Here is a 115,343-nt window from a genome sequence, read left to right as displayed (position 1 = left end):
GCATTGGTCGGGCGTCCTACCGGACAACAATACGATTGTAATTGACCCTTTGGTACTGCGACAAGTGCTTTGGAATTTGCTGAGCAACGCGGTGAAATTTACCAAAAAGGGGTCCATTTCCCTGGAGCTGAACGCTATTCAAGGTGATAAACGAAAAGGGAGACGTTTGAGTATCAAAGTTACGGATACTGGAGTTGGAGTCGAAAAGTCTCGCCAGAAGGCAGTCTTCGAGGATTTTGTGCAAGAGGATGACAGCACAACTCGCGAATTCGGTGGTTCTGGTCTAGGCCTCGCGATCGTCAAGCGTTTGATAGATGGAGTAGGAGGTTCCGTTTCCCTAGATAGCGAAAAGGGAAAAGGAAGCACCTTTTTCGTTGAGCTGCCAATAGAGTAACGTGTATCCGTTTGTTCGCTACTGGAAGCGAGCTTTATGCGCGGCAGAAACCTTTACGTATTTGGCAGCCCAGCCTTTTATCTTGGATTGTTCTTCTTCGGAAAGGGTGCGTTTCACCTTAGCCGGCGCTCCCATGACCATGCTTCCCGGAGGTATGATGGTTCGAGGCGTGACAAGCGAGCCAGCTCCGATGATGGAGTTATGGCCGATGACTGAGCCATCCAGCACCGTGGCTCCCATGCCGATCAGGCACTCGTTCTCGATCTTACAAGCGTGGATGATAGCCCCATGTCCGATGGTCACGTCGTTTCCGATCTCCACCGGAAACTCATCAGCGAGGTGGACGATGGTACCGTCTTGCACGTTTGAGCGATCTCCCACTTGGATGTAGTTGATGTCGCCTCGAAGGACACAAGCAGGCCAGACGCTTGCATTCTCGCCGAGGCGCACGTCGCCGATGACGGTGGCCTCGTTGGCTACGTATGCGCTGGCTGGGACTTGTGGGTCTTTTGCGAGGAAGGTTTCGAATTGCTCTTCAAGCGTCATAATAAATTGAAAATGCGTTTAGGGTTACTGTTTGTAATAGCCTCGATCTCGAAAGCGCTCAATCCGCTGTCCCTCAATTCAACCAATGGACCTAAAAAATTTGGTGGGTTTATATCTCGCGGGAAAATACGTAGCGGGTAGTCGGTGCCAAATAGGACATTTTCTATCCCGACTTTGTCGCAAAATTCTCGATACACCGGTGTTTTGTATAGGAGAGGGCTGACTGCGGTGTCGAAAGCGACATTGTTGGGGATCCTCTCTTCGCTTCTCAGCGGTTCGCATCCGCCAAGGTGGGCGAATACGAATTGAGTGTTTAGGTGGCTGCTAGCGAGATCCAATAGGGAGTCGAAAGGGGTATCGATTTTCCCGGGGTAGTCGCGGGTGGTCGGGTCGGTTACATGGAAATTAACCGCGGCGTTGTTCTGGGCGGCAAGTTGCAGCGCTTGGTCGAGGACAGGATCGTCGTATCCGTAGCCTTGCGCGGGCGGGTTCAGTTCGCCTATGCCTTTGAACCCAGCATCAAATGCGGATTCCAGCAGATCGAGGGCGGGTTGGCCCCCTTTCGCGTTGAAAGGAGCGAAGCAAATAAGGCGATCCGGATGCATTTTCAGCCACTCGAGCTGCCAGCTGAAGTTCTCAATGCAACTGTCGTGGAATTCCCAATACCATGCTAAAAGGGCGACCTTTTCAATACCTCCTGCATCCATGTCGTGCAGCAGCTCACTGATGGTTTTCCACGCTTGGAGGGATTTGCCTTTACTCGGGTTTACGCAGGAAAGCCAATAGGTTTCATCCCGAGGTCCAGCCCAAGCAACGGGGCTGTGGTAGACGTCTGCTGGATAGAGGTGGATGTGGCTATCGATGGCCATATCGGATTTACCGTTTCGCTCTCTCGCGCATCAGGTCGAGGCTTTGGCGAACCAGAGCCCCCATGGATTCGCAAGTGAGGAAAGATTGGCTCTTGTAGTGGTCGGAGAGTTCTTCGCGCAATTGGTGCACATTCTCGATAGGGGCGAGCCTGTCCTGCGACATACTGTCCAGAAGGGCACGGAGGCGAAGCCCTATCGCATCGATGCGGCGGGAGATGAGCGCATGTTCCTCTCGTTGGTACTGACGAGCGGTCTTTGTATCGATATGGCTGGTACAGAAAGAAACGAGCGGATAGTTCTCCTTGAAGAATTGGGGAAGATAGAAGTTTTTTCGTCCATCGTAGGACTGCTGGTCGAAGTCCATACAGCGGATGCGAATCTGCGTTTCCTCGAAATCTGGCGTGATATCGACAATGAAATTGTACGGGCGCATATCTCCGAGAAGCCGCACAAAGCAGCGCTCGTTGAACTTGATGAGCTCCTTCGCGATACGGATTGCTTTGAGGCGAGGGCTTTCCATCCAATCGTCGATAAATATATCGCCTGGCAGACCGACCACGTGTTCCTCGACCAAGGTGTCGCCATCGGTTAGGAAAAACATGCGGTTAGGGGAGAGCAAGTGCTCGAGCTCGAGGCCATATATACGCGAGGCATCCGCCTTTTTGACGTAAAAATAGTCTTGGTTGTCGTTGCGCGAATTGACGATGCGGACGCGAAATGGCTTGGAGTTACCGAATACGCAGTAGTCGATGCGATCGACGTAGAGGTGCTCCATGACAGACTCGTCTCCACCTGCCTTGAGGATAGCGTACACGCGTTTTAGCCCCTCGTTGAGCTTCTTCATGATGAATGGCTCGTAGATGAGGGTTTCCCAAAGGGTGTCTTCCCCTTTTGAGTCGTAGAGCGGGGCGCCCATCTGGAATCGCTCTAATTGGTTGTAGCGAATAGGGAGGGAGTGCTCTCGATTGAAGCTCGTGAGGTAGAACCGTAGGGAGTCGCTAATCGGAATCGACGGTTTGCGGATTGTTTGAGTGATCCGCTGCCTCGCTGTTTTTCGAGCGGGTTGCTCTAAGAAATCCTTTGGGTCTTCGCTCGCTGACATGTTGTTGGGTTGAGGGTTGGTCCGGAGCATACTTCGGCGAGAGAGGGTCTCAAGGGCAAAGCGGTGCCGAGCTCAGAATTCGCAGAGTGGTCCTTCATTAGGAGATCAGCGGGAGGTGTTCCAGAGATCTTCGATTTTACTTCGTTCACCTGTTTGGGGAAACCAGGGTTTTCGGTCACAGTAGTGGAGCAAGCGGCAGTCGGTGAGTCCGCTGGTGTCCGCATAGTCTTTTTTGATCAAATTGTACTCGGGTGGAAGCACTCCTAGATCGATCTTGTGTCGATGTATCCATTTGTTGAGGATGCCTTGGTCTCCGGAATTGTAGCCACTTCGTCCAGGATTGTCCCGAGCGATGATTTTGAGCTGCTCGATTGTTTGTGGACCTTGAATGGACTTGTGGATGGAGAGCACGCCACTGTTGATCTCGTTTGGATGCCCCTTGTAGCCGCGGGTACTCTTGAAGCCAGTGTCGAGGGCTGCGAGCAGGGCGTGCGGACTGCTGCCTATGAGAAGGGGCGCAGGGCGGAGACAAAGGATGTCGCTGTCGAGGTAGATATTTCGTTCGAAACCGAAGTCAGCGAATGCTTCGAATTTGTAGAAGGTTTCCGCGTGGCGTTTGGAACGGCTCTTTTTGTAGGGTGAAATGTCTGCGTATGAATTCGTTTCGATCCGGTGGCGTTGGGAGGCGAGCCTAGCGAGATAAGAGTCCTCTAGGACCCTAGCATCCCGGCTCAGCGCGACGATGGGAAGTACGGGATTGTGCTGCTGCCATGATTCCAAGAGTCGCAGAGTTCCGGGAATGTAAAGGTTGTCAGTGAGGACTACGAGGCAACTGCGGGACATTGCGTCAACGGACCCTCAAGGATCTTAGGCGATAGAGCGCTGCTGCGAGTTCCTGGAGACGGATTTGGGCGAAGTCGCCCTCGCCGAGGGCGGAGAGGCGTTGAGTGGTCGCGATTTCCAAGGTGCGTTCGAGAGCGACGGGGATGGAATACTGCTCGAAGAGCCGATTTTCGGATGCATAGAGAAACGCCGCTCCGATTGTCTTCGCTTGGGAAGAATTCACGATTTGGGGGACGAGGGAGAGATCGATCTCGTTTTCTCCAAACGTGATGGATCTCGCATCTCGTGTCTTGACGCGACTCCGTCCGGGCCGGCCTCGGTTGGAGGTGTAGGGATCGATGGATGCGGGTTCGGCGAAGCGGGTGGATTGCTCTGGCTCTGTGGCGATGCTTTGAGGGTTCAGCCTTTGCTGGGGACCTTTACTATCGCAAAGGGCTTTTGCCTCTGCGGTGAGGTCCTTTGGGATGTAGTTATCGAGGGCAATAATGAGATCGGCCGGTTCGAAGTAGTCTCCCGATCCTCCGAGTACTATAATAGTGGATACGCCACATTCTTCGTAGAGGGATCGAACGCGTTGAACGAACGGAGTGATGGGCTCTTTCTCCTTTGCTATCAGTTGTTGCATGCGAGCGTCTCGAATGAGGAGGTTGGTGGCAGAAATATCCTCGTCGAGCAGCAAGGTTTTTGATCCAGTCTCGAGAGCTTCGATGATGGAAGCGGCCTGAGAGGAGGAACCGGAGGCGTTTACGGTGGTGAAGTTGGCGGAAACTTTGTTGCCGGGGAGCTGGCCGATGAAGGGGGTGAGGTCGACGCTCGCTACGGATCGACCATCTTCGGCTCGGACTTTAGTGGCGTCATGGCGAGCGACAACGAGCTCACGTCCGTCTAGGGGGCGATGATTGTATACGCCGCGTTCAAGGGCCGAGAGGAGGGTGGTCTTGCCATGGTAGCCTCCGCCGACGATTAAAGTGACGCCATCGGGTATTGCCATGCCGGATACGGGTCCAGCGTGAGGAAGCTCAAAGGTTTGGCGAAGAGAATCAGGGGACTGGAAGGGGACCGCGTCTGGCATGGGCCGTTGGTCGATACCGGAGGCGCGTGGCAGGATGGCTCCTTCGGCAATGAAGGCTACGAGTCCCCTTGGTGCGAGGGCCGCCCTTAGAGTGTCGGCGTCCTCTGCAACGTTGGCGAAGTTGCGGATGGCGTTGGCATCCAATCGATCATAGCAGAGGGCGTTTTCGACCATTTCAGGCAGAGCTTTAACCAAGAGATCGATAGCTGCGTGACCTCGGATGCGTCGGCCGTTTGCGGGGAGCCCAACGGAAAAGCGGACGATGGTTTCCTTCGGTCCGATCTCCACGCAGCTTCGCTGTAACATCTCTTGTCCAGGCGTATCGATCAGTATCAAGCCCGACTTGCCGGAGCCGCTGTGTGCTGAGGCTTGTTGGCATGCCTTGGAGAAGGAAAGGGCGAGATAATTTTCAGTCCCGGTACGGCGGGAGACGTTTGAAAATAGGTTTGCGGGGAGTTCCGATTCATCGTGTGGGAGAATGATCGAAAGCCGAGAGGGCGAGGCGAACGGGTCGCCTTGAACCCTGTCGACACTGAGGTCGAAAAATTCGAAGTCGTAGATTCCGCGAATGTCTTTATAGGCTGGATACGGTCTTCCGTCTATTCGTTGTAGAGTAGAGCGAAGGTCGGTTTTGTGCTTCATGGATTTCTATTTCTCGAAGATGCTTTCGACGGTCTTTTTTGTTATGTCGATACGGGTGTGTCCGAAGTCGTCTCGTGGCTGATTCGAGTCGAGCACTGTGGCGAAAAATAATCGGCGTCCCTCTTTTTCTGCCCATCCGACCCACCATCCGATGTTTCGGCTTTCAGGCAGCACCGCCCAGCCGGTTTTCGCGGCGTAACGTATTGGTTCGTCTTCGGGCGAGAGCATCATTTGCTTGACGGAATCCATCACGCTTGGGTCGAAAGGGAGATCGTGTTGGTAAAGTCGTACTAGAAATTCGATCTGCTCTAGGGGCGAAATACTGAGTGCTCCGGTCAGCCAGAATTGGTCGATGCCACCGGAAATATCTTGGTTTCCGTAGGGAATGGAATTGACGAAAGCCAGCATGCGATCCGGACCTATCTCGCGAACGAGCTCCTGATAATGTGGAACAGAGGAGATTCGAAATGCGGTGGTGAGGGGCAGGTCTCGGTTGGTCTCTTGACGACCACGTTCGAGGCCGTCCCATTTGAGGATGCTGTCTTTGTCCGCGACCACGCCGGATTGGAGGGCTGCTTGGGTACTGAGGATCTTGAAGGTCGATGCGGGGATAAATCGCTCTTCGGCGATGGAGGGATGGCTCGCGAAGTGGGTCTCCTCTTGAAAGTCGTAGACGAGGACCGTTCCTCGGTAGCCCGTTTTCTCCAGGAGGTCGCGAGCCACTGGGAGGAGTTGAGGAGTTGGCTCTTCGGCTCTTAGAGACAGGCAGAGAGACAGGAATGCGAAGGCGGCGGCGAATCTCATGTGGGGTGTTGGCGCTCGTAGGAGAAGATGAATTGTTGGGCGAATCCGGCGAGAGGGCCGTAGTGTACGCGCCCGAATCGGGAGAGCTGAGCGGGGTTCCAACCTTCGAGGGTGTAGCGTTTCTCGAGCACCTTGATGATCCAGGTGTCGACGGGAAAGGCCTCGAGTTTGGCCGCTCCGAAAAGCAGGGCGCAGTCAGCTATTTTTTCACCGACCCCTGGGAGGGAGACGAGCATCTGCTTTGCTTCTTCGTACGGAGCGTTCTCGATTCGCTCGAGTAGGCCAGGCTGAGTGGCGAGGAGATCGGCACTTTTCTTGATGTTTTTCGCTCGAAAGCCGAGCCCTAGGGAACGAAGCTGGGTTTCGGAGGCATTGGTTAGCTGTTCCCATGTAGGGAGGGCGTGGATACCGGGCATGAGCTCATTGCCGAGGGTAGCCGCCATGCGTTCGCACATGACTTTGATCTGCGGGATCTGCTTGGTGGCGGAGCAGAGGAAGCAGAGCACAGCTTCTGCGAAGGGTTGCCTGAGAATGCGGAGACCCGGGAAGGCCCGGAGAGATTTGGCGAGATGACCGTCACTGCGCCAAGGAAGGGAATCGACCGCGGCGTCCCAGTCGAAGTCGTCGCGGAGGTAGGCTGCGAGTGCTGGAAATGTATCGGGTGCGTTTGCGGGAGTGGCTACGAGGAGGTGGTTTTTATCCGAAAAACGGATACGCGCCACATATTGCCCCCAAACACCTTGCCAGCAGGACTCCTCGGGGAGGAAATTCCAGCGGAAGGCTTGGCCGCCGTTTAGGGTTTCAGCGAGGGTCTGCTCGGTGAATGAGGTTGTTAGCGGAAGGGGCGTCCAAGAAGTCCAATCGGCCATGTGCGGACGCGGGCTAAAGCTCCGCGCTACGTGGTGTTTCTGTCCAGAGAAAGCTTTGGGCTGATTCGAGGGAGGTTCCTGAGGCATTCAGAAGATCGATCTTCCAAGCCACGGGATGGCTGCTGGAGGCATTCCATTCTTCTCCGGTGAAGCCTACGAGGATCCGCTTCTTTTCGAGTGATTCGACAGGGGACTCGAAGGATTCTATTTCTTGGGTGCCCTTTCGGACGAACTGGACGCGAACCTTTTTTATCTGGGCAAGAGTAGGCTTCTCGCTGGCCAGCAGTGAAATGTAGAAGCCGTCTCGTCTGGAAGTATCGCTGCGGTATACAGCGTACCGTCCGTCGCTGTGCTTGCCGGTTAGGTACTCGGAGACACGTTTGAAGGACGCGGCATCTCGGTGTTCGGTAGAGATGATAGTGAGCTCGGCCCGGGCGGAAGCGGCGAGGGCAAGCAGAGTAAAGGCGGCTATGAAGTGTCTCATTCGGAAAGGGCAGTTTTGTGATCGTGACCAATATCGCTCCTACCAGCCGTAGTTGCGGCGGATGCGGATGGGTTCGAACAGGTCGGTGGAAATTTCTTGAAGGAAGCGGCTTGGGTTGAGGAACATGCTAGGTCCGCCTTTGGTATTCATCTTTGGATACAGTACGTAAAGCTCGTCGCGAGCTCGAGTCACTGCGACATAGAAGAGGCGGCGTTCCTCCTCGGTATCACCGATGTCAATGGAGCGGCGGGTAGGGAAGAATCCGTCCGCGGCGCCGATTACAAAGACGACGTTGAACTCGAGGCCTTTGGCTTGGTGGACGGTAGTCAGTCGAATAGCTTCGTCGGACTCGTCCATGCGGCCGGAGGTCTCCGAGTTTAGGAGCGTGATTTGCGCGATAAGTTCCTGCATTTCCTCGAAACGTGCGGCGAATCCGACGAGGGAGTTCAGGTCTTCGAGCCGATTGGTGTAATTCGCGTAGGCGCCCTGCAGGTAGGAAGAGTACCAACCATCGATGGCGATTTGCACGACTTCGTCGGGGGTTCCGGTGTCGGCGATCTGCTTCATGTCGCGAAGCGTGAGAGCGACGGCTTCCCAATCGGCCCGGGCGGCGGCGGGCGCTTTCTTGATCGTGTCCTCGTGGCGGAGAGCGTCTATGAAGTCGATTTCGTGCTTCTTGGCGACGGCGATCGTGTGATCGTACAGCTTTTGGGCAGTTTTCTCTCCAACTTTAGGAAGCAGGAGGAAGAGCCGCAGAAAGGCGCTGGCGTCGGAGGGGTTGTAAACGAGACGCAGGTGGGCAACGAGATCCTTGATGTGGGCTTGTTCGAAGAACCGGACGCCGCTGGTGATCTGGTAGGGGACTCCGGCGCGGGAGAGCTCCATTTGCATGTCGAGCGCGACGAAGTGGGAACGGTAGAGGACGGCTATTTCGCGAGGATCCTGGCCTTCGTCGATGAGGCCGCGGACGCGGGTGATGACGAATTGGGCCTGTTCGCGAGTATCCATTGCTTGGACGACGTAGGGACGCTGACTGGATGGCTTGTGGGCGCGGAGTTCCTTGTCGAAGCCAGCGGTGGAACGATTCGCGATGATGGCGTTGGCCATCGTCAGTATTTCTGGCGTACTGCGGTAGTTGGTTTCGATGCGGAGGATCTCTGTGCCTGGATGGCGATCCGGGAAGGTGAGGATGTTGTCGAAATTTGCCCCCCGCCAGGAGTATATGCATTGTGCGTCGTCACCTACCGCCATGATTCGGTGGTGAGGGGCCATCTTGTCTATGATGGCGGCCTGCAGGACATTGGTGTCCTGGTACTCGTCAACGAGGCAGTGTTGGAAGCGCTTCTGATAGTATTCGGCGACCTCGGGAGCTTCGTCGAGAAGCTTGAGCCAGAAAACGAGCAGATCGTCATAGTCGACTACGTTTTGTTCCTGTTTCTTTCTGGCGTAGGCCGCGGCGAATCCGTCAATACGGTCGACAAATTCGTGGTGTTGCGGATAGAAGTCGATGATGGTCCGCTCGATGGATTCGCAGGTGTTGCGAGCCATGCTGATGATCGAGGAAAGCGGACCAGGCTTGGGATGGGTCTTGTTCTTAAAGAAAGAGGACTCGACAGACTCGACTGCGTGCTTGAGCACTGTTTCCGATTCCCCTGCATCGAGGATGGTGAAGTTTTTAGGAAGCCCGATAGCCTCACCGTGCATTCGAAGAAGGCGATGGCCGATGCTGTGGAAGGTGCCGCCCCAGAAGCTGCGACCTTCGACGGCGGTGAGCTCTTCCACGCGAGTTAGCATCTCTTTGGCGGCTTTGTTGGTGAAGGTGAGCAGTAGTATTTCTCCAGCTCGGACGCCTTTGCTCAGGAGATAAGCGACGCGGTAAGTGAGGGTGCGGGTCTTGCCCGACCCGGCGCCAGCAAGGATGAGAAGAGGGCCGGGTTTTGCGGTAACGGCGGCGTATTGCTCGTCGTTGAGCTCGGCCCGAAAATCTATCTCGGGTATCTCGAAAGGGTTAGGCGTCGGGCTGAGATCGAAGTCCATTCGAGGTGAGTAAGAATGGTCCGTTGGGAATAGTGAAGGGCGAATTTGGCTTAGGATTAGCGGGTACCCGGATTTGACTCTTGGTGACAAGGCCTGCGTTTAACCGTGGAGGCACACGGTAGAACCTCAGTCAAAGGAGGACGAGGGCGTCGCGATGGACGACCTCAAGTCGGGTCCGGTCAGGGTAGAGAGCGTTCAGCTCTTCGAAGTGCTTGTTGGCGATCTTTTCGATTTCAATGCTGGAAAAAGAGATTTCGCCGCGGGCGATCGCCTGGCCTTTTTCGTTCAGGATATCGACGACGTCACCGGACTTGAAAATGCCGTCGAACCCCGTGACGCCAGCGGCGAGCAGGCTACGTCCGCGGCGAATGATGGCTTCGCTTGCTCCATCGTCGATGGAGATGGAGCCGCTTGCTCTTTGAAAGTAGGCGAGCCAGCGCTTCTTGGATCCCATGGGTTGGGGAGAAGCCTCGAAGCGGGTTCCCACTATTTCCCGGTCGATGATGCGGAGGATAATGTTGTCCGCAGATCCGTCAGCGATGAAAGTTTCGCAACCGGACTTGGTCGAAAGCTTGGCTGCCTCGAGCTTGGAGACCATGCCTCCAACTGCGGTTGGAGAGCTTGTGCCCTTGGCGAGGGACTCGACCTCGGGAGTGATCCTTGGGACGACGGGTATTATTTTTCCATCGCCATCCATATCTATGAGCCCGGGAGCGGTGGATAGGATTTGGTACTGGTCGGCGTTGCTTAGGCTGGCGACCATTGCTCCGAGGAGGTCGTTGTTTCCGAATCGTATTTCGAATGCGGATACGGAGTCGTTTTCATTGATAACCGGTACGACTCCATAGGCCAGAAGCTGTTCGATGGTCGCTTTGGCGTTCACGTACCGATTGCGAATGCGCAGGTCCTCGTGCGTGAGGAGGATTTGTCCCGCAATGAGGCCGTGTGGCTGGAGGCCGTCCTGCCAGCATTGGATCAGACGACTCTGTCCGATCGAGGCGCATGCCTGCTGCTTTGCCAACGTTTTGGGTCGCTCCTGCAGCTCGAGAGCTCCCATGCCCATTCCGACAGCGCCGGAACTTACGATGAGTGTCTGTATTCCGCGTTTTCTGAGCTCTGCGACTTGGTTACAGATAGCATTGATACGAACGGTATCAACTTTTCCGATACCATGGGTTAAGATGCCTGTGCCAAGCTTGATGACGACGCGTTTCATTCTGGGGGGCTGAAGGTGCAAGGCTTTTAGGCTGGAGAGAAGAACGAAAAAGGCTGCGGTGTTGCCACCTACAGCCTAGATTGCTTCAGCCTTCGGCCTCAAGCGACGTGCCGCTTAGACTGTAGTGAGATCCTTTTCCTTGGCGGCGAGTAGATCGTTGATCTTCTTGATCGCGTTGTCGGTGGTCGTCTGGATCTCCTTTTCGTCAGTCTTAAGTTCGTCCTCGGTTATGTCTCCGTCCTTTTGCAGCTTTTTGAGGGCGTCCATCGCGTCGCGGCGTGCGTTGCGAACGGCGACGCGTCCGTCTTCGGCCTGCTTGCTGACGAGCTTGACGAGATCTTGGCGGCGGTCGCCGGTGAGCTCTGGGAGCGGAAGGCGAATGACGTCGCCCATGATAGCGGGCGTGATGCCGATGTTGGAGGCGAGGATGGCTTTCTCGATGGCTTTAAGAGTCGACTTGTCCCACGGCTGCACAGCGATTGTACGAGCGTCGGGTGTGGTGATGGCGGCCATTTCCTTGAGGGCCATTTGGCTTCCATACGCTTCGACAACGATACCTTCGACCATGCCAGGGTTCGCTTTGCCGGTATTGATCGCGGCGAACTCGTGGGCGGTGTGTTCGACGGCCTTATCAGCCTTTTCGTCCATTGTCAGGAATACTGTTTCTTCGTCCATTTATTTGAGGGGTGAAAGTTAGGAGACTAGGGTTCCGACGTTCTCTCCGATAATGGCCCGGCGAATCGAGTCAGTCTCGTTTAGGCTGAACACCAGGATTGGTACCTCGTTGTCCATGCAAAGCGAGAACGCGGTGGAATCGAGAATGTTGAGGCGTTGCTGGAGGGCGTCGATATAGGAAAGGGTATCGTAACGCACTGCGTCGTCGAACTTCATCGGGTCCTTGTCGTAGATACCGTCGACCTTGGTGGCCTTCATTATGACTTCCGCTTCAATTTCGCTCGCTCGGAGCGCGGCGGTTGTATCGGTAGAGAAGTAGGGATTTCCGGTCCCGGCTACGAAAATGACGACACGGCCTTTCTCGAGGTGGCGGATTGCTCGACGCAGAATGAACGGCTCTGCGACCTGATTCATGGGGATCGAGGTTTGGACGCGGGTTTGGACCCCCATCTTTTCCAAACATTCCATGAATGCCAAACCGTTGATGACGGTTGAGAGCATCCCCATGTAGTCGCCGGTGGTACGATCAACGCCTTGGTCGGTCGAACCGGACAGTCCTCGGAAAATGTTTCCACCTCCGATCACGATACAGACTTGGACGCCGAGCTCTCGGATATCCTTAATCTGTTGGCAGATTTTGCGAAGCGTGTTCCATGCGATGGGGTCTCCCGTCTCGGAACAACGCAGGACCTCACCACTTAGTTTGAGGACGACGCGTTTGTATTTAGGTTTTTCGGCCGAGTTTGACGCTGATGACATTAAAAACTCGTTAAGCCAAAGTGAGTTGGACTCGTCAATGCTAGGCTTCGCATAAGCGTGATTTGGCGCGATGGAACGTTCCTAAAATATCGCTATTTAGGCGCTTGACGAACGGGGAGGTTATTACCAACTTATCGCTCCTTCAAAGATTAGCCTGATGGTGTAATGGTAGCACAGCTGGTTTTGGTCCAGTCAGTCGGGGTTCGAATCCCTGTCGGGCTGCCATTTGAGATCTGATCAATTTCAAATGTCAGTTGGCTCATCTTCACGAAAAAGCCGCAGCTCTAAAGCTGCGGCTTTTTTGTGAGATTGGATTGTGACTCGCCTAGAACTTTACGCTCAGGGCATCGATCGAACGGCTACGGCGGCTTCCTTGGCTCGAAAGTGCATCATCGAGCTGCGAAAAGCTCACGTGTTGGATTTCGTCGATAGAGAGTGAACGGCTGGTGTTGAGCGTGCCGGTCAGTGGGTCTGCATATTTGCCGAGCAGGTACGCGTCTTCGAAATCCCAAACGCCATCCACCGATTCTTCTTCGAGCTCGGAAAGCTCCGTTTCAAAGAGTCCGTTAGAGCTAACAAACTGGTAGGAAGGTGTCGGTGCTGGGTCGCTCGCTCTCTTGGCTCTGATCGTTTCCTCCAAGGAAGCGAGAGTCTTAAGGGCGGTCAGCTGTGACGGGGAAGGTTGTTGAGCGATGATGGCGGGCGTTTCGATTACGACTCGCGGGGCACTCGGTTGGGCTAGGGTAGCGAACTCTTGCAAGCCGCCGGAGGAAACTTGCTTAGAAGTTGACTCGACCACGGTCGCTACTGCGAAACTAGGTTTTAGAGCCTCTGTCTGTTGCTTATGAGCGAGAGAGGGCTCGTTAACGGGAGTTTGAAAACCTAAGTATACAGCCACCGCTGCGATTCCACAAGTAGCTGTAAATGCCCCCACCTTGTAGAAGCGGGTTGCGAAAAGTGATTTGAGGCCAGTCTCGCTAACGAGTTGCCGCTGAATAAGAAGCTTTTGCTTCTGCTTTAGTTCGCGATCGAAGCGTACCCAGAACTCAGGTTCTGGTTGCTCGTTGCGTTTGGCTCTCATGAGCTCTTCTAGAGTATATTTACCTCTGCTATCAGGCATCGCTGTGGGTAGACGCTCTTTTTCCGGAAGCATTCAACTTTTTTCAACATTTTTTGAGAAATAGCTAAAGTCCTTAGGCACCAGCCCACTTAACTGCTAGGTTATGTTTGGGTGATAAGGCTGCATTCGGCAAAGAGCACTTGAACGCTGACAGTCGATAATCTGGAAAAGTTCCATCGCTTTTAAGGGGCTTCCGGTAGCCACGTGGTATCTGTGGTTGCGAATTTCTCGTTGGATATGGGGTGATCTTGGGTCTCTGGTAAGGGCGATCAGGGTGACGCCGTCTTCATGCTGGTTTGCGAGTCTGGTTATCAAGGTCGGTACTTCGTCGGCGCCGTCGCGATTGAACAGTATGGATAAGTGGACATTCGACTGCTGAAAGTCGTAATAGAGTAAATCGTTGGGGCTATCCTCAATCATGACCGTGAAGCCGATGTTGGAGAGCAGTTTTGCCGTGAGCCTCGAGTCGTGTTCCTGGAGTCCAAGCAAAAGGACGTGCCGCTCGAAGGCGTTCTCAGAGTCTTCCGCCGATCGTCCATCCGAAGCTGCTGTTCGATCTGGGGGTGGCTCAAGGGAGGGTGGCGGGATTGCTTTTCGCAGAGTGCGACCAGCTACTTGCTGCACGATGGCGGAGAAAGCAATCGTGACGAAGGCAATCCAGATGAAGGGGTCGAATGGGTATTGGTCCAAGGCTTCGCGGAGACCGAGAAGCGGGAACGCAAGACAGCATAGCAGGTACGATGCAGCTGCGAAGTTGACGATGCCTGCGAGAATGAATCGATGTGAATTGGCGCCGCCTCTCGAATTAAGTAAAAACCAAGCAGCGCCGTAGAGTCCCATCAACGCGAACAGGGCTTGAGTTAGCATGAGGGTGTGGCTCATCATCAACGAATTGGATGAAGGCATTTAAGCTCGCTTGCCGCACCGCGGCAAGGGAGTTGAGACGCTTTTTACGCTCTTTCTACTTCAATCGCTTTTTTTGTGCCGGACTAGTCAATCCTTGGGGCGCGCTCGCTTGGTCGGCTTCTCGGTTTGGATCGCCTTGAGAAGGGGCAACTCGCGCCGGCGTATGATTAGCGTAGTGATGCAACAAGCGAAGACAGCGATGGCTAGCGAGCCGAGCTGGAGGCGTGGCCCTTCCCAACCGAGTTCAGTAATGTGGCCGATAATTGCGCCTGCCATCAGGCAGGCACCGAGGAGCGCTCCGTAGACGATGCTCGAGGGGATCAGCAACAAAACGCAGGCTATGAGTTCGAAAGCGCCGATAAGGAGTCGCCCGTGTGGCTCCATGCCGAGTTCGGTGAACAGCTGTACGGACTCCGGATGAGCTGCGAACTTAAAATAGAGGGTCTGGCCCATGATCGCTGCGGCTGCGAATTGGGCGATCCAAGAGAGGATTTTGAGTTTTGGCGATTTCATGTCGGATCAGATGCGGTGGGCGAATGGATAGAGGAGTGTCTCGTTCGGCACGTAGAGATGATCGAATGAGAGCTCTCGCACGCAGCGAGCACCAGCTGCGCAGAGCAGTTCGTCGAGATCGTGCTCGAGGCTGTGAACGTAGTTGGCAACTCTAAGAGCTTTGTCGGCGATATCTATTCCCCTTTCGAGCTTGGGATTGTGGGAGGTGATTCCGACGGGGCAGGTATTGCTGCCACATTGCATGGCTTGGATGCAGCCGATGGAGAGCATGAAACCGCGTGCCGTGGCAATGGCATCGGCCCCGAGGCAGAACGCGATGATTTGCGAGCCGGGATTGATCAGCTTTCCGGAGGCGACGAGCTTGAGGCGTTGTCTCACACCTGCAGAGACAAGAGCATCTTGGGCAGATTTGAGCGCAGGGAAGAGCGGCATGCCGACCCGATCAATAAACGCTTTAGGCGCGGCTCCGGTTCCGCCTTCGGCGCCGTCGATGGTGATCCAGTCCGGAAAGCTGTCTTGACGTTTCATTTCCGCAACGAGTTCGGCGAATTGGCGTGGGTCGCCCATGCAGAGCTTGATCCCGACCGGGAGATGTGAAACTTCCTGTATCCGCCGAATGAATGCGACGGTGCTGTGGTAGTCTTCGCACTCGGGATGGTGGGTCGGCGAGACCACGTCCTGCCCCATGGGTACGCCGCGTAATTCTGAGATCTCCGCGGTTATCTTTTCTTTTGGCAGCATGCCGCCTTTGCCAGGCTTAGCTCCTTGGCTGAGCTTGAGTTCGATGAGCCTAACCTGATCCTTAGCGGCAAGGTCGGCCAGACGCTGGTCGTCGAGCGTTCCATCTTCTTGGCGAACTCCAAACTTAGCGGTGCCGATCTGGAAGGCCAGGTCGCAGTTTTCCATCAAGTGGTACTTGGGATAACCACCTTCGCCAGTGTTCATGAGTCCTCCCGTTTGAGCGATGCCCCGAGCGAGGGAACGGATGGCGCTCTTCCCGAGAGCGCCGTAGCTCATGCCGCTGATGATAAAGGGGACGGTGAGCGTATATGTTTTTTGGATACCTCGCTCTTCGCCGAAAGTGAGGCGGTAAGGAAGTAGGTTTTCTTTAGAAATGGGAAACAGCGAATGGCGTAGCTTTACCTCGGTTGCGTCGAAATCGTTTTGCGAACCGAAGGAGGAGGCGGAGTCGACGTTGTTGGCCTTGCGGTAGACTTCGGCTCGCTCGGTCCGGTTAAAGGGCCGCTCTTCAGTGTCGCCTGAGTAGAGGTATTGGCGAAGCTCGGGTCCGAGACTCTCAAGCATATAACGTCCCTGTCCGAGTATGCCAAAGTTTCGCAGCAGCGAGTGGTTTCTCTGGGCGAAGAGGTAGTAGTAATTGATCAGCGTTAGACCGATCATGGGAACAGTCAGGAAGTGAAAGTAAAACGAGATCCGCCAACCTGCGAGGAAGGACAGTAGCGTGAAGATGGGGATCGCCGTATTGGTAAAGCGAGCGAGCTTGTGAAGGTTGATGGCGAGCTTTGTGGACATGGGATGGTTGAAGAGTGAACTCGGCTTATTGGGCGGCTCGAAGAACGTTGTAGATCAGCAGGATGAGGGACAGGCAGAGGCTGCCGACAAAGGAGGCGTAAGCTATTCTCAGCCACCGAAATTTAGGGATGAGCACATCGTGGCTGAGGTGGTAGAGATCCTTCGCGACTTCTTTAGAGAGTTCGGTGGTATCTTCGATGATCTCGCTCATTTGGGCGAGGTAGTCGTCTCGATTCTGGCGACTGATATAGGAGAAGTGCAAGGGGAAGCGGTCGTCGGCTTTGATGCGGCGAAAGCGTTTTGGGAAAAGGCAAAGGGTTGCGGCAATGATGGTGATGGCGGCCCCCACCAGAAAAACTACGACCGAGGGAAAGAATGCAGCTACGTTAATGCGGGAAATCGCCACAGGTGCGAGGATGGCCGCCATGGTAAGCAATCCTTGGGCACGGCGGTCTGCCATGGCGACGTATTGGGTGTGTTTGTTCTCGATACTGGATAGGATCGAGGCGCGAGCGATGGACTGGAATTTCGGATGGGAAGGATCGGCTTGGTTCATTTCTGTCCTTTGGGAGGAAAGGTTTTCACTTTTTGCGCAAAAGGTTGCGAGAACTGAATTTGGAAGCTAGAGGTTTGGACGCTGGAATTCCCTTTGCCCCAAGCTATGCCTCAAAATCGATACAATCTTGAATGGAAAGTCGGATACACCTCCGATCCGAGCATAAGGCCGGAGAAACTCGTTGCTGCCTCGGTGCCTGGGGCGGTGCAGCTTGATTGGGCGCGGGCGGAAGGTTGGCCGCATTTTTGGCAGGATGGCGACTTTGGTCGCTACGCTTGGATGGAAAAGGTGTATTGGGTATACGAGGCTGAGTTGCCTAGGTTGAATGAATTGAAGGGGGAGCGGCTATTTTTCGTTTCCGGTGGCATCGATTACCGCTTTTTGGTGCGTTTGGGCGATCGTACTCTGTTTGCACAGGAAGGGATGTTTAGTCCGGTGGAAATCGATTTAACCGAAATCGCTAGACCGGGGGAGAAGATAGAGGTAGTTATATTTCCGATACCAGACTCGGGACTCGGGGAGGGTCGTATTGAAGCGAGCAGTTCGGTGAAACCTGCGGTGAGCTACGGATGGGACTTTCATCCGAGGTTGGTGCCTTCTGGGATTTGGCGTCTCACCTATTTGGAGGTCCGTAAGGCAGAACACATTCGCGAGCTTTACTTTGACTACGTGCTCGAAGAAGACCTAGCTTTGGTGAAGCTCGATTTGTCCATAGAGCTGAGCCAAGCATCGAGCGGAGTTTTCGAGTGGAATTTGATTGGCCCAGATGGGGATATGGTGGACGGAGAGGCGATCAATCTGGAAAACCAGTCGCTGGTGGACGGATTTTGCGAGGTTCATGAACCAGAGCTGTGGTGGCCGCGTGGATACGGAAATCAGTCGTTGTACAGTCTCACTATCTCCCTGCACGACGTCGATGGTCTGCTGCTGGATACACGTTCGCAAAGCATCGGGTTTCGTACCTCTCGGCTGGTGATGAACGAGGGGGCTTGGGACGAAACCCCTGAGATGCCCAAAACGCGCAGCGTGGCTCCGATGGCTCTGGAGGTGAACGGGCGTCGAATTTTCGTGAAGGGATCCAATTGGGTCGCTCCGGACGTGTTTCCTGGCGTCGCAGGCGAGGATGCTTATCGGCCGTTGCTCGAGAAAGCCGCTGGTTGCAATTTCAACTTGCTTCGTTGCTGGGGTGGTGCGGCGATAGGAAAACCGTCTTTTTTCGAACTATGCGATCGCTTGGGGATTATGGTTTGGCAGGATTTTCCGCTTGCCTGCAACAAGTATGCGGAGAGTCTCGAGTTTTTGGATACGCTCGGGCAAGAGGCGGAAGCTATCGTTAAACAGCTGAAGCCTCATCCGTCCGTCGTTATCTGGTGCGGGGGAAATGAGTTATACAATTCCTGGTCGGGGATGACTGACCAGTCCAAGGCAATCCGTTTGCTCAACAAGGTTTGCTTGGAGCTTGATCCAGATACACCCTTCCTGCCGACTTCCCCGATCATGGGCGCGGGGCATGGCGGGTATTTGTTTCGGGATTCCCGCGGCAAGGAGTGTTTCGAGGTATTTCAGAAAGCGCGCAACTCGGCTTATGTGGAGTTTGGGATTCCAGCCCCGGCTTCTGCCGAAAAGTTGAGGAGCCTTATCCGGGAGAAGGATTTGTTTCCGCCGAAGAAGGGCGGGGTGTGGGAACTGCGGCATGGTTTTGGGGCTTGGGAAGCGGATGAGGAATCTTGGCTTTGCATGCCGACGGTAGAGCATTACTTCGGGCGCCCAGAATCGATCGAGGAGTTGGTAGAATGGGGCCAGCTGCTACAGGCTGAGGGATTGAAGGGGATTTACGAGGAGGCGCGGCGTCAGAAGCCTTATTGTTCGATGGCCATCAATTGGTGTTTCAACGAGCCTTGGCCCGCTGCGGCTAACAATAGCCTGATTTCTTGGCCTTGCGAGCCGAAGCCTTCGCTACGCGCCGTACGTCAGAGCTGTCGGGCGACCCTGGCGTCAGCCCGGGTGAAACGTTTTTCGTGGCGAGCGGGCGAGCTTTTCGAAGCGGAGCTTTGGATATTGCACGATGGTCCGAACGCGGTGAAGGGCGATCGAGTGGAGGCGTATCTACGATTTGGAGACGATGAGAGCTTCGTGCTCGGGTGGTATTTCGACGCTCTCGAAGAGGGAGAGAACCGGGTCGGGCCGATATTGCGTTTTCTCGTCCCGGAGATCGACGAACAGACCTTCAAGCTCATCTTAAGAGTAGAAGGGCGCCCGGACTGGAATTCTGAATACGTTTTTTGCTACCAGCAGGACTAGGCCACTCTCAAACGTCCGCGGGGCTGTTTTCCCAAGGTTCGGACAGGCAAAACATTTTGGCATCGAGCAGTAGGGCATAGACGAGATTTAGCTGGGTGGGGATGCAGATTGCGTCGTCCACGCTTGGGTACTTCTGCATGAGGAACTTACGTGGTTGCAACGGAAGGTCGTAGAGGTCGATCAGTCGCATTCCCCAGTCGCTGAAATAGCGTTCGGTGATACTCTCGAACGAGATTAGCTGAATCGAATGGTGCCGCGGATCTTGGGCGATTTTGAGGTAGAGCTCATTGACCCGCGTGCTGTTTCCCTCGAGCACCTGCAAAAATTGGTCACCTGATAGGACTAGTATTCCTGAGATGCCGAGAGCGTTGTTGTTGGATACGCTGCTGTACTGAAGTTTGGCCAGCTCCTCGTTGGAGAGCGTTTCTTCTTCGGCGGTACTTCGATAGATCAGGCGGCAGTTAGACATAGTATCGGGTTTTGTACTCGGTTGAGGGATATCGATAGACAGGAGATTGCTAAAGAAAGCGGAAGGGCTTGGCAAGTTATCAGTCCCGCTTGATGGTGCAGTAAAACAGATGTGTTGCGGTCCCAATACCTGTTGGAAAGCCTTCCTCTGGATGCTATCCGCAGTTATGCGCTGTTGTCGGGGCGATTTTGGTTGAAGGTGAACATTTTCTTAGTACAGTAATCAGCCTCTCTACTGATAGGGAGGAAAATAAATTAGAACATCTAATCTAAAAAATCAATGCCAGTCGCAACACCTAAACAGTACGAAGCGATGTTGGATGCCGCCCAAAAGGGAGGCTACGCATACCCAGCCGTAAATATCACGTCACTCACGACGATCAACGCAGCCCTCAAGGCTTTTGCTGACTCGAAGACAGACGGTATCATCCAAGTTTCCACCGGCGGCGGTCAGTTCGCATCCGGCCTCAACGTAGCTGACGCAGCCTTTGGCGCGATCGTTTTGGCGGAGGCAACTCATCTGCTCGCTGAAAAGTACGACGTACTCGTAGCTCTCCACACGGACCACTGCCACCCGGAGAAGGTCGACAGTTTCCTCAAGCCGCTCCTCGAGGCGTCCCGCAAGCGCGTTGCTGAAGGCAAGGGGCCGCTCTTCCAGTCTCACATGTTTGACGGCTCGGTCGTGGCGCTCGAAGAAAACCTCAAGATCTCCAAGGAACTCCTCAAGGAGTGTGCAGATCTCGGTATCATCCTTGAAGTAGAAGCTGGCTGCGTAGGCGGCGAAGAAGACGGACACGACACTTCTGGCCTACCGATCGACAAGCTCTACACTACTCCTGGTGATATGGTCGACGTTTACGAAGCCCTCCAGCCAATCGGTCGCTTCCTTTTCGCTGCGACTTTCGGAAACGTGCATGGTGCTTACAAGCCAGGTTCTGTTAAGCTTAAGCCAACGATCCTCCGCGACGGTCAGAAGGCTGTTATGGACAAGCATGGCGTAGAAGCGGAAATGGACCTCGTCTTCCATGGCGGTTCCGGTTCCGAGCTTTCCGACATCCGTGAAACGCTCGACTACGGTGTGGTCAAGATGAACATCGATACCGACACTCAATACGCGTTCACACGCCCAATCGTCACCCACATCTGCAGCAACATTGAAGGTGTGCTCAAGATCGACGGCGAAGTTGGTAACAAAAAAACCTACGACCCACGCGGCTACCTCAAGAAGGGCGAAGCGAGCATGGCTAAGCGTCTTCAGGAAGCAGCGTCCGACCTTCTCTCCGAAGGCAAGACCATCTTCGGCACTGTATAAGCTGTAGTTACAGTTTAGGTACATATTTGAAAACCGGTTTCCGTTAGGGAACCGGTTTTTTGTGGTTTCGTAGCGCGGATCTTCATCCCGGTCCCGATTTGCAATATTCAATCTCTGCGGCCTCGGGCCGAAGCTCCGGGCTACGATTGGGATCCTGTTCTTGCGAAGAATAGGCGAGCTGTCAGAGTCGGCGGCTATGGAGAATTCAGCTAAGCAGAAGATTGCGTTTATCGGTACGGGAGTGATGGGAGCGAGCATGGCCGGACATTTGCTCGCGGCTGGGTATCCGGTTTGCGTATACAATCGAACACGCTCCAAGGCGGACGCCCTTGTCGAAGCGGGGGCAGTCTGGAAGGACTCGCCTTTCGAGGCAGCTCAGGGCGCGGATGTTGTCATCACGATCGTGGGTTATCCGAGTGATGTGGAGGCGATCTACCTTGGAGAGAGGGGGATCGTCTCAGCTTTGGGAGAGGGTGCGATTGCTGTAGATATGACGACATCCAGTCCATTGCTTGCCCAGCGGATCGCTGAGGTGGCGGGACGCCGTGGTATCGGCGTTTTGGATGCACCAGTTTCGGGAGGTGATCTCGGCGCGCGTGAGGCATGTCTCTCGATCATGGTGGGCGGTGCGAGGATCGATTTTGAAAAGGCGAAGCCCATTCTCGCAGCTATGGGCAAAAATATCGTTTACCAAGGCGAAGCGGGTTCGGGTCAGCATACGAAAATGTGTAATCAGATCGCGATCGCGGGCGGGATGGTCGCGATCGGAGAGTCGATGGCTTACGCCAAAAAAGCGGGGCTCGATGCAGAAACGGTGTTGGAAAGCATTTCTGCGGGCGCGGCTGGGAGCTGGAGCCTGAGCAATCTAGTGCCGCGGGCCTTGAAGGGAGATTACTCGCCAGGCTTTTTCGTGAAGCATTTTGTGAAGGACATGAAGATCGCGCTCGAGTCGGCGGAAGAAATGCAGCTCGAACTCTCGGGCTTGGCGATGGCTAAGCGACTGTTTGACGAGTTGGTTGCAACAGGCGGCGAAGAAGACGGGACGCAGGCTTTGTTCCGACTCTTTTGGGAACGGGAATAAGTCTGTTCTACTGCATCAATTGCTTGGTCGCGAATGCGAGAACGATTCCGACCGTGAAGCTGAGGAGGGTGCCGACGAGAATGTATTCGGTTTCTCGACGGCTTTCGTTGGCTTTTTGGAAGCGCAGGACAGACTTAGCGGCAATCAGGAGTCCAGCGGCGGAAAGTTGTCCGCTATAGACGAATATCAGCAGCAAAGTGCGTTCGAGGTGCCCGATGTAGCGACCGGCTCCGTTGAGCCCACTGTCTTGATGGAGCTGTTGCGGATTGGTAGAAAGCATCTTGGGGAGAGCCTTGGCGATGAAATGTCCGGCGGCGAGGGTATTGGCTATGAGGCCGGAGATTACGACGAGGGTTTGCAGGTATGAGACGGGGTTTTGGCCGAGCCACCATGGTTCGAAGATGCCGATGCGGGACCAATCGATGGCGCTGATGGCGAAGATGACGGCGAGGTGGGCAGCTTGGTCGAAGAGAAATGCGGGCAAGTCGTCGATGAGGCGTCCGGTGAGCCGGATTTTCAGGAGGTCGACCAGGCCGTGGGTGGCGACTACGAGCAAGGGGATGCGCCACTCGGAAAAGTCTCCTAGCAGGATGTAAGCGCAGAGTCCGGTTATGAGAATGTGCAGCAGGAAGGTAAGGGGCCGGTCCTTAGTGCGGACCATGGCGTCTGTCTGCAGGGCGAAATCCGAAAGGAGGTGAGCGGCGAGCAGAGGGACGAAGAGCGCGAGGTCGAATGATGGCATAAAAAGGGACAGGTTTTCTGGGGCTATTTCTCAGTTTCTTTGAGAGCTTCGTGCAGTCCGTGCGAAATGGATGTGAGGGCTTGTTTTATGAGTTTCCATCGGGCTTTGGCAAGGTGCTTGCCGAAGGCTTGAGCGGAAATGGGTGGATCAAACTTTTCCGCTAGTTCGTATTGGTTCAACTTTCCTCCCGAGAGGGCGACGGCTTGTGCCTGTTTAGCTGTCCAGTTGACTGTGATACCGTCCAGGAGCAGCACGCTTGCGTGGATGAGTTCTTGGGTGGGGAGAGGGAGATTGCCGCCAAATTGGATGCTGAGCCTCTGCTCCTGTGGCATTTCCTCCAGACCTCTTCCCGAAAGAACGAAAGCTTCGCCCTGGGAGAGAGAGATCTTTTCGGGACGGAGGTTCTCGTAGGTGCCGATGCCGATGCTGACGCGGGTATCGATCCCTCTTTTGCCGAAGAGGTGGGAACGGATCGCCACGGCGAGATGGATCGCTGATTCGGGCGCGTGACAGACGCATTGCCAGCTGTCTCCAGCGAAAACCTCGATGTTGGCGCTGAGGTCCGTGCTGGCTGCCGTCTCTTCTAGGAAGGCCTGAAGCTGCTCGCGCTTAGACTCGCTGAGCTCCTGCGACCCTACGATGTCTCCTGTGAGTACTGCAATCACAAGATAAACTTAAAAAGGTTTATATCTTATAAGTAAACCATAAAAGGTTTATAGTTGTAATATAAACCTATATAGGTTTATAAGAAGCAATACGAAACTTGCTCAGAAAAGGCTCGAATTGAGCTTGGACAGGAGGGAGTCAATAGGCATGGTGATCCGGTTTTATGTTTACCGGAATCGTAGAGGAAAAAGGCAGGGTCTTGTCTTGCGAAGAACGCGCTGGATCATGGCGTTATCGTGTGGGAGTAGAGGTCGTCGGCGCTGGCGTTTCGTTGGGCGACAGCGTTGCGGTGAATGGTTGCTGCCTCACGGTGGTGGAAATCGGCGAAGGCGTCTTGAGCTTCGATGTTTTGGAGGAGACGCGCCGGCTGACGAACCTTCGCGACATTGCAGTGGGGAGGTCGGTGAATCTTGAGCGCAGCTTGCGATTTGACGGAAGGGTTGGCGGACATTTTGTATCGGGCCACATCGATGGCGTGGGCGAGATTAAGACGCTGCGTACGGAAGGTAAGGATGTCATCCTGGAGATTGAGATTCCGGACGGATTCGAGAAGTACCTTGTTTACAAGGGATGTATCGCAATCGATGGAATGTCGCTCACAGTGGCGAAAGTTGAGGATCGTCTGATTACAATCTGGCTAATCCCGCATACTTTGGAGGTGACCACCATCGGTGAACGCTCTGAAGGGGATTCGGTTAACCTAGAGTTTGATCTGATCGCCAAGTATACCGAAAAGATAGTGGCCCAGAGAAACGCATGAGAGCGGAAGTCGAGGCATTGATAGAGGAGTTGAAGCGTCTGCGGAAATCTGGCGTTACTCGGGTCAATGTATCCGACGCGGCAATACAGTCGCTCAAGAAGTTTTCGAAAGGTTCACCGGTTGCTGCGACAACGCGAGCAGCAGTCTTGGATTCCATTCCTGATCGCGTGCGCTCTGCCAGCGTGAAGGACTTCGATAAGGTCTTGGTCGAGACAAAGACCGATACGAAAAAAGCAGCGGCGAAACAAACTTACGGCGCCAAGCTCCCTCGTCCGCCGAGCATTCTCTTACCCGAAGGGGATAAACGGAAACGATGGGAGGCGCTGCGTGAGAAGGTGCTTGAGTGCAAGACTTGCAACGAGCGGGTGAAGCCTGGCAAGAAGGTTGTTTTTGGTATCGGAAATTTGGATGCGGATATTTTTTTCTGTGGAGAAGCACCCGGCGCGGATGAGGAAATCAAGGGTGAGCCGTTTGTCGGCAAGGCCGGCCAATTGCTGAACAAGATGATTGGGGCCATGGGCTTGAAGCGCGAAGACGTGTACATCGGCAACATCATGAATTGGCGTCCCGAGATGCCGACTCCCACGGGTAATCGTCCGCCGACGATTGAAGAAATGAATTTTTGCCTGCCTTACTTGAAGGCTCAGCTAGAAGTTGTGAAACCGAAGCTGATCGTGGCGCTCGGCGCTACCGCAGCCAAGGGGCTGTTGGGCGCGGATTCCTTCCGCTCTTTGAGGGAATTGAAAGGACAGTGGCAAACCTTCGAAGGTGTGCCAGTGATGCCGACCTACCATCCATCGTATTTATTGCGCAATGACACCAAGCGCGACAAGCGATCCGCTTGGGAGGATTGGTTAAAGGTGATGGAAAAGGCAGGGATGGAGATCAGCGACCGGCAGCAGGGCTTTTTTCTTTAGGGCGTTAGCAGGAGCGGTCTATCGGGTGAGGATCGAGGGAATTAGACGAGTTTCGTCCGACAGATTGTAGACGAGCTGGCACGAGCCGAGGCTGTATCGCGCCACACCGTCGTGTACCGTCTAGATTTCGGAGATGCGGATTTGGAAGAAGGTGGTTTTTTCGACCTCGGGAATGGGGATGGTGTAGGTGGCTATGCCGTCCTCGATGGAGGGAAAGTAGATGCGTTCAGCAACAGGGTAGAGGGTCCAGTTTACCATGTCTGGCGAGGAGTAGATGGTGACTGCGAGGGAAGTGTCGGCGGCGCGGAGGGAGTACTGGATGGAGGTGTCAGCTGGAGCACTGGCAATGATACGGGGTGATTTTGCCCGGTCGTCGGCGAGTGGGTCGGTGCCGTCGACGAATTCGGCGAGGTTGGTACGGCCGTCTTGGTCTGGGTCAGCGTCGCGGAGGCTGGAGGCTTGGCCCCAATCGATGAAGTCTATCCAGGCGTCGTAGGTGGTGGCATCGGCGGCTTCCGCGGCGAATTGGAAGGTGGTGGTGCCGCTGTCGGTGAGGGAGACGATTTGCTCTTTGGTCTCGCCATTGAAGGTTACGGTGACGCGGTGGGTGCCTTTGAAGGTGTTGGCGACGTATTTGCCCGTAGAGGACGAGCTGCCGTTGTGGTCTTCCCACCATTCGCCTTTGACCTTATCTATCCAGAGTTGGCCGGTTTCTTTGAGCGCGGGATCCTCGGGAATACGGTTGTTCGACGTACTGCCCTCCGCCATGTTGTCGTACATGATGGAGTTGCCGCGCCAGTGAGTTAGGTCGTCTAGTCCCCATATGGTGATGCCGTCGACGGCTGGGTGTTCGAAGGCGGCGGTGATCACGGAGTCGGTGAGGGCGACCTGGTCTTCCATGGTGGGGGTTGTCCAAGGAACCCAGCTGGCGTTGTGAATCTCGTTCTTGACGGCCATATCGAGCTCTGTGATTTCGATGCGGAGCCCAGGTAGGCCGTTGGGGTGGTTTTCGGTGGGAGCCATCGGTGCCGCGAGCAGATCGAGGCGGCGAACGATTACGGCCTTGGGGATATTGGGGTGATCCATATGAGCCTGTAGACCGATGCCGTCGATAAGGCCGCCAGCGTCGCGGACCGCGTCGATGAAAGTCTTGTAGGCTTTTACTTGGTTGTCGGTCCCGCTCCAGTCGTTGAGAATGTTAAAATCGTTGATGAAGAGGTTGGCGCTTGGATCGGCATCTTTGGCTTTATTGAACCAAGTGGCAACCTCGGCGGCTTGGGCTGCCGTATCGTTTTTGTCGGCAATGCGGTCGACGAGTAGCTCGGGGACGTTGAAGTGCTCGTTGTATAAGTCGAAACTGTCGATGCCGGCGTCTTTGTATGTGGTGTGGTAGGCTTCTACGTGGTCGATAATGAGGTTGTGGACGGTTTCGGCGCTGGGGTTTTGGTTGTTTTTTAGTTGAGCGGGGAGCTGGTAATCGGCGCCCCAAATGGTGACGTGTCCGCGGAGGCGGAGCTTATCCGGTCCGTCGAAGGCGTTGAAGGTTTGGGGAAGGGCGGCAATGGCGAGGTTCACCTCCTCGGTGCGGTCCTCGTAGTAACTCCACTTCATGATGTTTCCGTAGGTGGCGGAGTTGAAGTATTCCTGGAGCTTCTCGACGGTAAAGGGGTCGTAGTCGTTCGAGTTGGGGTCGATGATGCGGTGCTCAACGGCGCAGCCGAAGCGGAAGGCGTGGTTTAGCATTTCGACCTCGACGGTGGCGCCGTCGATCGGAGCGCCGGAAGTCGACTGGACCTGCACTGTCAGGTCTGCTTTTCGGTGAGCGATCTCTTGTCCGCCTGCGGGCAGGTGCAATGTGAATGCGAGAAGAAGGGGTAGTACAACTGATTTCATGCGCTCGGGTATTGGGTCGGGGTCGGATACGTGAATGACCGGACGACAATCCTAGCGCATTGCGGGTTCCAAGTCTTGCTGATCTGGACCCGTGTGCAGTCTCTTATTAGACTGTATTAGACACCGCTAATCGAATGGCTTTTTGATGCCTACTGCGGGAGAGGGGAAGCTGGCTCTTTGGCTGGCTTACTTTTTGGAGGCAATCTCCGCCAGCTTGCGGTTCAGCACGTCGAGGGGGACGGGCTTGGCGAGGACTTCGTCGATGTACTCGGGCTTTTCGCCGGTGTCCTTAATCATATCGCCGAAACCAGTGATCATGTAGATTGGGGTTTGCGGAGCGACCTGCTTGATGGCGGCGGCGAGTTGGTCTCCGCTCATCAGCGGCATGGCCCGGTCTGTTATGACGAGGTCGTATTTCTTGTGCTCGAAGGCTTTGATGGCGCTGTTCGGGTCACCGTAGACGTCGACAGTATGGCCTCCGCTGGCGAGGAGTTCGGAGATGACTTCGAGGAGGACTTCCTCGTCGTCGACGAGCATGATGCGGAGAGATCTCATTTTGGTATTGGAGCACACATCTAATTCCTCCCTGATTTTCCGTTTGACCGCTGGGAATTCCATGATGATCCGAGTGCCTACGCCTTCTTCGGACTCAATGTTAAAAGTTCCGTGGTGGCGCTGGACGACACCGAAGACGATGGAGAGTCCCAGGCCGGTTCCGAGCTTGCCTTTGGTCGTGTAGAAAGGTTCGAGGCACTTCTGGCGGGTTTCCTCGTTCATGCCGCAGCCGCTATCCTCGATGGTGATGCGAACTTTATCGTCTCTATCGGCCACGCTAGCGGTGATGCCGCCGTCGTGGGTCATGGCGTCGACCGCGTTGATTATGAGGTTGGTGAAGACTTGGCGGAGTTCCGGCTCATTGCCCAAGATAGGGCGGCCGGATGACATACTCATCTGAAAATCGATATTTAGGCCCTTCGCCTCCGCCTGGTTCTTCCATCTGTGGCGGGTGAGTTCCTTGACCTGCCAGAGTAGTTCGTCGGGAAGGATTTGGATGAACTCTTCCGGACTGTTCTGGGAACGATAGAATTCGCGGAGGCGACTCACCACTGCCGCACCGTCTTGGGCGGCGGTCTGGATTTTCTTTAAGTAGGAAGTGAGCTTTCCTTTGTCCTGCATGGTTTTGGGGACAGTAAGGAGCAGCTCCGAGAAGCCGAGGATGGGAGCGAGCAGATTGTTGAAGTCGTGCGCGATTCCGGAGGCCATTTGCCCGAGGGCGCGCAGGCTTTCCTGTTGGATGAGATTTTTCTGGGTTTCCTTCAGGTCCTTCAGGGCGTCGTGAAGCTCGACGTTTTTCTTAGCGAGTTCGTCGGAGACGTTTCGGACTTCGGTGGCGTCTTCGAGGATGACGGCGAAATAGTTGGCGGTGCCTGATTCGTCGCGGAGGGGAGTGAGATAGGCATTGGCCCAGAAGGCGTCTCCACTTTTACGATACAACAGGATGTTGCCGTTGTGTTCGGCTTGGTCCTGCAGGCACTCCTCGATGGCGAGGATTGCTCGGGCGTTGGTCTTTGGGCCGTGCAGGCAGGCGAGCGAGGATCCGGCTACTTTCGAGTAGCGGTAGCCGGTCATGTGCTCGAAAGCTCTATTTGCGTAGCAAATGCGGAAGCTTGGTCCTGAACGCATGAGAAGGAGGACAGATTCCTTCACTAGTTCGACGGAGGTCTTGAGCAGGTCCATGGCGGGGTTGTTTCCCTCCACGGTCATGTTCTTCGCTTCGATCACTAGCTTGCTGTTTCCAGCGTCATGGCGTGCAGAGAGCAGAACGGACTTTATTCTTCCTGCATCGGCTCGAAGCCGGACGATACACGACTTGACCGAGTCAGATTCTTTGGCTTCGGCGAGATAGTTTGCGAGTCGATCGGAATCGGCCGGAACTACGATGTCGTTAAGATTGAGTTCACGGACTTGCTCGATGCCAGTGCCGAGAAGGTCGGCCCAAGAAAGGGATGCGGTTTTGAAGCGTCCGTTGAATTCGTGGGTCGAAGAGAGATTTAGGTTTACCGGGAATGCCTTAGCGCTCTCAGGTGCTTCATTTGTTTGCACTGCCTTGATGACGATGCGGCTCCGCTCTGGATCCGGAGATACGAAGAGAGGGAAGGCCTTGAGCAGAAGAGCATGGCCAGTGGATCCGGGGGCAGCGAGGGAAGCCTTGAAGTCGGGGGCAGTGGTATCGGGATCGATGCTAAATAGCCAATCCTTGAGGGCGGGCGCGTCGTTGACGAGGAGCGCGAGGCTGGTCGTCTTGGCTTGCCCTGGAGCGAGTCCCCACACTCGGTCAGTGTTTAGGTCGCAGTCGACGAAAGTGAGTTTGCCGTTGTGCAGCGAGTAGGCTGCGTTTTCGCCGGCGGTGCTCAAGCCAGCGAAGAAATTCCAATTCAGGGCAGGTGCAGTCGTTCCTTGCTTGGATATGCGGTCCGAGGCAAAGGGGGGCTCGCCTGGTATCCTGGATAAGTCAGTACGACGTGATCCTGCAGGCTGTTGAGTAGGGTTGCTATTGCTTTCGCGAAGCATTCTGTCCGTCCGTGGGTGGTGCTATCTGATAGTGTGAGCTAAATCCTTTTAGCTCAGCGCCGCGATCGGGTGGTGAAACCCGAACGCGGCTGTTAGAAAAAGTCATCGATCGGGGCCGTCTTGGCCACCCGTACCGGTGATGCTTTGAGTGGAATAGGTGTTCTTTTAAAAATCCTGCGCGGCGGATCAAGTGAGCGAGATGAGCTCGTGCTTGATGGCGTAGCGGGTGAGCGCTGCTACGTCGTGCAGGTTTAGCTTGCGCATGATGTTCGTGCGATGGTTGTCCACGGTACGAACGGATATGTTCAAGCGGGATGCGATCTCCTTGGTAGAGAAAGACTCGGCCACGAGCTGCAAGATTTGCTTTTCGCGATCGGATAGAGGGATTTCGCTGGAAGCGGCATCTGGATTGAGGATGAGCGAGCGCATGACGCTAGCCATCTTCGGTCCGATGAAAGTGCCTCCGCCAGAGATGATATCGAGAGCTTTCTTGAACTCATCGAACCCGTCCATCTTGTCGACGTATCCTTGTGCTCCGGCCGACAGCAATTCGCGGATGTTAGCGGAACTCGCTCTACCAGAGAATACGAGTACTTTCACACCGGGGACATGCAGGGTTAGGCCACGCAGAACTTCTGTTCCGCTGAGCTCAGGAAGGCCGACGTCGAGGATAACGGTCTCGGGCTTTAGCTTGATACACCCTTGCAATCCTTCTTCTCCAGTCCCGAATGAGCCCACGATCTCGTAGCCCGGAAGCATGGAGATGAACTCAGAGACCATTTCTCGGATTGCGGTTTGATCTTCAATTATTACGACGCTTTTCATTATAAGAGATTTCCTTTTGCTCCTTTGAATTACGGACAGCGGATCTTTTTCTTAAGCGCCAATGCGCAGGTTCCGTGGAGTGAAAAGCTCTGCGTCGATGGGTTCTTGCGGATAGGTTAGAGGGGAGGAGCACCATTTTGCCGGAGATTTCGGGCATTTCGGCGGTTTAGCCGGGCGGACGTAAAATTCCTAGTAAAACAAGATTAGGGGGCGGAGCAGGTGCTAGTACCAATGGGCGCAAGCTCTTTTCTTCGACTGCCGCTAGGGTGAATGCTGGGTGCATGCCAGCTGAACGAACTGGTTTAGTCTATGGACGGACCAAAGAAGCTGCACAAATAAAGGCGGGCCCCGGTTTCCCAGAGCCCGCCATCCTATTCCTGCACCACAAATTGTGAGGGGCGTTGTTGCTACCTTATCTACTTACTACCTAAAAATGTTCTATCGGAGCAGGGTCTGCCATTGGCGTTCCTTAGCTTGGAATGCTGCTGTGATGGCGCCGGTCGCGACGCGAATCTTGTAGTCCTCGCCCACGCTGGTGACCTTGCAGCCTTCGAAGCCCTCCTCGGAAAGGAGCTTCTGCAGGGCTGAGTCGAGTCCCTTGATCATGCTTCCGCCACCGGTGATGATGATGTTCTGCAGGAGGTCAGGGATGCTGTCTGGGTCAGCCTTTACTATTAGATTGCGGACGGCTTCGTAAATTTTCTTGAGCAAGGTGTCGCAAGCGGTGCCGACAGCATCGGACACTTCGAGCTGCTTGATCTTGCCGCTGATCATGACGGGATGCGTCGCGTGCTGGGTAGAACCCTGAACGAAAGAGTGCTTTTCCTTGATCTCGCGGCACTTGGCGATGGAGATCTGGCTGTCTGGGTACTTGTTCAGAAGAGAGTCTTGGATGGACTCGTCGACAGCGTCGCCTGCGAAAGCGAAAGATATTTGGTCCTCGGCGTCCGGGTAGTAGCCTTGGATGAGGCAGACGTCGGTCGAGCCGGCGCCAATGTCCACGAAGAGGGAGTTGCAGACTGGGTCAACATAGTTGGCCTTGACGAGCTGGGCTTCGTCGCGGCTACCGAGAGCGGCTAGGAAGGGCTCAGGGATGAGGATGACCTTGTCGAAGATGCCGGTGACTGCGAGGCGAGTGTTCTCGCGCGCTTCGGTGTCGGCGTTGGCCGGCATGCCGATTACGGCACGTACTTCTGCGTCAGGAGAGATACCGGCTGTTTCCTTGATGTGTACGAGAAAGTCGCGAGCTGCATCCATATCTGCGATGATACCGTCGCGGAGAGGTTGGATGAGATTGAGGTGAAGCTTGTACTTGAGCGCGAGCTGTCCGTAGAGGGCTGTTGCGTCGCCAGGAATGATGCCTGGAAGGATGCCTTCGGTGGTGTAGCCGACGATGGAGGGGATGAGCTCAGAGGCGATAACCTTTCCGGTCGTAGGCTTGGCAACTTGGATGCAGGTGGTGTTGGTGCCGAGGTCGAGCCCGACAAGAAGGAGTTCCTGTTCGGTCTCCTTCGCTTGTGTTTTCTTGGGTGCGGTTTTGGATGTTGTGATACTCATTTTCGTGGTCGGTTAGATTTCGTTTCGTTGATGCAGGGGACGTATCGTGCGGAACTAGCTTTTCAGAATAGGATCGATTTGGGCGTCGTTCATTTCTTGCACGATGTCGTCGAGTGAGAGGATTTCGTTGGCGAGGATTTCGTTGTCAGCTCCTTGTAGGGCATCGATCATCTCGCTGACGTCTCCGAGCTTCACGCGGCGGTCGCCGGCCTGAAAGCCGAAGGTGATAGGCTTTTTCTCGTCGCTGTAGGTAGGTCGGACCCAAGAGCCGGCGAGTTCCTCTTGGCGTTTGGCCTTCTGTTGCTCCATCCGGGTGACGTAGAGGGAGCGGTATTTGGCAGCGATGCGCTCTTCGACTTGCGGTATGATGCGTTTGACGAGGGTTTCCTTGAAAAGTCTTTGCAGCTTCTGGCCTTGGTCGACGATGCTCTGCTCGCGGGTGAACATGTCGCGCAGGTCTGCTTTGGCGTCTTCCTTCAAACCTGAGGGTAGCATCTGCATCCACTGCTTGATGAGGGGAGGCAGCTCCTCCTTGATGATGCGACGCGATTCCCACTCCTTGCCATCACGGTGGAGGATACAGGCGTGGCGGAAACGCGTTACTATGGCGTCCCAGCGCTCCTGCGCTCTTTCTGTCACTTTCATCGATGCGATCATAAGGTTTACGGCGGCAAACTTAGCTATGGTCGCGCCAACTTATGTAAGTCGCTGATTGACAATCTTTCTGAGGTCTGAGGAAAAATTGTCCCAGTGGGAAATCGGCAGAAAGGTACCGCTTTTTCCGCAGGCTGGACCCTTTTTGCCTAGGGTGCGGCTACTAAGTTGCCCTAGAGGAGGAGCGAGTCAGTAAACACGTGCCCGGCAGCAGTCTCCGTCCTCCTGTGCTCCGAGCCGAGCGAGAGCTCAAGCACTTTTGGAGGCACGAGCTATTCGAATTGTGAGCGGAAGGCCGACAGCTCCTCGCGGAGAGATGCAATGGCTCCTGCTTGTTCGGATACGGTGGCTTCGAGGGCGGCGATGCGGGCCTCGGCCTCGGCGGGGAGAGTGATGGCGAGATCGACTTTGACCGGGCCGCTACTGGTTGCTGAAGGTGTGGCGAGTTCTTCTAAGTTTGGGGGGCCTGCTAGAAGATGGACGAACCTTGCGTCCTTCTTGCCAGGTTGGCGAGGTAGCTCCATCACCAACGGGGTCGGGCGCGTCGCGAGTTGCTGCAGCTCGTCTCGCATCGTGTCGAGGCCGTCGAAGTGGTACATTCGTTCGCAGCGGGTACGGAGCTCGCCCGCTGTTTGGGGTCCCCGCAGAAGGAGCTCCGCCAAGATGGTAACTTGAGGGCTGGGCAGTGGATAATGGTTGTCGAGGCTGTGCTTGTACTTTGCGACACGGGCTGCGGTTTGGGTGACCAGTAGGGCGAGCTTCTTGTGGCGTAAGGATTCGAGGCCAGCAGATACAGTTTCCTCTTCTAGCTCGAGCGCGGGGGAGCGGTTGCTCTTCTGGTTGCAGGCGTTGATGAGACTGTTGAGAGTAAGCGGGTATAGGTCAGGAGTGGTGGCTTCCTTTTCGATGAGGCAACCGAGGATACGGGTTTCGATCAGGGAAAGTGGCTCGTGGGGGAGTGGGTTTTCATCGCTCATGGGTGTAGGCGCTTTCGTTTTTTGGGCTGGGGTGGAACGTCTGTTTCGTTAAAGAGTGATTGGTAAAATGGCGTCAAAGCTAGCTCCGCGCAACATTGTTGCAAAGCCGTAAGTCTATAAACACTTTACACGGGTCGAGCTTCCGTTTGGAACTCTGAGAGACAATCCCCAAAAACTAGAATCTGAATGAGTTGTATGAAGAGGAGAAATAGCTTTCGCGGTAGGAAATCCGGTTTCACGTTGATGGAAATCTTGCTAGTCTTGGGTTTGATTGGATTGCTGGTTTCGGTGGTCGTGGTCAATGCTGGCAGCATTTTCGGAGACCAGAAGGAAAAGCTGACTCGCATGAAGATCAAAGACTCCATGAGCGTTCCTCTTTTCAAATACATGACCGACACAGGGAGCTACCCTACGACTGAGCAAGGATTGCAGGCTCTCTTGACCAAGCCGTCTAGCGATCGCGGTCGCTGGCGCGGGCCTTATGTCGAAAGCCAAGATTCCTTGCTCGATGCGTGGCAAAGGGATTTCAAATACCGCTTCCCTGGATCCAAGAATCCGGGGAGCTACGATTTGTATTCACTCGGTGCTGACGGTGTAGAGTCGGGAGACGATATCGGAAATTGGAAGCAGTAGGTACCTCCGTGAAGGAGAGCTTACTGCCAGGGCTTGCATGACGCGAATTTCCAAAGTCAGCCGAAGTGGCTTTACATTGTTCGAGCTGCTCTTGGTTCTGGCGTTGATAGGGCTGTTTTCGACGGTCTTTGTGTTGAACATCAACACGCTCATGAAAGACGGGGAGATGGAAACGCTCGAACGGGAGTATTGGCGAGCGGTGGAATCGGCCCGAACTGGAGCTGTATTCAAACAACAAGCGCATTTTCTAGAATGGGATCCGAAGGGTAGGCGTTTTCTGGTCATTTCTGGCGGGGCGGCTGAAGCTTTCCCTGTCGAAATCGAATCTCCCGTGGAATTGGATATCGATGTCAGCTTCGTGGAGGTAGCTCCGGAGAACAGTTACGTGCTGATCGGCGGGCGACTCGTAGAGAAGCGTGAGATCGTGAAGGTCGGTTTCTTTGCGGACGGGACCTGTTCGCCGTTCGAGGTTTCCATGAAGATCGCAGACTTCGAGACGCGGTTCCAGATGGACCCATGGACAGGGGTGCAGCTCGTAAACCCGAATGAAGATGCTGTGGAAATCTAGAGAGAGACTCCGCAGAAGCCGAGCGGCCGGCTTCACTTTGTTGGAAGTATTGGTGTCGTTGGCTCTGTTTTTCATGGCGGTGACTTTTTTCTCCATGACCTATCTCAACACGCTGATGGCAATCGAGGGCACTCGCTTGAACCAAGGTTTGGAGCAAGATATGGCGGCGATTCGGCGGCAGGCCCTCATGATTGCGGACATCGAGGAATTGGAAGAGGGAGGCGATGTCGTCACCGGCGAACATGGCCTAGCCCGCTGGTCGTTGGAGTACGAGCCGACTGCGGTGGCGGATTTGTTTCTGGTGACGCTCTCGGTTGAGTTGGATCCGGATGACGCAGAAAACGGAGCGAGAGAGGCGACGGAAAGATTTTACCTGACGCGGCCGAGTTGGTCCGAGCCAACGGAACGAGACGAGTTGAGAGCCCAAACGAGGGAGCGGTTGCTGGATCGGCAGCTGAATATCCGGCAATGATGAGGCATCGGAAAAACAAGTCTGGCTTCACCTTGCTCGAGGTGCTGCTTGCGGTGGCACTGGGAGCGATGATTGTCGTGTCGATGACTGCCTTTCTCTTCAGCATGGCAGAGCTTTGGGGCGTTGGTTCAAACGAGCGTCTATTCGAAAAGCACGCCCGTGGTGTGTCCCGCTTCATCGAGACCAGTTTTCAAAAGGCGAGCCAGCGCTACGACGAAGCGGCCGATGCAAATGAGTCGCTCTATTGGTTCAATTGGGAAGGTGACGATTCGACGCGTGAGTCTTTCCTGAGTTTCGAGTTGAAGGAGAGTCCCGGGGCCTTGATTTGGCCGGAGAGCCCGTTGCCGCATATCGTTTGCTCGCTAGAGTTCGACGAAGGTGATGGCTTGTTTTTGCGCTGGCGTTCGCGTTTGGAGGAGGACTTTGACGAGGAACCGCCGCGCCGCACTCTGATTTCTCCGTTCGTCAAGGGAGTCGAGTATCACTATATCAACTACGAGGAGGAAAACCCTAAGTGGCAGATCGAGGAGACGCCACAGCAGGAGGCGGACGACTCTTACTTGATGCCGGAGCGGATCGTACTGAAATTCATCTTCAAGGGTGAGGAAATTAAGCGGCAGCTTATTTTGCCCAAAGTCATGGAAGGGACGCCGATCCTATGAGTTTAGCAGGGAACAGGGATACGCGCGGGTCGATATTGCTCTTGGTTCTGGTGCTGATCGTGGTGGTATCGTTTGCCCTCACGATGTTCATCGAAAAGGCTCAGGTGGAAATCAAAGGTGAGGGCTACTACGTAAAGCGAGCGGAGCTTCGCAAGGAGGCGTGGTCTATGATGGAGATAGCGGTAGCGGTACTCGCTGACGTGAAAGCGATCGATACCGCTCTCTATGCACCCAGCCAAGGGTGGGGCAACCCGTTGGACTACGCGAATATCGTGCTGCGCGAGGGATTGGAGGTGCGCTTCGAATTCGTAGATGAAAGCGGTAAAGTAAATATCAATACACTGGATCGAGACTCGCTGATTTTACTTTTCGACGAACTCGGCTTCGACCTAGATATTAGCTCCCGCTTGAGCGACGTCTTGCTCGATTGGATCGATGGCGACGATGAGACGCGGATCGAAGGAGCGGAGTCACGTGAGTACAGCTCCCTCGAACTGGATGTGCGACCGGCGAATCAGCCGCTTATGTCTCTTGACGAGTTGCGCTACCTTTTTGGATTTCAGGAGCTGTTCTTCGATGATAACGGATCCCCGTTGCCTGTCTTCAGGCAACTGGAGCAAGCGGTGAGCGTTTACGAGGTAACGTCGCTCAACGTGAACGCCGCTTCGTCGCTGGCTCTGCGGGCTATCGCGGACCTTGACGAGTTCGATAAGCAAGCTATCGACGAATTCCTTAAGGGTTTCGACGGCCAGTTGGATACTGCCGACGACAACTATTTTGCGACGGCTGACGATGTGGCTGCGGTACTGGTGGACATACCGGAAGGGGCCCCGTTGGGGCACCAGATTTCGGTGCTAACAATCAAGGTCACGGTCAGCGAAGGAGGTTATAGCTACAGCTTGATTGGAACTATGAACCTCGACGCTGAGGCGCCAGCTTTACAACAAAGTGAAGGGAACCTTCGCTATCCTTTCCTTTTCCTCGATTTGAGGGAACAGCCGGGCTCTATTAATGCTCGACCCATATAACATTTGCCTAGAGATTTTCGCTTGTCGTGCCTTTTCCCCCGAAACTAAAACCTAAAGCCCAAGCCTACGAGCTGGATGCCTTCTTGGCGCCCGCCCACTGGTTTTTCTGTCGCCGCATCGAAATCCCCTCTGATTTAGAAAAAGGGGAAGAGGAAGGCTTTGCGCTTTTGGAGCTGGAGAACCTGTCGCCTTTTCCACTCGACCACCTGCACTACGGCTATCGATTAGACAGAGCAGGGCGCTTCGCGTTTGTTTTCGCCGCCTACAAGCGCCGCTTCGAAAAGGTCGATCAGACGTCTTGGCGGCGCAGGGATGCTATATTGCCAGACTTTCTACTCGGTTTGCACACGAGCTCGAAAAGCGGAGAGTCGGGTTTGATTCTCGTGACGGAAAAGTCGCTTGCTGCGTTCTCCTTCGATGAGAAGTCCGAGTTGCCAGCCGCGTTTTATTCTGAGGCTCTAGAGTTCGAAGGCGACGAGGGAGAGGAACCGCCCTCCTTGATGAGCCAGATTGTTCGCTTCGAGTCGGTTGCTAAGAGTCGCCTGAAGATGTCAAGAGTTCGTATTTGGCACGCGAATACGGAAGCTAAGTGGGTAGGGCAAACCGCTTGGTTTGGCGCGGTCGACTCCAGCGATTTTCCGGTCGCCAAGGTCGATTTCAGCAGAGCACAGCTTTGGAAGGCCGATTTGCGAGACCAAGAGCAAGTCGATCAAGCTCAGAAGGAGGAACGCCAGAACGCCCTTCTATGGAAAGGGCTGGGAGGAATCGCCGCATTGGTTGGAATCATTTTACTCGGTGAGTTGTTTTGGGGAGCGAGTGCTGCCTACCTTTCCTATCGGAATTCGAAAATCGCGGAAATGACCCCGCTGGTGCAGGAAATTCAAAGCCTGCAGGCGACCAGCAACACCTTACGAGGCTTCCTGGAATCTGACCTGCAGCCTTTCGAAATGATCGACGCCTTGATACCGCTGCAGCAGTATCCAAATATCGTATACAGAAAGTTCGAGACTGAGGGGCCGGATGTGCTGGTCATCGATGCTAAGGCTGCCAACCAGACTCAGGTCACCGAATTCAAGAAACGTCTCGAGCGTTTCGACAAGATTGCCTCGGTCGAGTTATCGAAGCAGGTTAACAAACCCTCGGGCTCGACCTTCACCACGACGATCCGCTTCAAGTTTGGCGCTTTCTATCAACTCGCGGGAGGGGGGCAGTGATGGGCACTCAGGAATCAAGTTTGGCGTCACGCGTCTCGTTTGGCCTCGTCAAAGCTCGGCGCGGTTTTTTCAAGATGACGATGCGTGAGAAGGTGCTGGCACTGCTATTTACGCTCGCATTGGTTTTGGTCTGGGGTTCCTGGCAATTGGAGCGCCAGTCTCTCCTTCAAGATCAGCATTGGGATGCAGGCATTGTTGAAGCTGGCCAGGAAAATTGGCTGAACGAGGAGCCCCGCCACCGGGCTACTTATGAATCGCAAAAGTCAGCGATCGATCTCACTTCCTTGCCGAGTCGAGACGAGGTGAGCGGTCAGATAGATGCGCTCGTGCGTCGTTTCGGTTTTTCCACCTTCGACTTCAGCGAACCGCGCACGGAAGTTGGTGCAGAAATGAATTTCCACACCTTTCAGCTCGTCGTCCAAAAGGCGACATACTCGCGAATAAAGAACTTTACGAAAACGATCAAAGCGGAGCTGCCATACCTCAGTTTGGATAGAGTGGTGATTCAAGCGCAGGAGCGGGACGACGACTTCCTCAACGTCCGCTACGTTTTTAAGTCTATCGAATACACGAAATGAGAATTTGGGTGAAAAAGTTAATCACTGCGATCCTGGCGATCGCCTGCGCCTTTGGCTCAGCCTCCAACCTTAACGCGCAAGACGAGAGTCTAGCTCGTGTGATACCGAATCCTGACGAGAAGGTCGCGAACTACAAGGTAGTGGACCAAGAGCTGGAGGGCACCTTGGAGATTTTATCCGAGATGACTGGGCGCGCGGTTTTGCGCCCGCAGGCATTGCCCACACCGAAGATAACTTTCGATAGCGGCGGCGAAATCACGGTCGGTGAGCTGACGCTGGCATTAGAGAGTTTGCTCAGCTTGAACGGCATCGGAATTTCTCCCTTGGGAGAGCGTTTCTTGAAGGTAGTTCCACTAAGCGAAATTCGTACCCAAGCCCCCGAATTGGTAGTTGAAAGTCTCGCCGAGCGTCCAGCTAGCGGCAAGGTCGTGAGCAAGCTCTTCCGTCTTCAACATCTGGATTCGCAAACTTTCCAGCAGCAGATCCAGCAATTTCTCAGTCCTGGCTTCAGTTCGATCATTCCGTTCCAAAACTCGAACGCGGTTATCGTGACCGATACCATAAGCAACCTGCAGCGCCTCGAGTATGTGGTAAGCGAAGTGGACAAGCCTTCCCGCCTCAATATCGAGCCAGCGTTCTACACGTTGCAGTTCGCTCAAGCCAGTGAGGTTGCTCAGCAAGTCCAACAGATGATCGAGGACGCTCGAAGCCGCTTTGGCAACGAGACGGGGGGGAACTCCGGAAGGCCAAATAATGCGGGAACGCGAAACAACGCCGAGGAAGAAGCATCACCTACGGTCGTTTCGGGAGAAGGCGCTTCGATAAGTCAGATCCTTTTCGGATCCAATACGGCCATTTCTGCCGACGACCGTACCAATCAGATCATTATCATGACGGCGCCTAGCAACTTGAAGTTTTTCGAAGACATCATCCAAAAGCTCGATATCAAGGCGGACCCTTCGACGCGTATGGAGGTTATCCCTCTAAAGCATGCGGATGCCACCGAAGTGGCATCTCTCCTCAGCCAGTTCGTTTCTGGCAAGACCAGTGGGGACACCAATGATCGGACCAATAGTAGTGCAAACACGGATACGAGAAATAATCGTAGGACAGGTGCCGGCAACCCGACCTTCTCGAACACCAATGACGCTTCTCCGATCAATAATGTGGTTCGGAACAACAATCAGAACGCTTCGAATCCGAGTACGGGTGAAGAGCGCGATAGTCAGTTCAGCACCTTTATGACGATCCTTGCGGATGAACGCAGCAATGCGCTCGTCATCTCGGGGACGCGGAGCGATCTAGAACTGATGGGTGCGCTTGTCGGGCAGATTGACGTATTGCTTCCACAAGTACGTATAGAGGTCATCATCGCTGAGGTTAACCTGAACGAATCGAGAGGGCTCAATCGTGGGATGGACGCGTTTAAGATTTTCTACGACGAGCAGGTAGATGGATCGGGCAATGTGGAAATTCCAGGCCTGGGTGAAAACGAAGTTCCTGGGTTGAATATTCTAGGACTAGGGGTGGGAGGTACATTCAACTACGATGATGGTGTTATTTCGAATTTATCGTTAACCGCTATCATAAACCAAGCTCGCACGGATTCCGATGTGCAGCTGCTTTCGGTTCCGACCTTAGTCACGACCCATAACAAGGAGGCAAAGATCATCGAAGCGGTTTCCTATCCGATCATTACTAGTTCTCAGAACTCATCCATCTCCGATACTTTTAGGCAATCGGTACAATACCAAAATATCGGGATCGAAATGGTGGTGACGCCATTGATCGGGCCGAACGATGTTATTCAGCTCGAGATCGATCAAACGATCGACGATATTTCCGGCGATGTAACGATTGGCGGGAATGTGCAACCGATCATTAGCAAACGGCAAGCAACTTCCTACGTGAGTGTTTCCAATGGAGAAATGGTTGTCTTAGGTGGTTTGCAAAAGAACAAGCTCGATACTGGCCGTTCTCGAGCTCACTTGTTAGGGGATATCCCATTGCTAGGAAAATTATTCCGGACGAAGCGCAAGGAAAGCACCAAGAGCGAGTTGATGGTGTTCCTGCGTCCCCAAATCATTCGTACGACGGATGATGTGAACACCGATGCTATGAAAAAGTTGCGTGAGATGGAGGGCGCTCGCGCGATCGAAGACTTTTTGAGAACGGGAAATGTCGACGTCACGCAGCCAAGGGAAGCTCCGAGCGAAGCTCGCTCAGCTAAGGGTAAGGGAGACTAGGAGAAGGCTTGGAATGAAGGGGAAGTATCTATTCGTTATTCTTTTGGCCGGAACAGCTATTGCTTCCGGGCAGGTCGCTGATGAAGGCGCTGCAGATATCAACCCTTTCGCGACACCTGCTCCTCAAGCGAACGCGGACACGGTCGTCGAGAACACGGCGCCAACGTCGCTCGATCGGTTTCAGTTCAACGGCTTGATGGTCATGAACGGCAACGTCCGGATTAGCCTGTTCGACTCCAAGGAAAACAAGAGCTTCTGGATACGCCAAGGCCAGCTTGGCGAGTACGGCATCAGCTTTCAACGATTCGATGAAGAGAGTGAAACGGTGGTGATCGCCCAGGCGGGTATGCAGAAGAAGCTCTCATTGAATAAGATGAAAATCGAGCCTCTAAAGATTGCTCCGCCCAGAACGCCACCAGTCGTGCCTCCTGCCGTTGGAAATGTTACCCGTCCCACTACTTCAAGCAGTGTAGAGACAGACGAAGAAGCGCGTGCCCGTATCCAGCGAGTTGCGGAGGAAATACGTCGCAGACGCGCGGAGCGTCGGAAGCAATTGGAAGAGCGAAACAATGGAGGAGCGAACTAGATTACGTATGCAACTTCTAGATACAGCTTTCGAAGGCAAGTTTGAATTAAACGACGATCAACTTGCTGAAATCGCAGAAGCGAGGCGGGGCGAGCGATTGGAGCTTATCGCCCGATACGCAGGCCGGAGCTTGAATGGTTTGGTTTCCGAACTCGCCGAGTATTGTGGATTCGACCAAGTTGAACCCAGCCTCTTCGACCTTAAAGCCTTGCAAAAGGTACCTCTTCGAATATTGCACGAGTTTCATTGTGTCCCGATTGGTCTCAGTGGTGAGGAGGACGAGGATTCGCCATTTACTTTAGCTACGAGCTGGCCCATTAGCGATGAAATGGACGATTGGGTCTATGCGGCTTGTGGCGAACGGCCGGTTTGGATGATTGCCCATCCGGAACGTATTTCCAATTTCATTACGCAGAACTTAGGGGTCGGTGCAGAGAGTCTCGACGATTCATTCGATTTGGAAGCAGAACTTGCGATAGAGCACGTCGAAGAAGAGGAAGACGAAGACGCTGCGATCATTCGATTTGTGAATGAAGTCTTCAACCAAGCAATTTCTGGGGGAGCGACGGACATTCACTTCGAGCCAATGGAGGATCACCTTCGTATCCGCTATCGCATCGACGGTTTGTTGGTGCCGGTGCCTGTACCCGAAAACTTGAGACGCTTTCAGGATGCCATCGTTTCGCGCCTGAAAATTATGGCGAAGCTCAATATTTCTGAGCGTCGCTTGCCGCAGGATGGTCGTATCAACCACAGGATCGGCTCCACGACTTTGGATATCCGTCTTTCGACGATGCCAGTCATGTATGGCGAGAGCATCAGCCTGCGTCTTTTGAATAAGAAAGACAAACCGCTCAGCCTTGCTCAACTTGGCATGTCGGATCGAGATTCTGAGGTAGTGAATCGCGTGCTGAATTTACCGCATGGCATCATCCTGGTCACCGGGCCAACTGGTTCAGGTAAGTCGACTTCGCTCAATGCTTTCATCCGCTCGATCAATTCACATGACCGCCGCATTATCACAGTGGAGGACCCGATCGAGTACGAGGTCGCGGGTGTCAACCAGATCCAAGTAAAGCCTGATATCGGTTTCGGTTTTGCGGAGGCATTGCGTCATGTGCTTCGTCAGGATCCGAACGTAATCATGGTGGGTGAAATCCGTGACCGCGAAACAGCTGATATAGCGGTTCAAGCGTCGCTCACCGGTCACTTGGTTTTCTCGACCTTGCACACCAATGATTCGGCGGGCGCGATCACGCGCTTGATCGATATGGGGGTAGAGCCTTTCTTGATCGCTTCCAGTGTCGAGATGGTAATTGCCCAGCGTCTGCTGCGTAGGGCGTGTCCAAACTGTATGGCGATGCGTGCGGCTGAGCCACAGGAGGTGGAGGATGCCTTGCGTGTTCTGGATCTCGATCCTTCCCTTGCAAGCGGTATCTCGCAGTTGCCGGAAAGTTGCGGCTGCGAGACGTGTCGGGGTATTGGATACAAGGGGCGTATCGGTATCTACGAAATTCTGAGGGTGACAGAAAAAATGCACGACCCGATCGTCCGCCGCGAGGCGGCCCCGGTTATACGTCACCTCGGCTTGCAGGCGGGCATGGTTTCCTTGGGCAAGTCTGGTTGGAATTTGGTGGAGCGAAAACTCACGACCTTGGAAGAGGTCGTGCGAACGATTTCCGTGAAGGAAGGCGAATGAGCAATTTTGGCTAAAGACCCGTGCCGATTTTTAAATACAATGCTAGAGATGCCGCGGGCTTGTCCACTCGAGGCGAGATGGATGCCGCTTCTCGGAAGCTAGTGGTACGCAAGCTCAGTGCCCAAGGCCTTCGGCCGATTTCCGTGAAGGAGAGTGGAGCTTCGGCTGCGGGCGGTAGCAAGTCTGGCGATGGCTTCGGGTTGTCATCTCTCACTCGTTCAGCAAGAGCGGGTAAGCTCGATAGCAATGTCACTTTGCCGTTCCTCACGACTCTGAAGGAATTGCTCGCTTGTGGTGTTCAGGCAGGCGACGCGCTGCAGTTGATGAGCTCTCGTCTTAACGATCCGTCGCAAAAACGTTTGGCTAATGTACTTTGGGATGACGTCCGGCAGGGCCGCTCGTTGTCGGAAGCGTGCCGTAAGCAGACGGAGGTTTTCGACGATAGCATGGTGAGCTTGATCGAAGCGGGTGAAGCTACGGGAAACTTGAACAACGTGCTTGGGCGCTTGGTTGCGAACCTTGAGGAAACTAAGGTGATCAAGAACAAGTTAAGCACCGCGATGGCGTATCCTTCATTCTTGATGGTGGTCGCCTTTGGCTTGGTACTGTTGTTTCTCTTTTTTCTGCTTCCGCAGATCGAGGGCTTGCTGGCGTCATTGGGAGGGGATCTGCCGATGTCGACCAAGCTGCTGATCGGATTGGCCGATTTTGCCCTGAGCTACGGTTGGATAGTGATTATCGCGACGGTGTTTGGCGTTACGGCGATTTTATCTTGGCGCAAAACCAAGCCAGGTCGCGTGCGTTTCGATGAGATTATCTTGGGGCTTCCGGTGTTGGGTAGCTTTTTGCGGGATGTGCAAGTGTTGCGGCTGGTTCAGGTGCTCTCGCTCCTTTTGGAAAACGGAATAACGATGGTGCAGTCTTTGCAAATGTCTGAGCGCTCGTTGACGAACCACGCTATGCGACAGCGCTTTGTGGATGCGCGTGGAAAAGTGACGGAAGGTACCTCGCTCTCCAATGCGTTCAAGGGAACCGGCTATCTCGACGGTATGGCTTTGGACATTTTTACCGTAGGAGAAAACACAGGTAACGTAGTACCAGGCTTGAAGCAGCTTTCCCGTCAGTATTCAGAGCGTGTAGACAGGGCGATCAAGTCTTTCATCGGAGTCGTTTCGATTGGGGTTTTGATCTTCGTGTTCTTGTTTGTCGGATTGGTAGCTCTGGGAATTATCTCTGCCGTCTTCCAGCTCAGTGGCAGTTTGTCCGGATAGACGAGTGGTAAACTTGTAGTTGAAGCAGAGGAGGAAATCCGCCTTTCTTCGCGTTTCCCTCGATGAGTCCGAACATTCAAATAGCAACCCGGTTCCTGTTGGCTAAAAAGCGATCGATGCTGATGAGTCTCTGTGGCATCGCGTTCGGGGTCGGCTTCTTCATCGTGACCCAGGCCCAGCTGAGCGGGTTCGAAGAGTTTTTTATTCGGACGATCTTGGGGACGGATGGCGCTATTCGAATTGAGGACAAGTTTCAGACGACATTGGCCCAGATGGAGGCAGCGTCCACTACCCGGGCGGATTCCAAGTTTTTCGTAGCGGACCGCGGCAACCGTCGCTACGTGGAGGGAGTAGAGTATCCCGAGAGGGTGATCGACGCCTTGCGTACGATCCCGAATGTGGCAGCGACTTCGTCGGTGCTGAAAGGAAGGGTCGAAGTCCAGAGCCCTTTACGCACAGAGTCGGCTCAAGTCTACGGGATCGTGCTCAACGAGCATCTCGCGGTGTCTGACCTCGAAGACCAGATCGTTTTTGGGAGTGTCGAAGAATTTCGGCAGTCGCCTACGGGTATTTTGATTGGGCGAAAGCTGTCCGACCGACTGCAGGCGCGCGTTGGCGACTCTATTATAATAGAAAGTAGGGGAGATCAAAGCAGGTATCGGGTGAGCGGGGTTTACGAAACAGGTGTATCTGACATAGACCGCGTCCGCGTTTTCATGCACTTGGACCAAGCTCGCTCTCTGTTGCGTCGACCGCATGGGGTAACGTTTATTCAGGTGAGCGTGTTCGACCGCGACCGAGCTGAGTATGACTCCGTGGTGATTGAAAACCTGGTCCAGCATTCGGCTGCTCCTTGGCAAGATCGCGAAAAGGTTTGGCTCGACGTTTTCAAGGCCTTGCAGGTATCGGCGGTGATTACGGTTTCGACGATCATCCTGATTTCGGGACTCGGGATGTTCAATACCTTGGTGATGATTGTCATGGAGAAGACCCGAGAGATCGCGATCTTGCGTTCCATGGGCTATAGCCGTGCGGACATTTCGGCGATTTTCCTGTGGCAAGGTGGCATCGTCCTAGTCTTTGGCGTATTTCTGGGGTTCGCCTTGGGAGCAGGCGTGACCCTTGGAGTCTCGAATCTGCCCCTTCGCGTGAGAGGTATTTTTTCGACGGATAGCTACGTGGTTGAGTGGTCGGCTATGCATTACTTTTGGGCAGCCGTAACCGCGGTGGTGATTGTGCTTTTTGCCAGTTTGGCCCCGGCTCGCCGCGCAGCTCGCTTGATTCCAGGGGATGTAATTCGGGGGACGGCGACATGAGTGTTGTTGCCCAATCCTCCGAAATCGCCTTGGCTTGTCGCGGTTTGCACAAGCACCTCGGGGAAGGGGAATCCCGCGTGCACGTTCTGAAAGGTGTCGACCTTGAGCTTCGACGCGGTGAGGTCTCAGCGGTAGTTGGCCCGTCGGGCTGCGGCAAGAGTACGCTCCTCTACTTACTCGGCTTATTGGATCGGCAGGATGGAGGGGATATTTCGGTCTGCGGAGAGGGGGTACCGCTAGATCGGGACGGAGCTCATACCAGAGTACGGTGCGAGCACATCGGTTTTGTCTTCCAATTTCACTTTTTATTGCCCGAGTTCACGGCTCTGGAAAACGTGGTCCTGCCTATGCGAAAGCTCGGCCAACTAAGGGAATCTGAGATGCTGGTGCGCGCTACCGAACTGCTCCAACAGGTCGGCCTTGGTGACAAAACCCATCGCCGCCCTTCTCAATTGTCGGGAGGGGAGCAGCAGCGGGTTGCCATCGCCCGTTCTCTTGCGAACCGCCCGAGCGTTTTGTTAGCCGATGAGCCGACGGGAAACCTCGACGTGAAGAATTCCATGATGGTATTTGATCTGCTAACGCGTCTTGCCAAAGAATATAGACAGGCGGTGCTCATTGTTACGCACAATCCGGAACTCGCATCCAAATGCGACCGGATATTGCGCATGGAGGACGGTCTTTTTGTCGATTGATTTGCATCTATGCTACTCATGGTTATTAGAAGCGCAATTAATTGAATGCACTTCAGCTAATAACCCTTGGTAGGTGGACTAAAGTCGCCAACATTTTATTTGCCTTTCGATTCGCGGCTCTTTCACTGCCGTTTCCTCTAACGCCTAACCTTCTGCTCAGTGAGTTCCGAAAATTCCCGCAAATCATTTCTTCTTGCGATCGCCGCCGTCGTGGCTGGTGTCGTCGCATTGCCTAGGCTGCTCGCTGGTAGCAAGGCGAAGGGTAGTCCTTCGAATGCTTCCACTATCAAGCTGCGCCAAGACCCTCGCTCTGTAAACCGAGAGGATTCGCGCTTCGCCTAACTGCTTTTTCCCTGACAGGAACGGCTAAACTTTTACCGCTATGTCCAAAGTGTTTCCAAAGTGGTCGAACGCGTTGCCATTGAAGATCGTTGTTTTCGTCTTCGTCTTCGTGACTACGCTCCTCGCCGGCATCACCTATTATGTGACGCCGAAGTACGTGCGAGTTGGCTACGAGCCAACCCAGCCGGTCCCATACGACCACAGTTTCCACGTCGGCGAGCTCGGTCTCGACTGCCGTTACTGTCACGATAAGGTTGACCAGTCTGACGTCGCCAACATCCCTGCCGCGGACACTTGCATGAAGTGTCACAGCATGATTAAGACGGACAGCGATCTTCTGGCTCCGATTCGAGAGAGCTACGCTACTGGCGAGCCTGTCGCTTGGAAGCGCGTCCACCAAGTCCCTGACTATGTTTACTTCAGCCACCAGGCTCACGTAACCCGCGGCGTCTCCTGTGTGGAGTGCCACGGCCAAGTCAACGAGATGGAAGTCGTTTCCCACGCCGAGCCGATGAGCATGGGCTGGTGTCTCGACTGTCACCGTAATCCGGAAGAAGTTCTACGTCCAGTAGACCAAGTCTACAATCTCGACTGGGTACACCCAGGCGGCAAGCAGGGCCAAATCAAGGACGGCCTCAAGTTTGTTGACGAACGCAACATCACTCCTCCTCAAAGCTGCACAGGCTGCCATCGATGAAACGCGCACCTTACAATCACCCTGAATCAGCGGAACTGTCTGGCCCGCGCTACTGGCGCAGCCTAGACGAGCTGTCGCAATCGCCCGAATTCCTCGCTCAAGTAGAGCGCGAGTTCGGACCGGAAGCTTCCGAGATGAACGAGGTGGATCGTCGCCACTTCTTCAAGATCATGGCGGCTTCCTTCGCAATCGGCGGTCTCGGTTTCGCGGGTTGCCGTCGTCCGGATTCCCATATTCTCCCGCATTCGAAGATGCCCGAGCACCAGGTTCCTGGTCAGGCTCTGTATTACGCTACAGGTTTCCCGCTTCGAGGTGAAACGCTTCCGCTTCTGATCGAGACGCACACCGGTCGCCCCACCAAGGTTGAAGGTAACGCCGATCATCCTGGATACAGAGGCGGAACGACCCGCAAGGCCCAAGCTGCTATTCTAGATCTTTACGATCCAGATCGTGCGACTGCTCACACCAAGGGCACAGCTAAAATTAGCAACGCGGACGTCAGCGACCTGCTCGCTTCTCTTAACAAGAAGTACTCCGCATCCAACGGCTCGGGGGTGGCAGTTCTCGCTGAAAGCTCATCTTCGCCAACGCGACTCCGCCTCAAGAAAGCCTTCCTCGACGCCTTCCCTGAAGCCACTTGGGCAGAATATGACGCGATCGATGCGACCAACGCAGGTATCGCTGCGGCTAAAGTAACGGGCAATGATTCGCTTCAGCCGAAGTACGACCTTACCAATGCGTCCCGCATCCTCGCGGTAGACGCGGACTTCCTCGACGAAGAGCAAGGAGCAGTGCAGTTCTCCAAGCAATTTGCTGATGGACGCCGTGTCCGCTCCAGCAAAGATGAAATGAACCGCCTCTACTCTGTGGAGAGCAACTTCTCGCTCACTGGAGCCATGGCGGACCACCGCAAGCGCCTTGCTTCTAGCCAGATGGTTTCCTTCCTTGCAGCGGTCGCTCTGGAACTCGACCTCGGCGTAGAAGGTAACTCCCTCAATTCTACGCTAAGCTCGCTTGCCGGCAAGCTAGACCCGGCGACCCAAGAATGGGCAGCCAAGTGCGCGGAAGACCTTTCAGCCCACAAGGGCGAGTGTCTTGTTTTCGTAGGTCAGCACCTTTCTCCGGAAGCTCACGCTCTTGGCCTCTTGGTCAACGAAAAGCTGGGCAACCTGAAGAAAACTGTCTCTCTCGTTGCGGTTGACAACGCTGCGAGCGTATCCATCCAGGATCTTGCCTCCAACATCGAATCTGGTTCTGTCAACTCGCTCGTAGTTCTCAGCGGTAACCCCGTTTACAACGCGCCAGCGGGAATCGATTTTGCAGCTCTGCTCGAGAAAGTAGGGGAGGTCGTTCGTCTTGGTTACTACGCCGACGAGACTTCCGAAAAAGCCAGCTACCATATCACGCAAGCCCACTTCCTCGAGGCTTGGGGTGATGGACGCACCTACGGTGGCGATTTTGTTGCGCAGCAACCCATGATCCTGCCGCTTTTTGACGGCGTATCCGAAATCGAAGTACTTGCTCGTTTGGTAGGTGAAGCGAATGCAGATGGTTATAGCCTCGTTTATTCGACTTTCCAGTCGGAGAACGGAAATTCAGGCAAGCGAGCTTTCGATGCTTTCCTCAACGAAGGTTTCCTCTCCGCTGGCTACAGTGTTTCCAACAGCAACGTATCCGGTCTCCAGGTTGCGGATTTACTAAACGGCTATCAATCTCCGGCTGCTCCGACTCAGGAACGCCTTGAGATTCGGTTCCTCAACGACGCCTCAGTCGACGACGGACGCTTCGTCAACAATGGTTGGTTGCAGGAATGTCCGGACCCAATGACTAAGCTTACTTGGGACAATGCGATCAATATAAGTCCAGTTCTCGCCAAGGATTTGGGAATCGTCGCGTCGGATTCTGCGATCCAGGTTGCTCGCAAGAACCCCAATAAGGTTCGCGATGGTCGCCAGTTTGCATCGGTGGCCACCATCACTGTGGATGGTCGGGAAGTCACGGGAGCTATTCACATCCAACCCGGTCTCGACAACTACACTGTGGTATTGCCACTTGGATACGGTCGTACAAAGACTGGCCGAGTTGGCACTGGATCCGGCTTCAGCGCCTACGCGATCCGTTCCGCATCTGCTTTTGTTGCCAATGCGACGCTCGTTCTAACTGGCGCCCAGTACCAACTTGCTAGCACGCAGGAACACTGGTCGATGGAAGGGAGGGCAATCGTTCGCGAAGCTAATCTCGAAACTTACCAGAAGGATGCAGGATTCGTCGACCGACTCGGTATGGAGTCGCACTCGCCCGCTATTTACGGCGAGGTCGCGGAGACGATGTCGACTCAAGAGAAGGTCACCGAAACCCCTCGTGGCGGTTCGATCTATGAGCATCCGGACCTAACAGGTACCCATCAGTGGGGCATGAGCATCGACCTAAACGTTTGTACGGGTTGCAATTCCTGCGTGATTGCATGTCAGAGCGAGAACAATATACCAATCGTCGGTCGCGACCAAGTTCGACGCGGGCGTGAGATGCATTGGATCCGCCTCGACCGATACTTCTCATCCACTTCTACGGACAACACCGAGATCCCCGAAGATCCTCAAGTATCGCTCCAGCCGATCGCTTGTATGCATTGCGAAACCGCTCCGTGTGAGACGGTTTGTCCTGTCAACGCAACCGTTCACGACGAAGAGGGCCTCAACGCCATGGCTTACAACCGTTGTATCGGTACACGTTACTGCGCGAACAACTGCCCTTACAAAGTACGTCGTTTTAACTTTTTCGACTATCAGCAACGCGAGCTCGATAAGCTCTACATGGGGCCACTCGCTCCAAAGGGCATGCCGGAGCTCGTGCAGATGGCTCAGAACCCGGACGTATCCGTGCGTATGCGCGGAGTGATGGAGAAGTGTACTTTTTGTGTTCAGCGCATTAACCAAGCTAAGATCGCCCAACAGGCTAAGGCGGGTGCCGGCGACGATGTTCGTGTCCGCGATGGAGTTATCAAGGTCGCCTGCGAGCAGGCTTGCCCGACAGATGCGATCGTGTTCGGAGACCTTAGGGATGCTGACAGTCGTGTTTCGCAACTTCGAGAAAACGAGCGTTCGTATTCGCTGCTTGGCTACCTGAACACACGTCCACGTACCACATTTATGGGACGTGTCCGTAATCCGAATCCGGAAATGCCCGATTATCAAAGCCAACCGCTTTCTACTGTAGAATACAATTACGCTTCTCACGGATCCCATGGCGAACATGGATCTAGCGAGCTGCACGAAGAAGCTGCTACCCATGACTCCCATTCTGACAGCGAAGGAGGACACCACTAATGTCTAGCTCACACTCTCAAGAAGTGAGACCAGCGATTCTCGATGAAGTGAATCCAGTCAACATCCCACGCCAGCCGTGCGTGGCGAACGATCGTTCCTTCAATTGGATCACTGAAAAGATCTGCGGTATCATCGAAGAGAAGACTCCTACTTGGTGGTGGGTGTGCTTCATCATCGCTTGCTGCACCGCGAGCTTTACGCTCATCGGTCTTGTTTACCTTACGGTAACGGGTGTCGGTGTGTGGGGACTGGCCAATCCCGTCAACTGGGGCTGGGCTATCGTTAACTTCGTATTCTGGATCGGTATTGGTCACGCGGGTACACTGATCTCGGCGATTCTCTGTCTTTTGAGGCAAAAGTGGCGCACCTCGATCAACCGTGCGGCGGAAGCGATGACGATTTTCGCGGTGGTCTGCGCGGGTTTGTTTCCAGTCTTTCACGTCGGACGTGTTTGGTTTGCGATATATCCGGGGTACCTTTTCCCGTTTCCGAACGCGAATGCCATCTGGCCGAACTTCCGTTCGGCGCTGCTTTGGGACGTGTTCGCGGTATCTACTTACGGTACGGTTTCCGTGCTTTTCTGGTACATCGGTTTGATCCCCGACTTCGCTACCGTTCGCGACCGTGCGAAGACCAAGTTCCGCAAGATCGCATACGGTATCGTTGCTATGGGCTGGCGCGGCTCGAATCGCCACTGGAGCAACTACGAAATGCTCTACCTAATCCTAGCAGGTCTCTCGACGCCGCTCGTGCTTTCCGTTCATACGATCGTATCCTTCGACTTCGCGATCTCCTTGGTTCCAGGCTGGCACACCACTATTTTCCCCCCGTACTTCGTCGCGGGCGCGATCTTCTCCGGCTTTGGAATGGTAATCACTTTGATGCTGCCACTGCGCGCTATCTACGGTCTGCAGGACCTCATCACCCAGTACCATATCGACTGTATGACCAAGATCATCTTGGCCACCGGTACGATGGTTGGATATGCTTACGGTATGGAGTTCTTCATCGCGGCCTATGGCGCGAACGACTTCGAAATCTTCGCTTTCGTGAACCGAGCTTTCGGTAACTATGCGTGGGCTTACTGGATCATGATCTCATGTAACGTTATCTCCCCGCAGTTCTTCTGGTTCAAAAAGATCCGCGAAAATACGACGCTCGTTTGGGTCATCTCCCTTTTCGTTAACGTCGGCATGTGGTTCGAGCGTTTCGTTATTACGGTGACTTCGCTGTCTCGCGACTTCCTTCCATCGAGCTGGGGTTACTACTCTCCGACAGTAGTGGACATCTTTACTTACCTTGGAACCTTTGGTCTCTTCTCTGTGCTGTTCCTGCTATTCCTTCGCTTCGTGCCTCTAATGGCGATGGCGGAGATCAAGGCAGTCACCCCTCAGGCTGATCCCCACCACGTTCACTCTCACAAAGCCGGCAGCGGCGACTACGTTAATAACTAAAATGGCGGACAAATTTGGAATTCTCGCAAAGTTCGACACCCCGGCTGATATCATGCACGCAGCCGAGAAGGTGAGGGACGCTGGCTTCAAGCGCTGGGACGTGATCACGCCTTTTCCGATTCACGGTATGGACGGAGCGATGGGGCTTAAGCGTTCTTGGGTGCCTCGCTTCACTATCGTGGGCGGTACCGCTGGTTTCATTACCGGTATGAGCATGATCTACTTCACCAACGCAGTGAATTACCCGATTCTTATCGGCGGTAAGCCACTCTTCAGCCCGTACTTTGCCTTCCCGGTATCCTACGAGCTTACCATCCTCTTCTCTGCCTTTGCTTCGATCCTAGGCATGTTTATCCTCAACAAGTTGCCGATGCATTATCATTCGGCGCTCAAGACCGAGAAGATTGCAGAAATGTCTGACGACAAATTCTTCCTCTACATCGAGTCCGAAGATCCTCAGTACGACGACGCCAAGACGCGCTCCTTCATCGAAGGGCTGCATCCGGTAGAAGTTTCCGACATGGAGAAATAACGAGATGCGCTACGTATACCTGATATTTGCATTCGTCGTAATCGCGGCGATAAGCGTGCTCGGCTTTCGAGGCACAAAGACGACAAAGCGTCCTCTCGAGATTTTCGATGACATGGACCACATGCCGAAGTACCAGCCGCAGGACGAGAGCGCCTTCTTTTCGGATGGTCGCACGGATCGCTTGCCAGTTTCTGGAACGGTCGCACGCGGTACCTTTGAACCAAATGCCTACAGAGCGACTGGCAAGAACGGTGAGGCTTACGGAAATGGTTTCCCAATCGAAGTGACCCAAGCTGCTATGGAACGTGGTGAGGAACGTTACGAGATCTACTGCACGCCGTGTCACGGCTCGGCGGGCGATGGCAACGGCCGCACTGCTGCCTTTGGAATGTCGGCAATTGCGAACCTAACAGCAGCACCCTACACGGATATGGCCGACGGCGAGATCTACTATTACATCGGTAACGGTAGCCGCAGCGGTCGCATGTATGGCTACAAAGAAAAGCTTTCGGTCGAAGACCGTTGGAAGGTCGTTCTCTACGTCCGTGCTCTCCAGCGCGCAGCGAACGGCTCCATTAATGACTTAACTCCTGCTAGCAAGGGGGAACTAGGACTATGAGTGCAGAACGCGACGCTTCGCTTCCGAACCCAACTAAGTGGCTATTGATCGGCGCCGTTGGCCTGATAATTTCGTTTGTCGGCATGTTCGTCGACCCTCGGATGGCCTCCTTCTGTTATCTGATTGGCTTGATCTTCACCACGTCGATCACCATCGGAATGCTCTTTTTGGTGATGATTCACCATATCTTCGACGCTTACTGGTCCACAGTGATCCGTCGTCAGGCTGAAAATTTCCTCGCGGCGCTTCCTTGGATGGCAGTGCTTTTCATCCCACTCTTTCTCATCACCTACCTCTACAAGCAGGATACGCTTTGGATATGGATGGACCTCGAACACGAGCTCCACGGACATGGTACAGTGGGTACTGACCCGCTCTACTTGAAGAAGACTTGGTGGTTGAGCGAAACTTTCTTCTGGATACGTGCGGCTGCCTGTTTCGCCGCTTGGATCTACTTTGCACGTACCTTCCGTCGTAACTCTTTCTCTCAGGATGCCGACGGTTCTGCAGAGCATACTTACTCTAGCCGCAAGCACGCGGCCGGCGGTTTGATTGTGGTGGCCTTAACTTGGTCAATGGCCGGATTCGACTGGATCATGTCCCTCGAGTACCACTGGTTCTCCACCATGTTCGGTGTTTGGTTCTTCGCCAACTCCATGCGTGCAGCCCTCGCTGTACTCATATTGGTTGCTGCTTTCCTCGTTGCGAAGGGTCCTCTCAAGGGGATATTCAACACCAAGCACTTGCACGACCTGAGCACCCTCAGCTTCGCGTTCACGGTTTTCTGGGCTTACATCAGCTTCTCGCAGTACTTCTTAATCTGGAACGGAAACATTCCAGAAGAAACATTCTGGTACAATTTTCGTGAGGAGGGCATGTGGTACGGCGTATCCATGTTCCTGATATTCGGTCACTTCCTCTTTCCGTTCTTGTTTATGCTCCAATTCCCGTTGAAGACCAAGTACCCGGCCATGGTGTTCATGGCTTGTTGGATCCTCTTCATGCAATTGTTCGACCTGATCTTCAACATTCTCCCATCCTTGAAGATCCATGGTCAAACAGCTCAGCTCCTCCATCAGCCTCTCGGCTTCCTTTGGCTCGCAGCCTCGGTTTTGGGCGGAATCGGTATCCTTCTCTGGGCCTACTGGACCAGCTATTACAAGGTTAAGATTATTCCAATTCGCGACCCTCGTATAGGGGAGTGCTTGAACCACAACCACTAGTTTTTCCAAATGACTGCTCAAGCGCATACACCATCGCGTAGTTCATTCCCGGTCGTCGTCGCCATCATCGGCCTGTTCCTGCTTTTCTGGTTCCTCACCAGCAAGGTATACGTCGATTCGACCGAGACTGAAGAAGTATCCAACTTCACAGTACCAGACAAGACCCTCGCGGAACACCGCGGAGCGGCTGAGTCTCTCCTCTCAACGACAACGGTAACCGACGCCGCCAACGGCAAGGTTCGCCTTTCTATCGAGCGAGCGAAGGAGCTCGTGATCGCCGAAAACTCTAAGTAAGAGGCTTCTCGACGCGGCGCACTCGCAACTTCGAACTAAGCTATGAATTTGATCTGCAACCTCTTTTCATCGATTTTCCCCAGTTTGGAAGGCGATGGATCGCAGCGTGAAAGGGAACAGAAGATCGACTCTTCCATGCGCTTCGCGGTGCTGGGTCTGATCAAGGGCTCAGTTTTCTGGCTGCTCGTCGCTTCCTTGCTCGGATTGATCGTTTCGGTCAAACTGATCTCGCCGACCTACCTATCCGAATATGCATGGCTAACTTACGGCAAGGCTTACCCAGCATTTTGGAACGCCCTCGTATACGGCTGGCTATTCAATGCAGGCCTTGCTTGCGTAGCGTGGATCATCGCCCGCCTCGGTGGCCGCCCAATCGGCAATAGCGGCGTGCTAATAATTGCGACTGCAGCCTGGAACCTCGCCGTGTTCATCGGCTTGTTTGGTATCTTCAGGGGGGACCAAACCCCGTACCGTATGCTCGAGTTTCCTACTTACGCGGCGCCTTTTCTCTTCGCGGCCTTCATCGGAATTGGGATCTGGATCCTGCTCGCATTCAAGGCGCGGGCTTACCGGTCCTCCTTCGCTTCTCAATGGTACGCTCTCGCCGGTGTTTTCTGCTTCGTTTGGATATTCACCGTGGCTCAGGTGATGATTTTTTCTTTACCGGCCCAAGGCGTTTTCCAAAGTGTCGTTGCTGCTTGGTTTGGCGGAAATCTGATTGGCCTTGTCGTAGCTCCTTTCGCCTTTGCGACGATCTATTATCTGATTCCTAAAGCTCTCGGCCAGCATATCATCGGTTATCGCCAATCAGGCATCGCCTTCTGGAGCTGGATTTTCTTCTCCAGTGCCGCTGGACTTGCATCTTTGGTAAATGGACCTTTCCCAGCGTGGGTTGCATCCGTGGGTGTGGTAGCAAGTTTCGGGCTTTTCCTTCCGCTCTCTGTTTTCACCATGCAATTCCTTACGAGCTTGTTCGCAAGCTTCTCCAAAATCTGGGATACCGTTTCTGTGCGCTACGTATTTTATGGGGTGGTGGCTTTCATCGTGGCAACGGTCTTGACGATCATAGGCTCGCTTCGTGAGGTTCAGGAACTGACGCAGTTCAGCCAGTTCGCCGACGGAGTTCGGTACCTCTTCCTCGTGGGTTTTGCGGGAATGGCTTTTACCGGCATGGTTTATTATATTTTACCCCGTTTGCTGAACAAGGAGTTGCCCAACTCTTCTTTGGCAGACCTTCAATTTTGGATGCAGGGACTTGGAATCTTTTTGATCGCGGTGGGAATGTTATCCGGTGGCTACGCTCATGGTTCCTTGCTCAACGGAAGCACTGCCGACACTATTGATATCCTCAAAGCCACAGACTCCTATCTCTTCCTTACAGCGCTTGGCTTCGTGATCGCCGCTTTTGGCAACTTTGCCTACGCCGTGTCGTTTATTTGGATACTCCTCTCTCCACGAACAGAGAAGGAAAAATCAGCTGGCTTGATCGAGCCAGCTCCTGAACTAGAGTACACGCACTCATGAACAGAGGACCTTTCATTTTCATCGGCGTTCTCATCATCGTTTCGCTCTCGTGGGCGATCACTTTGGTTAAGCCTATTCAAGAAGGTGGTAACCTCTCTCCTGTCGGAAAAGGGGCGGATCGCGTTCCAGCTCTTCTCGCGGGCCTCGCTGAGCAAGGTCGTGAAGTCTATCAAGAGCAGGGCTGCGTGAACTGTCACACTCAGCAAACCCTCGTCATTGGGTCAGACCTCGAGCGAGGGTGGGGTGACCGTCAGTCTATGCCTCTCGACTACATCGACCAAAACGTCGTTTTCACCGGAACTAACCGAGTTGGTCCTGACCTCGCCAACGTGGGCGAACGACGCACGGATGCAGACTGGCACTATCTCCACTTCTTTAATCCGCAAATCGTAACGCCAGGCAGTAACATGCCTCCATTTACCTTTCTCTTCGAAAAGAGAAAGATCGTGGGGCAATCGTCGGATCGTGCCCTCAAGCTACCTGCTGAGTTTCAAGATACGATCGAAGAAGGCTACGAGTATGTACCAACTCGCGATGCGGACGCATTGGTTGCCTATATGTTGGGCCTCAGCCAAGCCTACGATATTGAAGAGGCTCCCACGCCTGAAAAGCTCGCCTACAAGTGATGCAAGACGATCAAGAACAACCCCACCTGCCAGGAGTCGACGCTAGTCAAGCTAGTGACGAGAGCGTTCTACGCGTGCATGCCCAGATCCGCCGCAAGCGTATAGAAGGCTCTCCTATCGCATTCTTTACAGCGACTGCTCTGATCATCGTATTCGTTTTCGCTTGGTTCTACCAGCGCCGCTACTTCGCCGAGTATGATTCGACAAGCGTTCTGCACGATCGCCAAGACATCGCTGCGATGGAAGCATACAAGAATCGTCCGCTAGAACCGGAAGGCCCCGTTGTAGTGGATGGCGGCAAAGTCTACACTCAGCAGTGCGTGGCCTGTCATCAAGGATCTGGACAAGGACTGGCTGGAGCGTTCCCGCCGCTTGCCGGTTCGGAATGGGTGACCGGTGCTCCTGAGATATCTATCAAGGTTCTGCTTGCGGGTCTAGGGGGTGAGATCCAAGTCAAGGGTAACACTTATAACGGAGCGATGCCGGCTTTCGGCGCTGTCTTGAATGACGCAGAAATTGCTGCAGTCATCACGTACATTCGTACAGAATGGGATAATGATGCTGGAGAAGTTACCGCCGATCAGGTTGCGGCAATTCGCGCAGACATCGGATCCCGTGGAGCATGGACTGCTGGCGAACTTTCCGAACACTTCTAAGTTAACTGGAACACTTTTATACAAAGGCCGCCCTCTCAGTGAGGGCGGCCTTTGTGCTTTTCGCTGTCGGGTTATTTGCAAGTAGTGCGGTCGACCAACGCTTTTGAGAACCTATTTCTTGTTTTGCGATAGCTCGATCGAGCGGTTCGCCGCGTCTTCTGTCGATTGTTCGATGATCGCTGGTAGCCCTTGGCGGTCGAGGCTTGTGAGTAAGGCATGCGTCACTCCATTAGGGGAAACTACTTCGTCGATTAGATCTTTGGGGTCGCGTTTGCTAGCCAATAGAAGTTCAAGAGATCCTATTCCCGTTTCGGCAGCTAGGCGTAGGGCTAGGTCCTTGTCTAGGCCGCGCTTGTCTGCTGCTTCGCTGATAAGCTGTGCGATACGGAAGTAGAACGCAGGCCCGCAACCGTTAATAACGGTTGCGACGTGTAGTTGTTCCTCAACTACTTCATAAGCGGTGCCCAGCGAAGCGAGAAGCTCTTCCACGGTTTCTTTCTGCTCGTCGCTTGGGACCTTTTCGAAGCAAAAGGTCGATACGCCTTTCCCGATTTGAGAAGGTGTGTTGGGCATGACGCGCACCAGATTCGCTGCGTCCGGAAAGACGTCTTTCATGGAGGCGAGGGAACGGCCTGCCAGCACGGATACGACGAGCTTACCGCTAGCGGCAGTGGCTTCCTCTTCGCTGATAGTTTCCAAGTGCTGCGGCTTGAAGGCGAGCACGACGATGTCAGACTGCTCGATCAGTTCCAGTTTGCTGGAAGCGATGCTTGCCCCCGTTTGCTCAGCCATGATGGCGGAGCCTTTTCCAGAGGCGCTGATGCACAGCAAGGCGTTTGCTTGGCAGACGCCTTTGGCGACTAATCCGTTAGCGATGGCACGGCCCATGTTGCCGGCTCCGATGAATCCGATTTTCATAGTTCTATCCTCCTTGGGAGGTGAGGGGAAGTAAGTTTGCCCGTACGAACAGGCTAGCTTTCTTCCCGGTTTATAGGGTGGGAGAACTTCGCGGTGACGCCTTGTCCATCCTCGTTTGGCAGAACGTGGATTTCGCCACCGAGAGTGCGTATCGCGTGACGGGCTACGGTGAGCCCCATGCCAACCCCCACGGTGTTCTTGGTGCTGATGAAAGGTTCGAACATGTTTTCTTCGACCTCAGGATCGATACCTCGCCCTTCGTCTACGATAGAAAACTCGATCTCTTGGTCTACCTGTTCTACTTCCAAATTTATGGGACGCTCGCCTGCGTAATCAGGACCATAACTCTCCCAAGCATTGATAATCAATTTGGACAAGGCATCCTCGAAGGCCTCGATGTTTGTCTTGATGAATATTTCACCAACTTGGTTTTGCACCTCGACGTCGTAGTCGCGGTTGGTTTCTTCGCGAGCTCTGCGGAGGCTTCCGCTTATCAACCGCTCAAGCCCCATTTCGTGGAGGGGCAGACGCGTTGTGAAGGCGACCGTGCTGAGTTGCTTGATAATTCCAACAATTCGGTTTGAGGCGGACTCGACGCGGGCAATGTTCTTTAGGACCTTGTCCGGGTCCTTGTAGTTGACCTTCGCCAGCTCTAGGTAGCCCATCACCACTCCGAGCAAGTTGTTCAAGTTGTGAGCGATACCTTGCGTAAGGGCGCCGATGGCAGCGGAGCGACGTGATTCGCCGAGGCGGCGAGTCAGCTCTACGTTCGCCTTGTTTATTGCAAGGTAGCTTAGCTGGGTTCGGACGCGTGCGATGGTTTCGTCGAGGTCGATCGGCTTGGTGATATAGTCAACTGCTCCAGCCTCTAACCCCTCTAGCTTACCCTTTTTGGAATTGTGGGCGGTTACGAAAATGACAGGGATCGCGTTGGTTCGTTTGTCTTCGCGGAGTTTGGCGCAGACTGCGAACCCGTCCATGCCGGGCATCATGACGTCGAGGAGAATCAGGTCCGGGCGTTCCTCTTTCGCTACTTCCAGGCAAGCTTCTCCGTTGGTGGCGGTGAGAACGGTAATCCCGTCCCATTCCAACTTTCTCTGCAGCAGTTGAATATTTATCGGCTCGTCATCGACGACGAGTACTGTGCTCTTGGACTTGGGAATGTTTTGAGTTGGAGAAAGTTCGCTCATTAAGGAAGCGGTAAGGCGTTGCAGAGAAGGATTTCTAGGAACCTGACTGAAGTTGGTGGGCTTTGAAAGTGTTTTTCATCAACATTGCGACGGTCATGGGACCGACTCCTCCTGGGACTGGCGTAATCCGTGAAGCCTTGGGTTCAACCGCAGCGAAATCTACGTCGCCAACGAGCCTGTATCCAGACTTCTTGGAAGCATCCTCGACGCGGTTGATGCCGACGTCGATCACTACGGCTCCTTCCTTGACCATGTCGGCGGTCACGAAATTTGGTCGCCCGATTGCGGCTACCACCACGTCGCCTGCTCGCACGACCTCTGGCAAATTCTTGGTGCGCGAGTGACAAACGGTGACGGTCGCGTTGGCGTGAGGCCCTTTTTGCATGGCGAGCAGGGCGAAGGTTTTGCCTACGATCAAGCTGCGACCTATGACGACCACATGTTTGCCTTCGAGTGAAATGCCTTCTCGTTGGCAGATCTCGATAATTCCGGCAGGGGTACAGGAAGCGAAGCCGTTTGGATCTTCCTGTACTACTCGACCAGCGTTTTGCACGTGAAAGCCGTCCACGTCTTTGTTTGGGTCGATACGATTGAAGGCAGCCTGTTCGTTGAGCCCGTCCGGAAGCGGGGACTGGATGAGTATGCCGTGTACCGAGCTGTCGGCGTTGAGTTCGTCCACCTTGGCGAAGAGCTCCTCTTGAGTGATGGTTTCCGGCAGCTCAAAAAGGATGGGTTTAATGCCGATTTTCTCAGCGGTCTTGTTCTTCTGACGAACGTACGATACGGATGCCGGATCCTCACCTACACGGATGAACGCGATGCAGGGCTTCTGACCTTCGATCTTTGCGACCGACGCGGTCAATTCGGAGACGATATCTTGGGAGATCTTTTTTCCGTCTATGAGTTTCATTGAGAAGAGGTTTAAGAGGTGACGAATGGGTGTAGGTAAAGAAGGCAGCTAGAACGCTTTCTTCAACGATTTAGCCGTAAGGATGACATCATTGTTCTCTCCCGTCTGTTTTAGAAATCCGGATACGCGAACCTCACGGTTGATAAACTCCTGGACCTGTATCCGTTCGGGAACTTCGGAAGTGTCAATGAAGGCGAGTGTCTTCCCGTCTAACCCTGCGAGCTTGTAGGCCATCCCCGTGCGGGTCTTCCCGATCAATCCGGTTTTTTCGAAACGTCCGACGAGCTCCGTGATCGAAGCGGCATCGGATTTTTGGGACATCTGTCGAGCTGGAACTTCGGCGAGGCTATTGACGATGCTGCTCGCCTCTATCGACGAGCTTTTGATGTAGCCCACGATGATGGTTTCGAGCTGAGCTTTGCAGAACCAAGAGTCCACGCTGATGATGTCTATCTTATCTTTATCGGTGGCGATGGCGAGGGTCGGCGCCTCGTTCGAGGGAGCAGTTAAGTAGGGCCGGCCTGGTTTTGCTGAGAGGTCCTTCGCGATGTCATTATTTTCGAGGTACACCTCGAAAAGGTCGCGGTAGTAAACGGGCTGCCATCCCTCGGTGGCTTCGACGCCGCGAGGCCATTGGGCGGGAACCGCTAGAGAGATCGCTTCGAGTTCGCCGACTTGCAACGAGTCTTCGCTAGCGTCAAGGAAGACAGGTATGCTATCTGCCGCGGAGGCGATGGAGGCTAGGACGAAAGCAAGGGATGCGATGATTAGCTTCATGGTCTTTTTCGGTTTGATTGCTAAAGTTAAAGGTCCGTATCGGCTTTGAAGAGCAGGCTGATTTCGCGGGACGTGAGCGCGATACCGGCACCCTTAGGCATGCCTTTGATACTGTATCGCCCGATCTGATACCGTTTTAATTTCTTCACGTCGAAGTGGAGCGCTTGGAATAGCCGTCGAATTTCGCGCTTCTTGCCATGGTGCATAGCCACATCGAGTTCGGTGGACTCTTCCTTGTTCTTGTCTCCTGCGAAGACCGCTTTTTCTACTTTTAGTTTCTCACCTTCTACGGTTACGCCGCGCATGAGCCGGAAAAGCTTGGAGCGAGGGTAGGCTTGCTTGAGGGAAACGTGGTAGCGCTTGGTGATCAGGTTCGACGGATGCATGAGGCGGTTGGCCAAGTCACCGTCGTTGGTCAAGATCAGGAGTCCCTCGGAGTCCTTATCGAGTCGTCCGGCGCAGAAGAGTCGCTCGCCCATGAAATCCTTCGGCAGCAAATCGAAAACGGTGCGTTCGTTGTGCGGGTCGTCGTTGCTGCAGATGAAGCCTTTCGGTTTGTTGAGAGCGATCACGAGCTGCTTTTTGCTCTTCACCGACTTTACGCGGCGACCGTTTAGGCGTACGTCGTCCTTGTTGGGGTCGACCTTGGAGCCTAGCTCTGCGGTTTTGCCGTTGATGGTGACCTCCCCGTTTTTGATGTATTCCTCGGCGACGCGCCGCGAGCAGAGCCCGGCGTCGGCTAGGAGTTTTTGAGTTCGTATCAGCTGTGGCGAGTCCATCGGAAAAAACGGCAGATCGTGCAGGGGAAACCCGCTGTGGCAATGTTTCTTATCTATGAGAATTGCTTTCGCTAAAACTAACGTTGCCAAGAGGCGGGCTAGGCGTAGTCCTTTTTGTCTTTTGGTAGCCAGACCGTGGAGGTCGAGCTCGAAAACCGCAACCTTTCCCAATCTATGAACCTCACTTTCGACAACAAAGTTGCCCTTGTAACTGGAGCGGGCCGCGGAATCGGCCGCGCCATCGCCGAAACCCTCGCTAAGGAAGGCGTCACCGTGATCTGTGTATCGCAATCCGAGTCCTCCTGCGGAGCGGCAGCAGAAGCGATCAACGCCTCTGGCGGCAAAGCGTTCGCTAAAGCTGTCGACGTCAGCGACAAGGCGGCTGTGGCAAAGGTTTGCGAAGAGGTTCTCGAAGAGTTTGGCAACATTGACATTCTGGTCAACAACGCTGGCATCACTCGGGATAATCTGGTTTTTCGCATGAGCGAGGAAGACTGGGAAGAAGTCGTTTCCACCAATCTGAACAGTGTTTTCTACTGGGTGAAGGGCCTCGCTCGCCCGATGACACGCAAGCGTTTTGGCCGGGTGATCAATATCACCTCGGTGTCCGGAATTATGGGTAACGCGGGTCAGACCAACTACTCCGCAGCTAAAGCGGGCATGATTGGGTTCACCAAGAGTTTGGCTCGCGAGCTTGCTTCGCGCAGTATTACCGTCAACGCAGTGGCTCCCGGTTTCATCAAGACGGATATGACTTCGAAATTGGCCGATTCTGCACTGGATATGATCCTTCCTCAAATCCCGCTTAAAAGAATGGGCGAAGCAGCGGATATCGCAAACATGGTTACCTACTTAGCCTCCGAGGAAGCTAATTATATCACGGGCCAAGTTTTTACCGTTGACGGCGGCATGGCGATGTGATCCCTCGTGATTTTTATAACTTATTTTTTGACCGAAAATGGCTGACGAAAAAACAATCGAACAACGGGTCTCTGAGATCATCGTAAACCAGCTCAACGTCAACGAAGAGCAGATCACCCCAGGTGCATCTTTCCTCGACGATTTGGGCGCTGACTCTCTCGATACAGTCGAGCTTATCATGGCCTTCGAAGAAGAGTTCAAGGATGAGATCAACGGTGAAATTCCTGAGTCCGACGCTGAAAAGCTTCAAACTGTTGGCGATGTAATCAGCTACATCAACGGCAAGGCTGGCGCGTAAGCGACCGACCGTAAAAATCAATTTTTCGACAAGAGTCGCTTGGAAGTCTTTGCTTCAAGCGACTTTTTCGTACTAAAACCTCAGCATTCTATGAGCGAATTGCCGGATAATCAAAGAGTGGTAGTGACTGGCCTCGGCGCCATCACCCCTATCGGTCTCGATGTCGATAGCTTCTTCAATGGCCTGATCGCAGGCAAAAACGGAATCAGCCGTGTCGATGCTTTCGACACGGAGAAGTTTACCTGTAAGATAGGTGGGCAGATCCGTGACTTCGATCCGGCCGCTGCCATGGATCCCAAGGAAGCGCGCCGCAACGACCGCTTCGTGCAGTTCGCATTCGCGGCTGCCAAGGAAGCTGTCGAGCAGTCTGGTCTTGAGTTCGACAAGGAAGACCCCGAACGTATCGGCGTATTTGTTGGCTCTGGTATCGGTGGTATGGATACCATGGAGAAAAATGCCCAGAAGCTGCTCGAAGGCGGTCCACGCAAGGTGTCTCCCTTCTTGATTCCAGCTCTTATATCCAACATGGCTTCCGGTGTACTTGCCATAGAGTACGGAGCCATGGGACCTAATTTCTCAATCGTCAGCGCATGCGCCACAGGTGCCCATGCGATTGGTGAAGCTCTCAAGACCATCCGTCTCGGCGAAGCAGACGTCATGATTTGCGGAGGTAGTGAGGCGACTATTACGCCTCTCGCTTATGCAGGTTTCTGTTCAATGAAGGCGATGTCTACCAATAACGACGACCCAGAGCACGCGAGCCGTCCGTTCGATTCCGGTCGCGATGGTTTCGTAATGGGAGAGGGCGCAGGCATTATCGTAATAGAGTCGCTCGAGCATGCCAAGAAGCGTGGGGCAAACATCATTTGTGAAGTTGCTGGATACGGCGCTTCCTGTGATGCGAATCACATCACCGCTCCGCATCCAGAAGGTAAGGGTCTCATCTCTGCTATGAAACGCGCACTCAAGTCGGCGAATCTAAACGCGGAGCAAATCGAGTACATCAACGCTCACGGCACCTCCACTCCATACAACGACAAATTCGAAACTGCAGCGGTCCGCGGACTTTTTGGTGCTCACGCCGACAAGCTGATGATTAGCTCGACCAAGTCCATGACCGGTCATTTGCTCGGAGCTGCGGGCGGGATCGAGTCAGTTGCTTGCGCTAAGATGCTGCAGGAGGGCAAGGTCGCCCCGACCATGAACTTGCAAAATCCGGATCCAGATTGCGATCTCGACTATGTGGCAAACGAAGCTCGGGATGCCAACCTCAGCATCACCATGAGCAACAGCCTTGGCTTTGGCGGTCAAAACGCATCGTTAATCTTCCGCTCTGTGTAGTGGAACGGTTGATACATTTTTACACTACCCGTTAACTGAAATTAAAATGGAAAAGACATTCATCATCCTGAAGCCAGACTGTATGGAAAAAGGCCTCGCTGGCCAAGTACTCTCACGCTTTGAAAAAGAAGGTTTCGAGATTGTAGCGAGCAAGATGTCCAAGCTCGGCTCGGATATCCTACGCGAGCATTACGCTCACGTTGCGGATAAGCCTTTCTTCCCTGAGATTGAGTCCTTCATGAGCTCCCGTACAGTTATCTTCGTAGCTCTCCAAGGTGAGAATGTGATCGCTCGCGTTCGCGAGTTGCTGGGGCCAACGGATTCCACCAAGGCTCCATCTGGCACCATTCGTGGCGATTTTGGCACCGATATGATGCGCAACGTCGTCCATGCGTCGGACGGTCCTGAGACCGCAGCCGCGGAGCTCAAACGTTTCTTTTCGGACGACGAGATTTACGCGTAATCGATCTGGAAACAGTTGTTAATTTGGGAAACCGTCCCACGAAAGTGTGACGGTTTTTTGTAAGGCTTCTCAGCCCGCTGCTGCGTAGAATCGATCCATCAATTCGGACGCGGGCTAACGCTCAATGATACTTTCTAAACCGAGACTGTAACCGAGAACGCCTGTGTCTCGCCGGGGCCGACTTGGTGGAGTCCGATCTCGTGCTCGGGGGCGTTTGGTGGTCCCATCCATGGCTCGATGCAAAAGAATGGAGAATTGTCGGACTCGGTCCAGGTGACCAGCGCGTATCCGGGATTTGGAGTTGCGTGAGTTCCTATTTCAATTTTTAAACGTGAGTCGTCTTGCTTGCAAACGCATTCGACTAGCGAGTTTGTAAGTTGATAATGGATACGGTCAACGATACTGGGATTGGCGATGGATTCGGGTTTCTTGAGTCCTTTTACCGGATCAAGACTGCCGCTGGGGGTATGGCGTACGGCTTTTTTTGCAGGAATCTTCAGGTCGTAGTCCGCTCGTGTCGTTCCGTCGAGCCAAGGAATCGTGAAGTAAAAGTGGTGACCGGCCGACCAAGGAATACTTTGTTTGCCGTGGTTTGAGAGGCGGAGTTCGACGCTGAACTCCTTTTCCTGAAACCGGTAGATAACCTCGAAGTCGTAGTCGAAAGGGTAGGCTTCTTTCGCGGCCTTGTCCTGTACGAGCTTTGCGGCGAAGCCTGTTTTGTCGGCACGAGTGATATCAAACGCGTTTTGTCGAGCGATGCCATGCATCGGCATGGGCAAGGTCTTTCCGGAGGGGGCGACCCACTTGTGGATTTCGCCTTTCGAGAAGGTGCGTGCGGAGAATGGGAAGAGTATGGGATTGCCACCGCGGGCCTTGACGAGCTTGTCGATCGAGTCGATGTCAGGCCAGTGAATGACGTCACGGAAAGTTCCGTCCGCGTAACTGAGATTCCAGTTCATCAAACGCGCTCCACGACGGGGAGAGGCGAGATAGGTCGAGGCCCCGACCTCCCAGCGGTAGATAGTTTCTCCTAGATACTCTATTTCCTCCATGTTAGTGAGGTGCGATCAAAGTGGCTTTCGTTGGATTTTGGAAATCAAAAGTTCAGGAAAGAGAACTGCAATGGGTGGGTCTTGCATTTCGTATCCCTTGGCGTCACCATTCCCTAACCCATGATAATTCGTTGCTGTACCCTGATTTGCCTCGTTTTGACGGCGATCTTCGCGAATTCAAATGCCACAGCTCAAGTTGTGGCGGACGAGCCTAATAGTGTTGAGCGGCAGCAAGCTAGCGAAGCCCTGGATACCCCCGTTGGAGATGACGTGAGCAAGTTTTATGTGATTCCGGTAGAGGGCCCGATCGGTCCACCCACATTGTTTGCAATTCGTGGGGGGGTCAAAACGGCCATTTCGGAAGGATACGAGTCCGTGGTACTGGATATGAATACGCCAGGCGGGCGCCTCGATTCGACTTTGGAGATTATGGAAATCTTGGATCGTTTTCCTGGAAAGACGATCACCTACGTTAACGACGAAGCGATTTCGGCGGGAGCGATTATCGCCGCCGTAACCGATGAAATCTACTTCACTTCGAAGGCAGTGATCGGCAGTGCGGAGCCGGTGACAGGGCAAGGAGAGGATATTAACGAGTCTATGAAAAGAAAGCTGATGTCTTACCTCAACGCAAAGATGGAGGCTTACACGGACCAGTACCCATTTCGTAGCGATGTGATTCGAGCCATGATGGATCCGGAATTTGAGTTTACGATCGGCGAGGAAGTGATATCACCAAAAGGCGAGTTGCTCAACTTGACTGCCAAGCGGGCCCATCAAGAATACGGTGAACCTCCCATGCCTTTGCTCGGATCTGGAATCGTGGATGAACTCGATAAGCTGATCGGGAGTTTGACCATGGATAAGGCTCCCGTCATCACCCGGTTCGAAGCGTCTTGGTCTCTGAATCTTGCTCAGTTTATCGTCAGCTTGGCGCCGTTTCTCTTGGCGGTGGCGGTGATTAGTGTGTATGTCGAATTCCAAACGCCCGGGTTTGGGGTGTTTGGCGTCATCGGTGTATTCTTCTTTTTAGTCGCAATTTTCGGCCACAACGTGGCTGGTCTATCGGGGCATGAGCCGCTGCTGTTGTTTGTTGTTGGGGTGGCTCTTTTGGCGCTCGAGGTCTTCGTGGCGCCGGGCACATTGTTTTTCGCGATCCCAGGGTTCTTCATGATGTTGGTGAGTCTGGTTTGGGCTATGGCCGACGTTTGGCCCGCGGAAACCCCTGACTTCACTTGGACTTGGTCCATGTTTGAAAGACCGATCCAAAACCTCGTGGGCGGTGTCCTGATGGGGGTTGTCGGAGTTATCTTGCTGGCACGTTTCATCCCGAAGAGTGTTCTCTGGGATCGGATGGTCTTGAAGGATGCTATTTCTGGCATGAGCACGGGCGAAGCGGTTCGGGAACCAGTTCAGGAAAGCAAAAGCTTGATCGGGGCGATGGGGCTTGCGGTAACCGACTTGATGCCCAGCGGCGAGATCGAGGTCGAAGGGCGACGACTCGAGGCACGACTGAACTTTGGTTCAGCTAGGCATGGCGCTCAGATTCGTGTCGTCGAAAAATCGAGTTTTGGATACGTTGTGGAGGTTATTGAATCATGAGCTTGATCGTCGGCCTGATAGCGTTGGGGCTTGGCCTCATCATGTTGGAGATTTTTATACCGGGTGGAATTGTCGGAATCTTTGGCGGCATCGCCATGTTAGCGGCTGTAGTGATTTCATTCGATCAATATGGGGTGGAAGGAGCGATCCTGACTTTCGTGATTGGGTTGGTCGGCCTTGTCGCTTGCCTTTGGTTCGAATTCAAGATTTTGCCGAAAACGGCTGCAGGTAAGCGGCTCTTCCTTCAGGACACTATCGGGGGTAAGAGCCAGCCAGACGTCGGCGATGATTCGATGATTGGAAGACAGGTGGAAACGGCAACTCCTCTCTCACCCTCGGGTTACATCATCGTTGACGGGAAGAAGATCGAAGCGGTCTCTCGCAGCGGATTTTTAGAAAAAGGGGAGTCGGTTAAAATCGACTCGTTTGATCAATTTAGAGTAACCGTATCCAAATTATAATTATGATGAGTAGTACTATGATTACAATCGCCCTAGTAGTGGCGGGCATTATCGGGCTGGTAGTTTTTCTCTACCTATTGGCTTTTATTCAGACGTGGTTGAAAGCTTGGCTTTCCGATGCAAGAGTGGGATTCACTACCTTGATCGCGATGCGCTTACGTGGCGCCCCATACGGAGTCGTTGTCGACGCAAAGATCACAGCGATCAAGGCTGGCATCCAATTGGGAGAGGGTGAAATCGAAGCCCACTATCTTGCCGGGGGTAACTTGATCCCGACAGTTCAGGCAATCATCGCGGCCAAGAAAGCTGGTATAAAGCTGGAGTGGGTACAGGCCTGCGCGATTGATCTTGCGACGAAGGGGTCCGGTAAATCTGTAGTCGAAGCGGTTCGCACTTCCGTTGATCCGAAGGTCATCGATTGTCCGAGCCAAGATGGTCCGAAGAAGTCGATCGATGGCGTAGCCAAGGACGGGATACAGGTTAAGGCGAAAGCTCGGGTAACGGTGCGTACGAACTTGGATCGTTTCGTGGGCGGGGCCAAGGAAGAGACTATCATTGCCCGTGTAGGCGAAGGTATCGTTACCACCATTGGTTCGGCGGATAGTTATAAGAAGGTTCTGGAAAGTCCGGACAGCATTTCCAAGATGGTGCTGCAACGCGGATTAGATGTCGGCACCGCCTTCGAAATTCTCTCGATCGATATTGCCGACGTGGACGTAGGGCAGAACGTGGGCGCCATGCTCCAAGAGGCTCAAGCCGAGGCCAACAAGAACATGGCTCAGGCCCAAGCCGAAATTCGTCGTGCCGCGGCGGTAGCTCTCGAGCAGGAAATGCAAGCCAGAGTTCAGGAAATGCGGGCCAAGGTTGTGGAGGCGGAGGCGGAAGTTCCTCTCGCCATGGCGGAAGCTTTCCGCAGCGGAAATCTCGGTATCATGGATTACTATAAAATGAAGAACGTGGAGTCCGACACTCGTATGCGAGACTCGATCTCCGGTAAGGGCGACAGCGAGAAGGAAAGCCGCTAGAGAGCAATGGACTGGCTTTTTGAAAATCTCGGCAAGCTCGCCCCTGTTGTCATTTTTCTGCTCTACATGATCTCTTCCCTCAAAGGGAAGAGGCCGGAGCAGGAAGAGGAAAACGATCCGCAAGCTGCCGAACGTGCACGGAAGATCCAAGAGGAGATTCGACGTAAGATTCTGGAACGTCAGCGTGGAGACGCAGGACCGACGGCCGAGCCGCCGCGATCTGTCCGTTTTGAAGAACCGGAAGCAGAGGAGGAACCTGTACGACCTACGGTCTCTCCGAGGCGCGCTGAGCCTGTGGTCGAAGAGTCCGCGGACGTCTCCTATGGTCGAGTAAACCCGTTCGAGGAGCGTCGTCGGGAAATCGAGTCAAAGCTTGAGGAGTCGAAAAAGGCACGCCAAATGGCAAATAAGAGAGCGAGCTCCATTTCCAAGATGAAACCATTGATTTCGCTCAAGGAAAGCGCTGTATCCAATGGAGACATACGAAGGCGGCTGCGGCAGAGTTTGGGTGACCGAGACTCACTCAAAACAGCGATTGTTCTTCGCGAGGTTTTGGACCCTCCAGTTGGTATGCGTTGAGTTGAGAAATTTTCATTTCCGGCCGCCCTTATAAAGGGCGGTTTTTTTTGGGGGGTACTGCAGAGGTGGAGTCGAGGCTGCTCGACCTTGGAAGTGGCTAATCCATGATTCGAGTCAAACGGTTCCAACAGCCGATCACAAAAAAGCCGCAGAGGTCAGGCTGCGGCTCTGTAGAAGGGTTTTTGTTCCTCGAGACTTAGTCGACCTTGTGCAGGTGCACGTCGCGCTGAGGAAATGGGATTGATACACCCTCCTTGTCGAGACGCTGCTTGATGGTCTTTTGGAAGTCGAAGTATACATTCCAGTAGTCTTCCTTTTTGGTCCATGGGCGCACGTGGAAATTTACGCTGCTGTCGGCTAGCTCTGACACTACGACTTGCGGCGCTGGGTCCTTGAGGACGCGTTCGTCAGCGTTGATCACATCGTTGATGATATCCATCACCTTGTCGAGGTCGTCGGAGTAGCTGACACCCACTGACATGTCCACGCGTCGAGTGTCGTTCGCGGTGATGTTGGTAATGCTGCCTGACATGATGGCCGAGTTGGGCACGATGATCTTTTTGTTGTCCGGGCTGTGCATGATGGTAACGAGAACGCCGATCTCAACGACCTTACCAACGTGGCCTCCTGCGTCGATGACATCGCCGATGCGGAAAGGACGGAACATGATTATGAGCACACCAGCTGCGAAGTTCGAGAGGGAGCCTTGCAAGGCGAGTCCGACAGCGAGGCCGGCTGCACCTAGGATCGCTACCAATGAGGTGGTTTGGAAACCGATTTGCTGTACGGCAGCCAAGATGACCGCGATCATCAACATGTAGTAGAGGATGCTGGTGCCGAATGAAACGAGGGCTGGATCGACCTCTTTCTTTTCCATGGCTTTTTTCACGCCATTGCGAATCTTGCCGACGACCCACTTGCCGATAACGAAAATGAGAATGGCGGCGACGAGTTTTAGCCCGTTTGCCGCAGCCCATTCTACGATGCCATTGACGCGTTCTTCTGTGAAGAAGGCCATGATGCCCTCGTTTGATGTGTCTGCCGAATTTGCTGCATCGGCCGCAGCTGTCATGTCTTCTTGTGCCATAATTGATGGAATAGGTTGATGGTGGAAGGAAGCTGTAAGAAAATGGTAAAGCAGTCCTTGATCCAGCTTTTTTTCTGTTGGTTATTAGTGATTTATAAAAACCAGCATTCTAACAGCCCGACTGAGGAATGGTAATCCAAAGTCGCTTCAACTGAGGTTCTTAACCTAAGTTATTGGAGGGAAAGAACTAGTGGTTTTTGCACGAGCGAAATGGCAAATATTCCTAGCAAGAACTACTTCAGGCCTAGTCAGCGGACGAATTTTCAGGGACTAGAATCCCTCCGCTAGCAAGCCGGCAGATATCTCACTCTCCAGCTCGTCCTCGCCGCTCACGTCCTCGATCCTCATTGGGTAATCGAGCACGAAGTCCTTGAAGTGGACGAGCTCGAAGCGACCATCTTCATGCTCGACAACTGCAGAGAGCGATTCGACCCAGTCGCCAGAGTTGAGGTAGTGCAGATTCTCGAAGTGCTTGTCGGCCGGGGTATGGATGTGCCCGCAGATAACGCCTTTGCAACCACGAGATGCAGCGAGCTTGGCGAGTTTTTCCTCGAAATCGGAAATGAAGCTTACGGCTTTCTTCACCTTTGCTTTGATCGCCTTGGAGAGCGAGTAGTACTCCTTGCCGCGCCAGGAGCGATACTTGTTGTACCAGCGGTTGAGCCCCATGAGCATCTTGTAGCCCCAATCGCCCAAATGGGCGAGGAAGGTGAAATTCTTGGTAATCGTGTCAAACACGTCGCCGTGCAGCACCAAATAGCGGCCGCTCGGGTTTTCGTGAACATAGTCTTCGACGATTCTCACGGAGGAAAATTCCATGGGAAGGAAGCGGCTGAGGATGTCGTCGTGGTTGCCGCGTAGATATATGACCTCCTGTTGGTGCTTCTCGACCCGCTTTAGAACGTAGCGAACGAATTTCGTGTCCATCTTGCTCCACTTGCTGCCACGGCCTAGCTGCCATCCGTCGATGATATCTCCGTTAAGGACTAGGCGGTCGCAACGAGTATTCTTCAGGAAGTGGAGACACTCCTTTGCTTTGCAGTTCAAGGTGCCGAGATGGACGTCTGATATGAAGATCGTCTTGAATCTGAGCGGTGGCTTCTTCATGAGTTGCGAGCTGACCAAGGAGGTTTGGTGCGGTTACCCTCTTTTGTAATGACGCTAGATTAGGGTGGCGCGAGTCAATTGTTTTCGCAGTTGAGAGATGTAACTGACTCGTAACTACTTGGTTGCGCGAGAGTCACAAATGCAGGAAATCAGACAGGAAGATGTAGCCGAAGTTCGGCCGCTACAGCGAATTTATTGCCTGAGCGGGTGCACCGCAGTTGGCAAAACTGAGCTTGCTTTGCGATGGGCGGAAACGAATGGAGCAGAGATCGTGAACTGCGACTCCCTGCTTTTCTATCGAGGGATGGATATCGGCACTGCTAAACCTAGTGCGTCCGAGCTGTCCCGCGTGACGCATCACCTGATTGACCTTCTCGAACCCAACCAACAGATGGATATCGGTCGCTACCTAGAGCTGGCCATCGAGAGGATTCGACAGATCCAAGCTCGCGGAAGAAAGGCCCTGGTCACTGGAGGCAGTGGATTTTACTTGAAGGCATTTTTCCAACCGGTGGTGGACGCGGTCATTGTCTCGCAAGATACGAGGGAGAGGGTTCAAGAGCTCATTGGAAAGGGGCTTGACGTAGCGGTATCAGAACTGTGGAGACGAAACCCAGATGGCCTTGATGGTCTGGATATAGATAATCCACGCCGGGTAAAGAAGGCTTTAGAGCGTTGCATGCAGTCTGGTCAGACTTTGCAGGAGCTCAAAGCGGCATTTGCTCAGCAGACGAACGATCTAGTGGAGGCCCCTAAGTCTCTGTGTGTTTTAGAGCGTAATAAAGGGGAGCTGAATGAGCGCATAGCCATGAGGGTCTCAATGATGCTTGAGCAAGGTTTAGTGGCTGAAGTGGAAGCTCTCCTAGAAAAGGGAATCGAGCAGAATCCGAGTGCCTGCGGTGCGATCGGCTACCGCGAGACTATTGCGTATCTGTGTGGTGAATACGATTTACTGATGCTGGCCAATAAGATTTCCACCAATACGCGTCGTTTAGCAAAAAAGCAGCGAACGTGGTTTCGCAATCAACTTCCAGGGGTAGGAAAGCGGCTCGATTTAAGTGGAGGGGAGTTGCCGGAGTTGGACGTTTTGTTCTCCTAGGGGTTCGGATCTATTCGCGGAAAGGGAGCACGGCTCGGATTGTGGTGCCTTCTTTCGATGTATCCAATTCTATGGTACCCTGGTGCTCCTCGATGATACGGCTGGCGATGTATAGGCCTAGCCCCTGGCCTTTTCCGGGAGGTTTCGTGGTGAAAAAGGGGTCGAAAACTTGCCTTAGGTGAGCGTCATCAATGCCAGGCCCATTGTCTTTCACGCTGATGGCGTACTTACCTGCGAGGTTGCTAGATCGGACTTCGATGCGTGGGTCGGCCTTCGATTGTCGAGCGGCCGCTATTGCATTGCTGATGAAATTTGCGACGACTTGATTTATTTGACCAGGATTGGCTAGAAGCGGTTGCTGCGGTTTTTCGATATGCGTCTTAAGTTCGATCTTTCTATCGATCTCGTGGCGAAACATGCGAAGGGTTGCTTCGATATTTGATTTGGGGTCGAAGGGCTTGTGAGTGTTTTCTTCGTGTCGAGAGTAGGTTTGCAGGCTGTTGACGATTTCGGATATTCGCTCCGATCCATCGATCACGCTATCCACCATTTCCTGCCATTCCGTCGTTTCTTCGGCTGATAGGCTAAGTTTTTGAGACTCTGCTAGTTTGAGGCGTTTGGCGAGCAGGCGAGCGTTAGCTAGGACAAAGCAGACTGGGTTATTAATCTCATGGGCGATGCCGGCGGTGAGTGTGCCGAGCGAGGCCATCTTTTCGGATTGGATGAGTTTGCTTTGCGTTTCCTTTAGGCTTTTCAGGGCTTGGTGGAGGATCTCGTTCTTTTTATTTAGACTCTGGGTCGTGCGTTGGAGCTGAAGGTGCGTTTCGATGCGGGTCAGTATTTCTTCGCTATGGAAGGGTTTTGCCACGTAGTCGACGGCGCCTTGGCGGAGTCCTTCTACGATGTCCTTCGTATCGCGGCTGGCGCTAATGAAAATGACGGGTGCGTCCTTGGTTTGTGGGTACTGCTTCAGTTTTTGGCAGAGCTCGTAGCCGTTCATCTCCGGCATGTTTACGTCTAGTAGGTAGAGATGGGCGGGATCTTCTGAGGCTGATTGGAGGGCTGCCTGTGGATTGGAAAACGGGCGTAGTCGGTAGTCCGCGGGAGCGAGTATCTCACAGAGCAAGCGAAGGTTGGCTTGAACGTCATCGACGACAATGATGCTTTCGGTTTCTTGTTCGCTCATTTTGTACTGCGGAGTGTGCTATTTCACGACGGAGCGGAGAAGTCCCTTGAGTTCGAAGGGGCGCCGCAAGCAGCTTTTGATCCCCATCGCTTGGAGCACGGGTCTCGCGGTTTCCTCGGGGTCGTTCGTGATGGGGACGATGTGAGAGAGTGGCGCCAATTTGAGATCGATGATCTTTTGGATCAGCTCTGCACTGCCACTGTCTTGAGCGCTGTAGGAAATGAAGACCCAGTCGATTTTTTGCTCAGTGAAGGCGTGCAGGGCGGTTTCTCCTTTTTGAGAACCGTTTACGTGGGCTCCGATGCTTTCCAGCATGGACGAAGTGACGCTGAGGTCCGTGGGGTTGTCATCGATCACGAGGCAGTTTTTGCCAATGAGGGTGGTTGGAGCGAGGGTGTCGTGGGTTTGCGGCGCCTGAGACGTTTCCTCGATCGGATGTACGAGGAGCCTCAGCTTGAAGAGACTGCCTACACCAAGTTCGCTTTCGAGGTCTATTTCTGCCTCTATTCTCTTGGCCTGTTGTCGGCAAATTGCGAGTCCCAGCCCTAGCCCGCTGTGCCTGCGAGATATGGATTGGTCGATTTGGGTGAATAGATCGAAGATGTTGTCGCGATCTTGTGACTTGATTCCGATCCCTGAGTCTTTCACGTGGATCTCGAGCTGGCTCTTGTCGCCGGCTAGGTCAATTAGGTTCGCGGTGATCGAGATGAAGCCTTCATCGGTGAACTTGCAGGCGTTAGAGACGAGGTTGAAGAGGATTTGTCGTAAGGGATCGAACCAAGATAACACTTCCGGTAGTGACTCCACTTTTTCGCCGTTATGCTGGAAGGTAAGCTCTATGCGAATCGGGCGATCGTCGACAAGCGATATGGCGAGGTCTCGGCTGTCGAGCAGGATGTGGTTAAGGTTGGTGGGTTTTATCTTTCCCAGCGTTTGCCCTTTTTCCACTTGGATGAATTCGAGTATGCTGTCGATCATGGTCAGCATGTCATGTCCACATCGATTGATCATCTCTAGGCAGGATGCGAATTCGCCTTCAGGCTCTTTGGCGAGCATCATGTCGGTAAAGCCGATGATAGGGTTGAGCGGTGTGCGTAGCTCGTGGCTGATTGTGGACAGGAATCGGGACTTTGCGTTGTTGGACGTCTCGAGTTGGTCTATGAGGTCTTGTCGCTCGGCGAGTTGGAATTCGAGCGTCTCTGCGTTTTTTTCCAGTTCTCCCAGCGCATCCTTCAGGTCGTGGGAAAGCGAGGTGTTTTCGATTGTGAGTTCGACGGCCTCGATCGCGTTGCGGAAGACTATTTTTAGCTCCTCCTCATTCCACGGCTTCTTGAAGTAGTGGTAAACGTGGGAATGGTTGATGGCTTCTATGACTGCTTCTATGTCGCTATAGCCGGTCAGTATTGTGCGAATGACGAGGGGGTAGAGAGAGCGTACTTTTTTGAGGAACTCGACGCCGGTCTCGTCTGGCATACGCTGGTCTGCGACGATCAGCTGAATGCGGTGGTTTCGCAGAATTTCGAGGCCCTCTTGGCAGTTGCTGGCGATATGCACCTCGAATACGTCGCTAAAGGTACGCCGGAACGCTTGGAGGCTCTGGCTTTCGTCGTCTATGTAGAGAATGCGGTAGCGGTTGGATTCGGTCATGATCGAGGAGTAAGGAGATTCGATGGCTAGGGTTGCTCCTGCTTTTCTAAAGTGGGGGAGATGAGGCTAAGGATTCGTTCGTAATCGAAGTTATGGGCTAGTTCTTTGAGATGGGCGGCTACCGCTGGTTGCGAAAGGCTAAGGGTTGCAATGGCACGTTCCAGCTTTTCGAGATAGCCGCCGCGGCAAGCGTCTACGATGACGCGTTGAAGGTGCGGATCGAGCTCGATTTGAGCGTCAAGCTTTGGGATTGGATGAGGAGTGGTAATCGAAAGAGGGGTATCTTTCGAAACAGTTGGTAGATTGAGAAGTGCGGCGATCCGTTTGAGCAATACGTTTTCGTCGAAGGGTTTTGTCATGAAACCGTCGGCGCCGTCTCTGAGTACGCGCTCCCGCTGCTCATTGAATGCGCTGGCGGTGAGAGCCAATATCTTTGGCTGAGGAAGCTCGTCTTGGCCTCGAATGCGGCGGATGACCTCGTATCCGTCCATTTCCGGCATGCGGAGATCGAGCAGTATGAGATCAGGTGATTGCTCCTTCCATTTGCGGATGGCTTCTATGCCGTTTTCGGCCAGGTAGATGGCGAAGCCCGATTCGCAGAGAAAGCGTTCCATGTATTGGAGGTTTGGAAGCTTGTCGTCGACGATGAGCAGCGTTTGGGAAGCTGCCTCCTTATACGGTATGCGCACGAGGGGTTCCTCCTCTTGGGGATGGATTTCCAGCTCAACGAATGGCAGACGGACGATGAAATTAGATCCCTCTCCTTGTGTGGATTGCAGGATTATATCTCCTCCCATAAGTCGGCTAAATTCTTTGCAGATGGCGAGTCCGAGGCCAGTACCGCTCTTTGCGGTTCCTGCTGCGCCTTGATTGAACGGGCGAAAGAGCTTGGCTTGTTCTTCGGCGGAGATTCCTGCTCCGGTATCGGCCACGGTGATCTGGAGCTCCTCATTATTTACGCAGACGTGTAAGGAGATGGCCCCTCTATCAGTAAATTTGAGGGAGTTGGTCAGTAGGTTGTAGATGATTTGACGAAGCTTTGTCCCATCTGTGCCGATACGTTTCGGCACCCCTGCCTCGATTACATATTCGAAGCGTAGGCCCTTTTCGTCGCACCGTGCTCTGAACAGGCTAGCGGTCTCGTCGAGTAGTAAGGTCAGGTCTAGGTTTTGCTCGGTGAGCGAGGTCTTGCGGGCCTCGATTTTGGCCATATCCAAAATTCCGTCTAAGAGGCTGAGCAAGTGTTCGCTGTTGGTATTGATCATCCGCGAGTATTCCCGCTGCTGCTGGGTGAGCTGCGGGTCGCGCAGCAGCAGTCGCGAGAAGCCGAGAACCGCGTTCATAGGAGTTCGGATTTCGTGGGACATGTTTGCGAGGAATTCGCTCTTGGCGCGGCTTGCCTTCTTGGCGACCTCTTGCTGCTCGTGCAGCTTGTTTATAGTGTCCTGAAGTTCCGTAATATCGAGAAAGACGCCAATGTAGCGCTTTACGCTGCCTTTCGGATAGAAGTGGGTCGGGACACCTTGGGTGGATATCCAAGCCCAACTTCCGTCGCAACGCTGCATCCGTAGCTTGAAGTTGTAGGGCGTGCCTCTCATGACGCACAATTTGGTTTGCCTGGCGCCGGTGCGGAAGTCGTCGGGATGCGTAAGGTCTTGGAGCGTTTTTTCGCTGTGCTCCAAATCCCTCTCGCTGTAGCCGAGGATTCGGAAGAATTCGGGGCTGAAGCGTACTTTTCCCTTGCCCGGAAACCACTCGAAACGTCCGCCGGCTCCGACTTTGTCCGCGAGGAGATTTCGCTCCCTAGCTCTTACGAGCTCGCGTCGGATCCGCAAGGTGCTGAGTCGCCATGCGAGGGCTAGGGCAAATATCGTGAGAACGATGGCGGCGAGCTTTACCCACACCTCTTGGTCTAGCGTTCTTGAGACTTCGACCTTGATCCAATCTTCGAGAATCGCTTCTCGCTCGCTTTCACTGATGGAAGCGATGGCTTTGTTCATGAGGCCCAGCAAGGGTTGCCATTCGAGGTCTTTGCGGATGACGAAGGAAAGCGAGGTGCTCACCCCGATTTTATTCGATATCCGAAAGCTGCCGGCGTAGGACGCGCGGACGAGGTAGGCGACCACTGCGTAGTTGCCTACATGCCCGTCCACCTGCCCCTGGAGGAGGAGCTCCAACCCCTCTTGGTCGGTACGAGACTCCACCACTGAAATTTCCGGATAGAGTGCGGATATCATATAAGCGTAGGGATTGCCGGCCTCGATGGATACTTTCTTGCCATTCAGATCTGAAAGGCGAACCCCGAGTGGCTGGTCCAAACGGGTGGCAAGCACGATCGGAAGGGTCAGGTAAGGGATGGTGGCGTTCAGCTCCTCGGAGGACCCGCTACGAATCTCGGCAGAACCGTCCTCGAAGGACTGTCGTATTTCCGGCCAGTCTTGGAAGGATGGAAATTCGAATCGGATGTCCAATCTCTCCTCAACGATCCGCAAAATGTCGTGTTGGATTCCCCGCAAGGAACCGTCTTGGCCGCGGAAGGATAGTGGTGGCCAAGCTGGATCGCTAGCGACGCGAATGGTAGGATGCGAAGCGAGAAACCGCTGTTCCGCGCTGTTAAGGTAAAGCTTCTGGTTTTCAGGTTTGTTTAGGGGGCGAATGCCGCTAGCCGGTAGGGTCCAGCGAATTTGCATGGCTGCGACTTCTGACTCAGGCAGGCTATTAATGGCATGGGAAATGCGCCGTGCAAGAGTTGCTCTGGAACGAAGCGTTACAGGGCGCAGATCCTGTTCGGTGATGACGTCGTCGCTTGCAGTAAAATTGCGACCTACGATTTTGGGGATAAGATACGAAGCGATTTGGGCCTCCTCAACAAATCCGTCCAATTCGAAGTCTTCGGATAGAGCAGATTCAAGCTCCGAAAGGTTTTCCAGGACGACCCATTCGATTTGTGGGAATTGTGCCGTGACCATTTTTGTTATGACGGAGTCCGGGCCTACAACCGCGAAGCGTCCCGCTTCAAGTTGATGCAAGGATGTGGCTTCCTCGGCTTTGGCATCGAGGTAGAGTAGGACCTTATTGCGAAAGATCGACGGTCCGAACGCGTATTTTTGATTGCGCGATTCACTATAATACAGCCCGAAAATCGCATCGATGTCTCCATTTTCGAGTTGGTTTTCCAGTTCGGTCCAAGACGAAGCGCCAATAGTCACCTTCTGGTCGAGAGGACCTTCGATGCGACGGGCGAGATCGACCAAGTATCCCTCCACCTCGTTTCCGGATAAACGTGAAAGTGGAGCATAATCGTCAGCCAATCCGATGCGGATGATTCCGTCATCGTTCCCTGCATCTGCCGCTTGGGTCTCGCGGTTGCTTGACGTTGCTACACATAGTAGCAGGCATAACGCGAAGAGCGTGCCGATAGAATTGCGAGGCAGGAGACTCATAGGGGACAGCTTAGCCATAATTCCTATAATTTTCGTGGGAAGTCGCAATACATTTCACTGTACCGAAGTCCACGGATAGGCGTTAGAGCGGCCTTCATCCCATGTATGATTCACGTGGATACGCTGGTTGATTGGCAGGCCTAGCATTTTTGTCCTAAGTCAAGCGAAAGGCCCCTCTCTGCTTCGATCCGCTCAAGCAGGTTAATTTTGCCTCGCCTCCACTTAAATGAGGCTGCAATGCTGGTTTAACCATGAGTGATATCAACGAACAAGAAGGGGGTGAAATCGTCGACCTCGATAACTGCTCCAAGAAGAAATCGATCCTAATCGCAGCCGCTATCACTGCCGTTCTAGGCTTCGTCGGCTACAGTTACATCTTCCTCTGCATGCACTACATCATCGGAGGGTTCGCGGCTGCGGGAAGTTTCGCGAAGCAACACAAGATTTCATTTACTGCTGGGACAGGTGCAAAGTTGGGTGCGGTCTCCTCGTTCCTTGGCATGCTGGTTGCCTTTGCTGTGTTCGCTATCGTCTTTTATAATGGATTCTCAGAGACGGACTTTGAGACGGCACGCGAGGAAATCTTACGCCAATTCTATGAGGACGGTCAGCCTGAGGCCGCAGAGTTCGCCGAGAACCTTACCCTAGAGCAAGTGCGTCCTTTGGTCGTCGGTGTTATGTTAGCAGCCGGTTCAGTGCTTTCGCTCATTCTTGGAGCTCTCGGCGGAGTGATCGGATCCAGTGTATTCAAAAAAGGACCACTCGCTCGATAATCACAACTTTCTAGCTATGTACGAAATAACGATATTTGTTTCCCAAGAGGAATTCGCAATTCTGGAAGAAGCTGTTTTCGAGGTGGAAGACGCGACACGCTGGAATCTATTCGAGGATTTCGAAGCCAAGGGATATCGAGTGCAAGGCATCTACGATACGGAAATAGAAGCGGAAGCTGCCTGGGCTGAGCTTTCGGCGATCGCCGGCGTGAGCGGAGACGCTAAGCTGCGCCAAATACAGGACTCCGATTGGAAGGACAGCTACAAGGAGCATTTCAAGCCTTGGGCGATTGGACCCCTTCACTGGGTACCGGTGTGGTTGAGGGATGAATACGAATTGCCCAATGGCCACGAGGCTGTTTGGCTCGATCCCGGTATGGCCTTTGGCACCGGAAATCACGGCACGACTCGGCTCTGCGTGGAGCGCTTGATCGAGGCTCGCGAACGTCTAGGAGCCGAGAACCTCAAGTCGCTCAAGGTTGTCGACGCGGGTTGCGGTTCAGGGATTTTGGCGATTTCAGCTAAGCGTCTGGGTTTTGGTACGGTAACGGGCTTCGACAACGACCCGGACGCAGTGCGTATCGCGGTGGAGAACGGTGAGCTGAACGAGACTCCGGAGGTGCCTTTCACTGTAGATGACTTGCTCTCTGGATTTTCGGAGCAGCCTTACGATCTCGTGCTGGCAAACATCTTGGCCGTGGTATTGATCGAATTTAGCGAAACGATTGCTCCGGTTGTCGTTAAGGGCGGGACGCTCATTTTGAGCGGCATTCTGACCCATGAAGCGGAGAATGTGAAAGCCGCCTTTGCGCCGCTTCGCGATTGGAAGGACATCCAAATTCACGAACTGGGCGAATGGTCGAGCGTGACCTTGCTTGCGTAAAGCTATGCGCTACGAGCTTTGAGTTGGCTCGCTTCTAGTTCTGAAAGCGCTCCAGCAAACGCGGGCGGTAGGATTTTGCCCAACCAGGGATGCTTTCGTGGTCGGCTATCAGTTGGTTTACCGAATCAGGAAGCTCGACACCGGCAGCGTGGGCGTGGTCAAGGGCTAGACCAGCCTGCAAACTAAGTATGAGCTCGTTTTCCGGATAGCGGGCGTAGGCTACGAGTGTCTCAAGCGCTTGTTCGCGAACGCCGATATCTGTGCTTTTTAACGCTACCAATTCCGAGGCGACCACGGCTACGGAAGGTTCCTCGTGATCGATGGCCGCGATAGCTGATGGCAGGGCGGTTTGGATCTCCTCTTCACTTGCCGAAAGGAGGTTCGCAAATTTCCAGTATTGAGGTATTGGGTACTGAGGAAGGTTCGTTCGATCTGAGTTTGGCTCGAAGTAGGAAGCGAAGGCCTCTGCAGGTGATTCTCCGGCGAGAACTGCTTTACGTATAATTGGCTCAGGGATGAAGGATAGGTCCCGAGTTTCGTTTTGGTGGTCGGCGAGCGCTGCGCGAAGCGTCGCTAAGGTATCTTTAAGGGCCGGGCTGTTTGCCAAGTTTTCCGTTTCGTGAGGATCGTGGGCGAGGTCGAAGAGCTCCTCGGCAGGATGCGGTTCCCAAAAAGCGGACTGAACGTCGTTTAGCTTCCCGTCGTTGAAAAGTTGATACCATTTGCTTGTGGTTTGGGTTTGCTGCTGGTACCAGAGATACTGTCCGTGAGGCAAGTGAGGATAGTAGTTGCGGATGTAGACGTAACGGCCGTCTGTGACAGTGCGGCACTCGTCGATGCGTTCGTCCATGCGTCCTTTGAAACCGTAAGAATAGCTCGGTGTCGCGGTCGCTCTCTCGCCGAGAAATGCCTGCCCGTGATAGTAGTCGGGTGCCTCAATTCCGGCGAGAGCTAGGGTAGTAGGCGCTAGGTCGACGAAGCTGACTAGGCGGTCGCTCGTGCCGCCGGGGAGGTAGTCTTCGGGGGCTAGATGTTGAAACTTTTCTGGTATGTGGGCGATCATCGCGACGTGCAGGCCAGACCAACCGGGGTAGCGTTTTCCACGAGGCATGCCGGATCCGTGGTCCGACCAAAAGATGACTATGGTGTCGTCAGATAGCCCAGCGGCTTCGAGCTCATCGAGTTTCGATTGAAAGTACGAATCGAGCTCTGTGAGTCGGTCGTAGTATTGAGCCCAGTCCTTGCGAATCTCCGGAATGTCCGGGTGGTAGGGAGGAAGGGGCGCGAGCTGAGGGTCGTGGCGCGGGGTTTCATTTTCGTTCCTAATCTGACTTTCGTGGGTGCCGGTATAGTTGAAGACCGCGAAGAAAGGCTGCTCGGTGGACGTTCGGTTTTTCCAGTGGGCCGTCTTGGATGACTCATCCCAACCTTTGTCATCGGTCTCGAGGTTGTAGTCCTCTTTACTTTGGTTGGTCGTATAGTAGCCAGCTTCTCTCAGGTATACTGGAAAGAATTTCAGGTAACTGGGCGAGGGCACGCGGCTACGCATGTTGTGCGCGCCCAAGCTGGGTGGATACATGCCGGATATGGTTGTGGTGCGTGCCGGAGCGCAGACGGGAGCGTTGGAGCTGGCTTTCGTGTAGCGAAGGCTCTGCTCTGCAAAGGCGTCAAGATGAGGCGTGTTGGCATAGTTGTCTCCGTAGCACCCGAGGTGGGGCCCATGGTCTTCTGCTGAGATCCAAACGATATTCGGGCGGTCCGAAGCGCGCAGCTTAACTGTGCATGCAACTAGGAGGAGGATTAGGGCGAGCTTCAGCTTTTCCATGGTGAATTGGGTGGGGTGGGTTGTTAGACGATACGTTGCCAGGGATCCTTTGGTTCACCTGATTCGTGGCATTGCGATGGATAATGGCGGAATGTTTGCTGAATTCGAGTAGAAAGGAGTTTTTCCAGCATTGCGATGCCAGGTTCATCTTCGCCTTTCTGCAATTGATCTGATTGTAAAATGTATTCGGAATTATGCGACACATAGATACCATTTCTGGTGCTGACCTAGCAGGAAGGCTTTTCCTTGGTTGCACATAGCGGCGAGCCAGCGATCCATTACCGAAACGGAGAGGAGGATCAGGAACCGATTGTTAAGGAAGAGGCTTGAGGTCTATTTCGGCAATACCTCACTTTTGGCTTACTTCAAGGGATGCATCTTGGGCTTCAGAAATCGCGAAATACGAATGCGAGGTTGGGCTTGATTCTTTAGGCAAGTCAGGACTTGTTGGATACATGAGCGCATTGCTAAGCGGGCGGGAAATCTTGATTGTCGAAGATGAGCTTTTACTGAGAAAGCGTTTAGCCGTATATTTGGAAAGCCAAGGCGCGTCCTGTACTGCAGTCGGAACGTTCGATGAAGGTCGCAATGCGCTCGAACGTTTGCCGCTCGATTATGTGTTGGCGAACGTGAAGCTGCCCGATGGCCTGGGTCTCGATCTGATCGAGGTAGCCCAAGCTCAGGGAGACGTACCGATCGTCATCATGACAGCCGATGGGGGTGTATCCGCCGCGGTGGATGCGATGCGTCGCGGAGCGAGCGATTACCTTGCTAAGCCATTCGACCCGGAAGAAGTTTCGTTGGTTTTGGGTAGGGCTCAGAGTGGTCGTCGGGAGTCACGACTGAAACGGCATCGTAACCAGCCCAGGAATCAACCGACATCGGACAAAGGGCTTTTCTTCGGTGATTCGTTGGACGTATTCCGAGCTCAGCTCGATAGGGTGATCGAAGCGGATCGCAGGTTGAGCGACAAGCTTCCGCCGGTTTTGATCGAAGGGGAGACCGGAACGGGCAAGACGAGCCTAGCCCGTTGGTTGCACGCCAATGGATCGCGTAGCGATAAGGAGTTGGTCGTGGTGAATTGCGCAGCCTTGCCCGACCAATTGGCGGAGTCGGAACTCTTCGGTCACGAGAAAGGCGCTTTCTCCGATGCGAAGCAGGCACGGATCGGTTTGTTTGAAGCGGCCGACGGCGGTACCCTGTTTCTCGATGAGATCGCGAGTCTCAGTCCCGTCTTGCAGGCAAAAGTTTTGACGGCGATCGAAGAAGGGCGAATTCGAAAGCTGGGGAGCAGCAAGCAGATCGACGTGAATGTGCGATTGATCGCTGCCTCGAATCAACCGCTCAAGGAGCTTTCAGCCAATGGCGAATTTCGTGAGGACCTATACCATCGCCTCAATCTGCTTTGCTTTACGGTTCCGCCGTTGCGAGACCGCGGGGAGGACGCCCTGCGTATGGCGGACCACCTCCTAGTCGGTCTCGCTCGCAAATACGGTTATAAACAATCAGCCTTCTCCGATCGGTGTCGCTGTTGGATCAGCAGTTACGAATGGCCCGGAAACGTGCGCGAGCTTGAGCACGAGATCGAACGCGCGCTCGTTCTTGGAGATGCGTCGAGTCTCGAATTTCTGGGTATGCCCGGTACTAGCGGTGATTCTGGGGTAGCCTGGGGGGATGCCAGTAATGGCGATTGGCTTAACCCTGCTTGGGAACTTCCGCAAGAGGGGTTTTCTTTGGAAGCTGCTATTGATCGGCTCATCGACCTCGCGATCGAGAAGTGCGGGGGAAATGTATCCAAGGCGGCACGACGCATCGGCGTGGCTCGTGACTACATCCGCTATCGCAAAACGAAAAAGGGCAAGTAGCTCTTATCGGCGCGGTTCGCTAAAAAAACGGAAGTCCTGTAACCGAAGCTCGAAAGTGGGGCGCGACTTCGATCCCGAGACGGGTTTACTTCGTTACGTGCCTGAATTTCCTACGGTTCTTTCGCAAGTGGAATGTCCGGTTCTTGCTCTGTTTGGAGAAAAAGATTCAAGTGTCGATTGGCGTAAGACAGAGGCACTTTACCGGTCCGCCCTTGATGAGTCTCTACTCACAGTGAAGCGTTTTCCGAATGGGAACTATAACCTTCAGAAGAGCGCAACTGGTGGTTTTCGTGAAATGCTCTAAAGCAGCAATAGCTGGAATCCGGTTGATGGCTATTATGAGACGATGGTCGAGTGGCTGGAAGATCTGGGTGTAGCAGTAGTTGAAAAGTAGATACGCGAATTAACTCTCGGTCGCTTGTGATTCCGTAATAACGTCGTCTTCGCTCCAATGTAGTTGGTCTGGGCCGGCGGAGCGAACTTCGATGCGGTGACGGCTCAAGGTGTGAAAGAAAAAAGGCGTGCCCCAGCGGTCGATGACTTTGCCGTCGTCGTTTAAGTTTGGATCGTTGTCTGGGATGTACTGAATACCTCGGGGATTGGCTCCGCGAAGGAAGGCTACGATTTCGTCATGTTCGCCAGTTGGAAGCTCGTGGAAGACCGTGTGCACTTGCTCAAGAAGGTGTTCGATAATGCGAATGTCTGTTTGTGGGTCGTTGTTGGGCTGGTTTAACTGAGCGAGCGCATTGATTCGCGTCGAGGTGGTTGCAGCTTTATCAGTGGTCGGAGGGGAAGGAGCTTTGGGTTTTGGGATGCTTCGAATCCGCTCGACCTCCTTCGGGCTAAGGTCGGGTCCCTTGTTTGCTTGCTCTGGTGGCCGAGGCGTTGGTTGGAGCAGGGTTCCGAGGTAGATACCTCCAGCTAGCAGCGCGATTACGGCGATTGCGAAGTTCGCGTATTTGAATTTTGGAGTCATTCTTGAGTCGTGGCACTAAACCGATTCCTACAGAACCGTTAGCTCATGAAGCCAAGGTTGGAAGCGGCGAAGTTTCCAATGTTGGGAAATACGGTTGGGAGTTCGCTTTCTGGAATGCCGAACCAACGGGCGATGGTGGCTCCGTATTGGTCGACCGAAGTCGTGGGAAGCCAGCGGCCGCGCCCCGTGTCTTGCGAGCTTCCGAAATTGAGGTCTGGGAAGTCTCCGTAGATGCGCTGCCCATTGACGGCCCCGCCCATGACGAGGTGATGCCCGCCCCAGCCGTGGTCGGAACCGCGACCGTTAGTGTCGAAGGTTCGCCCGAAATCGGATGCGGTGAAAGAGGTAACACAGTCTTGGGCCTCGATAGATCCGAGGGCTTCGTGAAAGCCTTTGATTGCAGAATCAAGTCCTCCGAGCAGTCCGGCGTGTGAGTCCAATTGTGGTCCATGAGTATCGAAGCCGCCTGTGGCGACGAAGAAAACCTGGCGGCGTTGGCCGAGGACTTGGCGTGACTGTATCATTTTTGCGACCATGCGGAGTTGACGGCCGAGACTGGAGTCAGGAAGCATTTCGAAGTCGTCGGCTGCTGTGATCGCTTCGTTAAAGGTATCAGCATTTTTGATTGCGGAATTCGAAATGTCGGCGAAGGCTTTCTCCATGACGTTGGCGTAGTCTTTGTCCAGTAGTTGGCGAAAACCTTCCGCTCGCGTGGTTGCGTGAGTGTCCCAACCGTTTAGTATGTCGTAAGTCGACGAGCCATTCGCGTCTGTTCGAAATGGGAGTAGCGTGCGGCCGACTTGGAAAAAGTTAGAGCCAGAGAGGGACACGAGCATCGAGATGCTGGAGTCGTTGTGAGTGGAATGGATCAAATCGGCGATACGTCCGCCCCAACCAGAAGGGTCGATGGACGCGTTTTCGTTGATAGAGGTTTGCCAAAGCACCTGCTGGTCGCTGTGCGAGAAAAGGTGATCCGGGATAGCAGCCGTGCGATTGCGGTAGTCTGATAGGGTTGCGGGCGCTAGAAGGGTGCCCACGTTGGCAACCATGGCGAGGTCGCCGCTATTGAAGAGTTCTTGGCAACCTGTCATGGAAGGGTGGATACCGAACGAACGCCCATCGGTGTTGAGCGAATTGAGAGCGAGGAGTTCGGTGCGAGGTATGGCGAGCTGCTCCCGGCCGGCCGCGTAGGTCGCGTAAGTCGCAGCGTCGCTTGGAATAAGCAGATTGTTTGAATCATTTCCTCCATAAAGAAAGATGCATACGATCGCCTTATAATCGTCAACGTCTACTCCGGAGGTCGCATCGGCAGCTGCTGCGTTGAGCTGACGAAGATTGAACAGAGTGGAGAATAGGCTCGATGTTCCTACCGCTGCGCAAGCTGTGAGACGGAGGAAGCTGCGACGATTGACGTCGTTGATATTGGATTCTGGATTCATAGCTGTCTACTTCTGGATGGAGAATTCTGGGCTGGAGATGAGTAGCTTAAGGGCCGTCACCACGCGTTCCTCAGGTTCGTCGATGTTGTCGATGGTTGCTTTTACGATAGCTCTGGTTTTGGCTGTGAGGCTGCCGGACATGAGTAGTACATTGAGCTCGTCGAGAATTGCATTGGAATCGGAAGCAATCGAACTTAGAGCGGACAGATTTGGCCGGATGCTTGTCGAGTACCGCCACCAGAGTGGAACGTCGCTACCGATGGTTTCGTGTAGAAAGTTGGCAGTGTCCACGGTCGTGATTTCTGTCGTGGTTGCGAATTCAGGGGCGACTAGCCCGCGATTCATGATCTCGCCTGGCGGAGCGTATTCTGGTGAGAAGAAGTTGAATACGCTTGGCGCTTGCATCGGCGATTGGGCAAAGGCTTCCGTGGTATTGTGGATGGGATAACGTCCGAAAACAGGAGGATTACTGGAGGTTTCCGCCTCGAAACTGCGTAACAGGTGAGTGAGACGAAGAATAGGCTCGCGGAGTTTCCCGAATCGGTTGCGACCGTGGGTGTCCGGATCGCGAGCTTCGGGATCAAGTAGGATTGCTTTTACGACCGCTGCTAGATTTCCGCGGCCGCCGTTGCCGTCGTCGTCGAAGGTCTTAGCTACGCGATAGATGTATCCAGGGCTTGGATTCGAAGTGGTCAAACGTTGTATGAGACGGTAGCCTACAAATGGCCCAGCATTGGGATGATCTGCGAAGTGTTTGACGGCGCGACGTAGGTCCTCCGTCGGCGATAATCCTTGAGGCAGGGTAAAACCACCTGTAAGGGTCTTTTTACCGAAGTCGTGGTGGTCATCGAATGGAACCATTGGAGAGAAAAAATCGGTTTCCCCATATGGAGTGTAGTTGAAGTTGTCTGAACCTGCATAGGTCCAGCCAGTGAAAGCTCGGGCGAGTTCGATGATTAGATCGTTGTCATAGGTCGGAATGCTGTGACCGTCTACGTCGCAGAGCGGTGTGCCATCAGGATTGAGCATGATCAAACCAATGGAGAAGAGCTGCATAATCTCGCGGGCGTAGTTTTCGTCTGGAGACGATTTGTCGCTGCGGAGCAGGGTCAGATACTCTCCCATGAGCGGGTTGACCGTCACCTCCTGAAGGATTTGTTCGTAGCTGCCGAATCCGTTGCGCACGAGTATATCATAGAAGTTGGCAGTGGCGAGTCCTAGGCGATTGAAGCTGTTCTTGTCGGACAGCACCACAATCTCGCTCAGGGCAAAAGCGACTCGTTGGCGAAGTTGGTCAGGTGCAGAAATGGCAGTTGTCCACCAAGTGACGAGCCGTTCGTCGGCGTAGGGGCGGAACTCAAGATCGTCTAAGGCTGGGCGGAGGGCCAGCATCTGGTCCCTGTGGTAAGAAGGTTCGATGTAGAACTGCTCGTCGATCCATGCTTCGTATCCAATTTCCTGTACGCGAGCGATGTCTTGTTTGGTCGGGCCGAACGTTGCCTGAGCGAGAAAGCGCGATGCGTCTTCCGCGGAAATTTGTCCCGGCACCGGCTCCTCCCATTCGACCATCAACGGCGGCCTACACGAAGGGTCCGGATAGATGGCTGGATGGCTCACCGCAGGAACGACCTCTACAGTGCGCACTACGGTCTCGGCGAAGCCGGTGCTCGGGTTGACCACTTGATAGCGCACGGAGTAGATCCCCGCTATCTCTGTGTTTACATGGTTGGTTACCACAACTTGGTCATTAATATTTTGTCCGCTGCCGTTTACAGCATAGAAGCCTGGGTCGTTGAAGGTCGCGCCAACGCTGATAGTGGTGGTATCGTTGCCCAAAATCACAATCTCTGGAGAATCGATGACAGCATCATCGTCGAGCGGGGAGAGGTAGGCTCCTTGGATGATCTTCATTTCATCCGCGTCTGGTTGCAACCATGCGACTGCGAAGTGATCGCGCCAAGAATTCTCCTTGTGTCGGATTTCGAGGTAATACTTTTGACCAGCGTCTAACTCGATCTCAGTTGATGTCTGGTACTCTGGATACTTGTCCCACTCGTATTGTCCAGTAGCGGCAGGAGTGAAGCAAACGAGAGCCTTGTGCCCGGCGGTGTTGTCTGGGCTTAGCCAGAGCTCTACCCAATCATCGCCCGAAACGCTAAATCTGTAAGTTCCGCTAACAGGCGGATGAATGTAGCCGGTGACCAAGGTGCCATAATTGTCTCCATCGCTGTTGGTCTCGGTATCGAGCTGCGGGATGGGGCCTTGCGAGTCGGGGGCTTGGGGAAACTTTTCGTTGGTAACAAGATGCACGACGCGGTCGCCAGCAATGTCGGTGAACGTTGAGCGAGTTGCGGCTCCAGCACGGCTTGATAGAGCAGCATCGATGGTGATGTTCATCTCGTCATAGATCTCCTCGCTGCCGTCGGACGCGTAAAGGCGAAGTGTATACTCGCCAGGTTCGGAAACGTGCACGTTTGTTTCCAAATCGATCGTCGAGCTAAAGGTCAGAACTCCTGGGCCGGAAGTTTGCTGCCAGCGTGTCTTTAGTGATTCAGGGCCGTAGGCTCGATCGATGGCGAGGCCGTGCAGGTCGATAATGTTTTGGGGCCACCGCTGAATTATGTCTATAGGGGCTACTACGATGAGATTCTTAGAGGCTGGTTCAGCCTCGTTAGCTGGAGATAGATAGCGACCTGTTATGACTTCGATTTCATCGGAGCCAGGTCGCTTCCAAGCCAAGGCTGCGTGGTCACCGCCGTTCTTTTCTCGGTGCAGCAATTCGATCGGGTAGGCTTGGCCTGCGTTAAGTCGGATCGGTGCGGAGGCTTGATCTTCTCTTCGGTCCCAACGCAGGTAGTCGGAATAGCCCTGGCTGTTGATGATCTGCTTGAGCCCATCGAATGACTGACTGTTTGTGTTTATGGATACGCGAGCGTAGTCGTCGGCGGAAACGTAGAATTGGTAGTCACCGGTGTTCGGAGCGATTAGGAAGCCGCGAACTCTGGTGCCATAGTAGTCTGCCCAATGGCGTGGGAGGTCGAAAACGTCGATTGTATCCACGATGTCGGGACTGTCTGGGAATCGCTCATCGCTTATGAGGTCGTCCAATTGAGAGCCTGGAAGGTCGAGCCAAACTTCGCGAGTGATTGAGCCTATATTGTCAAAGTAAGCGGGAGCTACAGTTACGCTTAGCGAATCGGTCGCGAAATTCTCGCCATCTGACGCGGTGAGACTGATGGTGTAGTTGCCGGGCTCGGGGAAGCTTGCTTGGCTTGATACGTCTGATGGAGTCGAGAATGCGACCCGTTCGTCCGACGACGACCACTGGTAATCTAGCGTTTCCGGGCCGTCCTTTTGATCGTAGACGCGGGCGAAGAGCTCGACGCTGGCAAGCGGCCAGCGGATCGATTGATCCTCGCCAGCTAGAACGAGGATTTCCTCGGCGGACATTTGAGCTGGGTAGATCGGCGATAGATAGCCGGCAGAAATAACCTCACGCTGGTTGAGCCCCGGACCACCCCACGCGACTGCTAGGTTGTCTGAACTTCCGCCTTCTTTGTGGAGAACTTCTATGAGATATTTTTTGCCAGCTTCTAGGGTGACCGGAGCGGATGCCTGGCTCTCGTAGCGATCCCAATTGCGCGAACTGACTGCGTTAGTGGTCGAAGCGACCAGGATGCTGTCCTCCGGATTTTCGTTAGGTGAGAGATAGAGTTCAGCGGCATCGTTGGCAGCGAGCCAGAATTGATAGTCGCCAGTTGCAGGAGGATGGATGTAGCCGATGATGTGCGTGCCGTAGTTGTCGGTCCAGTCTAGTGGTGTTTCGAGGCTAGGGATGATGTCGTCGAAAGCTGGAGACCGAAGGAGAGGATCCTGAAGCAGCAGACTCTCAATGGTCGAGCCCTCGACATTCAGCCAAACGGCACGATTTACTCCGCCAGTATCTTCGTTGAGTTGCGGTAGTACGTGGATGGATACGTCGTCATAGTGCGTCTTTCCGGACGTTTTCAGTGTGAGGCGGAAGCGGTAGGTACCCTCGCTAGGCACCTTGGCCGTAGTGTTTAGTTTGTTCGGACTTTCGATGCTTACTGCTGAGTTTTCACCGAGGTAGAACCATTCTACTTTGTGGAAGTTGTCTTCTGCTCCAACCTCCAGGATTTTTCCGGTCAAATCGAAAGATCGAGTTGGGGCGTAATAATGACGGTCTGGTCCAGCGAAGGCGTATTCAGGAAGATCGATGTCGAGCGGAATGGCGGTCGAGTCACTCGGTTCGAGGTTGCCTCCGCCGATCGGTGTTGGAGAGTTTTCGTTACCGAAGCTCCATGACACCTCGAAGTGATCATTCCCGTAGTATTGCTTGTGCAGGACTTCGACGAAGTATCTGTTGCCAGCGATCAAGTCGATAGCCTCGGAAATTTGTCCTGAATCGCGGAAATCACCTCTTGAACGTCGTCCTGAGGTGGCTATTTCGCGAAGACCAGCTGGTGAGCTGTCATTTGACAGGCTTAAGACAGCAGAGTCGTCGGCAGTAATGTAGAAGGTGTGAGGGCCACTGCGAGTGGGGATCAAGAAACCGGTTGCACGAGATCCGTAGTTATAGTTCCAGTTCTCCGGACCCGCGAGCGAAGGGAGTTGGTCGACGAGGTGTGGAGTATTGGGGAAGTCTGAATGGAGCTTCAAATCCTCAACGGATTCGCCTTTTATCCCGAGCCAAACCTCGCGAGTAAAGCCGCCCGTTTGATCGTTGATTGCAGGGAGAACGTTGATCTCGACGGTATCCGAACCTTCGATACCATTCGCTCTTATCGTTAAATTAAATTTGTAGCTGCCTTCATGTGGTAGGGTTGCGATCGTGGTGAGTTCGCTCGCATTGGACAGAGAGGCTAAGGCTGGACCGGATACTTGGCTCCAGGTTATAGATTCGACTGTGTATGATTCGAGAATTTTCAGCGTTTTACCTTGAAGGGTGACTGAGCTGTCGGGGCTGTGAACACTTCGATTGGTCCCTGCTTCTACGACGAACGCACTTGCAGATTCGAAGCTAGGTGCGTTGTTCTCTGCGATCGCGGAAATGAAAAACTCTCCGCCGATAGTTGAGATAGGTCCGCCTTCGACACTCCACGCAGCAGCATGGAAATCGTTGCCGTAGCGAGTGGAGAAGAGAAGCTCGAGGTAATAGGTTTCTCCTTTTTCGAGAAGAATCGGGTCAGAGATCTGCTCTGGAAATTGGGTCCAAGCGCCTTCAGCCGTGTTTTCTGGTGTAAAGGCAATTAGGCTTTTGTTGGATGGCGAGTCGTCACTGCTGAGGAAAAGAGCGGCGTCGTCATCGCCCGTCACGTAGAACGTGTAGGTACCAGTCGTGGGAGGTGTAATGAGTCCATGGGTACGAGTGCCGTAGCGGTCTCCCCAGTTGCGCGGTCCGGTAAGGTCCTCAGTTGTACGAATGAGATGTGGACGGGAAGGATAGTCGGCTTTGTCGAGCAAGCCTTCGACTTGCGAGCTATCGACGTCTAGCCAGATCTCTTGGGTAAATGAACCGGTGCCTTCAGCCAGTGGTTCGAATACGGATACCGCGACTGTGTCCGTCCGTGTTTCGGTACCGTCGGATACGGACAGGGTAAAGGTACGAACTCCGGGTGTGTGGGCGACTATGGTAGGTGTAAGCGTGTCCGAGTCGGAAATGATTGCCTCGGAGCCAGAGGTTTGGCTCCATGAGATGGCTAAGGTTTCAAGTGGGGCGGATTTTGACAGAACGCTAGCTGAGGGCTGAAAACTACTGGCGGGCAGGTAGACACTTTGAGCCGCTCCTGCTTCCACGTAGAGGTTTATGTCCGGATCATAGGCGGGGGCGGATTCGTAGGGCGTCAATCGCTCCGTTGGAATTTCTTGTCGAGTAAAGTTTCCGGCGAGGTCCCAGGCTAGATTCACGAAGTCACCGCCGGTTCCCTCTTTGTGGAGGACTTCGAGATAGTAGGTTTGACCTGCGTTTAGAGTGATCTTGAGGGAGTGCTGCTCTGGATACTTATCCCATTCGCTGGAGCTGGTGTAACTGGGTACGGAAGCGATAAGAGTCGCTGAGTTGGGAGTTCCGTCGCTGCCGAAGTAGAGGACGCAATTGTCGTCGCCTTGTATCCAAAAGCTGTATTCGCCGCTGACACTTGGCGTTAGGTAGGATCTCAAACGGGTGCCGTAGGTTGATGCGAAGTTAACGGGCGTCGAAAAGGTCGGCAGGAGATCGCGGATAGTGGGTGCTTGAGGGTAGTTGGGACTGGCGATCAAATTTTCTATCCCACTTCCTTCCAGACTAGTCCAGACCTCTCTTGTGACGCCGTTTTCCTGCCCGAAGGCAGAGAGCGTTGTGTATCCGATCAACAACGACGCGATGATTGTGTGGAGTAATTGTCTACAGCAAAGTTGGAGAACTCTCATGAAGGCTCGAAATTTAGTTGGTGGTTGGTTCGAAAGAGCGGTCCCACCCGAAACCGAGAGCCTGAACTTTCGAAATGGATTGAACCTCCGTCGGGGAACGGAGGGAATGGAAGTCTCCTCAACCATTAATAGCCCAACTGAGTAATATAAATTTATACACTGGAAGGGTGGTAGGGCGGATCGCCTACGGGTTCTTGGTCGGGTCGAGTGGAATCCCGCGTAGCAGCACCTAAATCCCCTGTGAGTATAGAAATGGTATTTGGCCCCACCGGTGGATCCGGTAAATATTTACGGAAGGATCGCCAGAAAAGTCCTTTCAACTTGGGTTCAATTTCCCAACAGCCAGTTTCGTACTGCTCGATATGTTTTCTTAAAGTGCAGATAGAAAGGAGCTAACGTGTTTTGTCAGCTGTTGGCATGTGCTGTGCGATGGTGGATTCGTTGACCCAGAGGATTTTTCAGCGACTCAAATGAAGAAGAAACGTACGATAGTGATGCTTGGTGTAGCTCTGCAGTATTGTGGGCGATGCCGGCTTGGTCCCAGCACGAGGTAACGGGTGAAGGGGGCGATCCATCTACATCAAAGCAGCGGTTTAGACGGTACGGCGGTTTGATATCCGAGCTTTTGAATAGTCCGGAAGACGCCCCTGAGTCGATCCGTGCCCACCTCATCTCTCTGCGTTGATCGCAAGGCGCTATTCCGCGGAGCATGGATTGAGAATTACCGTCCGGGCGGCAACGCAACAGCAGAAGAGATCAAGGCAGCTCGCGAATTGTTCCTAGATGAGTTTTCCGAAGAGATTCAAGTTTCTCGGCAATTGCGGATATCGGTGGTGAGGGAACTTCGAGCAAATGTTGAGGATAAGGTCCACGATACCGCTTGGGACGAATCCCAGCGACGTTGAGGAAAGCCTAGAGCAAGGGCTCTTGAGCTCTGAAATTTATCCGGAAGTTTGGCTGTCAGACTTCGCGCAAGTCGGTTTCAGCTCCGACCTATTGGTGGCAGTATCGGAGTGTTGTTGATCACTTTTAACCGAGTGAAGAACGCTTTGGAAGCGACCCTGGACGGTGGTCTCGTCAGCATCGATTTATCGAATGAAGGGCAGGAGGCGAGTTTGCTTGTGAGCGATTCGGGGGAAGGAGGACCTGTCGAATTACGCGATCAGCTTTTTACTCCGGTAGGTAGCAGAAAGAGCGGAGGCACGGGTATCGGTCTCGCGATCAGTTCCCAGTTGGCTACGCATATTGGAGGAAGTCACCGTTATGTGGATACGAACACTCCAGCACCGTTTTTGAGCTAACCTTTGCAATCCGAGAAAACCCGTACGATGGAGCGCTTTAGCTCGAATTGTGATGGTATGAACTGCACCTTAGTTGCTCGCTCTCTGGGTTCGGTAATTCGCCCCCGGACAGTTCGTAGCTAGGGCGTTTGCTAATTTTCGCAGTAGGGAAGCTACTATGGCTTCGCGCTTTATAAAATTCATTTGTTAAGGTACGTTTCGCAGGCTCGACTTTTAGTTAAGCTTAGCTACTGTTTGTACATCGCCGCCGACGGCCTGGCTCACTGTCAAGACGCCGACGTTTTTCCCAAAAAACAATCGGACATAGAATACCCCCCACTGGCGCTCTTAAGGGCGTGGTTCTCGGCCAACCGTTCGCGTTAGGGTGAGAATCGTTAACAAGCAATAATAGGAGGTGAGCGTTATGCCTATCGCTCGAATAACGGAGTACTTGGACCTGCATCGGATCAAGTACCAGAGAATCAGTCATTCGCCTGCGTACACTGCCCAAGAGGTGGCGGCGCGAGCCCACGTCTCTGGGTGGGATTTGGCGAAGACTGTTGTGGTCAAGCTAGACGATGATTTGGTCATGGCGGTTCTGCCGGCGTCCGAACACATCGATCTGGGTTTCTTGGCTGAGATCGTTGGTTCTGAAAGTGTGAGCCTTGCTCATGAAGAGGATTTCGTGGATAAATTTCCTGGGTGTGACCTGGGAGCTATTCCGCCTTTCGGAAATCTCTACGGAATGAAGGTTTATGTCGCTCCCGAACTCGCGGAAGATGACTATATCTTTTTCTCAGCGGGAACGCATACGGAACTGATCCGGTTGGCGTACGATGATTTCGAATGGCTGGTTGAACCGGAAATGTTACCGTTCGCTGTAGTGCACTAGTCGATACGCTAGAATAGCTCTTGGAACTTAGAAAACGAAAGACGCTACGCCGATTGGAGGCGTAGCGTCTTCTTGTATTAAAAAACTCAGATCAGGGAGTTTTTAGAAGGTGAGCTTCAGGCCGGCATTGATACGGCGAGGGGCTCCGAAGTGAACGGCTGCTCCATCAGCGTCGTGAAGGTCGGCGTAGTCGCCGCTACCGCCTTCGCTGACATCGAAGTCGTCATGGTAACCGCTGAAGGAGTCTGCGTCCACCGCGTCTTGAATGTACTTTTTATCGAATACGTTCAGCACGCTTAAAAAGAGTTCGTACTCGATGTCAGTATCGGTAGGAAGCTTCCAATCGGCGTGGAAGTCGAAGACGGTGTAGTCAGGAGCTTTCCAGCTTTGGGTGCGGTCGTCCTCGTCGGTGCGTCCGAGTGGATCGAACCCTGCGTAGTTCTGGCGGTTGTGGCGCATTCTGCCGGTAAGGTTCAGTCCCGTTTGTGGCATGTATGTGAGGCTGGTCGTGAACTGGGTTTGCGGTGCGTCGCCGACCTTGATTCCATCCAAGTAGAGGTTGAACTCTTGAGCGGTGGCTGGATTGTTGTCCGGATCGAAACGAGCGGTGACGTCGTTCTTGTATTTCCAGTCGCTCAAAGCGAGGGTCGCATCGAGCTTGAGTTGCTTGTTGAAGTAGTAGGTACCCTCGAACTCGATGCCTCGGTGTTGTTGATCCACGCCAGCGATGTTTACGTTTTCGTCAAGGACAGCGACGAACCTTGAGAAGGCTCTGTCTGACCAGTCGGTATTGTAGACGTTAGCCCCGAGAACCAGGGTGCCGTCCTCGTTGGTGTAGTTTACGCCGATTTCGACGTTGGTGAAGACTTCGTCTGGCGGGTTGAGGAATGCCTCGCCGGAACCGTCGTCGATGACTGTGTCAAAGATGGGCACTTTCTCTACGTATCCGAAGTTTGCGTACACGCTAGTGTTTTCGTTGATATCGTAGCGTCCGCCGAACTTCAGCTGCATGCCATCGAACGTATCGGAGTCGATAACGTAATTGCTTCCGTCGTTGTTGAGCTTGAAGAAGTCTTCAAAGGAGTAGGAGATCTGCGAAAGACCGAGCATGGCGAAACCAGTGAAGTCATCCTTCTCGTACGCTGCTTGCCAGTAGCCACCGAGCCAATCGACTGTGTTGGTGTTGTTATAGTCGAACGTCCCTCCGAGGGTCTTTTGGCCACCGTTCCAGATGAAGTAGTCTCCGCCCAGCAGGTCTCTAACCTCGCGGAAGTGCTGGATCTCGGCAGTACGCCAATCGATGCCAAAGGAGGTGCTCCAGTTTTCGGAGGCTTCGTACGTGGCCTTGGAGATGAGTCCGATTGTGTACTGGTTGTTGCGGGAGTTGCGGAGGATGCCAGTCGACTCTGCGCGGCCGGTGCTGTCGAGATTGGCTTGGTTTTCTGCTATCTCAGCGTTCCAGTCGCGGTTGCGGTGGAAGTAGCCGCCGAAGTCGGATACGCGAGAGACGGAGCCGTAAGTTCCGGTGCCGCCACCTTCGCCGCCGGAGTAGTAGAGAACGTTGTCCCAAGACCAGCGACTATCTTCTGGTCGGAAGTACCAGTTGGCACTGACCTGCGGCTTGTCGTAGAAGTTCTCGCGCTCGTTGATATAGTTTTCGAAACGACGAGGCCCAATGCCGTGATGATCCGCCTGTAGCTGCGTGTAGGAGGTGTCGACGTAATTCCAGGTTTCGTTGTAAGCGAAGCCGCGCTCGTATCCATAGCTTTCTTGTAGAGCGGCAGCATCGTAGCCTTCGAGTCCGAGGGCGAAGTCCGCGCTGTATGAGCCAATGTTTCGTGCGTACAGGTTCTGGGCGTGACGCTGAGGAGCTCCGAATCCGTAGAACTCGATTGTGTTCGATTCGTTTAGCTTCAGAGAGGCTCCGAAGTACCAGCTCCAAGCGTCGACCCAAACGCCGTCGATGTAGCTGCCGCTCATTTTGCGAGCGATGGCGGCGGAGGCTGCGAACCTGTCGTCGATGAGACCAGTGTGTCCGACAAGAGTGGTTTTGGAGAAACCGTCGGAGCCGAATTCTTGCTTCAGCATGCCGCCTTTATCTTTGGCAGCAGGGTCGGTCATAATGTTAAGGGTGCCGCCTATTGAGGGCACCGCTAGGTCGAGATTCGAAATTCCTCGTTGTACCTGGACCGAGGAAGCGATGTCACCGATGCCGTCCCAGTTGGACCAGTAGACCCAGCCGTTTTCCATGTCGTTGACGGGTACGCCATTGATCATGACGGCCACGTTTCTTTGGTCGAAGCCGCGAATGTTGATGCGGGCGTCTCCGGCGCCACCTCCTTGGTTGGTTGCATAGACGGACGGTGTGTAGTTGAGGGCCATGGGAATTTCTTGGGACGCCAGGTAGCGGTCAAGATCTTCCTTGCTCAATTCGGAGAAAGCGATGGGTGTCTCACCGTAGACGGCACGGTTCGAAAACTCCTCCAAGGGACTGACTGTGAAACCTTCGAGATCGAAAACATCTTCCGAGCTAGGCTCGTCGACGCTCTGAGCATGCAGGCCAGTCGATCCTGCAGCGATTAGTGCAGCAGTTAATGCTGGAAGTTTAGATATAGGATTCATGGTAGTTTTATAGTTTGGTCTACGTAGCGAACGGCGTCGGACACATTCCCAAATGGGTAAAGTGTATCGACTCCATCGATACGTTGACTCGACGATCTACTTGAATCCGAATCGAGGTCAACTAGTGGAAGCCGGCTTCACCCAAGCTTAACTTACACGTCAACTGATTGTAACAGTTTGCGCGCAGTTGCCTTTTTGTGACACGCTTGACTCAGGAAAACGGTCGACCTAGCGCGGTGTCGATGAGCTCCCCTTGTGAGGCTTCGCGCCCAGGTTTTAGAAACGCGAAAGATTAGCATTGGCCCTCAGAGGAACCTAAACTCTTTGGTTGCTAGTCTTGTATGGCGGCAGGAGCGGTAATTTTTGAGTCGCTGAAATCGACTTGTCGCCTTATTGGTGTCCCTCCACTTTTCGAGGTCACTTGATTCCTGAAGGGTGATGAGTATGTCGGCTTGATCGGGGTCGAGCTCGAAATTCGGAGCCAGGGTACCATGTCCTTCCTTTACGGATACGAGAGCTACCGGCTGGTACGGGTCTTTTTCGAAGGGGTATGTTCCGCGGATAAATTCTAAGAGGTTGGGGCGGAGGTCTTGGTCAGGATCAGCAGCGTCGTCGAGGGGGCGGATATCGTTAATCCGTTTCCATTCTTCAAAGGGGGTAAGAGGGGACTGGTCGAGGTTTAGTAGGCGAACGTTGTCGAGAGCTATCGCACCGAGCTGGGTTCCGAGACGGAATTCGACGCGTGCGTCAAGGCTGCTGCTTTGGCTGTGAGTGAAGCTTAGGGTGTAGCGTTTCTCGTCGCTCGTTAGATCGATGGTGGAGGATTGGAAGGTCGCATAGGGTGAGAGGTTTTGGGCAATTGCAGCTACAAGTTTAGGCGTTCCGCTTGTTATCTTCGCATCAAAGGTGAGTTCGTAGCGATTGCCGTTCAGAAGGGGAAAGCCTCCTTGCCCGAATTGCACGTGCCAATCTGCGGTCCCGGAATCGGTGACCGAGATCGCGGCTTGTTTCTCTTGGTTTATTACAATTGTGGCGTCAGAACTGGAGTCGATGTAGTTGTACCAAGTGTCTAGTCCTGACTCGAAGCCTGTATTTTGTATAATTGACCTTGGGTCCACGAAGTCGGCTTCTACGAAGAGAGGTCGGTCGACAACGACTTCAGTTTTCAAGGCTCGGCTGACTTGCACGTTTTTCCATTTGCCAAGTCTCATGCCGACGTCGGGATCGGCTATGAGAGTTACGGTTTCGCCTTTCGCGTAGGTTTCCTTTTCTGGATCCAGGCGAAGCTCTCCAGGGCCTGTTGCTTTAAGGCTGACGGTGAATGGCTCAACCTGCGGTCGCTGATAGACGCGAACGTAGTCGATGAGGAATTCGGTCGGGTATATTGAAGTATCCACTCCTTGGGCACCACCCCAGTCTCCGCCGACAGCGAGGTTTAGTTTAAGGTGTTGAGGGCGGTGGAAGGGCCAGGTCGAGTCGTTTCCTAACCCGTCGTTCGGAAAGCTGAAGTAGAGGTGCCCGTCTACGTAAAAGCGAATCTCCTCGGGCTCCCACTCGACGGAATAGATGTGCATCGATTCGGTCAAATCGTCGAAGTCGATGGTTCCTCCCCGAGCGGTGTTTAGGATGTGGTTGAACGAGGTGGTGTGTACAGTGCCGTGTACTGTGTCGGAGTCGTACCCGACGAATTCCATGATATCGATTTCTCCGCAGTGGGGCCAACCGACTTCGCCGACATTGTCGCCCAGCATCCAGATCGCAGGCCAAGTTCCTCGTCCCGCCGCCAGTTGGGCGCTTACTTCGAATTTTCCGTAAGTCCAGCTGGCAGAGCGCAGACTCGTGAGGCTCGCAGAGGTGATGGCGTTTCCCTCGAAACCGTCATTACGGGCTTCGATTATGAGGACCCCATCCTCTTGACGGCAGTTCGCGAGGCGTGCTTCAGTATAGTATTGGAGCTCATTATTCCGAAGTTTGCCAGTCTCGTAGTCCCACCATTGGTGATTCGGGAGGCCGTCGCCTTCGAATTCGTCTGACCAGATAAGCTGCCATTGCTCCTCTGCTTCTGCGAGTGCCTGCGTCGGCTCTGCCGGAAGTAAGTAAAGAGCGACTACGATGAGGAGAGGGGACAGTTTTAACGTTTCCATGGGGTAAGTGGCCATTTCCTTTTAAGGTGCAAAATAATGCAAATAAAAATTGACGAACAGTGCAAGTTGTACTGAAGTGCACCTTACAACCCCGAGGGCTTTCTACCTCACCCGCTCCGACGCCCCGCTCGCAGCGATGTGACCCCGCCCTTTTTTCACCACCGAGAGTGGAGCGATCGTCGATTCGTATTTGGCTCCACGCCCTACCTACCTACCACCCCCAAACCAGACTAGACTAATGGATATCAAACGAATGAGTCAGCAATCTATGCTAAGGTCTTCGTGGAAGCATTTTGGCTTCCTTACTATCGGCGTTGCGGCGTCGTTAAGCGCACAATCAGATTTGAGCGACGAGGAGGAAGTTTTCGAGCTTTCTCCTTTCCAAGTGGATGCCTCGGAAGACAGTGGCTACCGCGCTACCAACACCATCTCCGGTACTCGTTTGAATGCCGCTATCAAGGACATTCCGATGCCGATCGAGGTCATTACTGACCAATTCATCAAGGACACGGGATCGACAGACCTGCGCCAGTCGCTCGCATACAGCGCTGGCATGATCATGTCTTCACAGAACGATGCTGGTAAGGGTAATAGTTTCGGAACGATCGGCGGGGTGCACAACCCTGAAGGAGCTACCAGCAACAAGACGCAAACCTCCTACAAGGTTCGCGGCTTCATCACGGATGCGACTCTACGCGACGGTTACCGCCGCCAGTTCAGCACAGATGCTGCTAACATCGGACGTGTGGAAGTAATTCGTGGTCCGGCTGCGCTTCTTTACGGAATCGGAAATTTCGGGGGGATTGTGAATTATCTGCCCAAGACTCCTCCAGCAGACCAGACGCAGCACGTTACCCTCAGCGTAGGTAACAACAAGCACTACCGCGCTGTTTATGAAACAGGCGATACCTTGGATAACGACATGAAGTTCGGCTACTATTTGACTGCCGTACATGAGCAAAACGGTAGCTATACTGAGCTCTCGGAAAATAGCCGCCAGTTCATTTCTCCGATCTTCACTTTCCGTCCTACGGAGAAGACCGAAGTCACCATTGACTTGGAATATGGCAAGGAAGATAGAGACGCAGTCGGTTTCCAAAGCGTCCGCGCTCGTGGCGATCTCTCGAGCGAAAACGTGGCGAACCAGCAGGACCGTTTGGAACGCGCTGGCTTCCTCCAATTCCCCGACAAGGAAATCCGCACCATGCGTTGGAGTGGACCGGACACGTTTTTGAATACTGAATCGCACAACATACGTTTGCAGGCAACGCACAGCTTCGGTGATAATTTGAATGTACTTCTTGGATACAATTCTTCCAAGGTAGAATTCGACTCCCGCGATGTCGGTGGAGGTGTAACTAACAACGTAGGACCTGAAAACCTCCGCAGCACGATCACCGTGATTCCCGCTAGCGTGGAGAATGGAGACGCTGAGTTCGTAGCTGGTGAGGTGACAGACGCGATCTTCCAAGGTTCATGGAACGAGAAGAACGAGATCATCGACCGCGATCAGCTTCGTGCGGAGGTGAACTACAACGTCGATCTATTCCAGAACAGCGAACTATTCGGATTGCAAAACAGCTTCCTGCTCGGCCGTTCAGAGGAGAGCTCATCCAAGTCCGTGTTCACCCGCGGAACGATGCAGAACGAATATTTCTATTGGGATCCGACCGACTCGTCCTACATGAGATTTGGCATGAACGGCGATGGCACAGCAGCTCCAGCGATGGAAGATGCGAGCTACGTTGACGACCTATCCTGGAATCAAGGAACCTACCTCGTCTACCAAGGTAGCTGGTTGAACGAGCGACTTACCGCTGTCGCTGGTATGCGCCGCGACCGTAATGACTTCCGTGGCATGGTGGAAGATTTCCGTCAAGACACGATCACGAACAATAACCCAGGAGCTAAAGAGAAGGACACTTCCCAAACAGGCATCACCTTCAAGTTAAACAACAACTTCTCGGTCTACGCTCTCAAGGCGGAAGGCATCATGCCAAACTTCGACGGCAATCGCGACGTTTATGGCAACGCCATGGACGCGGTCGTTGCTGAGAGCGAAGAAGCCGGTATCAAGTTCGATATGCTTGACGGCAAGTTGAGCGGAACTATTAGCGCTTACCGTATCAAGCAAACGGGTACACCGATTTTCTACTGGTGGGCACCGTCTCCAGCGAAGGGTCGTTTCGATCCAGATGCGAATATCGTCTACAACGTAGCGGACTTCAACCCAACCGTAGAAGCGGATTGGAGAAACGGATCGTTCACTGTTGCGGCACCTCAATGGGATGCGGCAGTCAATTCCGGTGCTGCCTACCAAATCAACGACACCTGGTACTTGAATGCGACTGCGACTGAAGGAGCAGCTTACATGGATGCCGTGTTCAATGCGTCCAAGACAACTAATCCAGGCTGGCCAGGTTGGTTGTATACTCAGGACGACAATACCAATAACGCGACGCTCGACTTCGCCGGCGCCGAAGCCGGTGGATACGACGCTTACCTAAGCGGCGACCAAGAATCCTCCGGTTGGGAAGCCCAGTTCAACTACGCTCCGACTGACAACATGCAGTTCGTTCTCAACTACGCGCAGACAAAGCGCTCAGTTATCAATGCGGGCGCGTTTCCCGAGTACCCATGGGGTGCAGGTGGCGTGGACAAATGGGCAGTATGGTACTTCCCAGATGGAGCATGGGGACTTTCTGGCTACTCGCTTGACGACCAGTTCCTCGACCCTAGCGACACTTCGACTTGGCAGGGCCGCGGTTACGGTGCCGGCGAAAAGCAAGACGACACGCCACGTCACTCCCTCAGCGGTTGGGGTAACTATCGCATCGATGACGGAGCGCTTGCTGGATTCTCGTTCGGTCTTGGCTTCCAGTACGAAAGCGAACGCGAGTACTTCTCGGGTATCACTGACGGATCCGGCCAGCTCGTGACCGACACCAATGGCCAGCGCGTTGTCCTAGAAACTGACACCCGCATCAACATCGATGCGATGGCGAAGTATGACTTCAAGCTCGGTGAAAGAAATGCCCACGTGCAGCTTAACGTTTACAACGTGATGAACGATCAGCACGCGTATGGTTACATTTACGCCAAGCCAACAGAGTACCGCTTCCAGTTCGGTATGGATCTGTAGATAATTGGTAGTGCGAGCGACGCTGGCGTAGAGTTCTGCGTCCCAGCGTCGCTCTTTTTTTGCCCATTTTTTACCCTCAGGCTGAAGTGCTGCTACGGCGGGACGCCTGAACATGAGTCTCTTGTAATGCGGTGCGTCACCAGTGACGACCCGGCCAATCCGTACCCTTTCGGTGGGAAGGGATAGAGCGTATCTAAACGCTCAATACAAAAAACGATGCCAGAAAGTAACAAACGTCTTAGTGTCTCAGAGAAGCTAAGCTATGGTTTGGGCGATACTGCTTCGAACTTCTTTTTTCAGACCTTTAACCTGTTTTTGCTCTACTACTATACCGATGTGTTCGGTATCGGTCCGGCGGCTGCAGGAAGCATTTTCTTGGCAGCCCGAGTGGTAGACATGTTTAGCGACCCGATCATGGGAGTGATCGCTGATCGGACGAATAGCAGGTGGGGAAAGTTTCGCCCGTATCTGCTTTGGATGGCGATACCGTATGGGATAATTGGATACCTGATGTTCGTGGTACCTGATATTAGCGAGGGCGGAAAGCTGATGTACGCATATGCGACCTACATAGCGATGATGCTGGCTTACACGGCGATAAATATTCCATACTCTGCTTTATTGGGTGTAATTTCACCCTCGTCCACGGAAAGGACCTTGGTTTCCAGCTATCGCTTCTTTGGAGCATTCGCTGGCGGTCTACTTATTTCTATGTTTGTGCGCCCGCTCGTCTACGCAGTTGGGGGCGAAGATAACGAGGCCTTCGGGTTTCAAGTTACGATGGCGATCTTCGCAGCGGTGTCGGTGGTGATGTTCTTTGTTACCTTCAGAGGGACAAGAGAGCGAGTGCAGCCACCGGCAGGGCAGAAGAACGACCTGCGGAAGGATTTGGGAGCATTGGTTCAGAACCGTGCATGGCTGATCTTGTTTTTCGTTGCGGTATTCACGCTTGCAAACGTGGCGGCTCGTGGGGCGGCGACGGTCTACTACTTCAAGTACTATGTGGGTGCTTCCGATGCCCCAATGTTCCTGATTTTCGATCAAACGAGTATCATCATGACTTCAGGAATGTTGGGCTTGATCGCAGGAGTCTGGCTTTCGAAGCCGCTAGCAGCTCGTTTCGAGAAGCGGTCTATCATGATCTGGTTCTCGCTTTTCAACGCAATTTGCATGGCTCTGTTTTTCATCGTTCCGCCGGACCAATTTTGGCTGATGTTCACTTTGAGCGTTTTGGGCGGTTTCTTGGCTGGACCTACGGTGCCGCTTGTCTGGTCGATGTACGCGGATGTAGCGGACTACGGCGAATGGAGATGGGGTAGGCGTTCCACTGGCCTCGTTTTCTCTGCGGCACTGTTCGCCCAGAAAATGGGCCTGGCGATAGGTGGTGCCATGGCGGGTTGGTACTTGGGGCTTGCGGGTTTTGTGGCCGGAGCGGAGCAAGGGCCTAGCGCATTGATGGGGATTCGGATCCTGTTCTCGCTCTTTCCGGCAGGATTGGCTGCAGCGGCAATAGTCGCCCTCGTTTTTTATCCGCTCAAATCAACCATGCTCTCGCAGATCGAAACGGAACTCGGTGTCCGGAGAACAACTACAGAAGGAGAAGGGATTTAAGGGATGTCTTTGATAGATAGCAATCGAATCGCGCGGGTCGAGGTCCGCAAGACAGAGGATGGGTACTCCCTATACAGGGATGGAGAGCCGTTTTTTGTTAAAGGAGCTGCAGGATTTGAGCACGTCGAGAAACTTGCCGCGGCTGGTGGGAATTCCTTGCGAACCTGGGGAATAGACCAGACAGAGAAGGCGCTGCCCGATATCCGTCGGCTTGGTCTTTCCCTTTGTGCGGGGCTTTGGATGGTCCCGCCCAGGCAGGGATTTGACTATTCAGACGTCGTCTTGCGGGAATCGCAGTTTGAGACGCTGAAGGGCCAAGTTCACTCACTATCTAGGGAGCCGTCCCTCCTTGTTTGGGGCGTCGGCAACGAGCTTGAGCTGGGGGTATCCGAACTCAACCCCGATGTCTGGAATGCTGTCGAGCAGCTCGCCGCTTACATCAAGAATGTGGATCCTCTTCGCCCAGTGATGACGGTTCTCGCCTCGGTGAATCAAGAGGCCTTGCAATGCATAGACGCATTTTGTCCGTCGATCGACTTCGTGAGTTTTAATTCCTATGGCGATTTGGAAAGAGTTCAGTCGAAGCTCGATGTGATTGGCTGGGAACGTCCTTATCTGATCACCGAATGGGGCGCGAATGGACATTGGGAAGTTCGCCAGACTGCTTGGGGAGCAGAGATCGAGCCCTCTTCGACCGAAAAAGCAGCCCAGATCCGCAGACGTTACCAGCGTTTGAACGGATCGCACGGGCAATGCTTGGGAAGCTATGTTTTCTTGTGGGGCAATAAACAAGAGAGGACGCCAACTTGGTACGGACTCTTCGACGAGAAGGGACGCGCGACTGAATCTGTCGCCGCAATCTCGTCGCTTTGGACAGTGAAGGGGGAGGACGAAACCTGCCCGCAGATTTCGAGCCTCAAGCTCGCTTCCAAGGGAGCCCTGGAGAACGTAACGCTCGTTCCGGGCGATTGGGTTGAGGCGGTATGCGAGCTTTCGCGTGGCGTGTTTCTCGAAGGATCTGCGAAGTGGTCTGTCGCTTGCGAGAGCGATGACAAGAAAGTTGGAGGCGATCGTGAAACCGCGTCTGAATTGCTTGATACCCGTTTCGAGCAATTAGGCGAGGGTCGCGTCTGCTTCGCAGCGCCATCAGTTGAGGGGCCCTATCGCCTTTTTGTGGAACTACAAGGTCCGGGGACTTGGGTGGCGACAGCGAACCTGCCTTTCCAGGTCAGAGAATAAGACCGCCCCATGCAGGTAGCGGTCTGGTTCGTGGCGTAAAAGGGCGCGTCTTGTTATTGTAGAAGCTCAAGCGTATTCGTTAGAAGGTGAATTCTAATTCTTCTGGTAGACGCGAACGTAGTCCACCTCCATTCGCTGTGGGAAGCAGTCTTCATCGATGCCTTTTGCGGCACCCCAGAGCCCTCCGACGGCTACGTTTAAGAGAAGATAGTAGTCGCGTTGGTAGGGCCAAGATTCCCAGCCAGAGTTTTCGTTGCTGAAGGTGAAGTATAGTTTATCGTCCACGAAGGCCTTCACTTCGTCTTCCGTCCATTCGAATGCGTAGGTGTGAAATTCCTCCGCCGCATCGGGCACGGAGATGGTCCCCGTCTTCTGGGTACCGGCTTGCCACTGGTAGTTTTTGGAATGAGCAGATGCGTGAACTGTGCCGACGTCGTAGCCGACATGCTCCATGATATCGAGCTCGCCTACGTCTGGCCAACTGCCGGAGCCAAGGTCCCAGTCTACGGGTAGCATCCAAATAGCTGGCCAGGTGCCAAGCCCTTCTGGCAAGCGGGCTCGAATCTCGAACCTTCCGTATGTCCAAGCTTGGGTTTCGCGAGTTACGAGGCGCGCTGAAGTGTATGCGGAGCTCTCGCGCTCTTCCTTGTGCGCCTCGATGATGAGGTGTCCGTCTTCGACGCGTGCATTCTCCAGCTTTTCGTCGGTGTAGTATTGGAGCTCTTCGTTGCCCCAGCCGTGCCCGCCGACGTCGTAGTTCCATTTATCCGGATTGGGTAATCCATCCGCCTCGAATTCGTCGGACCAAACAAGCTGCCACCCCTGTGAGGAAGCGGCTTTCTCAGACGCCTGAGTGAGAGTATTCACCAAAAGCAAACTTGCGGGAAGTAGTAATGAGAAGGAGGTCGCTTTCATGTCTTTAAGATGCAAAAAGATGCAATTAAAGCAAGCCGAGAATAGTTTCTTTCCAAGGGAGGATGCTAGGCGGAAGGCGGGCCTGAGGTCTCTCCTGCTACGAACTCGCCGGAGACTTGAACGTTTCGTCGGCTGGTATTGGGGTGGTCGATCTTGCGGATAAGCGAACTGACCGCAGAGATTCCGATGTCGCGGAAAGGAATGCGAACGGAGGTAAGCAGTTTCTTGCCTTTGGGCGGCGTCAGACCGTCAAATCCCGTGATGGAGCATTCCTCGGGCACGGAGATCCCCAGTTTTTCGAAGGAGTCCATGAGCCGGTAAGCTTGGTGGTCGGCGGCGCAGACCCACGCGGTGACGCCTTTGCTTCGTGTGTACTCTGCAGCGAGCCCATCTAGTTCGTCGAGCGGGAGTTGCTCGTCTGGTCTCAAGTTGAGGATGATCTGTGGGTCGAGTTCCAGTCCAAAGCGATAAAGGTTTTCGACGTAGGCCCCCAAGCGTCGTTCCACCCATGGTGTGTTTACAGCATACTTCCAACTCAGGAACCCGATCCGTTTATGTCCGAGTTGCACGAGATGTTGCATGATCCTGGATACGCCGCGAATTTGGTCGGGGTGGATGCAGTCCACGTCGCAATCGTCATAATCCTCGAGGACGGACACGGTGGGGAACTTGGCCATGATATTGGCCACTGCGTCCTCGATGAGGGGATAGATGATGATCGCTCCTTTCCACTCCAGGCAGCTGACTCCTTTGACAATCTGTCGAGCTCGGGACTGCGGGTGGAATTCTTGCGGATCTACGTAGAATACCTCCACTTCGAGCTTTTCGATGGCCGCCTTTTCGGTGATGCCGGTGAGCAGCTCTTCGGCGGTTTTCGTATCGTTCTTCGAGCGTTGGTCTTCGCTGATACCTACGATGACAGCAAGTTTCTTGCGGCCTTGAAGCTTGATGTTGTTTCCGCCTCGTTGCGCCGAATAGGAGTAGCCCATTTCCGCAGCCAGCCGGAAGACCTTGGCTCGAGTTTCAGGATTGATCTTAGGATGATTCGTGAAACAGCGAGAAACGGTGGTTCGCGAGAGATTCAGCTCGTCGGCGATGTACTTTTGGTTGAGCTTGGCCATGGAGCGTTTGGGTGGTTCTTTTGGCGCTTGCTTGTTAATGCAGCGACTCTATGAAGAAGGGGCTGTCAACTACTTTTGATTAGATGCACTTCAATGCAATTCAAAACGAACCGAAGGTGGTTTTAAGGTCGAGCAAGTTGGATAGTCTCGCGTACTGCGCTCTCGGTGTCGTCGGCCTGAAGGACGTCTGAGACGGTTACGAAATTTGAAGCGCCTGCCGCTTTAACTTCCCTGATGTTTTTTCTGTTGATACCGCCGATGCAGAAGAATGGAAGTTTGGGTGATTTCGAGGCGATATATTCGATCAACTCCAAGCCTATGGGGGCGCTGTAAGGTTTTGTTGGAGAGGCAAAAACGGGGCCGACTGAGAAGTAGTCTATTATGCCATCGGAGAGCTGCAGTATTTCGTCGGCTTGCTCGCGCGAGTGCACCGAAACGCCAAGGAGACGGTTGGGCCCGAGGCGCTCTCTGGCGTCCATGGGATATTGATCCTCCTGGCTGGCGTGAAGGCCGAGATCTGGATATCGGAGCGCTGTCTCGATATCGACGTTGATGACGAGGGGAGGCTGCTTGGCTAAACTAGCAGCTCGCTTCTCGAGGATTTGCTCGGTGAGGCGGAAACGATCTTTTTGGGAGCAGTCCTTAGCTCGCAATTGGATGATACTCGCTCCTCCGGATACGAGGGCGTCATACTTCTCGGTCCATTTCTCAGGGGTGACGTAACGGGCGTCTAGGATCCCATAAAATATAGCGTGCTCTAAAGGCTTGTTCATCGGATATGCGAGAGGGAGAGAGTGATTCTGCTTTGCTATAAGGTGCTGATCGGCTAAGGGATCAGCCTGTGTTTGGAATGTCAAAACTAGGAACTTTTTGTGAGCGTGGAAGAGATTTTGGAAAGCGGCAGATTAGTGACAGTTGGCGAGAGCACGGGGTTTGGAAGTGGGCGTCGATAGGGTTAGCCGCGTGTGTGGGCCTGGTCGTTTTCTTCAAAATGGTTCCTTTAGCGGGTGCGGCGGATGCGAGTGGATACATGAACTTCGCTCGCTTGCTAGGAGAAGGCAGGATGACGGAGACGGTCAGGATTCCGGAGGGCGCTATGTTTGAGGAAATGCCAAAGTCTCTGTTTCAGCCCTTAGGTTTCATGTTTCGAGCTGAACAAGGACAGCTCTCGCCGACGTACCCGATTGGATTGCCTCTGCTCCTTTCGCTGGGCGATTTACACGAGTCAGAATTGCTGGTGAGGATGGTCTATGCGTTCTCAGCGATCTTTTCCTGTATCGGTATTTGGTTTTTGGGCACCGAGTTGAAGCTGCAACAGCCCTGGAGGTTCTACTCGGTGGCGATTCTCGCGACGTCACCCTTGTTTTTGTGGAGCTCGCTGATTCTGATGTCCGACCTCTTGGCCGCCTGCTTGGCAATTTGGGTTTTGGTGCTCGCTAAGCGCTCGAACGGGTCGCGGATCGCTGCCTTGTTTTGCGGTTTGCTTGTAGGGGGGGCGGTTTTGACTCGGCCGTCGAACGTTCTGCTTTTCGCTCCAGTGTGGGTGGCTTTGTGGCAAGATCGGGCGAGTTGGGATAAGTGGTTCTCGGGGATTGTAGGGGGGATACCGGCGTTGCTTCTCTACTTGTGGTCGAATGGGAGGCTTTACGGAGACCTATGGCAGAGTGGTTATGGTGATCTTTGGTCCCTGTTTAAGGCGGAATATTTTTTGCCAACCATGCGTCACTACGGGAGGACGTTGCTCTATGGACTGTTTGCCCTGGCGCTGCCATCTGCGCTGCTCGAAGCAACGCGTTTGCGAAAAGGGCAGGTTCGCTTGCTGCTTGCTTGGGCGATTCCCTTTTTTGGGTTTTACGCGTTCTATTTCTTTACCAGCCAGACTTGGTGGTTCCTCCGCTTCATATTGGTGGCGTTGCCTGCGGTTATACTTTTGTCGGCTGCATGGTTTGAGTCGTTCGCTCGGACTCGCCTTTCGAATCAGGCTGAGCTGAGGCTTTTGCTAACCCTGACCTTCCTATCGGTGGTGGCTGCAGTGTATTGGGAAGGGAGGCTCAATATCTTAGGCGAGCAGGCCTTCGAGCGGCGGTACGCGGAGGAATGCGCATGGGCCAAGCAGAATTTAGACAGTGATACCCTTGTCATTTGTATGCAGCCGAGCGGAGCGTTCTACTATTACACCCGTTTCCCTATATTCCGATGGGACCTGGCCAAAGAGGATTCCGACTGGGAGCTTTTGGCTGAGGCTTCCGCCCAGAGCGAAGTCAAGGTTGTCGCTGTCCTGCATGAGTTCGAAGAGGAGCGGGACGATTCGATTCTGAAGCGGTATCCGAGTCGCTGGGAACTCTTAGGGGAGGTGTCGGAGCGAGTCCGGGCCTATCGCATGCGCTAGACTCTACGCTATTTTGACGAGTTTTCTTCGGAAGGTTTCTCCTGCTTCTCAGGACCTTCAATCTTGGGTAGTTGAGACTCGGGTGAGATAAGGCTCTTAGGTGGAAACGCATCCACTTCAGCGGATTCCTTACCGAAGCTTTTTACTACGATTTCTATGGAGCCGATTTGTTCGAAACTGAGAGATTTATGCAGAAGGGCCGTTATGTGATCCTGCACCCTTTCGCAAATTGCTTTGAGGTCTTCTGGCTTGGAGAGCCGAAGCTCAACGCGAGCGGTGACTTTGTTGTCCCTGAGGCGAACGGTGGGGCGTGCAGCCTCTACCCATTCGTCTAGAAGGCATGCTGAGCGAATGAGCTCCTGCAGTGCTTTTCGCGATACCAGCACGCTGCCAGCTTCTCCACTGAATGCGGTTAGGTGCGCCGGCGGCTTCTTGAAAACGAGTCGGAGCCCGATAAGGAGGAAAATGAACGCGACCACGGCCACTCCAATTTGGAGCGGCGTCAGTTGTGTCATCAGTTCCTTGAAGGGTTCCACTTTGGGGTCGATTCAGTGCGGTAGGGGCTCTATTCTTCGAGGGCGTTTTTCGCCTCTTCTGCCGCTGCTTTACGAGATGCGGCTACCTCCTCTGGCATCTTTACGCCTTCGATAATAACGTCCACCGCAGCGACGGTCTTACCTGTCATATTGGTGACTTGCTTGCCGACGATGAGTTGAAGGTTTTCTGCTGTCTTGGCCAGTTCTACGCCATATTCCATGTGAACACGGAGTTCGATGAGGTAGTTGCCACCTTCGTCCTCCGAGACGCGGACTCCTTTATCGTAGTCCTTGCTAGAGAAAAGGGCAGATACGTTTTCAATGAAGCTGCCGCCGACTCCGACTACGCCTTTTACACTAGTTGCCGCCATTTTGACGATGGTGGCCACTACAGTGTGGTTGACCTTGATTTGGCCGAGAGTTCCATCCTGATCGTCACCGATCTCGATGCTAGGTTCTTGTTGGTCCATTGTTTAGAGAATTGAGTGAGGGTTGTTTTACAGCTTGCTGGGGAATTGAGTCGCGATTCGCCTAGAAAAGTTCCTAGGGCCTTTGAGGGCTTTTGTAAATCACTCGAATGATAGCGAGATGCTAGTCGAACTTCGGGTTGCGAGCCATGAAGTCTTCCATGAACTTGGTCGTAGCTTTACCTGCCCGGAAGTCAGGATCGCTGATGATAGCCTTCTGGAGCGGAATGGTGGTCTTGATGCCGCGAATGAGGTATTCGCTAAGGGCTCGATACATGCGTTGGATGGCAACCTCGCGGGTGGCTCCGTAGGTGATTAGCTTTCCGATCATGCTATCATAGTAGGGGGGGATGATGTACCCTCCGTATGCATGTGAGTCAACTCGAACGCCGTGACCGCCGGGAGCGTAGTAAAGATCGATGCATCCGGGGCTTGGCATAAATCCGCGAGCAGGATCCTCAGCGTTGATGCGACATTCGATGGCGTGTTTATTGATTACGATGTCCTCCTGCTTGAAGGAGAGCTTTTCGCCCTGCGCGATCAGGAGTTGTTGCTTGATCAAGTCGATGCCGGTCACTTCTTCGGTAACGGGGTGCTCGACCTGGATGCGAGTGTTCATCTCTAGGAAGAAATAGTCGCCTTTATCGTCTACAAGAAACTCGATAGTTCCGGCTCCTTCGTAATTGGCCGCCTTCGTGGCTCGCACCGCAGCATCGCCCATGGTCTTGCGTAATTCAGGCGAAAGGAAAGGCGAGGGTGCCTCCTCGATAAGCTTTTGGTGGCGGCGCTGCACTGAACAGTCGCGTTCTCCGAGGTGAACGACGTTCCCGTATGCATCAGCAAGGACTTGAAACTCGATGTGCCGCGGGTTCTGGATATACTTTTCCACGTAAACGGCACCGTTGCCGAAGGCCTTCTCCGCTTCATTGCGGGCGATGTGGAACTCTTTGCGCAGCGATACGTCGTTGTGGGCGATACGCATGCCTTTTCCGCCACCTCCAGCGACTGCCTTGATTATGACTGGGTATCCGACTTTTTTCGCGATTTTGGAGGCTTCGTTTTCGTCCGAAATCACGCCGTCGGATCCGCCGCAGACAGGGACATTGACCTTTTGCACTGTCTCTTTGGCCACCGCTTTGTCGCCCATCTTGCGGATGGCTTCCGCTGATGGTCCGATGAACTTGATGTTGCATGACTCGCATTGCTCGGCGAAGTCTGCATTTTCTGAGAGAAACCCGTATCCTGGATGGATCGCGTCAACGTCGGCAATTTCAGCTGCACTCAAAATCCGATCAGCCCGAAGGTAGCTTTCGGAGCTCGGAGCTTTGCCAATGCATATCGCCTCGTCCGCTAACTGTACATGGAGAGACTCGATGTCCGCCTCTGAATAAACTGCGAGGGATTTAATGCCGAGCTCGCGGCAAGCGCGAACGATTCGAAGTGCGATTTCACCGCGATTTGCGATTAGTACTTTCTCCATTTGGAATGGTATTTGGTGGGAAAAACTGCGAGCCGAACCGGTAAGGCTCGACTCTTGGATTTGATTGCCGCGTGGCGTGAACGACTATGCTACGCTAGACGAAACAACTTTTGGCCGAATTCGACGGGTTGCCCGTTTTCGACTAGTATCTCCGCGATTGTGCCACTGACTTCCGATTGAATCTCGTTCATGATCTTCATTGCTTCAATAATGCAGACCACGCTGTCTTCCTTCACCATGTCGCCAACTTTCGCGAAGGATGGGCTTTCCGGCGAAGGTGCCGAATAGAACGTACCCACCATTGGTGAGGTAATATAGGTCGATTTGTCCTCAGCTGCGGGTGCAGGGGCTGCGGCGACTGGAGCGGTTGCTGCAGGGGCAACCGGAGCGGGTGCCGCGTAACTGACGATTTGAGGTTGCGCCTGGGTTTCCGTAGCTCGCTTGATGCGCAGCTTGAATTGTTCTTCCTCGACGGAGAATTCAGTCAGGTCTGACCGCTTCATAAGGTCGACGATTTGCTTGATTTCTTTGATGTCCAAAGCTCTGAGGGTTAGTTGTTCGTGAAGTAAATAAGGGTGGGTCTGTTACGTTGTTTTACGCAACATGCAACTATCTAGTTGAGGTTCCGTTCGTTGCAATGGTGGTGACTTTGGTGAAAAATAGTCGCTTGGCGAGTGCGAATGGGCTGGTTTTGAAAGGGGTAGTTTGCAACTATATATAATATGTCTATCCAATCTGTTGCTTTTTAGCCCACTGAAGTCTCGATCACAGGGGGTGTGGTCTTGGCTTCGGGAATTGGACATCAACATTTATTCATTAAACGCTTGATTCATTCGGTCGATAGGGCAGGGTCCGCACCTTCGTTCTTTGTTAAGCAGTTGGAGATTTGTTCCGCTGTAGCGTGTAAGACGCCTCGGTTGGACTGTTGATAACTTTTGTGAGAAACAACTTGATTTAGGTTTTCAGATCGACACTGTGCCGGCTCTGTTCTCTATTAATCAATCTCACTTTGGTCTTTTCTTGTCTTAGTTTTTTCTCTTCCGAGAGGGCTGAAAAAAATAAGAAAATACTGCTTGATTAAGAGGCAAGTTTCGGCACTTTGCCGACTCTTCCGTTCTTTAAATATTCACATGATTGACTGATGTTTGGATGCTAGTCGATTGAAGGAAAAGTCGAAAAACGTCTTGTTTCCTGCTTTTGACGCGGCAATGTCCGCCCTCTGTTGTTTATGTCTCGCTCGCTAGGTTCGGTGTGGTTTACAAAATCAACACCGAGGAAGAAAAACTCAAAAAAGTTCTTGATTAGTTGAGTGATACGAACAGTGTTCGGCCTCCGTTCATTAAATGTCACACAAACGAAACGCTCATTTAGGGCTTTCATATGGTGAGTGAATGGACTCTTTCCCCTTTAACTAGGGTGTTCTTTGAAATTTATTTAGCGTGATTGATTGTAACCCCAATCAATTCTAAAATTAAACATGACAAATGAAAGTTTGTCAGCGTAGT

General features: G+C 53.7%; 99 protein-coding genes and 1 tRNA gene (1 of these 100 running past the window's edge). 50 read left to right on the top strand and 50 right to left on the bottom strand.

What is annotated here, in order from left to right:
* A protein-coding gene (locus QEH53_RS17525) for an ATP-binding protein (RefSeq protein WP_309024511.1) crosses the window boundary here: on the top strand, positions 1-394 show its final stretch. 1,220 nt of this gene lie to the left of the window's left edge; only the last 394 of its 1,614 coding nucleotides appear in the window; the start codon falls outside the window, past its left edge; the stop codon is at positions 392-394.
* An 18-nt stretch (positions 395-412) separates the two neighbouring features.
* Here QEH53_RS17525 and QEH53_RS17520 read toward each other — a convergent pair whose 3' ends face one another.
* The 12 genes from QEH53_RS17520 to pyrH form a co-directional block, all read right to left on the bottom strand.
* Positions 413-940, bottom strand: coding sequence for a gamma carbonic anhydrase family protein (locus tag QEH53_RS17520; RefSeq protein ID WP_309024510.1), 528 nt, complete (start codon positions 938-940; stop codon positions 413-415).
* Positions 937-1,809, bottom strand: coding sequence for an amidohydrolase family protein (locus QEH53_RS17515; RefSeq protein ID WP_309024509.1), 873 nt, complete (start codon positions 1,807-1,809; stop codon positions 937-939). Before QEH53_RS17515 ends, QEH53_RS17520 begins: the two co-directional genes overlap by 4 nt.
* 7 nt (positions 1,810-1,816) lie before the next feature.
* Positions 1,817-2,911 (bottom strand): hypothetical protein, encoded by a 1,095-nt coding sequence (locus QEH53_RS17510; RefSeq protein WP_309024508.1) that lies wholly within the window; start codon positions 2,909-2,911, stop codon positions 1,817-1,819.
* Between the two features lie 105 nt (positions 2,912-3,016).
* Positions 3,017-3,754, bottom strand: coding sequence for a glycosyltransferase (locus QEH53_RS17505; RefSeq protein WP_309024507.1), 738 nt, complete (start codon positions 3,752-3,754; stop codon positions 3,017-3,019).
* A 4-nt stretch (positions 3,755-3,758) separates the two neighbouring features.
* Entirely contained in the window at positions 3,759-5,468 is a 1,710-nt protein-coding gene (locus QEH53_RS17500; RefSeq protein ID WP_309024506.1) for an ABC-ATPase domain-containing protein, read from the bottom strand.
* A 6-nt stretch (positions 5,469-5,474) separates the two neighbouring features.
* Positions 5,475-6,272: a penicillin-binding transpeptidase domain-containing protein gene (locus QEH53_RS17495; RefSeq protein ID WP_309024505.1), complete on the bottom strand. Its 798-nt coding sequence runs from the start codon at positions 6,270-6,272 to the stop codon at positions 5,475-5,477.
* Complete coding sequence (locus tag QEH53_RS17490; protein WP_309024504.1) at positions 6,269-7,141, bottom strand: DNA glycosylase; 873 nt, start codon at positions 7,139-7,141, stop codon at positions 6,269-6,271. The genes QEH53_RS17495 and QEH53_RS17490 overlap by 4 nt, the downstream gene beginning before the upstream one ends.
* A 13-nt stretch (positions 7,142-7,154) precedes the next feature.
* Positions 7,155-7,625 carry a hypothetical protein gene (locus QEH53_RS17485; protein WP_309024503.1) on the bottom strand — a complete coding sequence of 157 codons (471 nt, stop codon included), beginning with the start codon at positions 7,623-7,625 and terminating at the stop codon, positions 7,155-7,157.
* A 39-nt stretch (positions 7,626-7,664) separates the two neighbouring features.
* Complete coding sequence (locus QEH53_RS17480) at positions 7,665-9,662, bottom strand: ATP-dependent helicase (RefSeq protein ID WP_309024502.1); 1,998 nt, start codon at positions 9,660-9,662, stop codon at positions 7,665-7,667.
* 130 nt (positions 9,663-9,792) lie between these two features.
* A complete protein-coding gene (proB, locus tag QEH53_RS17475) occupies positions 9,793-10,878 on the bottom strand; it encodes a glutamate 5-kinase (RefSeq protein ID WP_309024501.1) in 1,086 nt (361 codons plus the stop codon).
* 114 nt (positions 10,879-10,992) lie between these two features.
* Positions 10,993-11,553, bottom strand: a complete 561-nt coding sequence (frr, locus tag QEH53_RS17470; RefSeq protein WP_309024500.1) for a ribosome recycling factor — start codon at positions 11,551-11,553, stop codon at positions 10,993-10,995.
* 18 nt (positions 11,554-11,571) lie between these two features.
* A complete protein-coding gene (gene pyrH / locus QEH53_RS17465; RefSeq protein ID WP_309024499.1) occupies positions 11,572-12,312 on the bottom strand; it encodes a UMP kinase in 741 nt (246 codons plus the stop codon).
* 151 nt (positions 12,313-12,463) lie between these two features.
* Here pyrH and QEH53_RS17460 point away from each other — a divergent pair.
* A tRNA-Gln gene (locus QEH53_RS17460) sits at positions 12,464-12,537 on the top strand.
* 100 nt (positions 12,538-12,637) lie between these two features.
* On the opposite strand, the gene QEH53_RS17455 is transcribed toward QEH53_RS17460, so the two are convergent.
* From QEH53_RS17455 to QEH53_RS17435, 5 genes are all read right to left on the bottom strand, one after another.
* Positions 12,638-13,432, bottom strand: coding sequence for a hypothetical protein (locus QEH53_RS17455; protein ID WP_309024498.1), 795 nt, complete (start codon positions 13,430-13,432; stop codon positions 12,638-12,640).
* A 96-nt stretch (positions 13,433-13,528) separates the two neighbouring features.
* Positions 13,529-14,338, bottom strand: a complete 810-nt coding sequence (locus QEH53_RS17450; protein ID WP_309024497.1) for a hypothetical protein — start codon at positions 14,336-14,338, stop codon at positions 13,529-13,531.
* 87 nt (positions 14,339-14,425) lie between these two features.
* On the bottom strand, positions 14,426-14,851 hold the full coding sequence (locus tag QEH53_RS17445) for a DoxX family protein (protein WP_309024496.1): 426 nt from the start codon (positions 14,849-14,851) through the stop codon (positions 14,426-14,428).
* Between the two features lie 6 nt (positions 14,852-14,857).
* The gene (locus QEH53_RS17440) at positions 14,858-16,384 is read right to left on the bottom strand and encodes an FMN-binding glutamate synthase family protein (protein ID WP_309024495.1); all 1,527 of its coding nucleotides are present in this window, start codon (positions 16,382-16,384) and stop codon (positions 14,858-14,860) included.
* A gap of 25 nt (positions 16,385-16,409) precedes the next feature.
* The gene (locus tag QEH53_RS17435; protein WP_309024494.1) at positions 16,410-16,940 is read right to left on the bottom strand and encodes a Pycsar system effector family protein; all 531 of its coding nucleotides are present in this window, start codon (positions 16,938-16,940) and stop codon (positions 16,410-16,412) included.
* Positions 16,941-17,045: 105 nt separating this feature from the next.
* On the opposite strand from QEH53_RS17435, the gene QEH53_RS17430 reads away from it, so the two are divergent.
* Positions 17,046-19,241 (top strand): hypothetical protein, encoded by a 2,196-nt coding sequence (locus tag QEH53_RS17430; protein WP_309024493.1) that lies wholly within the window; start codon positions 17,046-17,048, stop codon positions 19,239-19,241.
* A gap of 7 nt (positions 19,242-19,248) precedes the next feature.
* Here the strand turns inward: QEH53_RS17430 and QEH53_RS17425 are convergent, their stop codons facing one another.
* The gene (locus QEH53_RS17425) at positions 19,249-19,710 is read right to left on the bottom strand and encodes a BLUF domain-containing protein (RefSeq protein ID WP_309024492.1); all 462 of its coding nucleotides are present in this window, start codon (positions 19,708-19,710) and stop codon (positions 19,249-19,251) included.
* Between the two features lie 279 nt (positions 19,711-19,989).
* Between QEH53_RS17425 and fbaA the strand changes: the two genes are divergently transcribed.
* Positions 19,990-21,021, top strand: a complete 1,032-nt coding sequence (gene fbaA, locus QEH53_RS17420) for a class II fructose-bisphosphate aldolase (protein ID WP_309024491.1) — start codon at positions 19,990-19,992, stop codon at positions 21,019-21,021.
* Positions 21,022-21,217: 196 nt separating this feature from the next.
* Entirely contained in the window at positions 21,218-22,102 is an 885-nt protein-coding gene (locus QEH53_RS17415) for an NAD(P)-dependent oxidoreductase (protein ID WP_309024490.1), read from the top strand.
* Between the two features lie 7 nt (positions 22,103-22,109).
* Here the strand turns inward: QEH53_RS17415 and QEH53_RS17410 are convergent, their stop codons facing one another.
* Both QEH53_RS17410 and QEH53_RS17405 read right to left on the bottom strand, forming a co-directional pair.
* Entirely contained in the window at positions 22,110-22,844 is a 735-nt protein-coding gene (locus QEH53_RS17410) for a DUF3307 domain-containing protein (protein WP_309024489.1), read from the bottom strand.
* Positions 22,845-22,867: 23 nt separating this feature from the next.
* The gene (locus tag QEH53_RS17405) at positions 22,868-23,509 is read right to left on the bottom strand and encodes a hypothetical protein (RefSeq protein WP_309024488.1); all 642 of its coding nucleotides are present in this window, start codon (positions 23,507-23,509) and stop codon (positions 22,868-22,870) included.
* A 164-nt stretch (positions 23,510-23,673) separates the two neighbouring features.
* On the opposite strand from QEH53_RS17405, the gene QEH53_RS17400 reads away from it, so the two are divergent.
* Both QEH53_RS17400 and QEH53_RS17395 read left to right on the top strand, forming a co-directional pair.
* Positions 23,674-24,270 carry a riboflavin synthase gene (locus QEH53_RS17400; RefSeq protein ID WP_309024487.1) on the top strand — a complete coding sequence of 199 codons (597 nt, stop codon included), beginning with the start codon at positions 23,674-23,676 and terminating at the stop codon, positions 24,268-24,270.
* Positions 24,267-25,187, top strand: coding sequence for a uracil-DNA glycosylase (locus QEH53_RS17395; RefSeq protein ID WP_309024486.1), 921 nt, complete (start codon positions 24,267-24,269; stop codon positions 25,185-25,187). Before QEH53_RS17400 ends, QEH53_RS17395 begins: the two co-directional genes overlap by 4 nt.
* A gap of 120 nt (positions 25,188-25,307) precedes the next feature.
* On the opposite strand, the gene QEH53_RS17390 is transcribed toward QEH53_RS17395, so the two are convergent.
* From QEH53_RS17390 to QEH53_RS17365, 6 genes are all read right to left on the bottom strand, one after another.
* A complete protein-coding gene (locus QEH53_RS17390; protein WP_309024485.1) occupies positions 25,308-27,080 on the bottom strand; it encodes an endo-1,4-beta-xylanase in 1,773 nt (590 codons plus the stop codon).
* A gap of 186 nt (positions 27,081-27,266) precedes the next feature.
* Positions 27,267-29,651, bottom strand: coding sequence for an ATP-binding protein (locus QEH53_RS17385; RefSeq protein WP_309024484.1), 2,385 nt, complete (start codon positions 29,649-29,651; stop codon positions 27,267-27,269).
* Positions 29,652-29,837: 186 nt separating this feature from the next.
* Complete coding sequence (locus tag QEH53_RS17380; RefSeq protein ID WP_191615586.1) at positions 29,838-30,476, bottom strand: response regulator transcription factor; 639 nt, start codon at positions 30,474-30,476, stop codon at positions 29,838-29,840.
* Between the two features lie 438 nt (positions 30,477-30,914).
* Entirely contained in the window at positions 30,915-32,033 is a 1,119-nt protein-coding gene (locus QEH53_RS17375) for a rod shape-determining protein (RefSeq protein WP_309024483.1), read from the bottom strand.
* A 54-nt stretch (positions 32,034-32,087) separates the two neighbouring features.
* On the bottom strand, positions 32,088-32,678 hold the full coding sequence (locus QEH53_RS17370; protein WP_309024482.1) for a hypothetical protein: 591 nt from the start codon (positions 32,676-32,678) through the stop codon (positions 32,088-32,090).
* 281 nt (positions 32,679-32,959) lie between these two features.
* A complete protein-coding gene (locus QEH53_RS17365; RefSeq protein WP_309024481.1) occupies positions 32,960-33,664 on the bottom strand; it encodes a YceH family protein in 705 nt (234 codons plus the stop codon).
* A 186-nt stretch (positions 33,665-33,850) separates the two neighbouring features.
* Here QEH53_RS17365 and gspG point away from each other — a divergent pair, with 186 nt between their 5' ends.
* The 24 genes from gspG to QEH53_RS17245 all read left to right on the top strand — a co-directional run bounded on the left by gspG (position 33,851) and on the right by QEH53_RS17245 (position 57,925).
* Positions 33,851-34,297 (top strand): type II secretion system major pseudopilin GspG, encoded by a 447-nt coding sequence (gene gspG, locus QEH53_RS17360; RefSeq protein ID WP_309024480.1) that lies wholly within the window; start codon positions 33,851-33,853, stop codon positions 34,295-34,297.
* 37 nt (positions 34,298-34,334) lie between these two features.
* Positions 34,335-34,865, top strand: a complete 531-nt coding sequence (locus QEH53_RS17355; protein WP_309024479.1) for a prepilin-type N-terminal cleavage/methylation domain-containing protein — start codon at positions 34,335-34,337, stop codon at positions 34,863-34,865.
* Positions 34,849-35,337 carry a prepilin-type N-terminal cleavage/methylation domain-containing protein gene (locus QEH53_RS17350; protein WP_309024478.1) on the top strand — a complete coding sequence of 163 codons (489 nt, stop codon included), beginning with the start codon at positions 34,849-34,851 and terminating at the stop codon, positions 35,335-35,337. The genes QEH53_RS17355 and QEH53_RS17350 overlap by 17 nt, the downstream gene beginning before the upstream one ends.
* Positions 35,334-35,999 carry a prepilin-type N-terminal cleavage/methylation domain-containing protein gene (locus QEH53_RS17345; RefSeq protein ID WP_309024477.1) on the top strand — a complete coding sequence of 222 codons (666 nt, stop codon included), beginning with the start codon at positions 35,334-35,336 and terminating at the stop codon, positions 35,997-35,999. The genes QEH53_RS17350 and QEH53_RS17345 overlap by 4 nt, the downstream gene beginning before the upstream one ends.
* Positions 35,996-37,027 (top strand): type II secretion system protein GspK, encoded by a 1,032-nt coding sequence (locus QEH53_RS17340; RefSeq protein ID WP_309024476.1) that lies wholly within the window; start codon positions 35,996-35,998, stop codon positions 37,025-37,027. The genes QEH53_RS17345 and QEH53_RS17340 overlap by 4 nt, the downstream gene beginning before the upstream one ends.
* Before the next feature lie 26 nt (positions 37,028-37,053).
* Positions 37,054-38,241 (top strand): hypothetical protein, encoded by a 1,188-nt coding sequence (locus tag QEH53_RS17335; protein WP_309024475.1) that lies wholly within the window; start codon positions 37,054-37,056, stop codon positions 38,239-38,241.
* Positions 38,241-38,819 carry a hypothetical protein gene (locus QEH53_RS17330; protein ID WP_309024474.1) on the top strand — a complete coding sequence of 193 codons (579 nt, stop codon included), beginning with the start codon at positions 38,241-38,243 and terminating at the stop codon, positions 38,817-38,819. Before QEH53_RS17335 ends, QEH53_RS17330 begins: the two co-directional genes overlap by 1 nt.
* Positions 38,820-38,827: 8 nt before the next feature.
* Positions 38,828-41,065 carry a secretin N-terminal domain-containing protein gene (locus QEH53_RS17325; RefSeq protein WP_309024473.1) on the top strand — a complete coding sequence of 746 codons (2,238 nt, stop codon included), beginning with the start codon at positions 38,828-38,830 and terminating at the stop codon, positions 41,063-41,065.
* Positions 41,066-41,078: 13 nt separating this feature from the next.
* The gene (locus QEH53_RS17320) at positions 41,079-41,651 is read left to right on the top strand and encodes a hypothetical protein (protein WP_309024472.1); all 573 of its coding nucleotides are present in this window, start codon (positions 41,079-41,081) and stop codon (positions 41,649-41,651) included.
* Positions 41,652-41,658: 7 nt separating this feature from the next.
* The gene (locus tag QEH53_RS17315; RefSeq protein ID WP_309024471.1) at positions 41,659-43,350 is read left to right on the top strand and encodes a GspE/PulE family protein; all 1,692 of its coding nucleotides are present in this window, start codon (positions 41,659-41,661) and stop codon (positions 43,348-43,350) included.
* A 20-nt stretch (positions 43,351-43,370) separates the two neighbouring features.
* Positions 43,371-44,621 (top strand): type II secretion system F family protein, encoded by a 1,251-nt coding sequence (locus tag QEH53_RS17310; protein WP_309024470.1) that lies wholly within the window; start codon positions 43,371-43,373, stop codon positions 44,619-44,621.
* A 62-nt stretch (positions 44,622-44,683) separates the two neighbouring features.
* Positions 44,684-45,937 (top strand): FtsX-like permease family protein, encoded by a 1,254-nt coding sequence (locus QEH53_RS17305; RefSeq protein ID WP_309024469.1) that lies wholly within the window; start codon positions 44,684-44,686, stop codon positions 45,935-45,937.
* Entirely contained in the window at positions 45,934-46,632 is a 699-nt protein-coding gene (locus QEH53_RS17300; protein ID WP_309024468.1) for an ABC transporter ATP-binding protein, read from the top strand. Before QEH53_RS17305 ends, QEH53_RS17300 begins: the two co-directional genes overlap by 4 nt.
* 159 nt (positions 46,633-46,791) lie before the next feature.
* A complete protein-coding gene (locus QEH53_RS17295) occupies positions 46,792-46,974 on the top strand; it encodes a hypothetical protein (protein WP_309024467.1) in 183 nt (60 codons plus the stop codon).
* A gap of 40 nt (positions 46,975-47,014) precedes the next feature.
* Entirely contained in the window at positions 47,015-47,671 is a 657-nt protein-coding gene (locus QEH53_RS17290; protein ID WP_309024466.1) for a cytochrome c3 family protein, read from the top strand.
* Positions 47,668-50,997, top strand: coding sequence for a TAT-variant-translocated molybdopterin oxidoreductase (locus QEH53_RS17285; protein ID WP_309024465.1), 3,330 nt, complete (start codon positions 47,668-47,670; stop codon positions 50,995-50,997). Before QEH53_RS17290 ends, QEH53_RS17285 begins: the two co-directional genes overlap by 4 nt.
* Positions 50,997-52,451 (top strand): NrfD/PsrC family molybdoenzyme membrane anchor subunit, encoded by a 1,455-nt coding sequence (gene nrfD, locus QEH53_RS17280; RefSeq protein WP_309024464.1) that lies wholly within the window; start codon positions 50,997-50,999, stop codon positions 52,449-52,451. The genes QEH53_RS17285 and nrfD overlap by 1 nt, the downstream gene beginning before the upstream one ends.
* 1 nt (position 52,452) lies before the next feature.
* Entirely contained in the window at positions 52,453-52,983 is a 531-nt protein-coding gene (locus tag QEH53_RS17275) for a DUF3341 domain-containing protein (protein ID WP_309024463.1), read from the top strand.
* A 4-nt stretch (positions 52,984-52,987) separates the two neighbouring features.
* On the top strand, positions 52,988-53,602 hold the full coding sequence (locus tag QEH53_RS17270; protein ID WP_309024462.1) for a cytochrome c: 615 nt from the start codon (positions 52,988-52,990) through the stop codon (positions 53,600-53,602).
* Positions 53,599-54,825, top strand: a complete 1,227-nt coding sequence (locus QEH53_RS17265) for a hypothetical protein (RefSeq protein WP_309024461.1) — start codon at positions 53,599-53,601, stop codon at positions 54,823-54,825. The genes QEH53_RS17270 and QEH53_RS17265 overlap by 4 nt, the downstream gene beginning before the upstream one ends.
* A 9-nt stretch (positions 54,826-54,834) precedes the next feature.
* Positions 54,835-55,119: a hypothetical protein gene (locus tag QEH53_RS17260; protein ID WP_309024460.1), complete on the top strand. Its 285-nt coding sequence runs from the start codon at positions 54,835-54,837 to the stop codon at positions 55,117-55,119.
* A gap of 42 nt (positions 55,120-55,161) precedes the next feature.
* Positions 55,162-56,643 carry a cbb3-type cytochrome c oxidase subunit I gene (locus tag QEH53_RS17255; RefSeq protein ID WP_309024459.1) on the top strand — a complete coding sequence of 494 codons (1,482 nt, stop codon included), beginning with the start codon at positions 55,162-55,164 and terminating at the stop codon, positions 56,641-56,643.
* Positions 56,640-57,269 (top strand): cbb3-type cytochrome c oxidase subunit II, encoded by a 630-nt coding sequence (locus QEH53_RS17250; RefSeq protein ID WP_309024458.1) that lies wholly within the window; start codon positions 56,640-56,642, stop codon positions 57,267-57,269. Before QEH53_RS17255 ends, QEH53_RS17250 begins: the two co-directional genes overlap by 4 nt.
* Positions 57,269-57,925, top strand: a complete 657-nt coding sequence (locus tag QEH53_RS17245) for a cytochrome c (RefSeq protein WP_309024457.1) — start codon at positions 57,269-57,271, stop codon at positions 57,923-57,925. Before QEH53_RS17250 ends, QEH53_RS17245 begins: the two co-directional genes overlap by 1 nt.
* Before the next feature lie 111 nt (positions 57,926-58,036).
* Here the strand turns inward: QEH53_RS17245 and proC are convergent, their stop codons facing one another.
* From proC to QEH53_RS17220, 5 genes are read right to left on the bottom strand one after another with little or no spacing between them, the layout of a single operon-like run.
* Positions 58,037-58,843 (bottom strand): pyrroline-5-carboxylate reductase, encoded by an 807-nt coding sequence (proC, locus tag QEH53_RS17240; RefSeq protein WP_309024456.1) that lies wholly within the window; start codon positions 58,841-58,843, stop codon positions 58,037-58,039.
* A 53-nt stretch (positions 58,844-58,896) separates the two neighbouring features.
* Complete coding sequence (locus QEH53_RS17235) at positions 58,897-60,033, bottom strand: hybrid sensor histidine kinase/response regulator (protein WP_309024455.1); 1,137 nt, start codon at positions 60,031-60,033, stop codon at positions 58,897-58,899.
* Positions 60,034-60,067: 34 nt separating this feature from the next.
* Entirely contained in the window at positions 60,068-60,943 is an 876-nt protein-coding gene (folD, locus tag QEH53_RS17230) for a bifunctional methylenetetrahydrofolate dehydrogenase/methenyltetrahydrofolate cyclohydrolase FolD (protein WP_309024454.1), read from the bottom strand.
* 48 nt (positions 60,944-60,991) lie between these two features.
* A complete protein-coding gene (locus tag QEH53_RS17225) occupies positions 60,992-61,720 on the bottom strand; it encodes a hypothetical protein (RefSeq protein ID WP_309024453.1) in 729 nt (242 codons plus the stop codon).
* 26 nt (positions 61,721-61,746) lie between these two features.
* Positions 61,747-62,499, bottom strand: coding sequence for a pseudouridine synthase (locus QEH53_RS17220; RefSeq protein WP_309024452.1), 753 nt, complete (start codon positions 62,497-62,499; stop codon positions 61,747-61,749).
* A 174-nt stretch (positions 62,500-62,673) separates the two neighbouring features.
* Between QEH53_RS17220 and fabG the strand changes: the two genes are divergently transcribed.
* The 4 genes from fabG (at position 62,674) to ndk (ending at position 65,522) form a co-directional block, all read left to right on the top strand.
* Complete coding sequence (gene fabG, locus QEH53_RS17215; RefSeq protein ID WP_309024451.1) at positions 62,674-63,420, top strand: 3-oxoacyl-[acyl-carrier-protein] reductase; 747 nt, start codon at positions 62,674-62,676, stop codon at positions 63,418-63,420.
* Positions 63,421-63,457: 37 nt separating this feature from the next.
* Positions 63,458-63,718, top strand: a complete 261-nt coding sequence (acpP, locus tag QEH53_RS17210; RefSeq protein ID WP_185658393.1) for an acyl carrier protein — start codon at positions 63,458-63,460, stop codon at positions 63,716-63,718.
* 90 nt (positions 63,719-63,808) lie between these two features.
* Positions 63,809-65,059, top strand: coding sequence for a beta-ketoacyl-ACP synthase II (gene fabF / locus QEH53_RS17205; protein ID WP_309024450.1), 1,251 nt, complete (start codon positions 63,809-63,811; stop codon positions 65,057-65,059).
* 46 nt (positions 65,060-65,105) lie between these two features.
* Positions 65,106-65,522 carry a nucleoside-diphosphate kinase gene (gene ndk / locus QEH53_RS17200; protein ID WP_309024449.1) on the top strand — a complete coding sequence of 139 codons (417 nt, stop codon included), beginning with the start codon at positions 65,106-65,108 and terminating at the stop codon, positions 65,520-65,522.
* Between the two features lie 134 nt (positions 65,523-65,656).
* Here ndk and QEH53_RS17195 read toward each other — a convergent pair whose 3' ends face one another.
* On the bottom strand, positions 65,657-66,574 hold the full coding sequence (locus QEH53_RS17195) for a hypothetical protein (protein ID WP_309024448.1): 918 nt from the start codon (positions 66,572-66,574) through the stop codon (positions 65,657-65,659).
* A gap of 120 nt (positions 66,575-66,694) precedes the next feature.
* Between QEH53_RS17195 and QEH53_RS17190 the strand changes: the two genes are divergently transcribed.
* From QEH53_RS17190 to QEH53_RS17175, 4 genes are read left to right on the top strand one after another with little or no spacing between them, the layout of a single operon-like run.
* Positions 66,695-68,176 (top strand): ATP-dependent Clp protease proteolytic subunit, encoded by a 1,482-nt coding sequence (locus QEH53_RS17190; protein WP_309024447.1) that lies wholly within the window; start codon positions 66,695-66,697, stop codon positions 68,174-68,176.
* A complete protein-coding gene (locus QEH53_RS17185; protein ID WP_309024446.1) occupies positions 68,173-68,637 on the top strand; it encodes an NfeD family protein in 465 nt (154 codons plus the stop codon). Before QEH53_RS17190 ends, QEH53_RS17185 begins: the two co-directional genes overlap by 4 nt.
* A gap of 17 nt (positions 68,638-68,654) precedes the next feature.
* A complete protein-coding gene (floA, locus tag QEH53_RS17180; RefSeq protein WP_309024445.1) occupies positions 68,655-69,662 on the top strand; it encodes a flotillin-like protein FloA in 1,008 nt (335 codons plus the stop codon).
* A gap of 6 nt (positions 69,663-69,668) precedes the next feature.
* A complete protein-coding gene (locus QEH53_RS17175; protein ID WP_309024444.1) occupies positions 69,669-70,241 on the top strand; it encodes a hypothetical protein in 573 nt (190 codons plus the stop codon).
* 196 nt (positions 70,242-70,437) lie between these two features.
* Here QEH53_RS17175 and QEH53_RS17170 read toward each other — a convergent pair whose 3' ends face one another.
* The gene (locus QEH53_RS17170; protein ID WP_309024443.1) at positions 70,438-71,328 is read right to left on the bottom strand and encodes a mechanosensitive ion channel domain-containing protein; all 891 of its coding nucleotides are present in this window, start codon (positions 71,326-71,328) and stop codon (positions 70,438-70,440) included.
* 270 nt (positions 71,329-71,598) lie between these two features.
* Positions 71,599-72,435, bottom strand: a complete 837-nt coding sequence (locus QEH53_RS17165) for a UDP-2,3-diacylglucosamine diphosphatase (RefSeq protein ID WP_309024442.1) — start codon at positions 72,433-72,435, stop codon at positions 71,599-71,601.
* Positions 72,436-72,574: 139 nt separating this feature from the next.
* Here QEH53_RS17165 and miaA point away from each other — a divergent pair, with 139 nt between their 5' ends.
* Positions 72,575-73,534 (top strand): tRNA (adenosine(37)-N6)-dimethylallyltransferase MiaA, encoded by a 960-nt coding sequence (gene miaA, locus QEH53_RS17160; RefSeq protein WP_309024441.1) that lies wholly within the window; start codon positions 72,575-72,577, stop codon positions 73,532-73,534.
* 10 nt (positions 73,535-73,544) lie between these two features.
* Here the strand turns inward: miaA and QEH53_RS17155 are convergent, their stop codons facing one another.
* Genes QEH53_RS17155 through QEH53_RS17145 form a run of 3 tightly spaced genes read right to left on the bottom strand, consistent with a single transcriptional unit; the run spans position 73,545 to position 79,828 of the window.
* Complete coding sequence (locus QEH53_RS17155; protein WP_309024440.1) at positions 73,545-74,720, bottom strand: response regulator; 1,176 nt, start codon at positions 74,718-74,720, stop codon at positions 73,545-73,547.
* 18 nt (positions 74,721-74,738) lie between these two features.
* Positions 74,739-76,367, bottom strand: a complete 1,629-nt coding sequence (locus QEH53_RS17150; RefSeq protein WP_309024439.1) for a response regulator — start codon at positions 76,365-76,367, stop codon at positions 74,739-74,741.
* A 26-nt stretch (positions 76,368-76,393) separates the two neighbouring features.
* Entirely contained in the window at positions 76,394-79,828 is a 3,435-nt protein-coding gene (locus QEH53_RS17145; protein ID WP_309024438.1) for a transporter substrate-binding domain-containing protein, read from the bottom strand.
* A gap of 233 nt (positions 79,829-80,061) precedes the next feature.
* On the opposite strand from QEH53_RS17145, the gene QEH53_RS17140 reads away from it, so the two are divergent.
* Both QEH53_RS17140 and QEH53_RS17135 read left to right on the top strand, forming a co-directional pair.
* Positions 80,062-80,583, top strand: coding sequence for a hypothetical protein (locus QEH53_RS17140; protein ID WP_309024437.1), 522 nt, complete (start codon positions 80,062-80,064; stop codon positions 80,581-80,583).
* A 16-nt stretch (positions 80,584-80,599) separates the two neighbouring features.
* Positions 80,600-81,466: a 50S ribosomal protein L11 methyltransferase gene (locus tag QEH53_RS17135; protein ID WP_309024436.1), complete on the top strand. Its 867-nt coding sequence runs from the start codon at positions 80,600-80,602 to the stop codon at positions 81,464-81,466.
* Positions 81,467-81,500: 34 nt separating this feature from the next.
* On the opposite strand, the gene QEH53_RS17130 is transcribed toward QEH53_RS17135, so the two are convergent.
* On the bottom strand, positions 81,501-83,291 hold the full coding sequence (locus QEH53_RS17130; RefSeq protein WP_309024435.1) for a sulfatase: 1,791 nt from the start codon (positions 83,289-83,291) through the stop codon (positions 81,501-81,503).
* A 455-nt stretch (positions 83,292-83,746) separates the two neighbouring features.
* On the opposite strand from QEH53_RS17130, the gene QEH53_RS17125 reads away from it, so the two are divergent.
* On the top strand, positions 83,747-85,156 hold the full coding sequence (locus QEH53_RS17125) for a sigma-54 dependent transcriptional regulator (RefSeq protein WP_309024434.1): 1,410 nt from the start codon (positions 83,747-83,749) through the stop codon (positions 85,154-85,156).
* A gap of 403 nt (positions 85,157-85,559) precedes the next feature.
* Here QEH53_RS17125 and QEH53_RS17120 read toward each other — a convergent pair whose 3' ends face one another.
* The 3 genes from QEH53_RS17120 to QEH53_RS17110 are packed head-to-tail and all read right to left on the bottom strand — an operon-like array spanning position 85,560 to position 94,000.
* A complete protein-coding gene (locus tag QEH53_RS17120; protein WP_309024433.1) occupies positions 85,560-86,132 on the bottom strand; it encodes a hypothetical protein in 573 nt (190 codons plus the stop codon).
* A 38-nt stretch (positions 86,133-86,170) separates the two neighbouring features.
* Positions 86,171-87,571, bottom strand: coding sequence for a DUF1501 domain-containing protein (locus QEH53_RS17115; protein ID WP_309024432.1), 1,401 nt, complete (start codon positions 87,569-87,571; stop codon positions 86,171-86,173).
* Positions 87,572-87,577: 6 nt separating this feature from the next.
* Positions 87,578-94,000, bottom strand: coding sequence for a DUF1800 family protein (locus tag QEH53_RS17110; protein ID WP_309024431.1), 6,423 nt, complete (start codon positions 93,998-94,000; stop codon positions 87,578-87,580).
* A gap of 659 nt (positions 94,001-94,659) precedes the next feature.
* Between QEH53_RS17110 and QEH53_RS17105 the strand changes: the two genes are divergently transcribed.
* From QEH53_RS17105 to QEH53_RS17095, 3 genes are all read left to right on the top strand, one after another.
* Complete coding sequence (locus QEH53_RS17105) at positions 94,660-94,905, top strand: hypothetical protein (protein WP_309024430.1); 246 nt, start codon at positions 94,660-94,662, stop codon at positions 94,903-94,905.
* A gap of 108 nt (positions 94,906-95,013) precedes the next feature.
* Complete coding sequence (locus QEH53_RS17100) at positions 95,014-95,301, top strand: ATP-binding protein (RefSeq protein ID WP_309024429.1); 288 nt, start codon at positions 95,014-95,016, stop codon at positions 95,299-95,301.
* A gap of 403 nt (positions 95,302-95,704) precedes the next feature.
* On the top strand, positions 95,705-96,172 hold the full coding sequence (locus tag QEH53_RS17095) for a YbaK/EbsC family protein (protein WP_309024428.1): 468 nt from the start codon (positions 95,705-95,707) through the stop codon (positions 96,170-96,172).
* A gap of 102 nt (positions 96,173-96,274) precedes the next feature.
* On the opposite strand, the gene QEH53_RS17090 is transcribed toward QEH53_RS17095, so the two are convergent.
* A complete protein-coding gene (locus QEH53_RS17090) occupies positions 96,275-98,794 on the bottom strand; it encodes a TonB-dependent receptor plug domain-containing protein (RefSeq protein WP_309024427.1) in 2,520 nt (839 codons plus the stop codon).
* A 305-nt stretch (positions 98,795-99,099) separates the two neighbouring features.
* The gene (locus tag QEH53_RS17085; RefSeq protein ID WP_309024426.1) at positions 99,100-100,953 is read right to left on the bottom strand and encodes a family 16 glycosylhydrolase; all 1,854 of its coding nucleotides are present in this window, start codon (positions 100,951-100,953) and stop codon (positions 99,100-99,102) included.
* 223 nt (positions 100,954-101,176) lie between these two features.
* Here QEH53_RS17085 and QEH53_RS17080 point away from each other — a divergent pair, with 223 nt between their 5' ends.
* The 3 genes from QEH53_RS17080 to QEH53_RS17070 all read left to right on the top strand — a co-directional run bounded on the left by QEH53_RS17080 (position 101,177) and on the right by QEH53_RS17070 (position 106,930).
* The gene (locus tag QEH53_RS17080; RefSeq protein WP_309024425.1) at positions 101,177-104,080 is read left to right on the top strand and encodes a TonB-dependent receptor plug domain-containing protein; all 2,904 of its coding nucleotides are present in this window, start codon (positions 101,177-101,179) and stop codon (positions 104,078-104,080) included.
* 216 nt (positions 104,081-104,296) lie between these two features.
* Positions 104,297-105,691, top strand: a complete 1,395-nt coding sequence (locus QEH53_RS17075) for an MFS transporter (RefSeq protein WP_309024424.1) — start codon at positions 104,297-104,299, stop codon at positions 105,689-105,691.
* A gap of 3 nt (positions 105,692-105,694) precedes the next feature.
* Positions 105,695-106,930 carry a glycoside hydrolase family 2 TIM barrel-domain containing protein gene (locus QEH53_RS17070; protein WP_309024423.1) on the top strand — a complete coding sequence of 412 codons (1,236 nt, stop codon included), beginning with the start codon at positions 105,695-105,697 and terminating at the stop codon, positions 106,928-106,930.
* A gap of 93 nt (positions 106,931-107,023) precedes the next feature.
* Here the strand turns inward: QEH53_RS17070 and QEH53_RS17065 are convergent, their stop codons facing one another.
* The 3 genes from QEH53_RS17065 to QEH53_RS17055 all read right to left on the bottom strand — a co-directional run bounded on the left by QEH53_RS17065 (position 107,024) and on the right by QEH53_RS17055 (position 109,739).
* Positions 107,024-107,845 (bottom strand): glycoside hydrolase family 16 protein, encoded by an 822-nt coding sequence (locus QEH53_RS17065; protein WP_309024422.1) that lies wholly within the window; start codon positions 107,843-107,845, stop codon positions 107,024-107,026.
* 65 nt (positions 107,846-107,910) lie between these two features.
* The gene (locus QEH53_RS17060) at positions 107,911-108,966 is read right to left on the bottom strand and encodes a LacI family DNA-binding transcriptional regulator (protein WP_309024421.1); all 1,056 of its coding nucleotides are present in this window, start codon (positions 108,964-108,966) and stop codon (positions 107,911-107,913) included.
* A gap of 122 nt (positions 108,967-109,088) precedes the next feature.
* Positions 109,089-109,739 (bottom strand): thiamine phosphate synthase, encoded by a 651-nt coding sequence (locus QEH53_RS17055; RefSeq protein ID WP_309024420.1) that lies wholly within the window; start codon positions 109,737-109,739, stop codon positions 109,089-109,091.
* Positions 109,740-109,957: 218 nt separating this feature from the next.
* On the opposite strand from QEH53_RS17055, the gene QEH53_RS17050 reads away from it, so the two are divergent.
* Positions 109,958-111,355 carry a hypothetical protein gene (locus QEH53_RS17050; RefSeq protein WP_309024419.1) on the top strand — a complete coding sequence of 466 codons (1,398 nt, stop codon included), beginning with the start codon at positions 109,958-109,960 and terminating at the stop codon, positions 111,353-111,355.
* Between the two features lie 8 nt (positions 111,356-111,363).
* Here the strand turns inward: QEH53_RS17050 and QEH53_RS17045 are convergent, their stop codons facing one another.
* The 4 genes from QEH53_RS17045 to accB all read right to left on the bottom strand — a co-directional run bounded on the left by QEH53_RS17045 (position 111,364) and on the right by accB (position 114,377).
* Positions 111,364-111,891, bottom strand: coding sequence for a hypothetical protein (locus tag QEH53_RS17045; RefSeq protein WP_309024418.1), 528 nt, complete (start codon positions 111,889-111,891; stop codon positions 111,364-111,366).
* 29 nt (positions 111,892-111,920) lie between these two features.
* Positions 111,921-112,361 (bottom strand): Asp23/Gls24 family envelope stress response protein, encoded by a 441-nt coding sequence (locus QEH53_RS17040; RefSeq protein ID WP_309024417.1) that lies wholly within the window; start codon positions 112,359-112,361, stop codon positions 111,921-111,923.
* A gap of 121 nt (positions 112,362-112,482) precedes the next feature.
* Positions 112,483-113,838 carry an acetyl-CoA carboxylase biotin carboxylase subunit gene (accC, locus tag QEH53_RS17035; protein ID WP_309024416.1) on the bottom strand — a complete coding sequence of 452 codons (1,356 nt, stop codon included), beginning with the start codon at positions 113,836-113,838 and terminating at the stop codon, positions 112,483-112,485.
* 89 nt (positions 113,839-113,927) lie between these two features.
* On the bottom strand, positions 113,928-114,377 hold the full coding sequence (gene accB / locus QEH53_RS17030; protein WP_309024415.1) for an acetyl-CoA carboxylase biotin carboxyl carrier protein: 450 nt from the start codon (positions 114,375-114,377) through the stop codon (positions 113,928-113,930).
* Positions 114,378-115,343 lie beyond the last annotated feature (966 nt).

The organism is Pelagicoccus sp. SDUM812002 (genome assembly GCF_031127835.1).
Taxonomy (GTDB): Bacteria; Verrucomicrobiota; Verrucomicrobiia; order Opitutales; family Opitutaceae; genus Pelagicoccus.
This window is presented reverse-complemented; position numbering and strand designations above follow the sequence as displayed.

Excerpts from the sequence above, each read along its gene's own strand:
- QEH53_RS17130 (WP_309024435.1), bottom strand. The coding sequence starts at position 83,291 with ATGGAAAAGCTGAAGCTCGCCCTAATCCTCCTCCTAGTTGCATGCACA.
- nrfD (WP_309024464.1), top strand. The coding sequence starts at position 50,997 with ATGTCTAGCTCACACTCTCAAGAAGTGAGACCAGCGATTCTCGATGAA.
- QEH53_RS17085 (WP_309024426.1), bottom strand. The coding sequence starts at position 100,953 with ATGGCCACTTACCCCATGGAAACGTTAAAACTGTCCCCTCTCCTCATC.
- miaA (WP_309024441.1), top strand. The coding sequence starts at position 72,575 with ATGCAGGAAATCAGACAGGAAGATGTAGCCGAAGTTCGGCCGCTACAG.
- QEH53_RS17125 (WP_309024434.1), top strand. The coding sequence starts at position 83,747 with ATGAGCGCATTGCTAAGCGGGCGGGAAATCTTGATTGTCGAAGATGAG.
- QEH53_RS17510 (WP_309024508.1), bottom strand. The coding sequence starts at position 2,911 with ATGTCAGCGAGCGAAGACCCAAAGGATTTCTTAGAGCAACCCGCTCGA.
- QEH53_RS17315 (WP_309024471.1), top strand. The coding sequence starts at position 41,659 with ATGCAACTTCTAGATACAGCTTTCGAAGGCAAGTTTGAATTAAACGAC.
- QEH53_RS17340 (WP_309024476.1), top strand. The coding sequence starts at position 35,996 with ATGAGTTTAGCAGGGAACAGGGATACGCGCGGGTCGATATTGCTCTTG.
- QEH53_RS17095 (WP_309024428.1), top strand. The coding sequence starts at position 95,705 with ATGCCTATCGCTCGAATAACGGAGTACTTGGACCTGCATCGGATCAAG.
- proC (WP_309024456.1), bottom strand. The coding sequence starts at position 58,843 with ATGAAAATCGGATTCATCGGAGCCGGCAACATGGGCCGTGCCATCGCT.
- QEH53_RS17190 (WP_309024447.1), top strand. The coding sequence starts at position 66,695 with ATGATAATTCGTTGCTGTACCCTGATTTGCCTCGTTTTGACGGCGATC.
- QEH53_RS17365 (WP_309024481.1), bottom strand. The coding sequence starts at position 33,664 with ATGAGCGATGAAAACCCACTCCCCCACGAGCCACTTTCCCTGATCGAA.
- QEH53_RS17390 (WP_309024485.1), bottom strand. The coding sequence starts at position 27,080 with ATGAAATCAGTTGTACTACCCCTTCTTCTCGCATTCACATTGCACCTG.
- QEH53_RS17255 (WP_309024459.1), top strand. The coding sequence starts at position 55,162 with ATGAATTTGATCTGCAACCTCTTTTCATCGATTTTCCCCAGTTTGGAA.
- QEH53_RS17155 (WP_309024440.1), bottom strand. The coding sequence starts at position 74,720 with ATGAGCGAACAAGAAACCGAAAGCATCATTGTCGTCGATGACGTTCAA.
- floA (WP_309024445.1), top strand. The coding sequence starts at position 68,655 with ATGATTACAATCGCCCTAGTAGTGGCGGGCATTATCGGGCTGGTAGTT.
- QEH53_RS17480 (WP_309024502.1), bottom strand. The coding sequence starts at position 9,662 with ATGGACTTCGATCTCAGCCCGACGCCTAACCCTTTCGAGATACCCGAG.
- accC (WP_309024416.1), bottom strand. The coding sequence starts at position 113,838 with ATGGAGAAAGTACTAATCGCAAATCGCGGTGAAATCGCACTTCGAATC.
- fabF (WP_309024450.1), top strand. The coding sequence starts at position 63,809 with ATGAGCGAATTGCCGGATAATCAAAGAGTGGTAGTGACTGGCCTCGGC.
- QEH53_RS17055 (WP_309024420.1), bottom strand. The coding sequence starts at position 109,739 with ATGAACAAGCCTTTAGAGCACGCTATATTTTATGGGATCCTAGACGCC.
- QEH53_RS17150 (WP_309024439.1), bottom strand. The coding sequence starts at position 76,367 with ATGACCGAATCCAACCGCTACCGCATTCTCTACATAGACGACGAAAGC.
- QEH53_RS17050 (WP_309024419.1), top strand. The coding sequence starts at position 109,958 with ATGGTTCCTTTAGCGGGTGCGGCGGATGCGAGTGGATACATGAACTTC.
- QEH53_RS17320 (WP_309024472.1), top strand. The coding sequence starts at position 41,079 with ATGAAGGGGAAGTATCTATTCGTTATTCTTTTGGCCGGAACAGCTATT.
- QEH53_RS17260 (WP_309024460.1), top strand. The coding sequence starts at position 54,835 with ATGACTGCTCAAGCGCATACACCATCGCGTAGTTCATTCCCGGTCGTC.
- QEH53_RS17250 (WP_309024458.1), top strand. The coding sequence starts at position 56,640 with ATGAACAGAGGACCTTTCATTTTCATCGGCGTTCTCATCATCGTTTCG.
- QEH53_RS17065 (WP_309024422.1), bottom strand. The coding sequence starts at position 107,845 with ATGAAAGCGACCTCCTTCTCATTACTACTTCCCGCAAGTTTGCTTTTG.
- QEH53_RS17430 (WP_309024493.1), top strand. The coding sequence starts at position 17,046 with ATGCCTCAAAATCGATACAATCTTGAATGGAAAGTCGGATACACCTCC.
- QEH53_RS17330 (WP_309024474.1), top strand. The coding sequence starts at position 38,241 with ATGGGCACTCAGGAATCAAGTTTGGCGTCACGCGTCTCGTTTGGCCTC.
- QEH53_RS17415 (WP_309024490.1), top strand. The coding sequence starts at position 21,218 with ATGGAGAATTCAGCTAAGCAGAAGATTGCGTTTATCGGTACGGGAGTG.
- QEH53_RS17110 (WP_309024431.1), bottom strand. The coding sequence starts at position 94,000 with ATGAGAGTTCTCCAACTTTGCTGTAGACAATTACTCCACACAATCATC.
- QEH53_RS17500 (WP_309024506.1), bottom strand. The coding sequence starts at position 5,468 with ATGAAGCACAAAACCGACCTTCGCTCTACTCTACAACGAATAGACGGA.
- pyrH (WP_309024499.1), bottom strand. The coding sequence starts at position 12,312 with ATGTCATCAGCGTCAAACTCGGCCGAAAAACCTAAATACAAACGCGTC.
- QEH53_RS17135 (WP_309024436.1), top strand. The coding sequence starts at position 80,600 with ATGTACGAAATAACGATATTTGTTTCCCAAGAGGAATTCGCAATTCTG.
- QEH53_RS17265 (WP_309024461.1), top strand. The coding sequence starts at position 53,599 with ATGAGTGCAGAACGCGACGCTTCGCTTCCGAACCCAACTAAGTGGCTA.
- QEH53_RS17140 (WP_309024437.1), top strand. The coding sequence starts at position 80,062 with ATGAGTGATATCAACGAACAAGAAGGGGGTGAAATCGTCGACCTCGAT.
- QEH53_RS17070 (WP_309024423.1), top strand. The coding sequence starts at position 105,695 with ATGTCTTTGATAGATAGCAATCGAATCGCGCGGGTCGAGGTCCGCAAG.
- folD (WP_309024454.1), bottom strand. The coding sequence starts at position 60,943 with ATGAAACTCATAGACGGAAAAAAGATCTCCCAAGATATCGTCTCCGAA.
- QEH53_RS17300 (WP_309024468.1), top strand. The coding sequence starts at position 45,934 with ATGAGTGTTGTTGCCCAATCCTCCGAAATCGCCTTGGCTTGTCGCGGT.
- QEH53_RS17395 (WP_309024486.1), top strand. The coding sequence starts at position 24,267 with ATGAGAGCGGAAGTCGAGGCATTGATAGAGGAGTTGAAGCGTCTGCGG.
- QEH53_RS17170 (WP_309024443.1), bottom strand. The coding sequence starts at position 71,328 with ATGGCACAAGAAGACATGACAGCTGCGGCCGATGCAGCAAATTCGGCA.
- QEH53_RS17505 (WP_309024507.1), bottom strand. The coding sequence starts at position 3,754 with ATGTCCCGCAGTTGCCTCGTAGTCCTCACTGACAACCTTTACATTCCC.
- QEH53_RS17040 (WP_309024417.1), bottom strand. The coding sequence starts at position 112,361 with ATGGACCAACAAGAACCTAGCATCGAGATCGGTGACGATCAGGATGGA.
- QEH53_RS17400 (WP_309024487.1), top strand. The coding sequence starts at position 23,674 with ATGTTTACCGGAATCGTAGAGGAAAAAGGCAGGGTCTTGTCTTGCGAA.
- QEH53_RS17380 (WP_191615586.1), bottom strand. The coding sequence starts at position 30,476 with ATGAAAAGCGTCGTAATAATTGAAGATCAAACCGCAATCCGAGAAATG.
- QEH53_RS17220 (WP_309024452.1), bottom strand. The coding sequence starts at position 62,499 with ATGGACTCGCCACAGCTGATACGAACTCAAAAACTCCTAGCCGACGCC.
- QEH53_RS17245 (WP_309024457.1), top strand. The coding sequence starts at position 57,269 with ATGCAAGACGATCAAGAACAACCCCACCTGCCAGGAGTCGACGCTAGT.
- QEH53_RS17375 (WP_309024483.1), bottom strand. The coding sequence starts at position 32,033 with ATGAGTATCACAACATCCAAAACCGCACCCAAGAAAACACAAGCGAAG.
- QEH53_RS17350 (WP_309024478.1), top strand. The coding sequence starts at position 34,849 with ATGCTGTGGAAATCTAGAGAGAGACTCCGCAGAAGCCGAGCGGCCGGC.
- QEH53_RS17445 (WP_309024496.1), bottom strand. The coding sequence starts at position 14,851 with ATGAAATCGCCAAAACTCAAAATCCTCTCTTGGATCGCCCAATTCGCA.
- QEH53_RS17115 (WP_309024432.1), bottom strand. The coding sequence starts at position 87,571 with ATGAATCCAGAATCCAATATCAACGACGTCAATCGTCGCAGCTTCCTC.
- frr (WP_309024500.1), bottom strand. The coding sequence starts at position 11,553 with ATGGACGAAGAAACAGTATTCCTGACAATGGACGAAAAGGCTGATAAG.
- fabG (WP_309024451.1), top strand. The coding sequence starts at position 62,674 with ATGAACCTCACTTTCGACAACAAAGTTGCCCTTGTAACTGGAGCGGGC.
- QEH53_RS17090 (WP_309024427.1), bottom strand. The coding sequence starts at position 98,794 with ATGAATCCTATATCTAAACTTCCAGCATTAACTGCTGCACTAATCGCT.
- QEH53_RS17175 (WP_309024444.1), top strand. The coding sequence starts at position 69,669 with ATGGACTGGCTTTTTGAAAATCTCGGCAAGCTCGCCCCTGTTGTCATT.
- QEH53_RS17520 (WP_309024510.1), bottom strand. The coding sequence starts at position 940 with ATGACGCTTGAAGAGCAATTCGAAACCTTCCTCGCAAAAGACCCACAA.
- QEH53_RS17185 (WP_309024446.1), top strand. The coding sequence starts at position 68,173 with ATGAGCTTGATCGTCGGCCTGATAGCGTTGGGGCTTGGCCTCATCATG.
- QEH53_RS17490 (WP_309024504.1), bottom strand. The coding sequence starts at position 7,141 with ATGGCCGATTGGACTTCTTGGACGCCCCTTCCGCTAACAACCTCATTC.
- QEH53_RS17440 (WP_309024495.1), bottom strand. The coding sequence starts at position 16,384 with ATGTCCACAAAGCTCGCCATCAACCTTCACAAGCTCGCTCGCTTTACC.
- QEH53_RS17060 (WP_309024421.1), bottom strand. The coding sequence starts at position 108,966 with ATGGCCAAGCTCAACCAAAAGTACATCGCCGACGAGCTGAATCTCTCG.
- QEH53_RS17195 (WP_309024448.1), bottom strand. The coding sequence starts at position 66,574 with ATGGAGGAAATAGAGTATCTAGGAGAAACTATCTACCGCTGGGAGGTC.
- QEH53_RS17075 (WP_309024424.1), top strand. The coding sequence starts at position 104,297 with ATGCCAGAAAGTAACAAACGTCTTAGTGTCTCAGAGAAGCTAAGCTAT.
- QEH53_RS17305 (WP_309024469.1), top strand. The coding sequence starts at position 44,684 with ATGAGTCCGAACATTCAAATAGCAACCCGGTTCCTGTTGGCTAAAAAG.
- QEH53_RS17495 (WP_309024505.1), bottom strand. The coding sequence starts at position 6,272 with ATGAGATTCGCCGCCGCCTTCGCATTCCTGTCTCTCTGCCTGTCTCTA.
- QEH53_RS17410 (WP_309024489.1), bottom strand. The coding sequence starts at position 22,844 with ATGCCATCATTCGACCTCGCGCTCTTCGTCCCTCTGCTCGCCGCTCAC.
- QEH53_RS17345 (WP_309024477.1), top strand. The coding sequence starts at position 35,334 with ATGATGAGGCATCGGAAAAACAAGTCTGGCTTCACCTTGCTCGAGGTG.
- proB (WP_309024501.1), bottom strand. The coding sequence starts at position 10,878 with ATGAAACGCGTCGTCATCAAGCTTGGCACAGGCATCTTAACCCATGGT.
- QEH53_RS17235 (WP_309024455.1), bottom strand. The coding sequence starts at position 60,033 with ATGAGCGAACTTTCTCCAACTCAAAACATTCCCAAGTCCAAGAGCACA.
- QEH53_RS17370 (WP_309024482.1), bottom strand. The coding sequence starts at position 32,678 with ATGAAAGTGACAGAAAGAGCGCAGGAGCGCTGGGACGCCATAGTAACG.
- QEH53_RS17455 (WP_309024498.1), bottom strand. The coding sequence starts at position 13,432 with ATGCCTGATAGCAGAGGTAAATATACTCTAGAAGAGCTCATGAGAGCC.
- fbaA (WP_309024491.1), top strand. The coding sequence starts at position 19,990 with ATGCCAGTCGCAACACCTAAACAGTACGAAGCGATGTTGGATGCCGCC.
- QEH53_RS17275 (WP_309024463.1), top strand. The coding sequence starts at position 52,453 with ATGGCGGACAAATTTGGAATTCTCGCAAAGTTCGACACCCCGGCTGAT.
- QEH53_RS17225 (WP_309024453.1), bottom strand. The coding sequence starts at position 61,720 with ATGAAGCTAATCATCGCATCCCTTGCTTTCGTCCTAGCCTCCATCGCC.
- QEH53_RS17450 (WP_309024497.1), bottom strand. The coding sequence starts at position 14,338 with ATGCCTTCATCCAATTCGTTGATGATGAGCCACACCCTCATGCTAACT.
- QEH53_RS17485 (WP_309024503.1), bottom strand. The coding sequence starts at position 7,625 with ATGAGACACTTCATAGCCGCCTTTACTCTGCTTGCCCTCGCCGCTTCC.
- QEH53_RS17355 (WP_309024479.1), top strand. The coding sequence starts at position 34,335 with ATGACGCGAATTTCCAAAGTCAGCCGAAGTGGCTTTACATTGTTCGAG.
- gspG (WP_309024480.1), top strand. The coding sequence starts at position 33,851 with ATGAGTTGTATGAAGAGGAGAAATAGCTTTCGCGGTAGGAAATCCGGT.
- QEH53_RS17290 (WP_309024466.1), top strand. The coding sequence starts at position 47,015 with ATGTCCAAAGTGTTTCCAAAGTGGTCGAACGCGTTGCCATTGAAGATC.
- ndk (WP_309024449.1), top strand. The coding sequence starts at position 65,106 with ATGGAAAAGACATTCATCATCCTGAAGCCAGACTGTATGGAAAAAGGC.
- QEH53_RS17270 (WP_309024462.1), top strand. The coding sequence starts at position 52,988 with ATGCGCTACGTATACCTGATATTTGCATTCGTCGTAATCGCGGCGATA.
- acpP (WP_185658393.1), top strand. The coding sequence starts at position 63,458 with ATGGCTGACGAAAAAACAATCGAACAACGGGTCTCTGAGATCATCGTA.
- QEH53_RS17285 (WP_309024465.1), top strand. The coding sequence starts at position 47,668 with ATGAAACGCGCACCTTACAATCACCCTGAATCAGCGGAACTGTCTGGC.
- QEH53_RS17385 (WP_309024484.1), bottom strand. The coding sequence starts at position 29,651 with ATGCTTCGCGAAAGCAATAGCAACCCTACTCAACAGCCTGCAGGATCA.
- QEH53_RS17080 (WP_309024425.1), top strand. The coding sequence starts at position 101,177 with ATGGATATCAAACGAATGAGTCAGCAATCTATGCTAAGGTCTTCGTGG.
- QEH53_RS17425 (WP_309024492.1), bottom strand. The coding sequence starts at position 19,710 with ATGTCTAACTGCCGCCTGATCTATCGAAGTACCGCCGAAGAAGAAACG.
- QEH53_RS17515 (WP_309024509.1), bottom strand. The coding sequence starts at position 1,809 with ATGGCCATCGATAGCCACATCCACCTCTATCCAGCAGACGTCTACCAC.
- QEH53_RS17145 (WP_309024438.1), bottom strand. The coding sequence starts at position 79,828 with ATGGCTAAGCTGTCCCCTATGAGTCTCCTGCCTCGCAATTCTATCGGC.
- QEH53_RS17165 (WP_309024442.1), bottom strand. The coding sequence starts at position 72,435 with ATGAAGAAGCCACCGCTCAGATTCAAGACGATCTTCATATCAGACGTC.
- QEH53_RS17435 (WP_309024494.1), bottom strand. The coding sequence starts at position 16,940 with ATGAACCAAGCCGATCCTTCCCATCCGAAATTCCAGTCCATCGCTCGC.
- QEH53_RS17120 (WP_309024433.1), bottom strand. The coding sequence starts at position 86,132 with ATGACTCCAAAATTCAAATACGCGAACTTCGCAATCGCCGTAATCGCG.